Annotated in this window: 77 protein-coding genes, 2 tRNA genes and 1 pseudogene; 33 read left to right on the top strand and 47 right to left on the bottom strand. The window is 63.0% G+C overall.

What is annotated here, in order from left to right:
- Nucleotides 1-69: 69 nt before the first annotated feature.
- The 4 genes from ACLCGK_RS19035 to tcyJ all read right to left on the bottom strand — a co-directional run bounded on the left by ACLCGK_RS19035 (nt 70) and on the right by tcyJ (nt 3,858).
- On the bottom strand, nt 70-1,311 hold the full coding sequence (locus ACLCGK_RS19035; protein ID WP_410952684.1) for an SfnB family sulfur acquisition oxidoreductase: 1,242 nt from the start codon (nt 1,309-1,311) through the stop codon (nt 70-72).
- Between the two features lie 326 nt (nt 1,312-1,637).
- Complete coding sequence (tcyN, locus tag ACLCGK_RS19040; protein WP_013970435.1) at nt 1,638-2,396, bottom strand: L-cystine ABC transporter ATP-binding protein TcyN; 759 nt, start codon at nt 2,394-2,396, stop codon at nt 1,638-1,640.
- Between the two features lie 2 nt (nt 2,397-2,398).
- A complete protein-coding gene (gene tcyL / locus ACLCGK_RS19045) occupies nt 2,399-3,067 on the bottom strand; it encodes a cystine ABC transporter permease (protein WP_003255849.1) in 669 nt (222 codons plus the stop codon).
- Nucleotides 3,064-3,858 carry a cystine ABC transporter substrate-binding protein gene (tcyJ, locus tag ACLCGK_RS19050; protein ID WP_015268587.1) on the bottom strand — a complete coding sequence of 265 codons (795 nt, stop codon included), beginning with the start codon at nt 3,856-3,858 and terminating at the stop codon, nt 3,064-3,066. Before tcyJ ends, tcyL begins: the two co-directional genes overlap by 4 nt.
- Nucleotides 3,859-4,247: 389 nt before the next feature.
- On the opposite strand from tcyJ, the gene epsC reads away from it, so the two are divergent.
- Both epsC and betT read left to right on the top strand, forming a co-directional pair.
- The gene (gene epsC, locus ACLCGK_RS19055; RefSeq protein ID WP_039614256.1) at nt 4,248-5,180 is read left to right on the top strand and encodes a serine O-acetyltransferase EpsC; all 933 of its coding nucleotides are present in this window, start codon (nt 4,248-4,250) and stop codon (nt 5,178-5,180) included.
- Nucleotides 5,181-5,513: 333 nt separating this feature from the next.
- Entirely contained in the window at nt 5,514-7,475 is a 1,962-nt protein-coding gene (gene betT, locus ACLCGK_RS19060; protein WP_170931082.1) for a choline transporter BetT, read from the top strand.
- Between the two features lie 119 nt (nt 7,476-7,594).
- On the opposite strand, the gene tauD is transcribed toward betT, so the two are convergent.
- From tauD to tauA, 4 genes are read right to left on the bottom strand one after another with little or no spacing between them, the layout of a single operon-like run.
- A complete protein-coding gene (gene tauD / locus ACLCGK_RS19065; protein WP_015268590.1) occupies nt 7,595-8,428 on the bottom strand; it encodes a taurine dioxygenase in 834 nt (277 codons plus the stop codon).
- 48 nt (nt 8,429-8,476) lie between these two features.
- Complete coding sequence (tauC, locus tag ACLCGK_RS19070) at nt 8,477-9,316, bottom strand: taurine ABC transporter permease TauC (RefSeq protein WP_085721692.1); 840 nt, start codon at nt 9,314-9,316, stop codon at nt 8,477-8,479.
- The gene (gene tauB, locus ACLCGK_RS19075; protein WP_367244998.1) at nt 9,313-10,101 is read right to left on the bottom strand and encodes a taurine ABC transporter ATP-binding subunit; all 789 of its coding nucleotides are present in this window, start codon (nt 10,099-10,101) and stop codon (nt 9,313-9,315) included. The genes tauC and tauB overlap by 4 nt, the downstream gene beginning before the upstream one ends.
- A gap of 28 nt (nt 10,102-10,129) precedes the next feature.
- Nucleotides 10,130-11,101 carry a taurine ABC transporter substrate-binding protein gene (tauA, locus tag ACLCGK_RS19080; RefSeq protein WP_410952685.1) on the bottom strand — a complete coding sequence of 324 codons (972 nt, stop codon included), beginning with the start codon at nt 11,099-11,101 and terminating at the stop codon, nt 10,130-10,132.
- A gap of 508 nt (nt 11,102-11,609) precedes the next feature.
- Between tauA and ACLCGK_RS19085 the strand changes: the two genes are divergently transcribed.
- From ACLCGK_RS19085 to ACLCGK_RS19120, 8 genes are all read left to right on the top strand, one after another.
- Complete coding sequence (locus ACLCGK_RS19085) at nt 11,610-12,944, top strand: OprD family porin (RefSeq protein ID WP_061550679.1); 1,335 nt, start codon at nt 11,610-11,612, stop codon at nt 12,942-12,944.
- A 165-nt stretch (nt 12,945-13,109) separates the two neighbouring features.
- Nucleotides 13,110-13,748 carry a peroxiredoxin gene (locus ACLCGK_RS19090; RefSeq protein ID WP_013970445.1) on the top strand — a complete coding sequence of 213 codons (639 nt, stop codon included), beginning with the start codon at nt 13,110-13,112 and terminating at the stop codon, nt 13,746-13,748.
- A gap of 289 nt (nt 13,749-14,037) precedes the next feature.
- Entirely contained in the window at nt 14,038-14,631 is a 594-nt protein-coding gene (gene ssuE, locus ACLCGK_RS19095) for an NADPH-dependent FMN reductase (protein ID WP_054573384.1), read from the top strand.
- 84 nt (nt 14,632-14,715) lie between these two features.
- A complete protein-coding gene (locus ACLCGK_RS19100) occupies nt 14,716-15,681 on the top strand; it encodes a sulfonate ABC transporter substrate-binding protein (RefSeq protein WP_410952686.1) in 966 nt (321 codons plus the stop codon).
- 59 nt (nt 15,682-15,740) lie between these two features.
- Nucleotides 15,741-16,889, top strand: a complete 1,149-nt coding sequence (gene ssuD, locus ACLCGK_RS19105) for an FMNH2-dependent alkanesulfonate monooxygenase (protein WP_013970448.1) — start codon at nt 15,741-15,743, stop codon at nt 16,887-16,889.
- A gap of 10 nt (nt 16,890-16,899) precedes the next feature.
- Nucleotides 16,900-17,697, top strand: coding sequence for an aliphatic sulfonate ABC transporter permease SsuC (gene ssuC, locus ACLCGK_RS19110; RefSeq protein WP_039614250.1), 798 nt, complete (start codon nt 16,900-16,902; stop codon nt 17,695-17,697).
- On the top strand, nt 17,694-18,506 hold the full coding sequence (ssuB, locus tag ACLCGK_RS19115) for an aliphatic sulfonates ABC transporter ATP-binding protein (RefSeq protein WP_013970450.1): 813 nt from the start codon (nt 17,694-17,696) through the stop codon (nt 18,504-18,506). Before ssuC ends, ssuB begins: the two co-directional genes overlap by 4 nt.
- 40 nt (nt 18,507-18,546) lie before the next feature.
- Nucleotides 18,547-18,762, top strand: a complete 216-nt coding sequence (locus ACLCGK_RS19120) for a molybdopterin-binding protein (RefSeq protein WP_003255829.1) — start codon at nt 18,547-18,549, stop codon at nt 18,760-18,762.
- 127 nt (nt 18,763-18,889) lie between these two features.
- On the opposite strand, the gene ACLCGK_RS19125 is transcribed toward ACLCGK_RS19120, so the two are convergent.
- From ACLCGK_RS19125 to ACLCGK_RS19140, 4 genes are all read right to left on the bottom strand, one after another.
- Nucleotides 18,890-19,516, bottom strand: coding sequence for a TetR/AcrR family transcriptional regulator (locus tag ACLCGK_RS19125; RefSeq protein ID WP_054573387.1), 627 nt, complete (start codon nt 19,514-19,516; stop codon nt 18,890-18,892).
- The gene (gshA, locus tag ACLCGK_RS19130) at nt 19,516-21,093 is read right to left on the bottom strand and encodes a glutamate--cysteine ligase (protein ID WP_410952687.1); all 1,578 of its coding nucleotides are present in this window, start codon (nt 21,091-21,093) and stop codon (nt 19,516-19,518) included. The genes ACLCGK_RS19125 and gshA overlap by 1 nt, the downstream gene beginning before the upstream one ends.
- A gap of 153 nt (nt 21,094-21,246) precedes the next feature.
- On the bottom strand, nt 21,247-21,630 hold the full coding sequence (locus ACLCGK_RS19135) for a PaaI family thioesterase (RefSeq protein WP_060501265.1): 384 nt from the start codon (nt 21,628-21,630) through the stop codon (nt 21,247-21,249).
- A complete protein-coding gene (locus ACLCGK_RS19140) occupies nt 21,630-23,954 on the bottom strand; it encodes a Tex family protein (protein WP_410952688.1) in 2,325 nt (774 codons plus the stop codon). The genes ACLCGK_RS19135 and ACLCGK_RS19140 overlap by 1 nt, the downstream gene beginning before the upstream one ends.
- Before the next feature lie 217 nt (nt 23,955-24,171).
- On the opposite strand from ACLCGK_RS19140, the gene ompR reads away from it, so the two are divergent.
- Nucleotides 24,172-24,912 carry a two-component system response regulator OmpR gene (ompR, locus tag ACLCGK_RS19145; RefSeq protein WP_012270052.1) on the top strand — a complete coding sequence of 247 codons (741 nt, stop codon included), beginning with the start codon at nt 24,172-24,174 and terminating at the stop codon, nt 24,910-24,912.
- Between the two features lie 13 nt (nt 24,913-24,925).
- Nucleotides 24,926-26,239 carry an ATP-binding protein gene (locus ACLCGK_RS19150; RefSeq protein ID WP_013970454.1) on the top strand — a complete coding sequence of 438 codons (1,314 nt, stop codon included), beginning with the start codon at nt 24,926-24,928 and terminating at the stop codon, nt 26,237-26,239.
- A 124-nt stretch (nt 26,240-26,363) separates the two neighbouring features.
- On the opposite strand, the gene rimK is transcribed toward ACLCGK_RS19150, so the two are convergent.
- Both rimK and ACLCGK_RS19160 read right to left on the bottom strand, forming a co-directional pair.
- Complete coding sequence (gene rimK / locus ACLCGK_RS19155; RefSeq protein WP_015268602.1) at nt 26,364-27,269, bottom strand: 30S ribosomal protein S6--L-glutamate ligase; 906 nt, start codon at nt 27,267-27,269, stop codon at nt 26,364-26,366.
- Nucleotides 27,266-27,748 carry an ATP-dependent zinc protease gene (locus tag ACLCGK_RS19160; RefSeq protein WP_003257436.1) on the bottom strand — a complete coding sequence of 161 codons (483 nt, stop codon included), beginning with the start codon at nt 27,746-27,748 and terminating at the stop codon, nt 27,266-27,268. Before ACLCGK_RS19160 ends, rimK begins: the two co-directional genes overlap by 4 nt.
- Nucleotides 27,749-27,857: 109 nt before the next feature.
- Between ACLCGK_RS19160 and ACLCGK_RS19165 the strand changes: the two genes are divergently transcribed.
- Nucleotides 27,858-28,259, top strand: coding sequence for an RNA-binding S4 domain-containing protein (locus ACLCGK_RS19165; RefSeq protein WP_013970457.1), 402 nt, complete (start codon nt 27,858-27,860; stop codon nt 28,257-28,259).
- 194 nt (nt 28,260-28,453) lie between these two features.
- On the opposite strand, the gene ACLCGK_RS19170 is transcribed toward ACLCGK_RS19165, so the two are convergent.
- Nucleotides 28,454-29,248, bottom strand: coding sequence for a phosphatase PAP2 family protein (locus ACLCGK_RS19170; protein WP_410952689.1), 795 nt, complete (start codon nt 29,246-29,248; stop codon nt 28,454-28,456).
- Between the two features lie 122 nt (nt 29,249-29,370).
- On the opposite strand from ACLCGK_RS19170, the gene hslO reads away from it, so the two are divergent.
- The 3 genes from hslO (at nt 29,371) to ACLCGK_RS19185 (ending at nt 32,722) form a co-directional block, all read left to right on the top strand.
- A complete protein-coding gene (hslO, locus tag ACLCGK_RS19175) occupies nt 29,371-30,270 on the top strand; it encodes an Hsp33 family molecular chaperone HslO (RefSeq protein WP_013970459.1) in 900 nt (299 codons plus the stop codon).
- Between the two features lie 179 nt (nt 30,271-30,449).
- On the top strand, nt 30,450-31,991 hold the full coding sequence (locus ACLCGK_RS19180) for a phosphoenolpyruvate carboxykinase (RefSeq protein WP_013970460.1): 1,542 nt from the start codon (nt 30,450-30,452) through the stop codon (nt 31,989-31,991).
- Between the two features lie 290 nt (nt 31,992-32,281).
- Complete coding sequence (locus ACLCGK_RS19185; RefSeq protein ID WP_410952690.1) at nt 32,282-32,722, top strand: acyl-CoA thioesterase; 441 nt, start codon at nt 32,282-32,284, stop codon at nt 32,720-32,722.
- Nucleotides 32,723-32,777: 55 nt separating this feature from the next.
- On the opposite strand, the gene ACLCGK_RS19190 is transcribed toward ACLCGK_RS19185, so the two are convergent.
- The 3 genes from ACLCGK_RS19190 to fdhD all read right to left on the bottom strand — a co-directional run bounded on the left by ACLCGK_RS19190 (nt 32,778) and on the right by fdhD (nt 36,698).
- The gene (locus ACLCGK_RS19190; RefSeq protein ID WP_025337335.1) at nt 32,778-33,260 is read right to left on the bottom strand and encodes a glycine zipper domain-containing protein; all 483 of its coding nucleotides are present in this window, start codon (nt 33,258-33,260) and stop codon (nt 32,778-32,780) included.
- A 256-nt stretch (nt 33,261-33,516) separates the two neighbouring features.
- Nucleotides 33,517-35,862 (bottom strand): FdhF/YdeP family oxidoreductase, encoded by a 2,346-nt coding sequence (locus ACLCGK_RS19195; RefSeq protein ID WP_410952691.1) that lies wholly within the window; start codon nt 35,860-35,862, stop codon nt 33,517-33,519.
- Nucleotides 35,863-35,867: 5 nt separating this feature from the next.
- Nucleotides 35,868-36,698 carry a formate dehydrogenase accessory sulfurtransferase FdhD gene (gene fdhD / locus ACLCGK_RS19200; protein ID WP_410952692.1) on the bottom strand — a complete coding sequence of 277 codons (831 nt, stop codon included), beginning with the start codon at nt 36,696-36,698 and terminating at the stop codon, nt 35,868-35,870.
- 185 nt (nt 36,699-36,883) lie between these two features.
- Between fdhD and lysM the strand changes: the two genes are divergently transcribed.
- Complete coding sequence (gene lysM, locus ACLCGK_RS19205; RefSeq protein ID WP_023661080.1) at nt 36,884-37,324, top strand: peptidoglycan-binding protein LysM; 441 nt, start codon at nt 36,884-36,886, stop codon at nt 37,322-37,324.
- Between the two features lie 112 nt (nt 37,325-37,436).
- Here the strand turns inward: lysM and yrfG are convergent, their stop codons facing one another.
- Nucleotides 37,437-38,099, bottom strand: a complete 663-nt coding sequence (yrfG, locus tag ACLCGK_RS19210; RefSeq protein ID WP_410952693.1) for a GMP/IMP nucleotidase — start codon at nt 38,097-38,099, stop codon at nt 37,437-37,439.
- A gap of 64 nt (nt 38,100-38,163) precedes the next feature.
- On the opposite strand from yrfG, the gene nudE reads away from it, so the two are divergent.
- Both nudE and cysQ read left to right on the top strand, forming a co-directional pair.
- Nucleotides 38,164-38,730, top strand: coding sequence for an ADP compounds hydrolase NudE (gene nudE / locus ACLCGK_RS19215; RefSeq protein WP_013970466.1), 567 nt, complete (start codon nt 38,164-38,166; stop codon nt 38,728-38,730).
- Complete coding sequence (gene cysQ, locus ACLCGK_RS19220) at nt 38,727-39,545, top strand: 3'(2'),5'-bisphosphate nucleotidase CysQ (RefSeq protein WP_041506303.1); 819 nt, start codon at nt 38,727-38,729, stop codon at nt 39,543-39,545. Before nudE ends, cysQ begins: the two co-directional genes overlap by 4 nt.
- 150 nt (nt 39,546-39,695) lie before the next feature.
- On the opposite strand, the gene ACLCGK_RS19225 is transcribed toward cysQ, so the two are convergent.
- From ACLCGK_RS19225 to rfbC, 4 genes are read right to left on the bottom strand one after another with little or no spacing between them, the layout of a single operon-like run.
- Nucleotides 39,696-40,151 (bottom strand): YiiD C-terminal domain-containing protein, encoded by a 456-nt coding sequence (locus tag ACLCGK_RS19225; protein WP_410952694.1) that lies wholly within the window; start codon nt 40,149-40,151, stop codon nt 39,696-39,698.
- Nucleotides 40,151-41,557: a sigma-54-dependent transcriptional regulator gene (locus ACLCGK_RS19230; protein WP_015268614.1), complete on the bottom strand. Its 1,407-nt coding sequence runs from the start codon at nt 41,555-41,557 to the stop codon at nt 40,151-40,153. The genes ACLCGK_RS19225 and ACLCGK_RS19230 overlap by 1 nt, the downstream gene beginning before the upstream one ends.
- Nucleotides 41,554-43,368 (bottom strand): ATP-binding protein, encoded by a 1,815-nt coding sequence (locus tag ACLCGK_RS19235; protein ID WP_054573394.1) that lies wholly within the window; start codon nt 43,366-43,368, stop codon nt 41,554-41,556. Before ACLCGK_RS19235 ends, ACLCGK_RS19230 begins: the two co-directional genes overlap by 4 nt.
- Nucleotides 43,369-43,410: 42 nt before the next feature.
- Nucleotides 43,411-43,956: a dTDP-4-dehydrorhamnose 3,5-epimerase gene (rfbC, locus tag ACLCGK_RS19240; protein ID WP_015268616.1), complete on the bottom strand. Its 546-nt coding sequence runs from the start codon at nt 43,954-43,956 to the stop codon at nt 43,411-43,413.
- A gap of 279 nt (nt 43,957-44,235) precedes the next feature.
- Here rfbC and aguA point away from each other — a divergent pair, with 279 nt between their 5' ends.
- Together aguA and ACLCGK_RS19250 are read left to right on the top strand one after the other, a co-directional pair.
- Nucleotides 44,236-45,342 (top strand): agmatine deiminase, encoded by a 1,107-nt coding sequence (gene aguA / locus ACLCGK_RS19245; protein WP_039614238.1) that lies wholly within the window; start codon nt 44,236-44,238, stop codon nt 45,340-45,342.
- A 184-nt stretch (nt 45,343-45,526) separates the two neighbouring features.
- Entirely contained in the window at nt 45,527-45,724 is a 198-nt protein-coding gene (locus tag ACLCGK_RS19250) for a hypothetical protein (RefSeq protein WP_080563721.1), read from the top strand.
- 133 nt (nt 45,725-45,857) lie between these two features.
- Here ACLCGK_RS19250 and ACLCGK_RS19255 read toward each other — a convergent pair whose 3' ends face one another.
- Nucleotides 45,858-47,936: a TonB-dependent receptor gene (locus tag ACLCGK_RS19255; RefSeq protein ID WP_410952695.1), complete on the bottom strand. Its 2,079-nt coding sequence runs from the start codon at nt 47,934-47,936 to the stop codon at nt 45,858-45,860.
- Nucleotides 47,937-48,438: 502 nt separating this feature from the next.
- On the opposite strand from ACLCGK_RS19255, the gene ACLCGK_RS19260 reads away from it, so the two are divergent.
- Entirely contained in the window at nt 48,439-49,758 is a 1,320-nt protein-coding gene (locus ACLCGK_RS19260) for an OprD family porin (protein ID WP_013970474.1), read from the top strand.
- Between the two features lie 154 nt (nt 49,759-49,912).
- Here ACLCGK_RS19260 and ACLCGK_RS19265 read toward each other — a convergent pair whose 3' ends face one another.
- The 3 genes from ACLCGK_RS19265 to ACLCGK_RS19275 all read right to left on the bottom strand — a co-directional run bounded on the left by ACLCGK_RS19265 (nt 49,913) and on the right by ACLCGK_RS19275 (nt 53,912).
- On the bottom strand, nt 49,913-51,583 hold the full coding sequence (locus tag ACLCGK_RS19265; RefSeq protein ID WP_410952696.1) for an FMN-binding glutamate synthase family protein: 1,671 nt from the start codon (nt 51,581-51,583) through the stop codon (nt 49,913-49,915).
- Nucleotides 51,584-51,823: 240 nt separating this feature from the next.
- On the bottom strand, nt 51,824-53,191 hold the full coding sequence (locus ACLCGK_RS19270; RefSeq protein ID WP_410952707.1) for an ATP-binding protein: 1,368 nt from the start codon (nt 53,189-53,191) through the stop codon (nt 51,824-51,826).
- 1 nt (nt 53,192) lies between these two features.
- Nucleotides 53,193-53,912 (bottom strand): response regulator, encoded by a 720-nt coding sequence (locus ACLCGK_RS19275; RefSeq protein WP_054573664.1) that lies wholly within the window; start codon nt 53,910-53,912, stop codon nt 53,193-53,195.
- Between the two features lie 140 nt (nt 53,913-54,052).
- Here ACLCGK_RS19275 and ACLCGK_RS19280 point away from each other — a divergent pair, with 140 nt between their 5' ends.
- Nucleotides 54,053-56,350, top strand: a complete 2,298-nt coding sequence (locus ACLCGK_RS19280) for a TonB-dependent siderophore receptor (RefSeq protein ID WP_410952697.1) — start codon at nt 54,053-54,055, stop codon at nt 56,348-56,350.
- A 474-nt stretch (nt 56,351-56,824) separates the two neighbouring features.
- Here the strand turns inward: ACLCGK_RS19280 and ACLCGK_RS19285 are convergent, their stop codons facing one another.
- The 5 genes and pseudogenes from ACLCGK_RS19285 to ACLCGK_RS19305 all read right to left on the bottom strand — a co-directional run bounded on the left by ACLCGK_RS19285 (nt 56,825) and on the right by ACLCGK_RS19305 (nt 58,660).
- A complete protein-coding gene (locus ACLCGK_RS19285) occupies nt 56,825-57,031 on the bottom strand; it encodes a DUF3079 domain-containing protein (RefSeq protein ID WP_410952698.1) in 207 nt (68 codons plus the stop codon).
- 125 nt (nt 57,032-57,156) lie between these two features.
- Nucleotides 57,157-57,414: a hypothetical protein gene (locus ACLCGK_RS19290; RefSeq protein WP_410952699.1), complete on the bottom strand. Its 258-nt coding sequence runs from the start codon at nt 57,412-57,414 to the stop codon at nt 57,157-57,159.
- Nucleotides 57,415-57,789: 375 nt separating this feature from the next.
- Nucleotides 57,790-57,977 (bottom strand): annotated as a pseudogene (locus tag ACLCGK_RS19295) (XRE family transcriptional regulator); the annotation flags it as partial.
- Nucleotides 57,978-58,237: 260 nt separating this feature from the next.
- Nucleotides 58,238-58,313 (bottom strand) — tRNA-Thr (locus ACLCGK_RS19300).
- Nucleotides 58,314-58,411: 98 nt separating this feature from the next.
- The gene (locus tag ACLCGK_RS19305) at nt 58,412-58,660 is read right to left on the bottom strand and encodes a hypothetical protein (RefSeq protein ID WP_410952700.1); all 249 of its coding nucleotides are present in this window, start codon (nt 58,658-58,660) and stop codon (nt 58,412-58,414) included.
- A gap of 564 nt (nt 58,661-59,224) precedes the next feature.
- Between ACLCGK_RS19305 and ACLCGK_RS19310 the strand changes: the two genes are divergently transcribed.
- Entirely contained in the window at nt 59,225-59,500 is a 276-nt protein-coding gene (locus ACLCGK_RS19310) for a DUF3077 domain-containing protein (protein WP_013970482.1), read from the top strand.
- Between the two features lie 387 nt (nt 59,501-59,887).
- Here ACLCGK_RS19310 and ACLCGK_RS19315 read toward each other — a convergent pair whose 3' ends face one another.
- The 5 genes from ACLCGK_RS19315 to ACLCGK_RS19335 form a co-directional block, all read right to left on the bottom strand.
- A complete protein-coding gene (locus ACLCGK_RS19315) occupies nt 59,888-61,093 on the bottom strand; it encodes a methyltransferase (RefSeq protein ID WP_410952701.1) in 1,206 nt (401 codons plus the stop codon).
- 66 nt (nt 61,094-61,159) lie between these two features.
- Nucleotides 61,160-61,849 carry an ABC transporter permease gene (locus ACLCGK_RS19320; protein WP_015268628.1) on the bottom strand — a complete coding sequence of 230 codons (690 nt, stop codon included), beginning with the start codon at nt 61,847-61,849 and terminating at the stop codon, nt 61,160-61,162.
- Nucleotides 61,849-62,541, bottom strand: coding sequence for an ABC transporter permease (locus tag ACLCGK_RS19325; protein WP_025337363.1), 693 nt, complete (start codon nt 62,539-62,541; stop codon nt 61,849-61,851). Before ACLCGK_RS19325 ends, ACLCGK_RS19320 begins: the two co-directional genes overlap by 1 nt.
- Before the next feature lie 54 nt (nt 62,542-62,595).
- Nucleotides 62,596-63,351 (bottom strand): ABC transporter substrate-binding protein, encoded by a 756-nt coding sequence (locus ACLCGK_RS19330; protein ID WP_015268630.1) that lies wholly within the window; start codon nt 63,349-63,351, stop codon nt 62,596-62,598.
- 11 nt (nt 63,352-63,362) lie between these two features.
- On the bottom strand, nt 63,363-64,136 hold the full coding sequence (locus ACLCGK_RS19335; protein WP_003257472.1) for an ABC transporter ATP-binding protein: 774 nt from the start codon (nt 64,134-64,136) through the stop codon (nt 63,363-63,365).
- Between the two features lie 664 nt (nt 64,137-64,800).
- Between ACLCGK_RS19335 and gabP the strand changes: the two genes are divergently transcribed.
- Complete coding sequence (gene gabP / locus ACLCGK_RS19340; RefSeq protein ID WP_410952702.1) at nt 64,801-66,186, top strand: GABA permease; 1,386 nt, start codon at nt 64,801-64,803, stop codon at nt 66,184-66,186.
- Between the two features lie 180 nt (nt 66,187-66,366).
- Here gabP and ACLCGK_RS19345 read toward each other — a convergent pair whose 3' ends face one another.
- The 6 genes from ACLCGK_RS19345 to ACLCGK_RS19370 all read right to left on the bottom strand — a co-directional run bounded on the left by ACLCGK_RS19345 (nt 66,367) and on the right by ACLCGK_RS19370 (nt 71,801).
- Nucleotides 66,367-66,810: a hypothetical protein gene (locus ACLCGK_RS19345; RefSeq protein ID WP_013970488.1), complete on the bottom strand. Its 444-nt coding sequence runs from the start codon at nt 66,808-66,810 to the stop codon at nt 66,367-66,369.
- A 57-nt stretch (nt 66,811-66,867) separates the two neighbouring features.
- A complete protein-coding gene (gene ppk2 / locus ACLCGK_RS19350; RefSeq protein WP_410952703.1) occupies nt 66,868-67,848 on the bottom strand; it encodes a polyphosphate kinase 2 in 981 nt (326 codons plus the stop codon).
- Between the two features lie 207 nt (nt 67,849-68,055).
- Nucleotides 68,056-68,131, bottom strand: a tRNA-Phe gene (locus ACLCGK_RS19355).
- Between the two features lie 90 nt (nt 68,132-68,221).
- The gene (locus ACLCGK_RS19360; protein WP_003257478.1) at nt 68,222-68,494 is read right to left on the bottom strand and encodes an oxidative damage protection protein; all 273 of its coding nucleotides are present in this window, start codon (nt 68,492-68,494) and stop codon (nt 68,222-68,224) included.
- Entirely contained in the window at nt 68,491-69,558 is a 1,068-nt protein-coding gene (gene mutY, locus ACLCGK_RS19365; protein ID WP_013970490.1) for an A/G-specific adenine glycosylase, read from the bottom strand. The genes ACLCGK_RS19360 and mutY overlap by 4 nt, the downstream gene beginning before the upstream one ends.
- Nucleotides 69,555-71,801, bottom strand: a complete 2,247-nt coding sequence (locus ACLCGK_RS19370; protein ID WP_410952704.1) for an AsmA family protein — start codon at nt 71,799-71,801, stop codon at nt 69,555-69,557. Before ACLCGK_RS19370 ends, mutY begins: the two co-directional genes overlap by 4 nt.
- A gap of 387 nt (nt 71,802-72,188) precedes the next feature.
- Here ACLCGK_RS19370 and ACLCGK_RS19375 point away from each other — a divergent pair, with 387 nt between their 5' ends.
- From ACLCGK_RS19375 to hisF, 6 genes are all read left to right on the top strand, one after another.
- Nucleotides 72,189-73,850: an OFA family MFS transporter gene (locus tag ACLCGK_RS19375; RefSeq protein WP_015268635.1), complete on the top strand. Its 1,662-nt coding sequence runs from the start codon at nt 72,189-72,191 to the stop codon at nt 73,848-73,850.
- Between the two features lie 353 nt (nt 73,851-74,203).
- Entirely contained in the window at nt 74,204-74,797 is a 594-nt protein-coding gene (gene hisB / locus ACLCGK_RS19380) for an imidazoleglycerol-phosphate dehydratase HisB (protein ID WP_003255736.1), read from the top strand.
- Nucleotides 74,798-75,436 (top strand): imidazole glycerol phosphate synthase subunit HisH, encoded by a 639-nt coding sequence (gene hisH, locus ACLCGK_RS19385; RefSeq protein WP_013970493.1) that lies wholly within the window; start codon nt 74,798-74,800, stop codon nt 75,434-75,436.
- Complete coding sequence (locus ACLCGK_RS19390; RefSeq protein WP_410952705.1) at nt 75,437-75,697, top strand: DUF2164 domain-containing protein; 261 nt, start codon at nt 75,437-75,439, stop codon at nt 75,695-75,697.
- A 27-nt stretch (nt 75,698-75,724) separates the two neighbouring features.
- Complete coding sequence (hisA, locus tag ACLCGK_RS19395) at nt 75,725-76,462, top strand: 1-(5-phosphoribosyl)-5-[(5-phosphoribosylamino)methylideneamino]imidazole-4-carboxamide isomerase (protein ID WP_003257484.1); 738 nt, start codon at nt 75,725-75,727, stop codon at nt 76,460-76,462.
- A 10-nt stretch (nt 76,463-76,472) separates the two neighbouring features.
- Entirely contained in the window at nt 76,473-77,243 is a 771-nt protein-coding gene (hisF, locus tag ACLCGK_RS19400; protein ID WP_013970495.1) for an imidazole glycerol phosphate synthase subunit HisF, read from the top strand.
- Between the two features lie 120 nt (nt 77,244-77,363).
- On the opposite strand, the gene choV is transcribed toward hisF, so the two are convergent.
- The 3 genes from choV to choX all read right to left on the bottom strand — a co-directional run bounded on the left by choV (nt 77,364) and on the right by choX (nt 80,416).
- The gene (gene choV, locus ACLCGK_RS19405; protein WP_410952706.1) at nt 77,364-78,542 is read right to left on the bottom strand and encodes a choline ABC transporter ATP-binding protein; all 1,179 of its coding nucleotides are present in this window, start codon (nt 78,540-78,542) and stop codon (nt 77,364-77,366) included.
- Nucleotides 78,539-79,387, bottom strand: coding sequence for a choline ABC transporter permease subunit (gene choW, locus ACLCGK_RS19410; RefSeq protein ID WP_169774667.1), 849 nt, complete (start codon nt 79,385-79,387; stop codon nt 78,539-78,541). The genes choV and choW overlap by 4 nt, the downstream gene beginning before the upstream one ends.
- Before the next feature lie 81 nt (nt 79,388-79,468).
- Entirely contained in the window at nt 79,469-80,416 is a 948-nt protein-coding gene (choX, locus tag ACLCGK_RS19415) for a choline ABC transporter substrate-binding protein (protein ID WP_085591296.1), read from the bottom strand.
- Between the two features lie 453 nt (nt 80,417-80,869).
- Here choX and ACLCGK_RS19420 point away from each other — a divergent pair, with 453 nt between their 5' ends.
- The gene (locus ACLCGK_RS19420; RefSeq protein ID WP_025337375.1) at nt 80,870-82,246 is read left to right on the top strand and encodes an L-serine ammonia-lyase; all 1,377 of its coding nucleotides are present in this window, start codon (nt 80,870-80,872) and stop codon (nt 82,244-82,246) included.
- A 498-nt stretch (nt 82,247-82,744) separates the two neighbouring features.
- Nucleotides 82,745-83,851, top strand: coding sequence for a GlxA family transcriptional regulator (locus tag ACLCGK_RS19425; protein WP_015268639.1), 1,107 nt, complete (start codon nt 82,745-82,747; stop codon nt 83,849-83,851).
- 120 nt (nt 83,852-83,971) lie between these two features.
- On the opposite strand, the gene ACLCGK_RS19430 is transcribed toward ACLCGK_RS19425, so the two are convergent.
- Nucleotides 83,972-84,229 carry a hypothetical protein gene (locus ACLCGK_RS19430; protein ID WP_003257487.1) on the bottom strand — a complete coding sequence of 86 codons (258 nt, stop codon included), beginning with the start codon at nt 84,227-84,229 and terminating at the stop codon, nt 83,972-83,974.
- Nucleotides 84,230-84,615 lie beyond the last annotated feature (386 nt).

Here is an 84,615-nt window from a genome sequence, read left to right on the forward strand (position 1 = left end):
GGTACGCGATCCCTTGTAGGAGCGGCCTTGTGTCGCGATGGGCTGCAAAGCAGCCCCAAGGCCCACAAATCAGATCCAGGAATGCCGCGCGGGCAAGGTGCCGTTGAGGTGGTAAGCGCCAACCGCGTGGTACTTCCAGCGCACTGGGTCATGCAGGGTGTGCACCCGGGCATTGCGCCAGTGGCGGTCGAGGTTGAACTCGGCGAGGGTGGCGCGGCTGCCGGCCAGCTCGAACAGCTTTTCGCTGGCCTGCAGGGCAATCTCGGTAGTCAGCACCTTCGCCTCGGCCACAGCGATCGAGGCCCGCGCCGCGCTTGCTGCATCGATCGGCTCGGCGTTGACCTCGTCAAGGACCCGCGCGGCCTTGCGCAGCAGGGCTTCGGCGGCGTGCAGCTCGAGCTTCAGGCGGCCGATGTCGGCGATTACGTAAGGGTCGTCGCTGGCGCGGTCGACCTTGGCTTCGATCCATGGCCGGGCCTTTTCGCGCACGAAGCTGATGGCGTCTTCGATCGCTGCTTCGGCAATGCCAGCATCGATCGCCGCCTGGATCAGCTGCGAGGCAGCGCCCTGGATGTTGGGAATGTCGCGCTGGCGCCAGTTGTCGATCACCAGGTCGGCATCCACCGGGACCTGGTCGAGCAGCACGGTGCCGCTTGCAGTGGTGCGCTGGCCGAAACCGGACCAGTCATCGACGATGCGCAGCCCCGGGCTGCCTCGGCGGACGAATGCCAGGCGCTGGCGACCTTCGTCGTCCAGTGCCTTGACCGCCACCCAGTGGGCGAACAGGGCACCGGTGGAATAGAACTTCTCGCCGCTGATGCGATAGCTGTCGCCGACGCGGGTGATCCTGGCCTTGAGGGTCAGGGTGTCCTTGGTGCCGCGTTCGGGGCCGGCATTGCCGATGCGCCAGCCATCGAGCACGCTGCGGTAGATCACCGCCTGCTGCGCCTCGGTGGCAGTCAGGCGCAACAGTTGCAGCATGCCGAACTGGTTCTGCGGGATCTGCCCCAGGGCCGGGTCGGCGGCGCTGATGAGGCGGAACACTTCAGCCACGGTCTCGAACGACACCTCCGGGCCGCCATGTGCCTTGGGTACGCTGATGCTGCCAAGGCCGCTGCGGGTGAACAGTTCGATCTCGGCCCATGGCAGCTTGCGTTGCTGGTCGCGGCGGGCGGCCTGCTCGCGGGCGACCTCGGCCAGTTCGCGGGCTGCTTGCAGGGCTTCGGTGTCGTTGAGTAGAACCTTGGCCGGCAGCAGCAGGGGCGAGCTGTCGAGATCGCTGTGGAATTGGGTATCGGGTTGGCTGGACATCAGTACCGCTCCTTGGCTGCACTCAATGCCCTGGCGTTCCGCACTGGGGTGATCGTGATCCTGACCATTCCTGACCTCGCAAATGAATTATGTCGCTAACAGCTGATCGCGACAGATGTGTGCTGGTCCGGTGGTCCGGTTTATATACCCTAATGCTTTATAAAAAGTTTATGAACTAACTTTTTGGAATATATATAGAAGGAGGGATTTGCTGTGGATGTACTGGCCCTATCGCCGGCAAGCCAGCTCCCACAGGACGCCACAGGTCTTGATTACTGTGGGGTATCTGTGGGAGCTGGCTTGCCGGCGATAGGGCCAGTGCAGGTTTACTCGGAAGCAGCAGTCCCCAGGAACTTGCGCAAGAACTGCCGGGTACGCTCTTCCTTCGGCGCCGCAAACAGCGCCTTGGCCTCGCCCTGCTCAACGATCACGCCCTTGTCGAAGAAGATCACCCGGTTCGCCACATCGCGGGCAAAGCTCATCTCGTGGGTAACGATGATCATGGTGCGCTTCTCCTCGGCCAGGCCGCGGATGGTCGCCAGCACTTCACCCACCAGTTCGGGGTCCAGCGCCGAGGTCGGCTCGTCGAACAGGATCACCTCCGGCTCCATGGCCAAGGCGCGGGCGATGGCCACCCGTTGTTGCTGGCCACCGGACAGGCGCCGCGGGTAGGCGTCTTCCTTGCCGGCCAGGCCAACCTTGGCCAGCAGGCGCCGGCCCAGTTCGATCGCCTGCTCGCGGGGTGTCTTCTTGACGATCACCGGCCCCTCGATCACGTTTTCCAGGGCGGTGCGATGAGGGAACAGGTTGAAGTTCTGGAACACGAACCCGGCCTGCTGGCGCAAGCGGCGAATCGCACTTTGCTGCCCACCCAGCGGGCGGTTGGCGTCGATGCTGATATCGCCAATCTGGATCTGCCCGGCATCGGGTGTTTCCAGCAGGTTCAGGCAACGCAGGAAGGTTGTCTTGCCCGAGCCGCTAGGGCCGATGATGGCCACCACTTCGCCGGGTTGTACGGTCAGGTCGATACCGTTGAGCACGGTCTGGCCTTTGAACCGCTTGGTCAGGCCTTTGACTTCAATCATGCTCAATGCTCCTGGTCATGCTGGTTGACTCGCGCTTCCATGCGGTTCTGGAAGTGCGCGAGGATGCTGCACAACACCCAGTAGATGACCGCCACCGCCACGTACATGGTGAACACTTCGAAGGTGCGTGCGGTGATCAGCTGGGCCTGGCGGAACAGCTCAGGCACCTGGATGGTTGCCGCCAGGGCAGTGTCCTTGACCAGCGAGATGAAGCTGTTGCCCAACGGCGGCAGTGCGGTGCGCAAGGCCTGGGGCAGGATCGCCCGGCGCATGGCCTGGACGCGGGTCATGCCGATACTGGCGGCGGCTTCCCACTGGCCACGGTCGATCGAGGAAATCGCCGCGCGCAGGATTTCGCAGATGTAGGCGGCCATGTTCAGCGACAGGCCGATCAGCGAAGCCGGGATCGGGTCGAGTTCGATGCCGATCTGCGGCATGCCGAAGTAGATGACGAACAGCTGCACCAGCAGCGGCGTGCCGCGGAAGAACGACACGTAGACCCGCGCCAGCCAGTTCAGGGGCAATATCTTCGACAACCGCATCAGTGCCAGGGCAAAGCCCAGCACAAGGCCGAAGAACATGCCGCCAACACTGAGCAGCACTGTATAGCCCGCGCCCTTCAGCAGGAAGGGCGCGGAGTCGACAACGAGTTGCAGGCTTTCAGCGATCATTTGGTGACATCGGCACCGAAGTATTTCTCGGACAGCTTGGCCAGCGTGCCGTCAGCCTTGAGCTTGTCCAGCGCCTTGTTGATCGCTGCCAGCAGTTCCGGTTCACCCTTGCGCAGGGCCACGCCGCTTTCCAGGCGCGAGAAGGCATCGCCGGCCAGTTCGGTGTCCTTGGCTTTTTGCGCGTATTCCAGCGCGGCCAGGCGGTCGATCAGGATGGCGTCGATGCGGCCGTTGCGCAGGTCGGCGAACTTGCTCGGGTCGTCTTCATAGGTGCGTACATCGGCTTGCGGCACGTCCTTCTTGACCCATTGCTCGTAGTTGGTGCCCAGGCCTACACCGACCTTCTTGCCTGCCAGGTCTGCGGCCTTGTGGATGTTCAGCTGCTCGGCCTTCTTCTTCAGGATCAGCGCCTGGATGCCGGAGATAGTGTAAGGCTCGGAGAAGTCATACTTCTTCTTGCGCTCTTCGGAAATGGTCACCTGGTTGATCACCACGTCCAGGCGCTTGGATTCCAGTGCGGCGAGGATGCCGTCCCACTTGGTCGGCTGCACCTTGGCCTTTACCCCCAGCTCCTTGGCCAGCAGCTCGGACAGTTCCACTTCGAAGCCGGTCAGCTTGCCGTTTTCGTCCTGGAAGCTGAACGGTGGGTAGGTGCCTTCGAGGCCGACGTTGATCACGCCTTTTTCCTGGATGGTCTTGAGCTGCTCGCCAGCGAAGGCCTGACTGAGCAGGCCGGCACCCAGCAGGAGTGCCAGGCTGGCGTTGAGTAGCGGTTTGGCGAATTTCGACATTTCAGAGCCCCGCGCTTGTTGTGTAAGTAGTGGGTGGCGACTATAGGGTCGGCTGCTTAGGCCAGGAAATACTAAAAAATTATTTTGTTATTTCCTTTTGGATTTTGCCAGGTGCTGGCTGCATTGAGGGTAGGCGAGGTTGCCTGCTCCGTCATCGCGGCTTATGCCTGACTTAGCGCAGGATGGAATAAAGCGTTGTTTTTTCCAAGGGATGGATTTGCCGTAGAGTGAATTGCGTGTAGGCAGGTCCGGCCTCTTCGCGGGTAAACCCGCTCCTACAGAGACCGCACAGGCATCGAAACCTGTGCAGTCCCTGTAGGAGCGGGTTTACCCGCGAAGAGGCCTGGCCTGGCGATAAAAATAGTTGGCCTCTCAGGCAGGAGAAAACCGTGAGCGAACAACCTTCATCCGGGCACTGGCAGTTGCAGAGCATCGTCACCGGCCTGCGCGGCGCCCGTGAACAATGGCGCACCCGCAATGGCCGCAGCAGCGGCGAGCAGGGCGGGCGTGAGCTGCCTTCGCGCGAAGCGATGCGGCACATCCTGGAGCAACTGTGCGGCGCACTGTTCCCCATGCGCCTTGGCCCGGTCGACCTGCGCGAAGAAAGCGAAGACTTCTACGTCGGCCATACGCTGGATGCCGCCCTGACCGCCTTGCTGGCCCAGGCCCGCTTGGAGCTGCGCTACGCCGCACGACAAAGCAAGGGCGAACTGGCCGGCGTCGATGCCCATGCGCTGAGCCTGGTGCAGGGATTCGCCGCCGCCCTGCCGGGCCTGCGCGTGCTGCTGGACACCGACGTTCTGGCCGCCTATCACGGCGACCCGGCTGCGCGCAGTGTTGATGAAGTGCTGCTGTGCTACCCGGGCATCCTGGCGATCATCCACCATCGCCTGGCGCACCATCTGTACCAGGCCGGCCTGCCGCTGCTGGCGCGCATCAGCTCGGAGCTGGCGCATTCGGCCACGGGGATCGACATTCACCCCGGGGCGCAGATCGGCCCGAGCTTCTTCATCGACCACGGTACCGGCGTGGTGATCGGCGAAACCGCGATCATCGGCGAGCGTGTGCGCATCTACCAGGCGGTGACCCTGGGCGCCAAGCGCTTCCCCAGCGATGAATCGGGCACCCTGCACAAGGGCCTGCCACGCCACCCGATCGTCGAGGACGATGTGGTGATCTATGCGGGGGCCACGGTGCTGGGGCGGATCACCATCGGCAAAGGCTCGACCATTGGCGGTAATGTGTGGCTGACCCGCAGTGTGCCGGCCGAAAGCAACATTACCCAGGCCAACCTGCAGCTGGATTGCCAGGACAAGAACTGATCTGGCATTTCATTGGCCTGTACCGGACTCTTCGCGGGCTTGCCCGCTCCCACAGCTACTGCACAAAATTCAATGTTCGTGCGGTCCCTGTGGGAGCGGGCGAGCCCGCGAAGAGGTCAGTGCAGGAGGGCACCAATCAGCGCCCCAATTCGCATTGAAATCCGATCCATGTTTAACTTGAACGCTTGTTCAATGAAAAAACGCTGGTCCGCTGCCGGTGTTCAACAGGAGGATTCCTTTGCTGAACCCGTTCATTCCGAGCCTTACGTCATTCGACGAGGTGCGCCCCCAATGAGTGCACCGAACCCTTCCCTTGCCAATGGCAAGATCCGCATGAACCCCCCGGTGTTCTATTTCGCGGCAAGTTTCATCCTCATCTTCGGCCTCGTGGTCATTTCCTATCCGCAAGCAGCAGGCGACTGGTTGCTGGCGGCGCAGAACTGGGCGGCCAACACGGTCGGCTGGTACTACATGCTGGCGATGACGCTGTACCTGGTCTTCGTGGTGGTCACCGCCTTGTCCGGCTACGGCAAGATCAAGCTCGGTGCCGACCACGACGAACCCGAGTTCAGCTACCTGTCGTGGGCCGGCATGCTGTTTGCCGCCGGCATCAGCATCACCTTGTTCTTCTTCTGCGTGTCCGAACCCCTGACCCACATGCTGCAGCCGCCCCAGGGCGAAGCGGGCACGGCCGAGGCCGGGCGCCAGGCGATGCAGATCCTGTTCCTGCACTGGGGCCTGCATGGCTGGGGCGTGTTCGCCTTCGTCGGCATGGCCCTGGCCTACTTCGCCTACCGGCACAACCTGCCGCTGGCCCTGCGTTCGGCGTTGTACCCGTTGATCGGCAAGCGCATCAACGGGCCGATCGGTTATGCAGTGGACGGCTTCGGCATCATCGCAACGGTGTTCGGCCTGGGTGCCGATATGGGTTTTGGCGTGCTGCACCTGAACGCCGGCCTCGACTACCTGTTCGGCATCGATCACAGCCAGTGGGTGCAGGTACTGCTCATCACCCTGATGATGGGCGCGGCGGTGGCCGTGGCCGTGGCCGGGGTGGAGAAGGGGGTGCGGGTGATGAGCGACATCAACCTGTTCCTGGCCTGCGCGCTGCTGCTGTTCGTATTGTTCGCCGGGCCTACCCAGCACCTGTTCAACACGCTGATCCAGAACCTCGGCGATTACCTGGGTGCCTTGCCGCGCAAGAGCTTCGACGTTTATGCCTACGGCGAGAACCGCGACTGGCTGGGCGGTTGGACGGTGTTCTACTGGGCCTGGTGGATTGCCTGGGCGCCGTTCGTGGGCCTGTTCATCGCCCGCATCTCCCGTGGCCGCACCATCCGCGAGTTCGTCTTTGGTGTGCTGTTGATTCCGCTGGGCTTCACCTTGGCGTGGATGTCGATTTTCGGCAACAGTGCCCTGGACCAAGTCATCAACCACGGCATGACAGCGTTGGGCCAGTCGGCGCTGGATAACCCGTCGATGAGCCTGTACCTGCTGCTGGAGACCTACCCCTGGAGCAAGACGGTGATCGCCGTGACGGTGTTCATCAGCTTTGTGTTCTTCGTCACCTCGGCCGATTCGGGCACCGTGGTGCTGTCGACCTTGTCGGCCAAGGGCGGTGATGCGGACGAGGATGGGCCGAACTGGCTGCGTATCTTCTGGGGGGCGATGACCGCGCTGATCACCAGCGCGCTGCTGTTCGCCGGCAGCATCGACTCGCTGAAGTCGGCGGTGGTGCTGACCTCATTGCCGTTCTCGCTGATCCTGCTGTGCATGATGTGGGGGCTGCACAAGGCGTTCTACCTGGAGTCGCAACGGCAGATCGCGCAGATGCATTCGCTGGCCCCGTTCGCCCAGTCACGCCGCGGCCGTGGCGGCTGGCGCCAGCGCCTGAGCCAGGCGGTGCACTTCCCGTCGCGTGATGAGGTGTACCGCTTCATGGACGACGTGGTGCGCCCGGCAATTGCCGATGTGCGTGAAGTGTTCGAGCAGAAGGGCCTGGTGCTGATTACCCAGGACGACCCGAGCCACGACAACGTCAGCCTGAAGATTGGCCATGGCGAGGAACAGCCGTTCATTTACCAGGTGCAGATGCGTGGTTACTTCACGCCATCGTTCGCCCTGGGTGGGCTGGGTACGCAAGAGTTGAAGAACCGCCGTTACTACCGGGCGGAGGTGCACCTGAGCGAAGGCAGCCAGAACTATGACCTGGTGGGCTACAGCAAGGAGCAGATCATCAACGACATCCTCGACCAGTACGAAAGGCACATGCAGTTCCTGCATCTGGTCAGGTAATAACCTGTACCGGCCTCTTCGCGGGCTTGCCCGCTCCCACAGGTCCGGCACAGATTTCAGAAACTGTGTTGAACTTTTGGGAGCGGGCAAGCCCGCGAAGAGGCCGGTACAGGCAACAACTAAAAGGGCGCATCCCCGAGGATGGTCGCCCGATGCATCACCCGCCGGTTCGGCCGGTAGTCATCCACCGCAAAATGCTGGGTCACGCGGTTGTCCCAGAACGCCACGTCATTCTCCTGCCACCGCCAGCGAATGCTGAACTCCGGCCGCGTCGCATGGGCGAACAGCAGTTTCAACAGTGCCTCGCTTTCCAGTTCGCCCAGCTCATTGATGCGCGTGGTGAACCCCTCATTGACGAACAGCGCCTTGCGCCCGCTCACCGGATGCGTGCGCACCACCGGGTGTGACAGCGGCGGGTTGTTGCGCCGGGTTGCTTCCCAGCGCGCCAGGTCTTCCGGCGTGGTACCAAAGCGCTCCAGCGGGAACGACTTGGTGAAGTCATGGGTGGCGGTCAGCCCGTCGAGCATCTCGCGCAGCGGCGCCGACAAGGCTTCGAAGGCAGCGATGCCGCTGGCCCAAAGGGTGTCGCCGCCGTAGGCCGGCAACTGCTTGGCGCTGAGTACCGCGCCCAGGGCCGGTGTCGGCAAGAAGGTCACATCGGTGTGCCACACGGCGTTGTCGCGCACATCGGTCACCGCCGTGTCGAGGATAAGCACCTGCGGGGTTTCCGGCACGTTGGGATAGATCGGGTGGATGTGCAGGTCGCCGAAGCGGGCGGCAAACCGCGCCTGCTGCTGCGGGTTGATCGGCTGGTCGCGGAAGAACAGCACCTGGTGCTGCAGCAGCGCCTGCTCGATGGCGTCTCGTTCTTCGACGGTGATATCGCGGCTGATGTCCACGCCGCTGATCTGGGCGCCGAGCGCCGGGCTGAGGGGGGTGATGGTCAGGCTCATGTCGGTCTCTTCAATCAGGCGCCAGGCTGCTGGCGTGGTCAACAGGATTCAGTGGCTCTGCCCGTGCCAAGGCACCAGCCTGCGCTGCAAGGCACGCAGGCTCATTTCCAGTGCGAAGGCGATCAGGGCGATCAGCAAAATCCCCAGCACCACCACATCGGTGACCAGGAACTGCGCCGCCGACTGCACCATGAAGCCCAGGCCGCTGGTGGCGGCGATCAGCTCGGCAGCCACCAGGGTCGACCAGCCAACCCCCAGGCCAATGCGGATGCCGGTGAGGATGTCGGGCAGGGCGCTGGGCAGGATCACGTGGCGGATCAGCTGGGCCTTGGTCGCGCCGAGCGACTGCGCGGCACGCAGCTTGGCCGGGTCGACCGTGCGCACGCCGGTGGCAGTGGCAATGGCGATAGGAGCGAAGATTGCCAGGTAGATCAGCAGCACCTTGGACAGCTCGCCGATGCCGCACCAGATGACGATCAGCGGCAGGTAGGCCAGCGGCGGGATCGGCCGGTAGAACTCGATCAGCGGGTCGAGAATGCCGCGGGCCACGCGGTTGTAGCCGATGGCGATACCCACCGGGATGGCGGTGAGGGTGGCGGCAAGCAGGGCCACGCCGATGCGCCCCAGGCTGGCACCCAGGTGCTGCCACAGGCTGGCATCCATATAGCCTTGGGTCAGCAGGGTCCCGGCCTTGGCCAGGATGTCGGCGGGCGAGGGCAGGAATAGCGGCTCGATCCAACCGGCCGCGGTCACCAGCCACCAGGCCAACAGCAGGCTGGCCAGGGTCAGGGTGCTGATCCAGCGGGTGGGCAGGGGGCGGCGCAGCTTGGTGGCTGGCCGGGGTTGGGTGTTGCGCTTGCCGGTGACCGGCAGGTCCAGGCTGCTCATGCGCGCTCCTGCAGGCTTTGGCGTTGAGAGAACACCCGCGCAAGTACGTGCTCGCGGGTTTCGATAAAAGCCGGGTCGGACTTGATAGCCCGCGCCGATTCACCCGCTGCGTAGCGCTGGCCGAAGTCCAGTTGCAGGCGCTCCACCACGCGCCCCGGGTTGGGCGCCAGCAGTACCAGTTCACTGGCGAGGAACACGGCTTCTTCGATGTCGTGGGTAATCAGGAACACCGGCTTGGCGGTGCGTTGCCATACCTGCAGCAACAACTCCTGCATCTGCTCGCGGGTGAAGGCATCAAGTGCGCCGAACGGTTCGTCCATCAGCAACACCCGTGGATCGGCTGCCAACGCCCGGGCCAGGCCAACACGCTGCTTCTGGCCACCGGACAATTGCCAGATACGCCGTTCGCCAAAGCCGTCGAGGTCGACCAGGGCCAGCATTTCGCGGGCCTTGGCCTCACGCTCGGCGCGCGGCACGCCGGCCAGTTCCAGGCCGAATGCGACGTTGCCCAGCACGTTCTGCCAGGGCAGCAGCGCATCGTCCTGGAACACTACGCCGCGCTCGGCGCCGGGGCCCTGGACGGGCAAGCCGTCCAGGGTGATGCGCCCGCCGCTGGGGGCGACGAAGCCTGCGATGAGGTTGAGCAGCGAGGTCTTGCCGCTGCCGGAAGGCCCCAGGGCCACCAGCAGTTGGCGTGGCCCCAGGCTCAGGTTGATGTCGGCCAGTACCGGGGTTTCGGCACCGGGGTACTGTGCGCTGATGCGCTCCAGTTCGAGCAAGGCCATGGCAGGCTCCGGTCGGTTTTCTACAGGCTTAGTTGGGGAGGTACTGGGCGCTGACGTACGGGGAGTAGTCCGGCAGCACCGCGTCGACCTTGCCTTGCTGCTTGAGGAAGGTGGCCGTGTCGGTCAGCGCCTGGGTGGTCGATGCGCCCAGTGCATTGGCCTGGTCGGCGGCCAGCGGGTAGACGTTGCCCTGCAGCAGCACCGGGATGTCGGCAGGCTTGGCGCCAGACAGTTTGGCCAGCTTGCTCACGTTGTCGGGGTTGGCCAGCCAGGCTTGCGGGTTCTTGCGGTAGTCGGCGTAGGCGTCGAGGGTGACCTTGGCGAAGGCCTTGACCACGTCGGGGTGCTTGGCGGCGAAGTCCTTGCGCACGATCCATGCGTCGAAGGTAGGTGCGCCTTTCTCGGCCAGCTCGCCGGAGGTGATCAGCACCTTGCCGTTTTCCTTGGCCACACCTAGGGCCGGGTCCCAGACGTAGGTGGCATCGATGTCGCCGCGCTTCCAGGCGGCAATGATTGCCGGTGGCGCCAGGTTGAGGATCTGCACCTTGGCCGGGTCGATGTTCCAGCTCTTCAGCGCGGCCAGCAGGCTGTAGTGGCCGGTGGAGACGAAAGGCACGGCGACTTTCTTGCCGACCAGGTCTTGCGGAGTCTTGATGCTGTCGCGGGCGACCAGTGCTTCACCGGCGCCAATCTGCGTGGCGATCAGGAAGGTCTCGACCGGCAGCTTGCGGGAGGCTGCGGCGGCCAGCGGGCTGGAGCCCAGGTAGCCGATCTGCACATCGCCGCTGGCTACGGCGGTGATCACGTCGGCGCCGTTATCGAATTTGCGCCAGTCGATGCTGGCCTTGCTGGCTTTTTCGTAATCGCCATCGACCTGCGCCACCTTGGCCGGGTCGACGGTGGTCTGGTAGGCCACGGTCAGGTCAGCAGCCTGGGCCAACCAGCTGGCGCTGGCGAGGGTCAGGGCGGCGAACAGGCGCAGCGGGGCGTGCGGGATCATGGTGAACCTCTCGTCAGGCAATCGGTGTGGTGGATGACGAGAAGGCTAATTGATCTAAGAAATGTAAAATAAATAACTTTTTTGCATTAGCTTAGGAGCCAATGGTTTGAGACGCGTTAACAGGGAAACGCTGTGATTTCGCTCAATGGTGAAATCCGAGAGTGCTGCTAGGCTTTTTCGTCCCGATAGAACGATACGGAATTAGGTTATGAGCAAACGTTTGCAAATAACCATTGGTTATGATGAGTCGGCTGCTTCTAACGAATAGCAGTAACAATTCCTAACATATTCCTTAAAAATCTTACCAATTCATAAAACGGTCATTTTGGATTTATAGGATTGTCATTATCCTGTAGCGCAGCTGGCGTCTTAGACCAAAGTCGCGAAACGTTTAGAAACGATTGACTTTACGGTCACGCTTTGGGACTAAATCGCCAATCCACGGTGAGCGGGGCAGCAGATCCCGCCACCAGAGATACACAAGAATTAGAACGTAGAGGAGCAAAACATGTACAAGTCCAGCCTGGCCCTGGCCGTGGCACTGGGGGTTCTCGCCCAACAAGCAGGCGCTGCCGGTTTCGTTGAAGACAGCAAGCTGTCGCTCAGCTCGCGCACCATGTACTTCAACGATGACAACCGCGAAAGCGGTATCGACCAGAAAGAAAGCGGTCAGGGCTTCAAGCTCGACTACCTGTCTGGTTTCACCGAAGGCACCGTAGGTTTTGGTGTCGACGTCCAGGCTTTGTGGGGCATTCACCTGGATGGTGGCCGTGGTAGCCGTCCAGATGCCAACAACACCTTCTTCCCAAGCGACTCCGATGGTTCGGCAGTTCACGACTGGGCACGCATTGGTGGTAACGCCAAGGCTCGCTTCTCCAAGACCGAGGTCCACTACGGTAGCGCCTTGGCGCCTATGCTGCCGATCCTGGTCTCCAACGACGGCCGTCTGCTGCCGCAGACCTTCGAGGGTGGCACCCTCCAGTCGAAGGAAATCGACAACCTGACCGTCAACGCAGGTCAACTGACCCACGCCATGGGTCGTGCTTCGAGCAACCGTACCGGTCTTTCCGTTTCTGGCGCCTTCCGCGACAGCAACAAGTTCCAGTTCGCCGGTGGTGACTACAAGCTCACTCCCGACCTGACCCTGCAGTACTACTACTCGAACCTGGAAGACTTCTACAAGCAGCACTTCCTGGGTGCTACCCACGTCTTCAAGATCGCCGACAACCAGTCGTTCAAGACCGACCTGCGCTACTTCGATAGCCGCAGCGACGGCAAGAATGGCGAGACCGGTTACGCCTTCGACAACAACGGTGGCTACGCGAAGAACACAGGCGAGGTCGACAACAAGACCTGGAGCGCCATGTTCACCTACACCCTGGGTGGCCATGCGCTGATGGTCGGTCACCAGCAGGTAGGTGACGATGGTGGTTTCGTCTGGCTGAACCAAGGTAGTGTCCGCAAGGACGGCTCCACTTCGTCGCTGGAAGGCAATGGCGGCTCGAGCTTCTACCTGTTCACCGACAGCATGATCAACCAGTTCGCTCGTGCCGGTGAGAACACCACCTTCGGTCAGTACTCCTATGACTTCGCGTCCCTGGGCGTTCCAGGCCTGAAGGCTTCGGTGGCCTACTTGCGTGGCGACGACATCCGCAACAAGTCGGGTGACGGCAGCTATAACGAATGGGAACGTGACGCACGCGTCGACTACACCCTGCAGCAAGGCACTCTCAAAGGCCTGGGCTTCAGCCTGCGTCAGGGCGTCTACCGTGGTAGCGGTGAGAGCAGCGCGGACAAAGACCAGACTCGCTTCATCGTGAACTACACTTACAACTTCCTGTAAGCCGTAGCTGAACAAGAAGCCTCGCCTATTGCGAGGCTTTTTTGTGTCTGCAATTTCGTATGTATTTTGGTTATAAATAAATCAGTATTTATTCTTTTTATTTTTAATCGAATGCAGGCACATTGAACCCACACGGTACAGAACCCAGCACAGGAGCCGCAGCCCATGAGCCTAAAACTCGGCGATATCGCCCCCGATTTCGAACAGGATTCCAGCGAAGGCAAGATCCGCTTCCACGAGTGGCTGGGCAACAGCTGGGGGGTGTTGTTCTCTCACCCAGCCGACTTTACCCCGGTGTGCACCACCGAGCTGGGCCTGACCGCCAAGCTGAAGGACGATTTCGCCAAACGTGGGGTCAAGGCCATCGCCCTGTCGGTGGACCCGGTCGATTCGCATCACCGCTGGATCGATGACATCAACGAGACCCAGAACACCGTGGTCAACTTCCCGATCATTGCCGACGCCGACCGCAAGGTGTCCGACCTGTACGACCTGATCCACCCGAATGCCAGCGACACCCTGACCGTGCGCTCGCTGTTCGTCATCGACCCGAACAAGAAGGTGCGCCTGACCATCACCTACCCGGCCAGTACCGGGCGCAACTTCAACGAAATCTTGCGGGTGATCGACTCGCTGCAGCTGACCGACAACCACAAGGTCGCCACGCCAGGTAACTGGCAGGACGGTGACGACGTGGTAATCGTGCCCTCGCTGAAGGACGAGGAAGAGATCAAGCAGCGTTTCCCCAAAGGTTACCGGGCGGTCAAACCCTATCTGCGGCTGACTCCGCAGCCCAATCGTTAAAGGATTCCTCGTTGCATTGCTCTTAGCCAAAGCAGGGATATTCGGGCCGTTTCGACGGCCCTTTTTTATGCCTGCTGAAACTGCGTTGGCTTCTTCGTGGGTAAACCCGCTCCCACAGGGATAGCGCAAGTCTCAGGCCTTGTGCGGTCCCTGTGGGAGCGGGTTTACCCGCGAAAGTGCCAAAACAGTTTTTTGATAAAAATGGAATAAACAAATGAAAAAATATGATTTCTAGATATATGCGGGGGCTGTTAATGTCACCTCCAACAGAACACAAGGAAGCGCTGCAATGCTGGTCGTCTCAATCGGTGGTAGCCCAAGTACCCGTTCACGCTCCGGCGTGCTGCTGGAGCGTTCTCGCCAGTGGCTGCAGGACCGTGGCGTCGAGGTAGTGACGTTCCAGGTGCGCGACTTTCCCGCCGAAGACCTGCTGCACGCTCGTTTCGACAGCCCGCAGGTGCAGCACTTCCAGCAGCTGGTCGCCCAGGCCGATGGCCTGATCGTCGCCACGCCGGTGTACAAGGCCTCGTTCGCCGGAGCCCTGAAAACCTTGCTCGACCTGCTGCCCGAACGCGCCCTGGCACACAAGATCGTGTTGCCTATCGCCACCGGCGGCAGCATCGCCCACATGCTGGCGGTGGATTACGCACTGAAACCCGTGCTGTCGGCACTCAAGGCGCAAGAGACCCTGCAAGGGATCTTCGCCGACGACAGCCAGGTCGCCTACGCAGAAGGCTCCAGGCCCGCGCAGCTGGTGGCGGCGCTGGAAGAACGCCTGCAGGACGCGCTGGAAACCTTCCACGTTGCACTAGCCCGCCGGCCGCGCCCCGTGGCGCCCGGCATATTGAACGAACGCCTGATCAGCGCTCGCTGGAGCATCTGACCGGCCCAACCCGCTTCACCACCTTACTCGCCCGACAACGAGGCAAGCAGGTGCAACCCGAACCCACTCGCACAGGAGAGCGCCATGCGCACAGTCTTCTTGCGTCGCGGTCTGGTCGCCCTGTTTGCGGCGGCTGTGTCCTTCGGCGCCATCACCCAAGCCCAGGCCGAGAGCCTGCGTATCGGTTACCAGAAATACGGCACCCTGGTGCTGCTAAAGGCCAAGGGCACGCTGGAAAAGCGCCTGGCCGAGCAGGGCGTGCAGGTGCAATGGACCGAGTTCCCCGGCGGCCCGCAACTGCTTGAGGGGCTGAACGTCGGCTCCATCGATTTTGGCGTCACCGGTGAAACCCCGCCGGTGTTCGCCCAGGCCGCCGGTGCCGACCTGCTGTACGTCGCCTACGAGCCGCCAGCGCCGCACAGCGAGGCGATCCTGGTGCCTAAGGGCTCGCCGGTCCAGTCGGTCAAAGACCTCAAGGGCAAGAAAGTCGCTCTCAACAAAGGCTCCAACGTTCACTACCTGCTGGTTCGCGCCCTGGAAGACGCCGGCCTGAAATACAGCGACATCCAGCCGGTGTACCTGCCCCCGGCCGACGCCCGCGCCGCCTTCGAGCGCGGCAGCGTGGACGCCTGGGTGATCTGGGACCCGTACCAGGCTGCCGCCGAGAAACAGCTGCAGGCTCATACCCTGCGTGACGGCAAGGGCCTGGTCGACAACCATCAGTTCTACCTGGCCACCCGCAACTACGCGACCCAGCACCCGGCGGTGATCAACACCCTGATCGAAGAAGTGCGTGCCGTGGGTGAATGGTCCCAGGCCAACCCGCAGGAAGTGACCGACCAGGTCGCGCCGCTGCTCGGCCTGCCTGCCGACATCACCCTGACCTCGGTCAAGCGCCAAGGCTACGGTGCCGCGCCGCTCACCCCGGAAGTGGTGGCCGCGCAACAGAAGATCGCCGACACGTTCCAGGCACTGAAGCTGATTCCCAAGCCGCTGAGCATCAAGGACGTGATCTGGACACCCCCGGCCAAGGTCGCCAGTGCGCCTTGATTGATTCGCCTGCGCCGGGGCGCCGCCCTGGCTGAGCCCCCCTTGAGGAGACAACTCCAATGAGCCTTGACATCTTCTGGTTCCTTCCTACCCACGGTGACGGCAAGTACCTGGGCACCTCCGATGGCGCGCGCGCCGTCGACCATGGCTACCTGCAGCAGATCGCCCAGGCGGCCGACCGGCTCGGCTTTGGTGGCGTGCTGATACCTACCGGGCGCTCCTGCGAGGACTCCTGGTTGGTCGCGGCATCGCTGATCCCGGTGACCCAGCGGCTGAAGTTCCTGGTCGCCCTGCGCCCCGGGATCATTTCGCCGACCGTGGCGGCACGCCAGGCAGCAACCCTTGATCGCCTGTCCAACGGCCGCGCGCTGTTCAACCTGGTGACCGGTGGCGACCCGGACGAGTTGGCCGGTGACGGCCTGCACCTGAACCATCAGGAACGTTATGAAGCCTCTGTAGAGTTCACCCGTATCTGGCGCAAGGTGCTGGAAGGCGAGGTGGTCGACTACGACGGCAAGCACATCCAGGTGAAGGGCGCCAAGCTGCTCTACCCGCCGATCCAGCAACCACGCCCGCCACTGTATTTCGGTGGTTCCTCCGAAGCCGCACAGGACCTGGCCGCCGAGCAGGTCGAGCTGTACCTGACCTGGGGCGAGCCGCCGAGTGCGGTTGCTGAAAAAATCGCCCAGGTGCGTGAGAAAGCCGCTGCTCAGGGCCGCGAAGTGCGCTTCGGCATCCGCCTGCACGTGATCGTGCGGGAAACCAACGAAGAAGCCTGGGCCGCTGCCGACAAGCTCATCTCGCACCTGGACGACGACACCATCGCTCGTGCACAGGCCTCGCTGGCGCGCTTCGACTCGGTCGGCCAGCAACGCATGGCCGCCCTGCACAACGGCAACCGTGACAAGCTGGAGGTCAGCCCCAACCTGTGGGCCGGTGTCGGCCTGGTGCGTGGCGGTGCCGGTACCGCGCTGGTGGGGGATGGCCCGACCGTCGCGGCACGCGTCAAGGAATACGCCGAGCTGGGCATCGATACCTTCATCTTCTCCGGCTACCCGCACCTGGAAGAGTCGTACCGGGTGGCCGAGCTGCTGTTCCCGCACCTGGATGTGCAACGCCCGGAGCAAGCCAAGGCCGGCGGCTATGTGAGCCCGTTTGGCGAAATGGTGGCCAACGACATCCTGCCCAAGTCCGTTGCGCAGAGCTGAGGGCCAGGCCATGAGTCGTGCAACTTCCAACAACCTTGGCCAGCGCCTGGCGCCATGGGCGCTGCCGGTACTGCTGCTGGCTGCCTGGCAACTGGCGGTCAGCGCCGGCTGGCTGTCGACGCGCATCCTGCCCGCGCCCAGCGCCGTGGTCAGCGCCGGCGTCGAGCTGGTGCGCAGCGGCGAGATCTGGACCCACCTGGCCATCAGTGGCTGGCGTGCCGGGCTGGGCTTCGTCATCGGTGGCAGCATCGGCCTGGTGCTGGGCTTCATCACCGGCCTGTCGAACTGGGGCGAACGCCTGCTCGACAGTTCGGTGCAGATGATCCGCAACGTGCCGCACCTGGCGCTGATCCCGCTGGTGATCCTGTGGTTCGGTATCGACGAGTCGGCAAAGATCTTCCTGGTGGCGCTGGGCACGCTGTTCCCGATCTACCTGAACACCTATCACGGCATCCGCAACGTCGACCCGGCGCTGGTGGAAATGGCGCGCAGCTATGGCTTGTCCGGCTTCAGCCTGTTCCGCCAGGTGATCCTGCCCGGGGCATTGCCTTCGATCCTGGTAGGCGTGCGCTTTGCCCTGGGCTTCATGTGGCTGACCCTGATCGTTGCCGAAACCATTTCGGCCAATGCCGGCATCGGTTACCTGGCGATGAACGCCCGTGAGTTCCTGCAGACCGACGTGGTAGTGCTGGCCATCGTCCTGTATGCCGTGCTCGGCAAGCTTGCCGACCTCGCAGCCCGGGGCCTGGAGCGTGTGTGGCTGCGCTGGCACCCGGCCTATCAAGTGGCGAAGAAGGAGGGCGCATGACCGTACTCAAGGAACAGCCGCCACGCCTGCTGCGTGGCATCCCGCTGGCTTCCAGCGGCCTGCGCAAGACCTTTGGCCAGCGCGAAGTGCTGAAGGGGATCGAGCTGCATATTCCTGCCGGCCAGTTCGTCGCGATCGTCGGCCGTAGTGGCTGCGGCAAGAGCACCTTGCTGCGCCTGCTGGCCGGTCTCGACCAGCCCACTGCAGGCCAGTTGCTGGCCGGTGCCGCGCCGCTGGAACAGGCCCGCGAAGAAACCCGCCTGATGTTCCAGGACGCGCGCCTGCTGCCATGGAAGAAGGTGATCGACAACGTTGGCCTGGGCCTGTCTGGCGACTGGCGCCCGCGTGCGCTGGAAGCGTTGGAGTCGGTTGGCCTGGCCGATCGCGCCAATGAATGGCCGGCGGCTCTGTCGGGTGGCCAGAAGCAGCGTGTGGCCCTGGCCCGGGCGCTGATTCACCAGCCGCGCCTGCTGCTGCTGGACGAGCCGCTCGGTGCGCTGGATGCATTGACCCGTATCGAGATGCAGCAACTGATCGAACGCCTGTGGCGTCAGCACGGCTTCACCGTGTTGCTGGTTACCCACGATGTCAGCGAGGCAGTCGCCGTGGCTGACCGGGTGATCCTGATCGAGGACGGCGAAGTCGGGCTCGACCTCACTGTCGACCTGGCACGGCCTCGGGCGCGTGGTTCGCACCGCCTGGCCGCGCTGGAGAGCGAAGTGCTCAACCGTGTTCTGTCGGCCCCGGGCGCTGCGCCCGAGCCGGATCCTGTAGCCCCTTTGCCCACGCAACTGCGTTGGGCGCACTGACTCACTTACCAGACTGAAGCCATAGAGAAGGAATCAAATCATGACCATCAAAGCCATCAACGTTCGCAACCAGTTCAAAGGCACCGTGAAGGAAATCCTGGAAGGCCCGGTACTGTCGGAAATCGACGTGCAGACTGCCTCGGGCATCGTCACTTCGGTCATCACCACCCGCTCTGTGCGTGAGCTGGAGCTGCAGGTGGGCAGTGAAGTGATTGCCTTCGTGAAATCGACTGAAGTGTCCATCGCCAAGCTGTGATGGGTGTTGGCCATGGGGCTGCTTTGCAGCCCAATCGCCGGCAAGCCAGCTCCCACAGGTGCCCACAAGCTTCAGGCCTTGTGCTGTACCTGTGGGAGCTGGCTTGCCGGCGATGAGGCCATCAAATTTAACGCTTGGCCAGAAATGGCGGCAGATACAACCCCAGATACGCCTCGAACACTCGCTTGCCTTCCTCGGCCATGCGCGGGGTGATCGCCTCATGCAACTGCACCGACCGCGCATACACCCGGTCACTCAATTCCATGGCCAGGGCAAACACGTCCACATCCACCGGCATCACGGGCAGATGAAAATGCTGGTCGAACAACTTGTGCATCAAGTCGCCCAGTTCCATGTCGTGCTGCCGGTCGGCCTGCACCACTTCGCTCAGGCCATGCTGGGCCAGGATCAGCTGCCGCGCCGCCGCGTCCTCGTTGTAGATATTCAGCATCCGCTGCTCGATCAGCCGTGACAGCTCGTGCCAGGTGTTGAACGCACTGCTGTCGATCGGCGCGCTCAGCGCTTCCCGAAAGGCCCGGTGCACATCGGCCGTCAACGCCTCCAGCAGCGCCGGCACGCTGGCGAAGAAGTGGTACACCGACGACGGCGGTATCTGTGCGCGCTCGGCCACGCTGTAGATCGACAGGCTCGCCACCCCCAGCTCGGCCAGCAACTCGCGTGCAGCAGCCAGGATCGCCTCGATCCTGGCCTGGCTGCTGGCGCGCGGCTTGCGCGGGGTGGCAGTGCGGGTCATCAGTTGCTGATCGCCAGGATGCTGGCCTGGTAGGCGCCGACGAACAGGTCGAAGTCGCCGACTTCCTGCTGTTCCAGGCGCGACTGCTCGGCCAGCGAGTCGCGGGCGAGGGTTTCGAAGGCCTGCTGGCGTTCGACCGGCAGTGGCTGCTCGCGGAAGGTTTCGGCGTGAATACGACTCTGGCGCAGGGCGAACTTGACGAAGCTTTCGTTATGCTCGGTCATGCGCGCCAGCACTTGGGCCGACGGGGTCAGCGAGGCGTCGTCGACCTTGGCCTGCTGGGCATCCAGGGCATTGCCGTGCTCTGCACCGCCTTGCGCCTGGTCGAGCAGATCGGCCAGTGGCCGGATACGCTCGATCAGCTCGCTGGCCCAGGTCTTCAGGCCGATCGGCTGGCCATTGCGGCGCAGTTCCAGGCCCGGGCGACGGCCTTCCTTGACCACGGTCAGGAAGTTGTTGGTGCACTGGCCACACTCGCCGTTGTCCAGTTGCGGGCTGTCTTCCAGCGCGCAGAACAGCAGGAACGCGTCGAGGAAGCGCGCCTCGGTCAGGTCGATGCCCACCGGCAGGAACGGGTTGATGTCCAGGCAACGCACTTCCACGTACTGCACGCCGCGCGAGGTCAGGGCCTGGATCGGCCGCTCGCCGGTGTAGGTGACGCGCTTGGGGCGAATGTTCGAGTAGTACTCGTTCTCGATCTGCAGGATGTTGGTGTTCAGCTGTACCCACTCGCCATCCACGTGCGTGCCGACTTCGACGTAAGGCGGGTAGGGCGTGCCCACCGCCTTGCGCAGGCTGTCGGTGTAGCTGGCCAGGTTGTTGTAGCACGGCGTGAGGCCGGCCTGGGCGTTGCTCTGGTAGCCCAGGTCGCTCATGCGCAGGCTGGTGGCGTAGGGCAGGTACAAGGTTTCGGCATCCAGCTCTTCGAGCTGGTGCGGGCGGCCACGCAGGAAGCCTTTGTCCAGGGCCGGCGAGGCGCCGAACAAGTACATCAGCAGCCAGCTGTAGCGGCGGAAATTACGGATCAGCGCGATATAGGCCGACGACTGGTAGTCGCGGTCGCTCTCGCTGCCGCCTTCTGCGGAGCGCAGCAACGGCCACAGCGCTTCGGGCAGCGAGAAGTTGTAATGGATACCGGCGATGCACTGCATGGTGCGGCCGTAGCGCAGGGCCAGGCCCTTGCGGTAGACATGCTTGAGCTTGCCGATGTTCGAGCTGCCGTACTCGGCGATCGGGATGTCCTCCTCGGCCGGCAGCGTACAGGGCATCGACGGGCTCCACAGGTATTCGTCGCCCAGCTTGCTGTAGACGAAACGGTGGGTTTCTTCGAGGTTTTCCAGCACCTTGGCCGGGTCGGGCAGGGCCGGGGTGATGAACTCCAGCAGCGACTCGGAATAATCGGTGGTGATCTGCTCGTTGGTCAGCGCCGATCCCAGGGCTTGCGGATGCGGGGTCTGGGCCAGGCGACCTTCGTCGGTCACGCGCAGACATTCGCGCTCAATACCGTGCAGGCACTGCTTGAGCAGGGGAAGATTGGCGCCGAGCAGGCTCAGGCGGCGGTTGAGGAGGTCGCTCAAGATGTATTCCTTCACGCGTCAGTCGCCCCAATATGGGGGTAGAGATAACGGTCTACAAGGGTAGGAAGAAAGGAACTGGCGTTGTCGCCTGGTTAACGCGGATCCAGCAGTGCCAGCGCACTGCTGAAAATACCGCAGATAATGCTTGGTGAGCTAGAGAACCGCGAAGGTTCCTTGCGCTTTCGCCACCAGCTTGTCGCCCTGAACTACGTCGGCGTCGACCACCAGGGTGCGCCGCCCGGCGTGAAGCACATGGGCGGTGCACAGCACCTCGCCATCACTGACGGCGCGCATGTAGTTGATCTTGCATTCGATGGTGACACTTTGCTGGTCAAAACCATGGCTGGCCGAGCAGGCCAGGCCCATGGCGATATCCACCAGGCTGAAGATCGCCCCTCCATGCAACTTCTGGCCACGGTTGCGCAGGTGCGGCTCGAGCGCCAGGGCTACCTCGGCAACACCTGTTTCCAGGCGTTGCAGGCGGCAGCCGAGGAGCTGGCTGAAGGCGCTTTCGACGTATTCGCGTGGAACGTCCATCACTTCTTCTTCAGCTGCTTGGCGTTGGCGAACAGGGCTGCCATGGCGTTGTTGGCCGGTGCTGCGGTGGCGGTTTCGCGCTGGCGCGGCGCCTGCTGCTGGCGGTTGCCGCCATTGCCACGGTTACCGCCGCGGCTGCCATCGACCTTCTCGCCCGGGGTGTCGCTCATGCGCATGGACAGGCCGACACGCTTGCGCGGGATGTCCACTTCCATGACCTTGACCTTGACCACGTCGCCGGCCTTGACCGCTTCACGCGGGTCCTTGATGAACTTCTCGGACAGCGCCGAAATGTGCACCAGGCCGTCCTGGTGCACGCCGATGTCGACGAAGGCACCGAAGTTGGTGACGTTGGTCACCACGCCTTCGAGGATCATGCCCGGTTCCAGGTCCTTGAGGTCTTCGACGCCGTCCTGGAAGGTGGCGGTCTTGAACTCGGGGCGTGGGTCGCGGCCAGGCTTGTCCAGTTCCTGCAGGATGTCGGTGACGGTCGGCAGGCCGAAGGTTTCATCGGTAAATTTCTTCGGGTCCAGGCGCTTGAGGAAGCTGCTGTCACCGATCAGCGAGCGGATGTCACGGCCGGTATCGGCGGCAATCCGTTGCACCAGCGGGTAGGCCTCGGGGTGCACCGCGGAGGCATCCAGCGGGTTGTCGCCGTTCATCACACGCAGGAAGCCGGCGGCTTGTTCGAAGGTTTTCTCACCCAGGCGGCTGACCTTTTTCAGTGCCGCGCGAGTGGCGAACGGGCCGTTGGCATCGCGATGGGCGACGATGTTCTGCGCCAGGGTAGCGTTAAGGCCGGAGATGCGCGTCAGCAGGGCCACCGAGGCGGTGTTGACGTCCACGCCCACGGCGTTCACGCAGTCCTCGACCACGGCGTCCAGGCCGCGCGCCAGTTTCAGTTGAGACACGTCATGCTGGTACTGGCCGACACCGATGGATTTCGGGTCGATCTTCACCAGCTCGGCCAGCGGGTCCTGCAGGCGGCGGGCAATCGACACGGCGCCACGGATCGACACGTCCAGGTCCGGGAATTCGCGGGCGGCCAGTTCCGATGCGGAGTACACCGAAGCGCCGGCCTCGGAAACCATGATCTTGGTGATCTTCAGCGCTGGGTACTTCTTGACCAGCTCCGCCACCAGCTTGTCGCTTTCGCGGCTGGCGGTGCCGTTACCGATGGCGATCAGCTCCACCGAGTGCTTGGCGCACAGCGCAGCCATGATCGAAATGGTGCGGTCCCAGTCGTTCTTCGGCGCGTGCGGGTAGACCGTGGTGTGGTCCAGCAACTTGCCTGTGGCATCGACCACGGCGATCTTGCAGCCGGTACGCAGGCCCGGGTCGAAGCCCAGGGTGGCGCGCGGGCCGGCCGGGGCGGCCAGCAGCAGGTCGTGCAGGTTGTGGGCGAACACATTGATCGCCTCGCCTTCGGCGTTGTCGCGCAGCTCGCCGAACAGGTCGGTTTCCAGGTGGGTGTAGAGCTTGACCTTCCAGGTCCAGCGCACCACTTCGCCCAGCCACTTGTCGGCCGGGCGGTTGCGGTTCTCGATGCCGACGTGGTTGCCGATCATCAGTTCGCACGGGTGCAGGGTGCCGGGCAGTTCTTCGCCGACTTTCAGCGAGGCGCTCAGCACGCCTTCGTTACGCCCGCGGAAAATTGCCAGGGCGCGGTGCGACGGCGCGTTGCGCAGCAGTTCGTCATGGGCGAAGTAGTCACGGAACTTGGCGCCTTCCTCTTCCTTGCCAGGCACGACGCGGGCGCTGAGCACCGACTCCTGCTTGAGGAAACTGCGCAGCTTGTCGAGCAGGGCGGCGTCTTCGGCGAAGCGCTCCATGAGGATGTACTTGGCGCCTTCCAGCGCGGCCTTGACGTCGGCCACGCCCTTGTCGGCGTTGACGAAGCGTGCGGCTTCGCTTTCCGGGGCAAGGTCTGGGTTGTTGAACAGGCCGTCGGCCAGCTCGCCGAGGCCGGCTTCCAGGGCGATCTGGCCCTTGGTGCGGCGCTTCTGCTTGTACGGCAGGTACAGGTCTTCGAGGCGGGTCTTGGTATCGGCCAGCTTGATCTCGCGAGCCAGTTCCGGGGTCAGCTTGCCCTGCTCCTCGATGCTGGCCAGGATGCTGGCACGGCGCTCGTCGAGTTCGCGCAGGTAGCGCAGGCGCTCTTCCAGATGGCGCAGCTGGGTGTCGTCCAGGCTACCGGTCACTTCCTTGCGGTAGCGGGCGATGAAGGGCACGGTCGAGCCTTCGTCCAACAGGCCCACGGCCGCCTCGACCTGCTGGGGGCGTACGCCCAGTTCCTCGGCGATACGGCTGTTGATGCTGTCCATGTAAACCACCTGACATTTGTGAATACGGGGGTCGCCTGTGGGCCTGTCGCCCGGCGGCGCTGGATGAAAGCCGCGCATTATACCCATCGCAAACGGCTTGCGGTGATGGCGCCCGGCCAGCCGGAACTGGCGCCGGGGGAAAAATCTGCTAACAATGCTCACGCAACGTGCAGCAATGGCTACGCCATAATGCGCGGCGATATCAGAGGAGTTATTCATGACCGGCACGCCAAACACCGCTGAAGGTGACAAGATTCTCATCGTCGACGACGACCCGGGGCTGAGCAGCCTGCTGGAACGTTTCTTCACCAGCAAGGGCTACCGTGCCCGTGCGGTGCCCAACACCGAGCAGATGGACCGCCTGCTGCAGCGTGAGGTGTTCAACCTGGTGGTGCTCGACCTGATGCTGCCCGGCGAGGATGGCCTGTCGGCGTGCAAGCGCCTGCGCCAGCAGAACAACCAGATCCCGATCATCATGCTCACCGCCAAGGGTGACGAGCTCAGCCGTATCAAGGGCTTGGAGCTGGGCGCAGACGACTACCTGGGCAAGCCGTTCAACCCGGACGAGCTGATGGCCCGGGTCAAGGCCGTGCTGCGCCGCCAGGCACCGAGCGTGCCGGGTGCGCCGGGTAGCGAAGACGAGTCGGTCACCTTCGGCGACTACGAGCTGTCGCTGGCCACCCGCGAACTCAAGCGTGGCGACGAAGTGCACATGCTCACTACCGGCGAATTCGCCGTGCTCAAGGCGCTGGTGATGCACGCGCGCGAGCCGCTGACCCGCGACAAGCTGATGAACCTGGCGCGTGGCCGTGAATGGGATGCGCTGGAACGCTCCATCGACGTGCAGATCTCGCGTCTGCGCCGCATGATCGAGCCGGACCCGTCCAAGCCGCGTTATATCCAGACCGTGTGGGGCGTGGGCTACGTGTTCGTGCCGGACGGAAACGCCGGTAAATGATGCCGCGCCGTCGATGAAAACACCGCTCTGGTTTCCGCAAAGTTTCTTCGCCCGCACCCTGTGGCTGGTGTTGATCGTCGTCCTGTTCTCCAAGGCCTTGACCCTGGTCTACCTGCTGATGAACGAGGACGTGCTGGTCGACCGTCAGTACAGCCACGGTGTTGCGCTGACCCTGCGCGCCTATTGGGCGGCCGACGAAGAAAACCGCGACAAGATCGCCGAAGCGGCAGGCCTTATCCGGGTCACCGGCTCGGGCGTGCCCGAGGGTGAGCAGCACTGGCCCTACAGCGAAATCTACCAACGGCAGATGCAGGCCGAGTTGGGTGAAGACACCGAGGTACGGCTGCGCATTCATGCGCCGCCGGCGTTGTGGGTCAATGCGCCAAGCCTGGGGCCGGGCTGGTTGAAGGTACCGCTGTACCCGCACCCGCTGCGTGGGCAGAAGATCTGGAACGTGCTGGGTTGGTTCCTGGCCATCGGCCTGTTGTCCACAGCTTCGGCCTGGATCTTCGTGCGCCAGCTGAACCAGCCGCTCAAGCGCCTGGTGTTCGCCGCCCGGCAGCTGGGCCAGGGGCGCAGCGTGCGCCTGCCGATCAGCGATACGCCCAGCGAGATGACCGAGGTGTACAAGGCCTTCAACCAGATGGCCGAGGATGTCGAGCAGGCCGGGCGCGAGCGCGAGCTGATGCTGGCCGGGGTTTCCCACGACCTGCGCACACCGCTGACGCGCCTGCGCCTGTCGTTGTCGTTGCTGGACAGCGACAGCGAACTGAGTGACGACATGGTCCGCGATATCGAGGACATGGACGCGATCCTCGACCAGTTCCTGGCCTTTATCCGCGATGGGCGTGACGAGCCGGTTGAGGAGGTCGACCTGGCCGACCTGGTGCGCGAAGTGGTGGCGCCGTACAACCAGCCGGAAGAACGGGTGCGGTTGTGCCTGGAGCCGATCCCACCGTTCCCGCTGCGCCGGGTTTCGCTCAAGCGCATGCTGGGCAACCTGATCGGCAACGCCCTGCACCACGCCGGCAAAGGGGTCGAGGTGGCCGCCTATGTGTCGGGCGACGAGAGTGCGCCGTATGTGGTGCTGAGCGTGCTGGACCGCGGGACGGGGATCGACGAGTCGGAGCTGGAGACCATCTTCAACCCGTTCATTCGTGGTGACCGGGCCCGGGGGGGCAAGGGCACCGGGCTGGGGCTGGCGATCGTCAAGCGGATCGCGGCGCAGCATGGTGGGAATGTGGAGTTGCGCAATCGCTCTGGTGGCGGGATCGAGGCGCGGGTACGGTTGCCTTTGGGACTGTTGCTGCCGCGTAATGCTGTATGAATCTGGTTGGCTGCACCGGCCCTATCGCCGGCAAGCCAGCTCCCACAGGTAATCCACAAGCCTGAAGGTCGTGGTAATCCTGTGGGAGCTGGCTTGCCGGCGATAGGGCCGGTACAGGCTTGAATCAGCCCTTACCCTTGGTCCGAGTCTGATTAGGCCCGCCATTCTTCTCGAGATGCTCGATGATCATGCCGGCCACGTTCTTGCCGGTGGTCACTTCGATGCCTTCCAGCCCCGGCGACGAGTTCACCTCCATCACCAGCGGCCCGTGGTTGGAGCGCAGGATATCCACACCCGCCACACTCAAGCCCATCACCTTGGCCGCGCGAATGGCGGTCATGCGTTCTTCCGGGGTGATCTTGATCAGGCTGGCCACTCCACCGCGGTGCAGGTTGGAGCGGAATTCGCCCGGCTTGGCCTGGCGCTTCATCGACGCAATGACCTTGTCGCCGACCACGAAGCAGCGGATATCCGCGCCACCCGCTTCCTTGATGTATTCCTGCACCATGATGTTCTGCTTCAACCCCATGAACGCCTCGATCACCGATTCGGCGGCCTTGGTGGTTTCGCACAGCACCACGCCGATACCCTGTGTACCTTCCAGTACCTTGATCACCAGCGGGGCGCCGTTGACCATCTGGATCAGGTCGGGGATGTCGTCCGGCGAGTGGGCGAAACCGGTAATCGGCAGGCCGATGCCGCGCCGCGACAGCAATTGCAGTGAACGCAGCTTGTCGCGGGAGCGGGCTATCGCTACCGACTCGTTGAGCGGATACACACCCATCATCTCGAACTGGCGCAGCACTGCGCAGCCATAGAAGGTCACCGATGCACCGATGCGCGGGATCACCGCGTCGAAGCCTTCCAGCGGCTTGCCGCGGTAGTGGATCTGCGGTTTGTGGCTGGCAATGTTCATGTAGGCCCGCAGGGTGTCGATCACCACCATTTCGTGGCCCCGCTGGGTACCGGCTTCGACCAGGCGGCGGGTGGAATACAGACGCGGATTGCGCGACAGCACAGCGATCTTCATGCAGCACCTGTGGCAGTAGAAAGGGTGGCCGGGAAGGCCGGTTTGTCTTGTACGTATTTGAGGCCAGGGTTGACCACCAGCTGACCATGGATCAGGGCCTTGGAACCCAGCAACAGGCGATAACGCATGTTCTTGCGGCAGGCCAGGGTGAACTCCACTTCCCACACACCATCGCCCAGGGCCAGTGACGTGCGGATGACATAGCGGGTCTGGGCCTGGCCGTTGGAGCTCTTGATGGTTTTCATGGTCACCAGCGGTGCCTCGCAGCGGCGGTGGCGCAACTGCACCACCGAGCCAAGATGTGCGGTAAAGCGGACCCAGGGCTGGCCGTCGCGCTCGAACGGTTCCACCTCGGTGGCGTGCAGGCTGGAGGTGCTGGCACCAGTGTCGATCTTGGCGCGCAGCCCGGCCACGCCAAGGTCGGGCAGGGCGACCCACTCGCGCAGGCCGATCACAGTCAAATGGTCAAATGTCTTCACGAAACGCACCCTGCGGATGAGGTGGTGAACTGTAAGCACGGCGGGGATTTTTTGCATCCGATCGTTACGGTAGTACAGTTCGATGAAACACAGCGTTCGAGGTAACGGGATGGCACAAAAAGCCGAAGACGACGACAAGGTCCGCCTGGACAAATGGCTGTGGGCGGCACGCTTCTACAAGACTCGCGCGCTGGCCAAGGCGGCGATCGAGAGCGGCAAGGTGCATTGCCGGGGTGAGCGCTGCAAGCCGGGCAAGGAGCCGCGGGTGGGTGACGAGTTCGTGCTGCGCACCGGGTTCGACGAGCGCACCGTGGTGGTGAAGGCTCTGTCGGTGGTGCGGCGTGGGGCGCCAGAGGCGCAGACGTTGTACGAAGAGACCGAGGACAGCGTGCGCCGGCGTGAACAGGCGGCGGAACTGCGCAAGGCCGGGGCGATGGGCGTGACCACCGATGGGCGGCCGACCAAGAAGCAGCGGCGGCAGATTCACCAGTTGCATGGGAGCTTCGAATAGCCGGGGCCGCTTTTCGGCCCATCGCCGGCAAGCCAGCTCCCACAGGTACTGCGCAAGCCCTGAAACTTGTGCAATCCCTGTGGGAGCTGGCTTGCCGGCGATGAGGCCACGGCAGCCAGCACAAGGCCTGAGGCCTGCGCCCCCCTGTAGGAGCGGCCTTGTGCCGCGATGGGCTACGCAGTAGCCCCAAGGATCTAGCGGGTCACCGCCAAGCGCCCGACCAACGGTAACTTGGCCGCGATCGCGAACACCGGCGCCGTCCAGCGCATCAGCACCGCACTTCCCTTGGCCGCCAGCGGCGTATAGCAGCTCCAGCCCAACGCCAGCACCGCCATCAGCAGCCCGCCGATGTAGTCATCCTGCCCCCAGTGGGCACCGGCCACCAGGCGCGGCAACATGAACAAAACCGCCAACCCCCAGACCACCAGGTACTGCACCAGGCGGCGGCTGAACACGCTCATGAACAGCGCCCAGACCAGCAGCACCGAGGCATGATCGCCCGGGAAACTCTTGCTGGAACGGTCCTTGAGCTCCCAGACCGCCTCCAGGTTCGGATAGTAGTCGCTGAGGTGCACCACCTCGTCGAACATCATCGAAGGGCTCTTGTGCTGCCAGCCGGCTGCATCAACCCACTTGGAAAACAGCGCGCGAATCACCACTAAGAGGATTAGCGTGACCAGGAAGCCGAAAAAGGCCTGGCGCACCTGGGTTGCCTTGAACACCCAGTCGCCACGGATAAGCACTGCCAGAAGGATCAGGCCGACGACGATGTCGAATGGGCGCAGGCTACCGACGGTCCAGATGTAGCGCCAGGTGGTGTTGTCGGCCAGCGGCGCATTCAGGCTGTGGAACAGCCACTCGTCGAAAGTCAGGCACAAGATCTGGCCAATGGGCCATAACCAGAAACACAGTAGAGCGATAGGAAGCAGCGTACAGGCTGCCAATGGCCCCCAGGACCACCTTGCTTGGAACAGTGGTCGATTGTCCATAAAATACCTCTATTGCAAACAGGAATCGGAGCGCCTTGTGAGCGCTCTGTCACGGGGTTCTCGCATGTTTTCCGACAACCCTTGTAACCATTTTGTCATCATTTTTCAGATAGCCAAAACCTATGAGCGACTTGCCTGATACCGATTTCACCCAACGTTTCATCTTCGACGAGCGCGATGTGCGCGGCGAGTGGGTGTCTCTCGATGACAGCTACGCCGCGGTGCTGGCGCGTCATGAGTACCCGCAGCCGGTGCAGGCACTGCTGGGCGAGCTGATGGCCGCCACCGCCTTGCTGGTGGGGGCGCTGAAGTTCGACGGCCTGCTGATTCTGCAGGCGCGTTCCGCAGGGCCGATCCCGCTGTTGATGGTCGAATGTTCGGGTGACCGGGACATCCGTGGCATGGCCCGCTACGAAGCGGACCAGATCCCGGCGAATGCGACCCTGTCGCAGCTGATGCCTGACGGCCACCTGACCCTGACCATTGATCCGGTCAAGGGCCAGCGCTACCAGGGCACTGTCGACCTCGACGGCGCCACCCTGTCGGAGTGTTTCACCAACTACTTCGTCCAGTCGCAACAGCTCAACACGCGCTTCTGGCTCAACGCCGAAGGCGGCAAGGCCCGTGGCCTGCTGCTGCAGCAACTGCCGCGCGATCGCCAGCCGGACGATGAAGAGCGTGAAGAAAGCTGGCAGCATGTTGTGGCATTGGCCACCACGCTCAAGGCCGATGAGTGGGCGCTGGACAACGAAACCCTGTTGCACCGCCTGTACCACGAAGATGCTGTGCGCTTGTTCGATATCCAGCCGCTGCGCTTCAACTGCAGCTGCTCTCGCGAACGTTCCGGCAATGCGCTGGTCAGTTTGGGCGAGCACGATGCCAAGGCGCTGGTGGAAGAATGCGGCGGGCAGGTTGAGATCGATTGCCAGTTCTGCAACGAGCGCTATTTCTTCGACGCCAGCGATGTGGCGCAACTGTTTGCTGGTGGCGGCACTGACGTAGCCTCAGAAACTCGTCACTGAAACGTTTAACTACAGGATAATCTCCTGTCGAATTGCGCAAAAGCGCAGTTCTGACAGGAGGGGCCTACTTTTTTTGGGCGTTTCTGGCATAATCCGGCCACTTTTTTCGCTGTAGTAGTTTTTTCAAGACAACTACAAAACGTTTGGAGCACTCGGCCTCGGGCCGGATGGGGTATCTCATGACGCAAGCCAAAAACACCGTGTACACCGACCTGAGCGTCGATGAGCTGGTAAAAGAAGCGCTGCAACGCGGTGAAGGCGTACTAGCCGATACTGGCGCACTGGTCGTGGAGACTGGTCACCGTACAGGCCGTTCGCCGGCTGACCGTTTCATCGTCGAAGAACCTTCCACCCAGGATGCCATTGCCTGGGGCCCGATCAACCGCAAGTTCCCGGCCGACAAGTTCGATGCCCTGTGGGACCGCGTCGAGGCGTTCAACAACGCCCAGGATCACTTCGTTTCCTACGTTCACGTAGGGGCGGCCGCCGAGCACTACCTGCCGGTGAAGATGACCACCCAGACTGCCTGGCAGAACCTGTTCGGTCGTTGCCTGTTCATCAACCCGGAGCAGTACAACCCGGCTGGTCGTGGCGAGTGGCAGGTCCTCAACGTCGCCAACTTCGTGTGCGAGCCTGAGCGTGACGGCACCAACTCCGATGGTTGCGTGATCATCAACTTCGCTCAGAAGAAGGTTCTGATCGCTGGCATGCGCTACGCCGGCGAAATGAAGAAAGCCATGTTCTCGGTACAGAACTTCCTGCTGCCGGCTGCCGACGTACTGCCGATGCACTGCGCCGCCAACATCGGCGAAGCAGGCGATGTAACCCTGTTCTTCGGCCTGTCCGGCACCGGCAAGACCACCCTGTCGGCCGACGAAAGCCGTTACCTGATCGGTGACGACGAGCACGGCTGGGGCGAGGGCGTGGTCTTCAACATCGAAGGCGGCTGCTATGCCAAGTGCATCGACTTGTCCGAGAAGAACGAGCCGGTCATCTGGAAAGCCATCAAGCATGGCGCCGTGCTGGAAAACGTCGTTCTCGACGCCAACAAGCACGCCGACTACACCGATGTCAGCCTGACCCAGAACAGCCGTGCGGCCTACCCGCTGGAGCACGTTGCCAAGCGTTCCGAAGCGAACCTGGGCGGCGAGCCGAACGCAGTCATCTTCCTGACCTGCGACCTGACTGGTGTACTGCCGCCGGTTTCGATCCTGAACAACGAGCAGGCGGCCTACCACTTCCTGTCCGGCTACACCGCGCTGGTCGGTTCCACCGAAATGGGTTCGGGCAGCGGCATCAAGTCGACCTTCTCCACCTGCTTCGGCGCCCCGTTCTTCCCGCGCCCGGCTGGCGAATACGCCGAGCTGCTGATCAAGCGTATCAAGGGCTTCGACTCGAAGGTCTACCTGGTCAACACCGGCTGGACCGGCGGTGGCTACGGCGTTGGCAAGCGCTTCAGCATCCCGACCACCCGTGCCGTGATCGCTGCGATCCAGAGCGGCGCGCTGATCGGTGCCGAAACCGAGCACCTGGACATCATCAACCTGGACGTGCCTAAGGCCGTTCCAGGCGTTGATACCGTGCTGCTCAACCCGCGCACCAACTGGGCTGACAAGGCTGCCTACGACGAGGCCGCCAAAGGCCTGGCCAAGCTGTTCATCGAAAACTTCAAGAAGTTCGAAGTTTCCGACGCCATCAAGGCCGCTGGCCCGCAGCTGTAAGCTGCACCCGCCTGCAACGAGAAAGCCGCCTCTTGGGGCGGCTTTTTTGTTTTCTGATTCCCGGCGAGTGCAGTCTCTTGTAGGAGCGGCCTTGTGTCGCGATGGGCTGCAAAGCAGCCCCGGCAATTCAGGCATGGAAGCTGAAACCCCCGGGGCCGCATTGCGGCCCATCGCGACACAAGGCCGCTCCTACAGAGGATCGTGACCCGCGAAGAGGCCGGCACAAGCAGCGGGAAACCGGTTTTTCTGTTTCACTGTCAGCATTCATTGCGAAGACAAGAGCCAGCCAGATGACCGAATCCCCTCAGCGCACTGCCTTCTCCCACTTCCACCCCATCCTCACTCGCCCCCAGGACAATGACCTGAATGGCCACGTCGCCGGTGCCACCGTGCATGGCTTTTTCGAAACCGCCATCCAAGCGTTCCTCGTCGAACAGGCCGAACTGGACCTGCGTGACGGCGAGCTGGCGGCCTTCGTGGTCAGTTCGGCGGCGGATTTCTACGCGCTGCCAGGGTTCCCGGATGTACTGGAAGTGGGGCTGGGGGTGACGCGCCTGGCGGGCAGTACGGTGGAGTACCGCCTGGCCCTGTTCCGCCCAGGGGAGCCGGAGGCGTGTGCGGCAGGCACGGTGGTGCAGGTGTTCATCGATCGCGCCAGTGGCCGGCCAGTGGCATTGCCAGAGACGCTGCAGGTGATCCTGTCTGGTGTAGTGCTGGAACAGCAGGCATAAAAAAGCCCCGCTGGCAGGGGCGGGGCTTTTGTTGCCGGGGCAGGGCCCTCAGGCGTTAGTCGCGCCAGTGGCGCTTGTGCTTGCGATGGCCGTAATGATGGCCGCGGTCCCAGTGGCGGCGGTCGTCGTCATAACCACGACGGTAACGGCGGCCTTCGTGGTAATCGTCTCTGTCGGCCTCCTTACCCATGTAGTTACCCAGTGCGCCACCGGCACCACCGCCGGCTGCCGCGCCAATGTAGCTACCGGTAGTGCCGCCCACGGAGCGGCCGACCACGTTACCGCCTGCTGCGCCCAGCGCGCCGCCGATTGCGGCTTCCCCACGCTGACGCTTGTCGGCACCCAAGGCACCGCCAGCCGCGCCGCCCAGGCCGGCACCAATGGCGCCGCCGGTGCTACCACCGATGGAGTTGCCCACCACGGAGCCCAGTACCCCACCCAATGCGCCGCCAATGCCGGCCTCGGTGGTGCCGCCTGCCATGGCAACGCCGCTGAGCAAGCTGAAAGACAACAACAGTATCGAGGAGTACTTCTTCATCAAGAGAGCCTCATTAGGATGACGGGGCGATTTTTGAGCCTTACAGGCGCGGCTGGCAACGGAAATCCGACGAGTAACACGAGTTGTACACAATTCTCTAACTTACTGTATTTACTGTGAAACTTTATCGTTTTTTCGCTGTCTGAGACCTTTATGACGAAGCCCTGAACCTTGATGGAACAGGGCTTTTTTCGTTTTTGGCGGCACGGCTTCCGGCCTCTTCGCGGTCACGCCCGCGAAAGGGCCAACACCATTCCTACAGGATGCGCCCGTCGTCCCGCGCACGCTCCAGTTTGATGGCAATGAACTTCGACGTCGGCGTATGGCTGCCATCGCCAATGCTTTCCAGCGGCACCAGCGGGTTCACCTCCGGGTAGTACGCCGCCGCCTGCCCGGCCGGGATGTCGAATGCCAGCAGGGTGAAGCCATGCACGCGGCGTACATGCTCATCCCCCCACAACGACACGATGTCGACCTGCTGCCCCGGCTGGAAGCCCAGGCGGATGATGTCGGCTTCGTTGGCGAACAGCACCTCGCGCTGGCCACGCACGCCACGGTAGCGGTCGTCCAGGCCGTAGATGGTGGTGTTGTACTGATCGTGCGAGCGCATCGACTGCATGATCAGGTCTGGCACCTGGCCGCTGGCGCGTACACGCTCGTCGAGCAGCGTGTCGGGCAGCAGGTTGGCCTTGAAGTTCGCGCGGCCGTTGCTGGTATTCCATTCGCGGCTGGCGGCGCTGTTGCCCAGGTAGAAACCGCCCGGCTCGCGCAGGCGCTGGTTGAAGCCGCTGAAGCCGGCGATGGTGTCGCCGATCAGCTCGCGGATACGGTCGTAGTCAGCCACCAGCCAGTGCCAGTCCACGGGCTTCTTGCCCAGGGTGGCGGCGGCGATACCGGCGATGACCGCCGGCTCCGAGCGCATCTGCGTCGACAGCGGCTTCAGCTGGCCATTGGAGGCGTGGACCATGCTGAACGAGTCCTCTACCGTTACCGCCTGTGGCCCTTCTGCCTGCAGGTCGATGTCAGTGCGCCCCAGGCACGGCAGGATCAGTGCCTGCTTGCCGTGCACCAGGTGGCTGCGGTTGAGCTTGGTGCTGATGTGCACGGTCAGCTCGCAGTTGCGCAGTGCCTGGGCGGTGCGCTCGGTGTCCGGCGTGGCTTGGGCGAAGTTGCCGCCCAGGCCGATAAATACCTTGGCCCGTCCGTCGAGCATGGCGTGGATCGCCTCGACGGTGTTATGGCCATTGTGCCGGGGCACGGGGAAGCCGAAGCGCTGCTCGATGGCGTCCAGCAGGGCCACCGGCGGGCGCTCGTTGATGCCCATGGTGCGGTCACCCTGCACGTTGCTGTGGCCACGCACCGGGCACAGGCCTGCGCCTGGCACGCCGATATTGCCGCGCAGCATCTGCAGGTTGACGATTTCCTGGATGGTCGGCACCGAGTGGCGGTGCTGAGTAATGCCCATCGCCCAGCACATGATCACCCGCTTGCCACGGCAGTACATGCGCGCGGCCAGTTCGACATCGGCCAGCGCCAGGCCGGACTGGGTCTGGATGTGCTCCCACGGGGTGGCATCCACTACCGCCAGGTAGTCGTCGACGCCATGGCCATGTTCGGCGATGAAGGCGTGGTCGAAGACTGCCGGTTCGCCGTTGGCCTGGGCTTCGCGTTCCCATTGCAGGACGAACTTGGCCATGCCGCGTAGCAGCGCCATGTCGCCGCCCAAGGCCGGGCGGAAGAATGCGGTGTTGGTCGGCCGGTCGCTGTTGGTCAGCATTTCCAGCGGGTTCTGCGGGTGCTGGAAGCGCTCCAGGCCACGCTCCTTGAGCGGGTTGATGCACACCACCTGGGCACCGCGCTTTACCGCATCGCGCAGCGGGTCGAGCATGCGCGGGTGGTTGGTACCGGGGTTCTGGCCCCAGACGAAAATCGCGTCGGCGTGCTCGAAGTCGTCGAAGGTGACGGTGCCCTTGCCGACCCCGACGCTTTGCCCCAGGGCCACGCCGCTGGCCTCGTGGCACATGTTCGAGCAGTCGGGGAAGTTGTTGGTGCCGTAGGCCCGCACGAACAGCTGGTACAGGTACGCTGCTTCGTTGCTGGCGCGCCCCGAAGTGTAGAACTCGGCCTGGTCAGGGCTGGCCAGCTTGTTCAACTCGCGAGCGATCAGGGTGAAGGCGGCTTCCCAGCTGATCGGCTGGTAGCGGTCGCTGGACGCGTCATAGACCATCGGCTCGGTCAGGCGCCCCTGGTACTCCAGCCAGTAGTCGCTCTGCTGCAGCAGCGAAGTGACGCTGTAGCGGGCGAAAAAGGCGGCATCGACGCGGCGCTTGGTCGCCTCCCAGTTCACTGCCTTGGCACCGTTCTCGCAGAACTTGACCATGCCGCTTTCCGGCGAGTCGCCCCAGGCGCAGCCGGGGCAATCGAAGCCGCCGTTCTGGTTGGTCTTGAGCAGCGCGCGAATGTTCTTCAGCGCGTTATCGCTGCCAACCCAGGCCTTGGCCACGCTGCGCAGCGCGCCCCAACCACCGGCGGGGCCGTGGTAGGGCTTGTAGCGAGGGGAGGAGGCTGGGGCGTTGTCCGGGAGGTGTTGGTACGAGGTCACGACTGTTACGACTCCGCCGCTGGGCTGTAGACCCGCGGTGCGCTGTGCTTGGGCAGATGGATAAGGTTGAGGTTGTGCTTGCGCGCCCATTGCAGGGCAAGGCCGGTGGGCGCCGACAGGCTGACCAGGGTCTGGATACCGGCCCGCAGCACCTTCTGGATCAGCTCCAGGCTGCAGCGGCTGGTGACGATGGCCAGGCCACCCTGGCTGTCGATGCCTTGGCGCAGCAAGGCGCCGATCAGCTTGTCGAGGGCGTTGTGCCGGCCGATGTCTTCGCGGCCGAGCAGCAGTTCGCCGTGGCGGTCCATGAACAGCGCCGCATGCACCGCGCCGCAGTGCTGGCCGAGGGGCTGGAAGGCATCGATGCGCTCACGCAGGCCGACCAACCATTGCGCGGGTGGCAAAGGTGCGCCAGGCAGCTTGGCCAGCTCTGGCAGTGCCTGCTCCAGCGCTTCGACCCCGCACAGGCCGCAACCACTGGTGCCGGCCAACTGGCGGCGTTGGTTTTTCAGGTTCCAGAACGCACGGCTGGAAATCTCCAGGTCGGCGTACATTGCCGAGCCGCTGCCGGAGAGTTTCAGGTCGTAGATTTCCGTTGTGCCTTCGACTATGCCGCTGCCGACACTGAAGCCGACGGCGAAGTCTTCCAGGTCGGTGGGGCTGACCAGCATCACCGCCTGGTTCAGGCCGTTGTAGGCAATGGCCAGGGCCACTTCTTCGGCCAGGGGCGTGCTGTCGCGTCTGGCATCGTTGAGCTGGACGTAATCGTAGGTGTTGCTGGCGGCGGGCATGGTCAAGGGCGATGAGGCCGCGCAGACCGGAGGCTTGCTGTTCATCGGGGCTGACTGTTCATCGGACTATCGGCAACTTTCAGATAGCACAAGCCTAGGCGTGCGGGCCGGCGGCGTCTAATCGCTAGGGTCTATGCCTTGATAGACCGCGTCGATTGGTCGCATGGGGCGCCAGGGGAAAAGCTGGCCTAGACTGCTGTGTCCGAGGTTTCGTCAACAAGGGGAGCGTTATGAGCTTGTTCAGTTTCGTCAAGGAAGCGGGCGAGAAGTTGATCGACCTGCTGACCCCCGGCAATGCCAATGCCGAAGAGCAACTGAAGAAACACGTGGAAAGTGTCGGCCTGGGCAACCCGAATATCACGGCCACTGTAGAGGGAGACACGATCATCCTCAAGGGTGAGGTGGCCAGCCAGGAGGAGAAGGAGAAGATCATCCTGGCGGCGGGTAACGTCGCAGGCGTTGCCAGTGTCGACGACCAGATCACCGTGACCGGGCCGGTGGCCCAGGCCGCGCGGTTCGTGACGGTGGAGAAGGGTGATACGTTGAGCGCCATTTCGAAGAAGGTGTATGGCGACCCCAACAAGTACCAGAAGATCTTCGAGGCCAACAAACCGATGCTCAAGCACCCGGACAAGATCTATCCGGGGCAGGTGTTGCGTATTCCTGACTGATCTCTGCAGCCTGTACCGGCCTCTTCGCGGGCTCGCCCGCTCCCACAGGTACAGCGCCAGCCGTGAATGTGGCGCTGTACCTGTGGGAGCGGGCATGCCCGCGAATGGGGCCTCACAGGCCGACCAATAGCTCCCGGTAATCCTCGACCGCCGCAAACTCTTCGGTATCCCGCGGCCCTGCCTGGCTATCCGGCTGGCGCACCGCCAGCAGATGCCCCACGCCAAACCGTCGCGCACTGCGCAGAATCGCCAGGGTGTCATCGATAAACAGGCTGCGCTCCGGTTCAAAGCCTATGTCCGCCTGCAATGCATCCCAGAACTGCGGGCTTTCTTTCGGGTAGCCGTAGTCATGCGAGCTGATCAGCCGTTCGAAGTAAGGCGCCAGCTCCACCCGCTCCAGCTTCAGTGACAGCGAATCCCGGTGCGCATTGGTGATCATCACCACGCGCTTGCCCGCGTCGCGGATCGCGGCAAGGAAAGTGTCGGCATCCGGGCGCAGGGCGATCAGGTCGGCGATTTCCTGTTTCAGCTCACGGATCGGCAGCCGCAGTTCGCGGCTCCAGAAGTCCAGGCAATACCAGTTAAGCGTGCCGGCATTGCGTTCGAACAGCGGCTGCAGTTCCATTTCCGCCATGGCCCGGCTCACCCCGTGCAGCTGCGCATAGCGCTGGGGCAGGTGGTCCAGCCAGAAGCGGTTGTCGTAATGCAGGTCGAGCAGGGTGCCATCCATGTCCAGCAGGACGGTATCGATGGCGGACCAGGGAAGAACAGGCATGGGAAACTCTCGATCAGTCGGCAAGCCACGGTATAGTAACCCGTTCACGCCAAGGAGCCGCCCCATGCGCCAGAAACCCACCGTCCTCAGCCGCGAAATCGTCGCCAGCAGCCGCCTGTTTCGCGTCGAAGCCGTGCAATTGCGCTTCAGCAATGGCAACGAGCGTACCTACGAGCGCCTGGTGGGCCGGGGTAATGGTTATGGGGCGGTGATGATCGTGGCCATGCTCGATGCCGAGCACGCGGTGCTGGTGGAGGAATACTGCGGCGGCACCGACGAATACGAGCTGTCGTTGCCCAAAGGCCTGATCGAGCCGGGCGAGGACGTGCTGGCGGCAGCCGACCGGGAGCTCAAGGAAGAAGCCGGCTATGGCGCTCGCCAGCTGGAGCACCTTACCGAGCTGTCGCTGTCGCCGGGCTACATGAGCCAGAAGATCCAGGTGGTGCTGGCCAGCGACCTGTACGAGGAGCGCCTGGAGGGCGATGAGCCGGAGCCGATGCGGGTCGACAAGGTTAACCTGCGCGAGCTCTCGGCCCTGGCCATGCACCCACAGTTCACCGAGGGGCGTGCCTTGGCGGCGCTGTACCTGGCGCGTGACCTGCTGATTCAGCGGGGGCTGCTGGAAGCATGAACGACCTGCAACTGATGCACGAAGTGGTCAAGCTGGCCCTGTTGGCGGGCGAGGCGATCTTGCCGTTCTGGCGCGCCGATGTGGCCGTGACCAACAAGGCCGACGATTCGCCGGTCACCGCCGCCGACTTGGCGGCGCACCGGGTGATTGCCGATGGCCTGCTGGCGCTGGCGCCGCAGATCCCGGTGCTGTCCGAAGAGGACTGCAACATTCCGCTGGCCGAGCGTCAGGGCTGGAGCCGCTGGTGGCTGGTCGACCCGCTGGATGGCACCAAGGAATTCATCGCCGGCAGCGAGGAGTTCACGGTCAACATCGCCCTGGTCGAAAACGGCGAGGTGGTGTTCGGCGTGGTATCCATGCCGACCAACGGGCGCTGCTACTTCGGTGGACGTGGGTTGGGCGCCTGGCGTGCGGAAGCGGGTGAGGCTCCGCAGCCGATCCAGGTTCGCGACGAGCCGCCGGCAGGTGGGCGTTTCACCGTGGTTGCCAGCCGTCGCCATTCCAGCCCGGAACAGGAAGCGCTGTTGGCCGGGTTGGGGGCTGCGTTGGGGGAACTGGAGCTGGCCAATATCGGCAGTTCGTTGAAGTTCTGCCTGTTGGCCGAGGGCAGCGCTGATTGCTATCCCCGCCTGGCACCGACCTCGCAGTGGGATACCGCGGCGGCGCAGGGGGTGGTGGAAGGGGCTGGTGGGGAGGTAATCGGGCTGGATGGCTTGCCGTTCCGGTACCCGGCGCGGGAGTCGTTGCTCAACCCGCATTTCCTGGCGTTGCCGGCAAATGCTGCTTGGCGCGAAGCCTTCCTGAGCCTGATCTGACGATCCCACAGGTACAGCAATCCTTCGCAGCTACGCGGAACCTGTGGGAGCGGGCAAGCCCGCGAACACCGGCGGAGCCGGTGCCGTAGACCGCGGTGCCTGCTTCGCGGGCGCGCCCGCTCCCACAGGGTTCGCGACAGCCTCCCAGTTTCAGCGGTGCAGCACGTACTGGCCGCTGAAGGTAACAGCAGGCTCGTCACTACCGGCATTGCTCACCGTGGTCTCCAGCGTCAACCGTGCCCTCCCGCGGCGCTGGTACATGGTCAAGAACCGCTCCCAGGTCTTTTCATCCGGCGCCGCACAGCGCGCCACAGCCGCCCCGGTAACCGGCAGCGGATAACTGATCTGCCCTTCCTGGATGACGATATGCCCGTCATCGATCCCCAGCTCGCGCAGGCGCAGGTGCAGCCAGCCCCAACCCACCAGCACCGCGGCGCAGTACAGGCTACCGCCGAACATGGTGCTCTTGTGGTTGACGTTGGCCGCCAGCGGCAATTGCAGGCGCAGGGTGTGCTGCTGCCAATCGAGCACTTCCAGGCCCATTTCGCGGGTCAGGGGGATGTCGCCGTGCAGGACGGTCTGCAGGTACTGGCTATCGGTGTTCATTAACGGTTGTCCTCTTGATCGTCATGCCCGCCGCTACCGCCATCGAAGCTCAAGCCATGCTTGCGCAGCTTGTCGTGCAAGGTTTTGCGGGGGATGCCCAGCGCCTCGGCCAGGCTGCGCATGGAGCTGTGTGGCTGGGCCAGTTCGGCAGCGATCAGCGAGCGCTCGAACTGCTCGACCTGTTCGCTGAGGTTGCCGCTCGGCATCGGTACCGAAGGCATTGCCGCAGGCGGCGCCTGGCCGTCCAGAGCCAGTTCCAGGCCAAGGGCGAAACGCTCGGCGGCGTTCTGCAGCTCGCGTACGTTACCGGGCCAGTCGTGACGCAGCAGCATGGCGCGCTGGGCCGGCTGCAGGGCGTGTGGCGGCAGACCATGGCGCTCGCTGGCGGCGTCGGCGAAGTGCTGGAAAAGCACCAGGATGTCATCGCCGCGTTCGCGCAGCGGTGGAATACGCAGCGGCGCCACGTTCAGGCGGTAATACAAATCGGCGCGGAACCGCCCTTGGTCAGCGGACTGGCGCAGGTCCTCCTTGGTCGCGGCGATGATGCGGATGTCCAGCGGGATCAGCTGGTTGCCACCCAAGCGCTCGACCACCCGTTCCTGAAGCATGCGCAGCAGTTTCACCTGCACATCCAGGCTCATGCTCTCGATTTCGTCGAGGAACAGTGTGCCGCCGTTGGCGAACTCGAACTTGCCGATGCGGCGTTTCTGCGCGCCGGTGAACGCCCCGGGCTCATGGCCGAACAGCTCGCTTTCGACCACCGACTCGGCGAGTGCGCCGGCGTTGATCGCCACGAACGGCCCGTCGCGGCGGCTGGACAGGTCGTGCAGGGCGCGGGCCACCACCTCTTTGCCGGCACCGGTCTCACCCAGGATCAGCACGTCGGCGCGAGTGCCGGCCAAGGCGCCGATCTGCTCGCGCAAGCGCTGCATGGACGGCGACTGGCCCACCAGGCGGGTGGCCAGTTGCTGGCGGTCGCTCAGGGCCAGGCGCAAGCTGCGGTTGTCCAGCACCAGGCGGCGCAGGGCCAGGGCGCGGCGCACGCTGTCCAGCAGGGCGTCGCTGGCAAAGGGTTTTTCCAGGAAGTCATAAGCCCCGGCGCGCATTGCCTGCACCGCCAGCGGCACATCACCGTGGCCGGTGATCAGCAATACCGGTAGCTCGTTGTCACGGCCGTGCAGTTGTTCCAGCAGCTGCAGGCCATCGATACCCGGCATGCGGATGTCGCTGACCACCACGCCGGGCCAGTCGGCCTCGATGCGTTCGGCCAGGCCCTGGGCGTCGGCCAGGGCGACCACCTTGAGCCCGGCCAGGTCCAGGGTCTGGCTCAGGGCTTGGCGCAGGTGCGGGTCATCATCGACCAGGATGACCTGGGCTCGGCTGTCGATCAGTGTCTCGGTGGTCATGCCGAGGGGTCCTCCGAATTGGGCAAAGTAGCGCCAGGCGCGGCCACACGCAGCTGCAGGGTCAGCAGTGCGCCACCTTCCGGGTGGTTGGCCAGCAGCAGTTCACCGCCCAGGGCACGCATCAGGCTTTCGCAGATGGCCAGGCCCAGGCCCAGGCCCTGGGTGCGGGTCTTGGTGGTGAAGAACGGCTCCTTGGCGTGCTCCAGGGCCTGGCGGCTGAAGCCGGGGCCGTTGTCGCGAATGTACAGGTAGACGCAGTCATCGCGCTGTTCGGCACTTAGCCACAGGCGGCGCGGGTTGGCTTTTTCGGTCAGGGCGTCGAGGGCATTGGCCAGCAGGTTGCCGAGCACCTGGCGCAGGCGGGTCTCGCCGGCCTGTACCCACAAGGTGGCCTCCGGCAGGTCGCGGATCAGCTCCACGGCCATTGCCCGGCGGCGCTTGGCCAGCAGCGCCAGGGCGTCGTCCAGGGCCGGCTGCAAGGCCACGCTCTCCGGGGCATGGCGGTCACGGCGGGCGAAGGCGCGCAGGTGGGCGATGATCGAGGCCATGCGCCCGGTCAGCTCGCCAATCAGCTTGAGGTTGCCGCGGGCTTCTTCGGTTCGCTGGTGGTCGAGCAGGATCTCGGCGTTTTCCGCGTAGCTGCGGATGGCGGCCAGCGGCTGGTTGAGTTCGTGGCTGATGCTGGCCGACATGGTGCCGAGCACCGACAGCTTGCCGGCCTGTACCAGTTCGTCCTGGGCGCGCACGGCCTCCTGTTGGGCGTTCTCACGCTCCAGTACGGCGCTCTTGAGCCGGGTGTTCAGGCCTTCGAGGTCGGCGGTGCGCTCGGCCACGCGTTTTTCCAGTTCCTGGCGGCCGCGTGCCTCGAAGTCGATGCGGTCGATGTAGTGACGGCGCCGCTGCATCACCAGGCCAGCCAGCAGTATCAGCACCAGCAGGGTGCCAGCGCCGATGGCCATCACGGTTTGCACCGAACGGTCGACCAGCATGCGCGGAGCGAGGATGCTGACCTGCCAACCGGTTTCCTTGATGTCCCGGGTCTGGCTGATCCAGGCGTCCGGGTTGAGTACCAGCGGTTGCGGGGCTTGGGTCGGGTAGGGCTGGATGGCGATGATCGCCTGGCGCTCGGCCTCGGTCAGCGCGCGGGTCGCGCGGAAGCGCCAGTCGGGCCGCGAGGTCAGGATGACCACGCCATTGTGGTCGGTCAGCAACAGCTGCTCGGGAGTGCGGCCCCACAAGGTTTCGGTGTGGTCGAGGTCGACCTTGACCACCAGTACGCCAACGATGCGTTCACGGTCTCGCACGGCGGCGGCGAAGAAGTAACCGCGCTTGGCCGATGTGGTGCCCTGGCCAAAGAAGCGCCCCAGGCGGCCGGCCATGGCTTCGTTGAAGTAGGGGCGGAAGGCGAAGTTGCGGCCGACGAAGCTGTCGCGCTTGTCCCAGTTGGAGGCAGCCAGGGTATTGCCGCTGACGTCCATCAGGTACATCACCTCGGCGCCGGTCTGCTGGACGATGTCCTTGAGCAGGCGGTTGGCATTGGTCACTGCCTCCAGGCGGAACGGGTCGGCCAGCACACCGCGCAGCGCCGGCAGGTCGCCGAGTATCTGTGGCAGGGTTTCATAGCGGTGCAGGGTACCGAGCAGGTTGGCGACATACAGGTCGAGGGTCTGGCGGTTCTGCGAGGCCAGTTCTTCCTGGTAGTAACGTTCGGCCAGGTGATGCAGGGGCCACAATAACGGGACCAGGCACACGGCCAACAGGGCCAGGCTGCGCCAGCGGGGACGGCGTGGGGGCGTGGGTTTTGCAATCATCACGTAAATGCGCCAGAAAAGTCTGCCGCAATTATGCGCTAGTTAAGGCAGCAGTTCCGCCTCTGCCAGCGGCAGGCCGAGCTTGTCCTTGTCCGACAGCACCGGTGGCTGCTGCAGCCCCCAGTCGATGGCCAGCGTCGGGTCGTCCCAGCGGATGCAGCGGTCGGCGCCCGGGTTGTAGTAGTCGGTGGTCTTGTAGAGGAACTCGGCCGACTCGCTCATCACCGCAAAGCCATGGGCGAAGCCGGGTGGAATCCATAACTGGCGATGATTGTCGGCCGACAGCTGCACCGCGACCCATTGGCCGAAGGTTGGCGAGCTCTTGCGCACGTCCACGGCAATATCACGGATTTCCCCCTGCACCACGCGCACCAGCTTGCCTTGAGTGTTTTCCACCTGGTAGTGCAGGCCACGCAGCACACCCTTGATGGAGCGCGAGTGGTTGTCCTGGACGAACTCGGCCTTCACGCCGGTTTGCCGGGCGAACTCGCGGGCGTTGAACGCCTCGAAGAAAAAACCACGGCTATCACCGAAAACCTTCGGCTCGATGATCAGTACTTCAGGGATCGCGGTAGGGATGATGTTCATGGCGATTCGCTGGCCCGTTCTGCTCATGTATTGACCCTAGCCGGTCTGGCCGTTTTTTCCGCCTCGGGCTTCAACGGCGTTCACAAGGGCTGGCTATGGTAGATGTCGTGCCGTTTTGCTTCTCGGTCAAGGTTGGGGGTGTATCGATTGTTATCGATTTAATTCCCTTGTCTTCTCATGATTTTCCCGATTATCGGGCTTCAAATATCGATATATATCGGTTATAAATTGACAAACGCCCCAGCACAGTCCGGCTCAGGGCCATCACAGAGGTCAATCATGAAAACCCTCAACTCCACTCCCCGTGCCGATGGTTTCCACATGCCCGCCGAGTGGGCCCCGCAAACCCAGGTGTGGATGGTCTGGCCGGAGCGCCCGGACAACTGGCGCCTTGGCGGCAAGCCGGCGCAGGCTGCCCATGTGACCCTGGCCAAGGCCATTGCCCGCTTCGAGCCGGTAACCGTCGCGGTTTCCGCTGGCCAGTACGAAAATGCCCGCCGCCAGCTCGACCAGCCGAACATTCGCGTGGTCGAGATCAGCAATGACGATGCCTGGGTGCGTGACACCGGCCCGACCTTCGTCATCAACGACCAGGGTGAAGTGCGTGGTGTGGACTGGGGCTTCAATGCCTGGGGCGGCTTCGACGGCGGCCTGTACGCACCGTGGAACCGTGACGAGGAGCTGGCGGCCAAGGTCCTGGAAATGGAGCGCTGCCAGCGCTACCACACCGAAGGCTTCGTGCTCGAGGGCGGCTCGATCCACGTGGACGGCGAAGGCACGGTGATTACTACCGAAGAATGCCTGCTCAATCGCAACCGCAACCCGCACCTGAACCGCGAGCAGATCGAAGCGGTGCTGCGCGATCATCTGGCGGTGGACACCGTGGTCTGGTTGCCGGATGGCCTGTACAACGACGAGACCGATGGCCATGTCGACAACTTCTGCTGTTACGTGCGCCCGGGCGAAGTGTTACTGGCCTGGACCGATGATTCCAACGACCCCAACTATGCACGCTGCCATGCCGCCATGGAGGTGCTGAAGAACACCCGCGATGCCAAGGGCCGCGAGTTCATCGTGCACAAAATGCCGATCCCGGGTCCGCTGTTCGCTACTGCCGAAGAGTGCGCCGGGGTCGATCAGGTGGCAGGCAGCCAGGAGCGTGACCCATCGGTGCGCCTGGCCGGCTCGTACGTGAACTTCCTGATCGTCAACGGCGGCATCATTGCGCCTAGCTTCGACGACCCGGCAGATGCCGAGGCCAGAGCGATCCTGGCTAAGATCTTCCCCGACCATGAGGTGGTGATGATCCCTGGTCGTGAGCTGCTGTTGGGCGGTGGCAACATCCACTGCCTGACCCAGCAGCAACCGGCACCGGTCAAGCGTTGAGCGCACGGTGAATCAAGAGGCCCGTCATGACGGGCCTTTTTTATTCGCGAGGGCCGTCCGCAGGCTGGTGCTGGCATAAGTTTTGTATTGTTTTCAGTGAGATAGCTCGGCCATGCCGCGCTCTCGGACCTGTAACAATCCTTACGTAGATTAGCCGCTCACGGGCCAGGGAGTACGTGTAGAAATGAACGCAGCAAGTGAGTCGGCTTTGCGCCCATCGGCAGTGAATCACCAATCGCTCAGGCTTGTGGCGAAGTGGTTGAAACACCATGGAAGCATCAGGGTCAGGACGACCGACCCACGACGTCTGCTTGCCGGACGATACCCCCAAGGGCTGATCAGCGAAGCAGAAATGCAGGCGCTGATGGCAGTGTGGCATTGATCGAATCGGTATTACCTGTACCGGCCTCTTCGCGGGCATGCCCGCTCCCACAGGTACCTCACAGGCTTCGAGGCATGTGGTGCTCCTGTGGGAGCGGGCGAGGCCGCGAAGAGGCCGGCACAGGCATTAAAGATCAGAAGCTGTAGCTGCCAGTCACCACCAGGCTGCGCGGGTCACCCACCTGGATCTGCGCCGCACTGGTTGCCGAGCTGTAATAGGTCTTGTCGGCGATATTGCTCAGCGCCGCCCGCACATCCCAGTCATGCGTGCGGTACCCCGCCAGTGCATCCCAGCGGCCATACCCCGGCAGCACCGTGGTGTTCTGGTTGTCCGCATAACGCTCGCCTACCAACGTCAGGCCGGTTTCGGCGTACCAGCCCAGTTCCGGTTTCCAGGTCACGAACAGGCTACCGTTGCGCTTGGCCACGTCATTGATGCGGTTGCCTTCCTGGCCGTTGTTGTCCTTGACGATGGTCGCGTCCTGCAGGCCGATGCCACCGCGCACGTACCAGTTGCCAACGATGTTGCCGGTGGCGGTCAACTCGATACCGCGCGAACGCTGCATGCCGCTGAGCAAGATGTTTTCCGGGACAAGCGGGTCGCGGGTGCGGCGGTTGTACAGCTCCAGCTCGTAGATGGCCAGGGTGGTGGTCAGGCGCTGGTCGAGCCAGTCGCTCTTCACGCCGATTTCCTTCTGACGGGTTTCTTCCGGCTTGGCGTCGTTACCGTTGCCTTTTGCGCCTGGGGTGATGCCGATCAACCCGCCGCCAACCGGCGAGAAGGTCTTGCTCCACGAGGCGTAGAACGAATGGTCGCGCCACGGTGTATAGACCACACCCAAGCGTGGGCTGGTGCTGTTGCTGTCCTGTGTTTCGCGCACGCCATCCTTGTTGGTGGTCTGCACGTCGAACTGGTCGAAGCGTACACCGGCAAGAACCTGCCACTGATCGTTCAGGCGGATCTGGTCTTGCAGATAAAGGCCGCGGCTATCGACCACGGTATGGTTGTCACTAAACAACGTCATTGGGCCATTGAGCTGCTGGTTGCGGCTGGGCTTGCCCAGGCCCTGGAGTTTCTGGTCGACCGCTTTGTACAGCTCCGGGTCGCGCTTCTGGTTGCCGAACTCCAGGCCCAGCAACAGCTTGTGCTCCAGGCCCAAGGTGTCGAAGTCGCCCTCGGCCTCCAGGGTGTTGAACAGGTTTCGGGTGTTCAGGTCCTGCTGCCAGCGCTGGCGGGTCAAGGTTTCGGTGCTGGCGTCGTAGCCCGTGACGTAGGTGTTGTCGAACTCACTGTCGAGCTTGAACAGGCCAAGGGTATGGCGCAACTGCCAGGTTTCGTTCAGCTGATAGTTCAGGCGCGAGCGCAGCGACTGGGCGCGGTCGTCGATATAGTCGCGCTGGGTGTCGCCGTAGGTGGTGCTGCGGCCGACATCGGCCGGGCGGCCGTTGACCCCGGGGATGCCTCGGTCCGGGGTGCGGTTGTAGCGGCTGTATTCGTATTGCACCAGCCAGTTCAGGTCGGGGGTGACCTGCCAGCTGATCGACGGGGCGAACAGCTGGCGGCTGCCGTCGATGCCGTCACGGAAGCTGTTGTTGTCCTGGTTGCCCATGTTCAGGCGCAGGCTGACGGTGTCGCTGGGGTCGGCACTGAGGTCGGCATACAGGCTGCGCAGGTCTTCGCTGCCGGCCTGCGCCTCGATGCTCGAACGGCGGCCGTGCTCCGGCGCCTTGCTCACCCGGTTGACGATACCGCCCTGGCTGCCACGGCCATAAAGCACCGCTGCCGGCCCCTTGAGCACTTCGACCCGCTCGATGTTATGCAGGTCGCGGATGTACTGGCTGTCGTCGCGAATGCCGTCCAGGTAGAAGTCGTTGCTGGCTTCGAAGCCGCGGATGCGCACGCTGTCGAAGCGGGTGTCGGCACCGCTGCTGACGTTGGGGATGCCTTCCAGCGCCTTGCCCAGGGTGTTGCTGCCGTAATCCAGCACGTTGACGGTCTTCACCGTGTCGATGGCCTGCGGCACATAGCGTACTGGCGTCGAGGTGCGGGTCGCGGTGCTTACCTCCTTGACCCGCGGGTTGTCCTCTTCGCGTTCACTGTCGGCGGTTACCGACAGTTCCGGCAGGGTGGTGGTGGCGGCACTGGCCAGGCCGGCGCCGAACAGCAGCGACAGGCCAAGCGTCAGGGGTGAAAGACGGCAGGGTACAAGCATGGGCACATCCGGATCGAGCAGGTGAAAAATAGATACGGATGGTAATGCTTGTTATTTGCTATTGCTTGAGTATTTGTAAAGGCTTGTCATTACATCTGTGTCAGTTTGTTACGGTCTCCACCGCGCCGCGTTTCCCTGTAGGAGCAGCCTTGTGCTGCGAAAGCCCTCACAGGAAATTGTCCGTTCGATCAAAAGGCTATTTCTCACACAAGATAAATTGTCCGCTGATAGCGCAAACCTGCATGGAAATGCACCAGACCCATAGGCAATTTTGGTTATATCAACCTGCATTTCACGACTTTTTGACATTTGTAATCGCACACGGCTAGGATTCGGCCAACGCCTGCTGGCCATGATCTTGGCCATGCTGCTGCCAGAGGCCGCCGTGTGATTACCGGCAGGCCTTCCAGTCTGGATCCGCATAGCGTCGAACCTACGAAGGGGCGTTGGTTCCTGGCGTCATATTGCAGAGCGTTTTTGATTAAGAAATAAGGAAAACAACATGTTGAAAACCAGGATCAGCCTGGTCGCCCTGGCGATGATCGCCGCGACCCAGGCCCAGGCCAATGATCAGGCCGACAGCAAAGGCTTCATCGAGGACAGCCACGCCAACGTCCTGCTGCGTAACGCCTACATCAATCGTGACAAGAAGCACGGCACCGACGACCAGATCGAATGGGGCCAGGGCGTCATCGCCAACTTCTCCTCCGGCTTCACCCAGGGCACCGTTGGTGTCGGCGTCGATGCATTCGGCCTGTACGCCGTGCGTCTGGATGGCGGCAAGGGCCACAACGGTGGCGCCGGTGTCGACTTCTTCAAGCCTTCGGACTTCAAGGACGAGAACGGCAACGCCAACTCGCCGCACAACCTGGCCCGTGGTGGCGCTGCAGTGAAGTTCCGCATCTCCAACACCGTGCTCAAGTACGGTGACCAGATGCCGGCACTGCCAGTGCTGCAGTACGACGACGCCCGTCTGCTGCCAGAAAGCTTCACCGGTACCCTGATCACCTCCAAAGAGATTCAGGGCCTGGAACTGAACGCCGGCCGCTTCACCCAGGAAGCGCGCAAGAGCGCCGAGCGCCGTGACGGTGGTGGCCTGAAGTCGATCAACGTCCTTGGTGGTAGCTACAAGTTCACCGACAACTTCACCGCTTCGCTGTACACCGCCGACAACGAAGACGTGATGAAGAAGCACTACCTGGGCCTGAACTACGTCTTCCCGATTGCCAACGACCAGTCCCTGACCCTGGACTTCAACGGCTACAAGTCGGACATCGACAACAAGTTCGTGAAATCCGCTGGGCTGAACGGCGACTCCAACACCATCTGGAGCCTGGCAGCCACCTACGCCTACGGTGCCCACTCGTTCACCATCGCCCACCAGCGCAGCACCGGCAGCACCGGCTACAACTACGGCTGGTACCAGAACGAGGGTGGCGTGGGTGACGGTGGTTCGACCATCTACCTGGCCAACTCGTACTGGTCCGACTTCAACGCCGAAGACGAGCGCTCCTGGCAGCTGGGCTACGGCCTGGACTTCGGTGCCTACGGCATCCCGGGCCTGACCTACAAGCTTGCCTACGTGGTGGGTGACAACATCAACACCCGCAACGTCGACAACCCGCAGGGCTTCGGTGAAGGTAAAGAGCGCGAGATCTTCAACCAGATCCGTTACGTGGTGCAGGACGGCCCGGCCAAGGACCTGTCGATCAAGCTGCGTAGCTCGTTCGTGCGTACCAACAACGCCGTGCAGCAGAACGGTTACAACGACGACGGCAACGAAGTCCGCGTATTCGTCGAGTACCCGATCAGCATCTTCTGATCCGCAGTTGTTTGCATAAAAGCCTGGGGCCGCGCTGCGGCCCTTCGCGGGCTTGCCCGCTCCCACAGGTATAGCGCCGCTTTCGAATCTGGCGCTATACCTGTGGGAGCGGGCAAGCCCGCGAAGGGCTGCAGAGCAGCCCCAGTTCTGGATGTCATGCTGGTTCAGTCTGCTCGTGACGAACAGCTGATGCCACAGCCCTTACTGCAATATCTCCAGTCTCCGGCGCAAAGCTGTCACTACGCGCCATCCGCCACATCCGCGCATAAAACTCGCTTTCAATCGAGCCACTGAGCAATTCGCCCGGCTTGAGGAACGTGTGCAGGTCCGAGAACAGCCCGATTTCGCTAGGGCTGATACGCCGCGCCAGGTGCTTGGGCTTGAGCTCCGAAGGGTGTTCCAGGCCCGCGGCAGCCAACATTTCGGCCAACGTATGCAGCGTGTTGCGGTGGAAGCTGGCCACCCGCTCGGCCTTGTCCGGCACCACCAGGGCGCGCTGGCGCAGCGGGTCTTGCGTGGCCACCCCGGTCGGGCATTTGTTGGTATGGCAGCTCTGCGACTGGATGCAGCCAATGGCGAACATGAAGCCGCGCGCGGAGTTGACCCAGTCCGCCCCGATGGCCAGCACGCTGGCGATGTCGAAGGCGCTGACGATCTTGCCTGCCGCGCCAATGCGGATACTGGCGCGCAGGTTCAGGCCGACCAGGGTGTTGTGCACGAACATCAGGCCCTCGCGCATCGGCACGCCCATGTTGTCGCTGAACTCGCGTGGCGCCGCACCGGTGCCGCCCTCCTTGCCATCGACGACGATGAAGTCCGGAGTGATGCCAGTGGCCAGCATGGCCTTGGCAATGCCCATGAACTCCCAAGGGTGGCCCAGGCAGAATTTGAACCCCACCGGCTTGCCGCCCGACAGCTCGCGCAGGCTGGCCACGAACTGCAGCAACTCGACTGGCGTGCGGAAGGCACTGTGCGCCGCTGGCGAGATGCAATCTTCGCCCACGCGCACGCCACGGGTTGCGGCAATTTCGGGGCTGACCTTGTGCCCCGGCAGGATGCCACCGTGGCCCGGCTTGGCGCCCTGGCTGAGCTTGATCTCGATCATCTTCACCTGCGGCGAGCGCGCCTGCTCGGCGAATCGCTGCGGGTCGAAGCGGCCGTCCTCGGTGCGGCAGCCGAAGTAGCCACTGCCGATTTCCCAGATCAGGTCACCGCCATGTTCGCGGTGGTACGGGCTGATGCTGCCTTCGCCGGTGTCATGGGCAAAACGGCCCATGCGTGCACCGCGGTTCAGGGCGGCGATGGCGTTGGCGCTGAGGGCGCCGAAGCTCATGGCCGAGATGTTGAAGATAGATGCCGAATAGGGCAGGCGGCATTGCGGCCCGCCAATGGCGATGCGGAACGATGCCGGGTCTGGCGTGGCCACTGGCAGCATGGAATGGCTGATGAACTCGAAGCCGGGCTTGTAGGCATCGTTGAGGGTGCCGAAGGCCTTCTCGGCGCTTTCGTTCTTGGCCCGGGCGTAGACCAGCGAACGCTGCGAGCGGGAGAACGGCAGCTTGTCGTCGTCGCCCTCGATCAGGTACTGGCGGATTTCCGGGCGGATGGTTTCGATCAGGTAGCGGATGTTGCCCAGGATCGGGTAGTTGCGGCGCACGGCGTGGTGGCTTTGCCGCAGGTCGTTCAGGCCGACCAGGCTGAGCAGCGTGGTGATCAATGTGAACGGCCACAGCCAGGCATGCTGGGGTAGCAGTGGCAGGCTGGCGAAGGTGAACAGCAGGCAGACGGTGAGGCAGGCGTAGCGGCTGGGTAGAGAGTGTTTCATGGGTCCATCGCAGGCAGGATGACCGGGCATAGGATAGGCAAAGGCGGGGAGGGGAAAACCTGGGTAATCGGTAAAAGACTGTTACCTGAATGTGGTTGTGTTGCCTGTGCTGGCCTCATCGCCGGCAAGCCAGCTCCAACCTCGACCGCACCGATTTCAAGCCATGCGCAGTACCTGTGGGAGCTGGCTTGCCGGCGATGAGGCCCGTACAGGCGGTACAGTTCCTCCCCCGCAAAAGTGTTAGCGAGGTAACAACACGCTGACCCGCAACCCACCCCCCTCGCGGTTCGCCAACAGCAATTCGCCCCCATGGCTGGCAGCAATCCGCTGGGCGATGCTCAACCCCAGCCCATACCCCCCGGACGCCTGATTGCGCGACCCGTCACCGCGCACGAACGGGTCGATGATGGTCGCCAGCAGGCCCGGAGCAATCCCCGGGCCATGGTCATCGATATGGATGAACACCCCCGTGGTCGCCTGCTCCAGCGTGACCGAAACCTCCTTGGCATAACGCAACGCATTGACCAGCAGGTTCTGCAGGCAGCGCTGCAGCAGCAGGGCATCGACCCGCAGGCTGCCCGCCTGGCCATGCACCGGCAACGGCTCTTCGGCAGTGGCCAGCTCCGCGCACTGGCGCACCACCAGCCGGTCCAGGTCTACCTGTTGCAAGTTCTGCTGCTCCCCCGCGCGCAGGTAATCGAGCACCTGGCCGATCATGTTGTCCATCTGCGCGATGTTCTGCCGCAGGCGTTGCCGGTTTTCGTCGTCCGGCAAGCGCTCCAGGCGCAGGCGCATGCGCGTCAGCGGGGTGCGCAGGTCGTGGGACACGGCGGCCAGGAAGTAGGCCTTGTCGTTGACCATCGCGATCAGCCGCTGCTGCATGGCGTTGAAGGCCTGGGCCGCCTGGCGCACTTCCTCCGGGCCATCCAGCGCCAAGGGCGGCTGCTCGAGGTTGCTACCCAGGCCGCGCGCGGCATCGGCCAGGCGCCGAAGCGGGCGCAGGCACAGGCGCACGGCTATCAGGCACACCAGCAATACCGCGACGATGCGCAGCGCGTACACCCGCAACAGGTAATCGCTGATCAACACCCAGGCCGACTCGCCGCTCCAGCCTTGCAGTTCCTGGCCCTCGATGGTCAGCCAGTGCCCATCGGCCAACGGCACCGCGAACTGCAGATGCGCCTGGGCCGTGCGCAGGCCGAACAGGCTGCGCCAGACGATCGGCTGGCCCTGTTCGTCGGTCAACTGCACCTTCATCAGGCGCACGTCCTGGGCATGCCCCAACTCGTACTCGAGGGCCTGGTGCAGCAACAGCTCGACACGCCTGCGCCCGCGGCGCTCGTCCTGCACCGGCGTGGGCAGGGCTTCGCTGCAACGCAGTTGGTAATGCGCTGGCGCCTGCGGTGAACCGGCACGGCAGTCGGCCTGGGCGATCAACGGCGCGCTGCGTGCGGCAATCAGCCGGACAGGGGCCTCGAGAACCTGGGCAAAACGCACATCGAACCAGATGCTGCTGGACATCAACTGGATCAGCACGGTGCCGCTGACCATTATCAGCAGCAACTGGCCGAACAACGTGCGTGGCCACAGCCGGCGCAGCCAGCGCATGTCAGGCATCGGCCCCGTTGGCGGCGATGCTCAGCAAATAGCCTTCGTTGCGGATGGTGAGAATTTGCGCGGCACCCGCCGGCGCGTGGCGCAGGTGCTGGCGCAGGCGGCTGACGCACATGTCCACCGAACGGTCGTCGGGCAGGTGGTCGCGGCCGAACGCACTGCGCGTCAGCTGGTCGCGGGACACCACGCGGTTGTTGGCTTCCAGCAGCTCGCGCAGTACGCGGTAGTCGGAGCGGGGCAGGGTCAGGGTCTCGCCATCGGGGCGGGTGAGCAGGCGTTTCACGTGTTCCAGGCGGAAGCCGGCGAACAGCTGGGCATCTTCTACCGGCTCTTCGGCGGGCGCATCCAGGCGTTGCGGACGACGCAGCACGGCCTTGATCCGGGCGATCAGCTCGCGTGGCTCGAAGGGCTTGGCCAGGTAGTCATCGGCACCCACCTCCAGACCGATGATGCGGTCCAGCGTGCTGCCCTTGGCCGACAGCATGATCACCGCCAGCCCCGGCGTGGCTTGCAGCTGGCGGCACAGGCTCAGGCCATCTTCGCCCGGCAGCATCAGGTCCAGCACCACCAGCTCCACCTTGTGCCGGGCCAGTTGCTCGCGCATCTGCTCGCCGTCAGCCGCTGCCAGTACGTTATAGCCGGCATCTGTCAGGTAATCACAAAGAAGTTCGCGGATCTCGTCGTCATCATCGACAACGAGCAGAGTTGTGCTCATGCAGAAAAACACCTGTTCGGTGAGGGCCGGTGGCGCTCGTTACGTTCGATTACATCCCCGTACAAGCCGGGTCTGGAGCCCGGGGGGCCGATCCCTAGAATCCTAACAAAAAATCATCTGCAAATACGAAGCCTTCCCAAATGAACTCCGAGAGCACCTCGAACACCTTCCCCTCCATGAGCCGAGGCGGCGCACGCCTCAAACCGCTGGCCCTGTTCATTGCCGTGGCCGTCAGCGGTGGCGCGATGGCTGCCGACAGCAAGCCCCTGGAACTGGAGGCCACGCAGATCGAAGACAGCGCCCTGCTGCCTGCCGACGAAGCTGGTCAGCTGGGTTACACCGTCGAAAGCACCCGCAGCTCCACCGGCCTGGCCCTGACGCCGCGCCAGACGCCGCAGTCGGTCACCACCATTACCCGCCAGCAGATGGATGACCGCGACATCCACACCATCGAGCAAGCGCTGGAAACCACCCCAGGCGTGACCGCGAGCAAGTCCGAAGTGGGCGGGCGTACCGACTACCGTGCCCGTGGTTACTCGATCAGCAACTGGAAGGTCGATGGCCTGCAGTTCCAGGGCGGGTCCGATTTCAGTGGCGGCGGCAACGCACTGAACATGGACCTGTACGAGCGCATCGACATCGTGCGCGGCGCCAACGGCCTGCTGGGTGGTACCGGCGACCCGTCGGCCACCGTCAACCTGATCCGCAAGGCACCGACCAGAACGTTCGGCGGTAGCGCCTATGCCACCTACGGCAGCTGGGACAAGCGCCGCCTGGGCGCCGACCTCAACTTGCCGCTGTCCGAAGACGGTCGCCTGCGTTCGCGCTTCGTGATGACCCAGCAGGACGCCAACTCATTCCGCGACAACCAGTCCGAGCGCTCCCGCGCCGCGCTGGCCAACTTCGAGTTCGACCTGGACGACGCCACCACCCTTGGTGCCGGCTACCAGTACGAGTACAACAAGATTGTTGGCGGTGGCTGGGGTGCGAACATCCCGATCTGGTACAGCGATGGCAGCAAGACCGACCTGCCGCGCAGCACCAACGTGGTACCCAGCTGGAGCTTTGGCGAGTACACCACCCGCACCGCGTTCGGCTCGCTGGAGCACCGCTTCGACAACGACTGGACGCTGGACCTGAAAGCCGCCCAGAGCACCGCCGAAACCCTCAACCACCGCGGCCTGGCCAAGGTCAACTCGGCGGGCCGTGGCAGCTACGGCGGCTACTGGGACCAGGATGGCAGCGGCGCCGTGCTCAACGGCCTGCACAGCTCCACCGACACCACCCAGCAGTCGGCGCAGATCGACCTGTCCGGCCCGTTCCAACTGTTTGGCCGTACCCACCAGGCGATGGTTGGCTACAACGACAGCCGCACCGTGGCCTGGTCGCCGGAATACACCTGCACCATGGTCGGTGACGGCATGGCCAGTGCGCCTGCGCTGGGTTGCCAGTTCCGCGCCAACAACGGCTTCCCGCTGACCGACTGGCGCAATGGCGTGGATGACGACTACAACATCATCGCCTCGCGCACCGGCCGCCACAGCAAGACCACCACCCGCCTGCAGGGCATGTACGCGGCAACCCGCCTGAGAATCACCGACCCACTGTCGGTCATCCTCGGCGTGCGCACCAGCAACTACTCGGCCACCACCCGCAGCGTGGCTGGCGCACGTACCAGCCAGGAAGAGAACGGCATCGTCACCCCGTACCTGGGCGCCGTGTACGACCTCAACGACAACTACTCGCTGTATGCCAGCTACACCGACATCTTCACCCCGCAAACCGCTGAAACCAGCAGCGGCAGCAAGGTCGAGCCAATTCGCGGGCAAAGCTACGAGACGGGTATCAAGGGAGAGTGGTTCGATGGCCGCCTGAACGCCTCGGCGGCGTACTTCCGCACCAAGCAGGAAAACAAGGCAGTGCTCGACGGCGACCTGACCACCCCAACCGGTGGCGACGCCTATAAAGCCGGTTCCGGCCAGGAAACCGACGGTATCGACCTGGAAATCGCCGGCGCCCTGACCCCCAGCTGGAACGTGTACGCCGGCTACACCTACCTGCACTTCCGCCGCGTCGACAGCGACGGTCGCAGCGACCCATCGCACCTGTTCAAGGCCTCGACCACCTACCGCCTTTCCGGCCCGCTCGACCGCCTGACTCTAGGCGCCGGGGTTACTGCGCAGAGCAACATCCGCGCAATTTCCAGCCCGGCAGGCCAGCCGAGCAATGGTGTGAGCACCGGTGCCACTGACGTGAACTGGTCCGGTTATGCCATCTGGAATGCCATGGCCAAGTACCAGCTGACCGACGACACCAGCGTCAGCCTCAACGCCAACAACCTGTTCGACAAGCACTACTACACCCGCTACGGGTTCTATGCCGGGGCAATTTATGGTGACCCACGCAACCTGTCGCTGACGGTCAGCACAGCGTTCTGATCAACCGCACCTGGGGCTGCTGCGCAGCCCATCGCCGGCAAGCCGGGCTCCCACAGGTACCGCGCACACCTTGAGCCCGGCGCGCCCGTTGGTAGCAACTGCCATGCTCAATTTCTAACAGGTGGCGCGATCCCTGTGGGAGCGGGCGCGCCCGCGAACACGGGCGAAGCCCGTGCCATCCACCGCAGCACCTGATTCGCTGGGTCGGCGCCAGGCTCAAACCATGCGCTGTACCTGTGGTAGATGGCCCAGCCCTTTGGGCTGCGCTGTCGTGAAGACAACTGAAATTGCAAGCAATCCGCGTACCCTGTGGGAGCGGCTTAAGCCGCGAAGAATCCAACGCGGTGTATGGCACCGGCTGCGCCGGTGTTCGCGGCTAAAGCCGCTCCCATATGGCCCCTGCTAATTCAATGAGTTACCTGCAGTTCTATGAGAGCCCGGCTTGCCGGCTATGGGCCACAAAGCTGCCCTATTTCACCTAGGGCCAGTCTCTTGCTGGCGATCAACCGGCTTCTCCAGCCGGTCCTCGAAACTGTCCCAGTCCTCGCCAAACAGTTCCACCGGGTGCATGGTCCGACTCGCCCCATTGCCACAGGCCAATGACTTGGCCGGGCAGTACAAGTCGCAGCCCCAGCAGATGCGCTCCGGGTGGCTGGGGGTTTTGGGGAATTTCTTGGCCATGGTTTCCTTCCCTCAAGGGCTGACTGATCTCAGGCTATGCTGCGTGCCGGCGTCAGGCTTGATTGAGATCAATCTTGGGGAGGAGTACAGCCACTACAAACCTCAACTGACCCAACATTAACGTATCAGTGGTGAGGGGGACGCGTTGCCAATTGGGCATAGCCGTTCGGCAGATGGTGGGCATCTACAAAGTGCCGGGTTTGCAGTTCTAGCACCATGTTCATCAGACTGGATACGGGCTCAGCCACGCCCCACGTAGCAGCAACCTTGTCGTAACGGTTTACCGCTTGCGCCTTTTCTACCAGTTTTCCATTCAGATCTTGAGCCAGGTCCTTCCAGCGGGTGACCAGCTTCTTCATCTGCTCGGCTTGTTCCGGCTTCATGCATGGAAAACGGCGAAGCCGGTCAACAGATACATCAGGCGCCGCTTCCTCTCGGGTGCGAGCCTTGGCATGTTCAAGCGATTTTCCAGTGCTTCGCGCATATCCTCGCTTCTGTACCAGAAGAGGAGAGCGAAAGTCTCGGCAACGGCCTTGTCCAGCGAGGTTTTTGTAGCTTGAACGACCAGGTGCTCGAGTGCCTGACGGGCATGTTGATCAGAGGGGGGGCATGTCAGCGGACACAAGCGCCCAGAGTTTTTCTAGCGAGTAATCGAGCGAGGGGGTGTCGCAATGCTGGGCCCCATGCGCCGTATTCGAGGGCACAGTCATCGCCTCACTGGTATTACTGGCCCCACTCTCGCGCTTCATCGAGAATCAACCATTTGCAAGCTCGGATTTTCGGGATTGGGTTACGTTCAGCCTGGTCGCAGCATCATGCTGCTTGAGGCCCATTTTTTTGATGCAGGCCGTGATGAAAATGGACAGGTCCATTTTCAAGGCCATTTTGCTGGCCGTGTCTGCATCGTGGGTGGCGTGGAAAGGCTTTCGTGGAATTGAAGCGCCATCGGCTTGCCTCAGCAGGAATACCTAAAATTTACGATAAATCGTGGCGGGGCCAGGTGGGCGAGTCAAAGCGTTTATGTTGGAAGACGTGTCTGGTCTCTGGCTGCGCTCTTCTTTGGGATCGCTGGGGGCCGCTGCGCAGCCCATCGCAGGCAAGCCAGCTCCTACACCGACCGCATCGACCTCAAGGCCAAGGCTGATGTGGGCGACCCTGAAAACAAAAAAGGCCCACCTTTTGGTGAGCCTTTTTTGATACTGCGTATGGTGCCGGCACCAGGAATCGAACCCGGGACCTACTGATTACAAGTCAGTTGCTCTACCATCTGAGCTATACCGGCAATGGGGCGTCATTATAACGATCGGTTGGCGCCTGTAAACCACTTCGTTGCGAATGTTCGCAAATGACCTAAGTCACCGACCTGAAAGAAGAATTTTCCTACCAGCCGCGATGGATGGTGGTGACGCTTGGCTCGGTTTTGCCCGGGTTGAAGAACAGCTTGTCGTTGTCGCAGCCGCGCTTGCGGCAGGGGCTTTCGGTGCGCAGGGGCAGGCCGTTGTCGCCGCCCAGCTGCATGCCGGGGTGGTTCCAGCCCAGGCTGCTGGTGGGGTGGGGAGCGGTGCCGCTGGCGCAGCCGGTCAGGGCCAGGGCGAGGGTCAGCAGGGCGAGGGGCGTGGCTTGGGTCACGATGGTCGGGTCCGTTAGTCCATTGTCGGTTCTGGCGCAACGCCAGAAGGTCGCGGGGCTGGCGGGCAGCGCGCGACGTCACTTTTTAATCATTTGGGGGGGCGGATGATACACCGTTGCGGCGGTCGGGCATTAGCTTTGTGTTGCTTGTGATGGCCTATTCGCGGGCTTGCCCGCTCCCACAGGATCTCCACAACCCTTGAAACTGTGTAGTACTTGTGGGAGCGGGCGCGCCCGCGAATAGGCCATCAGCTGTACGAAGATTCTGAACTTTAGGGCTAACAGCTTCAGGGTTTGATGGCTTCGGAACTATCCTACGCGCGCCGCCGAAGTATCGCTGTTGTCGGGGAAATGGCTCACGGATACCGTTTTCGGGTCGCTCTGGCGACCGGGTGTGAGAACCCTGATCGAATAAGCGCTACCCATTTATGGTGGCCGTACGCGGGCAGACTTCGGTCTGGCCGGGCTTCCTTATTCGACCGGTTTCTCACCCCGCGTACGGCTGCCACCCAAATCCGTGAGAAAGATTTCTGGCAGTCCCCTCCCCGAGTAAGGATTTATGCCATGAAGAAAACCATCATCGAACCCATCACTACCGCAGGCGTGGAAACCTTCCTCGCAGCCGGTAACCCATCCCTCAATCTGCTACGCGTGGAGCCTGGCGTCCCCGTCGATGCTGCCTATGAGCATGTCTCGATCCTGATGGGCTACATCAAGCATCTGGTGCGCGAAGGGGATATGGAGGATGACCATAAATTCCTGGGCGCCGCCGATTATCTGTGCGACATGGCCAAGGCGCTGATGAACGATATCGAGATTGCCAAGAACAAGGCGCATTGAGCCCTGATGCGGTCAGTGTGGGAGCGGCCTTGTGTCGCGATGGGCCGCAAAGCGGCCCCGTTTTTGGCGTATTTGCAGAGATCGCTGGGGCTGCGTTGCAGCCCTTTCGCGAAACAAGGTCACTCCCACAAGGGAACGCGTGAATCAGGCCATTCTGGGTAAGGCTTTAGACGCAGTCGCCAACCACAAGAAATGTTTATGCACAAGTGGCATCGGCGACTTGCGCGAAAGGCATGCCGGATCGATACACCGCCGGTCTTTGCGCAAACGCCTGTTTTTACTGGCCTTGACGCGCAAGCCGGAATAAGCCAAACGCTTGAAATAGCGCTTGGATCCAACAGGTAATCACAAGCTTGTTCACAGAGTTATCCACAGGTTGTGCTGCGGCTAACGGTCGCGTTCGGCGAGGATTAGCAGGTTGCGCGGGGTGAGTGGGTAGTCGCAGAACAGGCCAAGGCGCACGTTGTAGCCTTGTTCTTCGAGGAACAGGGCGCGATCGAGTACCAGCCACAGCTCCAGCGGCCGGCGGAACAGGTTGCGCACGCGCTCCAGGTTGCGGACCTCGGCCAGGCGTTGCCAGCCTGCGGCTTCCAGGGCTGCCCAGTCCGGGTTGCCATTCACCTGTAATTGCTTGAGTTCGGCCAGGTCGCGGCAGTACTGCTCGAAGGGCTTCTCCAGCCAGGCCACGGGTATTGACGGTGTCGGCAGGTACTCATCGGTCTGGCGCTGCTGGCGTTGCAGCAGGTCGAAGCCCAGGCGCCGGGCCATCGAGGTGTCGCGCTGGCGTCGCACGCGGGCGCCGGCGGTAACGGTTTCGCTCAAGGGCAGGCCCAGGTCGTCCAGTGACAGCCGCAGGCTGGAGGCTTGGGCGGCTGTGGATAACGCTTGGTACTGCTGCGCCGCGATGCGGTTGTAGCAGCAGGGGGCGACGGCCAGTTGCCGGCAACCTTGCTGGCTGGCCAGTTGCATCAGGCGCACATGCAGGTCGCCACAGGCGTGCAGGGCGACCACGCTTTTGTCGCCAGCCAGGTGGCGGGCGCTGTCCTTGGCCATCACATCCTGGTGCACATGCTGCGCCGGCAAGTGGTGGTGCGTGCTCAGGGCTTGGCCGGCAGCGACCAGTTCGGCGTCGTATTCCAGGCAGGTCAGGTGTTGGCCGGGTTGCAGCAGGCGGCGGCCCAGGTGGCCTTTGCCGGAGCACCAGTCCAGCCAGTGACGGGGCTGTTCGCGGAAGGCCAGGTGGCTGGCGAAGGCTTCGATCTGCTGCCATTTGCGGCCGGGGACGGCTACGTCGAGGCGATGCGCAGCGGGGGGCAGGTCGGTTTCCGGGAGGTTGCCGAGTGCCGAAAGCTGTCGGGCTTGCTGGGCCAGTTGCGGGAACGGGGCGGGCAACGGGGCAGCGGTGGTGTCGGTTTCGGCGTCTGCCAGGGAGCATTGGCGCAGGTGGGTGGCAAGCTCGGGGTGGGCGGTTTCCCAGGCCAGCTGCAGGCTGGTGAAGGGGCGGGGTTTCCACAGCTGCTGGTGCTCGATCAGGAACTGGTCGAGGGCCTGGAAGCGGGTGCTTAGGTGGGGGCTGTGGAGGTGGTTGGGCATGGCAAGGATGTGTGGTGGATTCGAGGGCCTCTTCGCGGGCACGCCCGCGAAGCAGTCAGTGAGGTCTCAGCGGCCCTGGCACGCATCCACGCGCAACCAGCGCTCCAGCAGCTTGAAGCCCTGCACCAGCACGAACGAGATCACCAGGTAAAACACCCCGGCGGCAAAGAAGATCTCTACCGGCAGGTAGGTGCGGGCGATGATGGTACGGGCCATGCCGGTCAGTTCCAGCAGGGTCACGGTACTGGCCAGGGCGCTGGCCTTGAGCATCAGGATCACTTCGTTGCTGTACGCCGGCAGGCCGATGCGCGCGGCGCGTGGCAGCATGATGTAGAACAGCGTCTTGCCTCGCGACATGCCCAGCGCCCGCGCCGCCTCGATCTCACCCTTGGGGATCGACTGCAGCGCGCCGCGCAGGATCTCGGCGATGTAGGCAGCCGTGTGCAGGGTCATGGTCAGCACGGTGCACCAGAACGGGTCGCGCAGGTACGGCCACAGCGAACTCGAACGCACCGCGTCGAACTGCGCCAGGCCGTAGTAGACCAGGAACAGCTGCACCAGCAGCGGCGTGCCACGGAAGAAGAAGATGTAGCTGAACGGCACCGCGCGCACATACCAGTGGCGCGAGGAGCGGGCGATGCCCAGCGGGATGGCCAGGATCAATCCGGCAACCACTGCAATGGCTACCAGCTCCAGGGTCAGGGTCGCACCCTGGGCCAGGCGTGGCAGCCATTTGATGATGACTTCCCAATTCATTATTCAGCCCTCGCAAAGCCGCGAGCGGCGCGTTTTTCCATGAAGTGCATGCCGGTCATGGCAATGATGGTCAGGCTCAGGTAGATGCAGGCCGCGACCATGTAGAAGGTGAACGGCTCTTTGGTCACGGTCACGCCGATTTGTGCGTGGCGCATGATTTCTTCCAGGCCGATCACCGACACCAGGGCGGTGTCCTTCATCAGGATCATGAACAGGTTGCCAAGGCCGGGCAGGGCGATGCGCCACATCTGCGGCAGGATGATCCGCGACAGGATGCGGCCTTTGGACAGGCCAAGCGCCAGGCCGGCTTCACGGTGGCCCTTGGGGATCGCCAGGATGGCGCCACGGAACACTTCGGTGGCGTAGGCGCCGAAGCACAGGCCCAGGGCGATCACGCCCGCAGCGAAGGCGCTGAGCTCCAGACCCGGCATGTTCAGGGCTTCACCGAGGGCGTTCATCAAGCCGACGGTGCCGAAATAGATAAGCAGTACCCACAGCAGTTCGGGCACGCCGCGAACCAGGGTCGAATAGAAGCCACCAAGCCATTGCAGCGGCTTGATCGAGGAAGTCTTGGCCAGGGCGCCGAGCAGGCCCAGGACCAGGCCCAGCAGCAAGGCGCAAAGCGCCAGTTTTACGGTCATCAGGGTGCCGGCCATCATGGCCGGACCGAATCCGTGCAGGTCGATATTCATGGGCAGGTCATTCTAGGGACTGGCGCGCCGCAAGGGCGCGCCTGTCGGGGCGGATCATTCGATGCTGAACGGGAAGTACTTGTCGTTGATCTTCTTGTACGTGCCGTCGGCCTTGATTTCTGCCAGGGCCTTGTTCAGGTCGTCGCGCAGCTTGGTGTCACCCTTGCGCACGGCAATGCCGATCTTGTCGCTGTCCATCACTGGCTCACCCTTGAACTCGAAGTTCGAGCCGTCTTTGCTCTTCAGCCACTCGTACTGCACGTACTTGTCGGCCAGGATGCCGTCGATGCGGCCGGAAACCAGGTCGAGGTAGGCGTTTTCCTGGGTGTCGTACAGTTTGATCTCTACGTCGTTACCGTAGTTGTCTTCCAGCCAGGTGCCAGCCAGGGTGGCGCGCTGGGTACCGATCACCTTGCCCTTGAGCGAGGCCTTGTCAGTCTTGAAGTCGACGTTTTTCGGCGCGATGAACTGCAGCTTGTTGGAGTAGTACGGCTCGGTGAAGTCCACGGCCTGCTTGCGCTCGTCGGTGATCGACAGCGACGACACCAGGAAGTCGAACTTCTTGGCGTTCAAGGCCGGGATGATGCCGTCCCAGTCGGAGGTGACGACCGAGCACTCGACTTTCATCTTGGCGCACAGGGCGTCGCCGATGTCTTTGTCGAAGCCGACCACGTTACCGCTGGCATCCTTGTTGTTGAACGGTGGGTAGGCGGCTTCGATACCCATGCGCAGTTTTTCTGCGGCCAGGGCGTTGGCCGACATCACCAGCGTGGCAGCAGCTGCCAGGAGGAACTTCTTGTAAGTGTGCATGTATTGCTCCGTTAGCGGTGGCTGGACATGAATTGCTTGCAACGCGCCGAGGTCGGGTTCTCGAAGACCTGCTGCGGCGATCCCTGCTCTTCGACCAGGCCCTGGTGCAGGAAGACGACTTCACTGGACACATGGCGGGCAAAGCTCATCTCGTGCGTCACCAGCAGCATGGTACGGCCTTCTTCGGCCAATGCGCGGATAACGTTTAGCACTTCCTGGACCATTTCCGGATCGAGCGCCGAAGTTGGCTCGTCGAACAGGATGACCTTGGGCTTCATGGCCAGGGTACGGGCAATGGCGGCGCGCTGCTGCTGGCCACCGGAAAGCTGGGCGGGGTAGCTGTGACGCTTGTCGTAGATGCCCACCTTGTTCAACAGGGCTTCGGCGGCTTCGATGGCCTCGGCCTTGCTCTGGCCAAGCACGCGGCGTGGCGCCTCGATGATGTTGTCGAGGATCGACATGTGCGGCCACAGGTTGAAGTTCTGGAAGACGAAGCCGATCTCGCTGCGCAGGCGGTTGATCTGGCGGTTGTCGGCGGCGACCAGGTCGCCGTTCTTGGCGGCCTTGAGCTTGAGGGCTTCACCGGCAACCAGGATTTCGCCCTGGTGCGGGTTTTCGAGCAGGTTGATGCAGCGCAGCAGGGTGGATTTGCCGGAGCCGGACGACCCCAGGATGGAGATCACGTCACCGTCGCGTGCGGTCAGCGAAATGCCCTTGAGAATTTCCTGCTCGCCATAGCGTTTGTGCAGATTGCGGATTTCCAGCGCGGGCGTGGCCTGAGCCATGTGCGGTCCTCATGTGTACGGGTGCGTTCCCAGCTGTTGGCGGCCTTCCTGGCGTGCGCCACGCTAGCATAGCGGCATTATCACGGCCAACAGGGTCGCTGGGGACTTGGGGCGCTGGTGGGGCAGTTTGTCGCATCGTTGCAGCGCAACGTCGCGCGGATGTCCGCGAAGGTGTCGCCCAGCACCAGAGCCTTGATGAAAAAAGGCGCGATGGTGCCAGCTTTGGCCCGCTCATGGAAGCGGTTTTAGACCTTTCGCGGGCCCGCCCGCTCCCACAGGTTCTTTAAAAGGCTCAAATGGTTGCACCTGACCTGTGGGGGCGGGCATGCCCGTGAATGGGGGCGGCCAGGTCTTTGGGTTGTACCTCTAGGTTGCACTTTTTGCATTGCAGCGGTGCACAAGGTGTTACCTGGGAGCACCTTTGGTGCGTTTGTAAGTGGGTATTTCAGTAATCCGATGATTTGGTGGCCTTTCGGTCAGCCGTTGGCCGAAAGCCCTCCAAACCGCATGCTAAAAGGGCTACCGACTTTTCTGACGAATGTATTCAGCACATGGCGCGCTTATTGCCAGTAGGAAACCGCCGATTGCAGCGACGCCCAGGTCAACCCCAGGCGCGCTCCGTAACCGCAGTCGGAGTGGTCCACTCCTTACAAAGGTAGTTTCAATGAGCGGTAACAATTCCAATGACCTCGCTCAGGGGCTCAAACAACGGCATGTGACCATGCTGTCCATCGCTGGCGTCATCGGTGCCGGCCTTTTCGTTGGCTCCGGCCACGCCATCGCTGCTGCCGGCCCAGCCGTGCTGCTGGCTTACGCTGCCGCCGGCACGCTGGTCGTGCTGGTCATGCGCATGTTGGGTGAAATGGCGGTCGCCTCGCCTGACACCGGTTCGTTCTCTACCTATGCCGACCGCGCCATCGGACGCTGGGCCGGTTTCACCATTGGCTGGCTGTACTGGTGGTTCTGGGTACTGGTAATTCCGCTGGAGGCCAACGCCGCCGCAGCCATCCTGCATGCCTGGTTCCCTGCGGTCGACCTGTGGGCGTTCTCCCTGGTCATCACCTTGGCGCTGACCCTGACCAACCTGTGCAGCGTGAAGAACTACGGCGAGTTCGAGTTCTGGTTCGCTCTGCTGAAGGTGCTGGCGATCATCGGCTTCATCTCTGTGGGTTGTGCTGCCTTGTTCGGCTTTGTGCCGAGCAGCCAGGTAAGCGGTGCCAGCCACCTGTTCGACACCCAGGGCTTCATGCCTAACGGCCTGGGCGCGGTGCTGGCAGCCATGCTGACCACCATGTTCTCGTTCATGGGTACCGAAATCGTTACCATCGCCGCTGCCGAGTCGAAGGACCCGGGCAAGCAGATCAGCCGCGCCACCAACTCGGTGATCTGGCGTATCTGCCTGTTCTACCTGGTGTCGATCTTCCTGGTCGTAGCCCTGGTACCGTGGAACGACCCGGCCCTGGCCGAGACCGGTTCCTACCAGACTGTGCTGAGCCGCATCGGCGTGCCGAATGCCAAGCTGATCGTCGACATCGTCGTGCTGATCGCCGTGACCAGCTGCCTGAACTCGGCGCTGTACACCTCGTCGCGCATGCTGTTCTCGCTGAGCAAGCGTGGTGACGCCCCGGCCATTGCCCAGCGCACCACCAAGTCGGCTACCCCGCATGTGGCGGTTCTGCTGTCCACTGCAGCGGCGTTCCTCTGTGTGTTCGCCAACTTCGTGGCCCCGGCCCAGGTGTTCGAGTTCCTGCTGGCCAGCTCTGGTGCCATTGCGCTGCTGGTGTACCTGGTGATTGCCGTGTCGCAGCTGCGCATGCGCGCCCAGCGTGAGGCCCGCGGCGAGAAGATCACCTTCAAGATGTGGCTGTTCCCGGGCCTGACCTGGGCGACCATTGCCTTCATCATTGCCATTCTGGTGGTAATGGCGCTGCGTGAGGACCACCGTGCCGAAATCATCGCGACCGCACTGCTGAGCATCGGTGTGGTGGCGGCTGGCTTGCTGGTGCACCGCAAGCGTGAAGCTGCCGGGAGGGTGGCGCTGGATAACTGATCCGCGCTGGCTGAAATGAAAAGGCCGCGTCCTGTGAAGGGCGCGGCCTTTTTTGTTGCCTGTTCCGGCTCTTTCGCGGGCTTGCCCGCTCCCACAGGGACGGCATTGCCTTTAAGCCTGGGGTGTACCTGTGGGAGCCGGCTTGCCGGCGATAGGGCCCGGGCAGGCTACACAGCCCTGTCAGCCAAATTGCTTCTGCTGCTGTTGCTGCTTGGCAACCAGCTCCGAAGCCGCCACGTAGGCGGCCTGGAACTCATCGCTCTCCAGCCAGGCCATGGTGGCTTCTTCGTCGGCCCCATCCAGCCATTTGCGGTAGGCATTGAACACCAGCACGATGTAATCGGTGGCGTGTTCTTCCTTGTGTCCCTTGAGCACAAGGGCCAGCAGCGGGTCTACCAGGAACACCGAAATCATCGGTACCAGGCCGCCTTCCTGGGCTTCCTTCATCTTCTTGAACAGCGGGTCGTAGCTGCCCGACTCCATGGCCTTGTTGTACACCTGCTCGATGCTGGCGCTGTCACCGGCACTGGCCTTGACCGCCTGGCCGCTGCGTACCATGCGGTTCTGCTTGGCCTTGCTGGCGGCGCGCTTGGCGCGTTTCTGTTGCTTGGTTGGGGTGGCCATGGTGAATCCTTGGTGGGGCGGAATTTGCGCGTATTGAAGCGCAGCAGGCACGCCGATTCAACTGGCCTGCGGCTCTGCCTCATCTTCCTCGAAGCCGCGGGACGCTCGCCCGACCAGTAGCGCATCCGGCGCATGCGCCACGCTGCGGTCCTTGCCCGGGTAGTCCAGCGAATGCAGGAAGTGCCGGATGCAATTGATCCGCGCACGCTTCTTGTCATCGGACTTGATCACCGTCCAAGGTGCATCGGCCGTGTCGGTATGGAAGAACATCGCCTCCTTGGCTGCGGTGTAGTCCTCCCACTTGTCCAGCGACTTGATGTCGATGGGGGACAGCTTCCAGTGTTTGAGCGGGTCGTCCCGGCGCGAGATGAAGCGGCGCAGCTGCTCTTCGCGGTTCACCGAGAACCAGAACTTGAACAACAGGATGCCGCTGTTGCACAGCATGCGCTCCAACTCCGGCGCCTGGCGCATGAACTCCAGGTACTGCAGTGGCGAGCAGAAATCCATCACCTTCTCGACACCGGCGCGGTTGTACCAGGAGCGGTCGAAGAACACCATTTCACCTGCCGTGGGCAGATGTTGGATGTAGCGCTGGAAGTACCACTGGCCTTTTTCCTGCTCGGAAGGCTTCTCCAGGGCCACGATGCGCGCGCCGCGTGGGTTGAGGTGCTCCATGAACCGCTTGATGGTGCCGCCCTTGCCTGCGGCATCGCGCCCTTCGAACAGGATCACCACGCGCTGGCCGGTTTCCTTCACCCAGCTCTGTACCTTCAGCAACTCGATCTGCAGCGCATGCTTGGCCTTCTCGTAGTCCTGGCGACGCATGCGGGTGCGGTACGGGTAGCTGGTGGGCAAGCGGGCCGAGGTGCTGTCTTCGTTGCTGCCCTTGGGGGCGGTGGCGACTTCCAGTGCAGCAGGTTGCTGGCTGATGCTGGTGATCGTCGGCTCCGGCTTGCGCTGGCGTGGGCGGCGCGTGCGGGCTGGGGTGATGGCGGGCTCGCTGGGGGCGGGGAGCAGGAGGGGGGATTCTTCGCTCATGGAGGTCCTTGCGGGTCGAGTCGGATGTCCGTCTTCGATTGTGAAGGTGAGCGAGTGATAGCTATTTGATGTCTATCAATGAGACATGAGGGGATTTGAGGATTGAAGCTGTTGGATTATGAAAATTCACAGACAACAAAAAACCCGCACTAGGCGGGTTTCTTGTTGTCGCTTCGGGTAACTTTGCAACCACCAGAAGCTTGAAGGTGGTGCCCAGAGACGGAGTCGAACCGCCGACACGAGGATTTTCAATCCTCTGCTCTACCGACTGAGCTATCTGGGCGACGAGGTGAATTAAATAGACTTTCAGACCGCTCGTCAACGACTTTTTGAAAAAATTTTAAATTAATTCCGTCGCTTACGTTCCGTGGGGTCATTCCGAGGGTGGAACGTAGCCTTCCGCCTGGGCGTATTCTTCGCCGGCGAAAAACTTGTCCATCTCGCCCTGGAGGAATTTGCGGTCCTCGGCGTTCATCATGTTCAGGCGCTTTTCGTTGATCAGCATGGTCTGGTGCTTCTGCCAGTCGGCCCAGGCTTTCTGCGAGATGTGTTCGAAGATGTCCTGGCCCTTGGCGCCGGGGTAGGGCGGGCGCTCCAGGCCTGGCAGTTCTTCTTTGTACTTGCGGCACATCACGGTGCGGGTCATCGGGCGTCTCCTGCAATCAGTTCGTCGGCCGCGCGTTTGAGCAGCTTTTTCACCGGGGCGGCGAGGCCCAGGCGCGGCGGGGTGGCGAGGTTATACCAGAGCCAGTCGGCCTCGGCCACGTGCTGGCCGACCGGGTCGACGCGCACCAGCCAGGGCTCGATCGCCAGCTGGAAGTGGCTGAAGGTATGGGTCAGGCCGTCCATGGCGCGGCTGTCAGCCAGGCGCAGGCCGTGCTGGTAGGCCAAGTCGTCGAGCTGGGCAATGTCGTCCAGTTCCGGCAGGCTCCACAAACCACCCCACAGGCCGCTGGACGGGCGACGGTAAAGCAGGATGGCGCCTTCGTGGTTGGCCAGCAGCGGCATCAGCGTGCGGCGTTGCGGCAGTGCCTTGCGCGGCTTGGGCTCGGGGTAGCGGGTTTCTTCACCGTGCAGGTGCGCTTCGCAGCCGCGCTGCAGCGGGCAGATCAGGCAGCTGGGCTTGCTGCGGGTGCACAGCGTGGCACCCATGTCCATCATCGCCTGGGTGTAGTGGTTGGCGCGCTGCTGTGGGGTAAAGCGTTCGGCCGTGGCCCACAGCTGGTTGGCCACCTTGGGCTCGCCGGGGTAGCCGGCCTGGGCGGTGTAGCGGGCGAGCACGCGCTTGACGTTGCCGTCGAGGATCGGTGCGCGGATGCCCATGCTGATACTGGCGATGGCGCCGGCGGTGGAGCGGCCGATGCCGGGCAGTTCGGTGAGCTGCTCGACACTGCGCGGGAATTCGCCGCCATGCTGTTCGACCACGATCTTCGCGGCCTTTTGCAGGTTGCGTGCCCGGGTGTAGTAACCCAGGCCTGTCCACAGGTGCAGTACCTCGTCCTCCGGCGCCTCGGCCAGGGCCTGCACGGTCGGCAGGGCCTGCATGAAGCGGTCGAAGTAGTTGAGCACGGTGCTGACCTGGGTCTGCTGCAACATGATTTCCGACACCCACACCCGGTACGGGTTGATGCCCTGTTGCCAGGGCAGGTCGTGCCGACCGTGTTCGTCATACCAATCCAGCACTGCGCTGGAGAACTGCTCGGGGCTCATCGCTTGAACAGCCCCTTGAGCGCGTCTTTCAATTCCGGGCTCACTTTGTCTCCGAGTTTTTCATCGATCTTGTCTTGCAGACGGTTGCCGGCCACCTTGGCGGCAACCTTGCCCAGGCCGTCCTGGTCCAGGCGGCAGGCTTTGGCGCCCAGCTCCAGCGGGCCGCGGCAACGCAGCGGTATTTCGACACCCACATAGCGCTCGTTGACCTGGCAGGCCGGGTCCGGCATGGCGCGCTGGTCGCCTTCGACGACCACGCCAACGTTGTAGTCCATGCCCAGTACGCGCAGGTCGAGGTCACCATGGCCATTGACGGTCAGGCCCGGAATGCGCGCCTTGAGGTCCGGGTTGTTGGCAACGCCATTGCGTACTACCAGGCTGCCACGCAGTTCCTGGAACGGGGTGTCCTTGCCGCGAGGCTCGCCGGTGAGCGATTTGCGGTTCAGCGTGGCGATGGCCTTGCACAGCTGCTGTTCCAGGTTGGCATTGACCAGCACGCCATCGTTGATGACGAAGTTGGCGTTGCCGTTGAGGGTATCGACCAGGGCCTTCTGGCTGTTGCCGGTGGCGGTCAGGTCGCTGGTCAGGGTCAGCAGGCCTTTGACCGGTGGCGTCTGTTCCTTGCCCTCGGTCTTGATGAAGTGTTCCACCGGCACCCGTTGGATGCTGGTGTTGACGCCCAGTTGCGGCACGGCAGGGCGCACATCGACTGTGCCCTTGGCCTCGAAGGTGCCGTTGTACAGTTCACCGCGCAGGGTTTGCAGGGTCAGCAGGCCGCCCTGGCCGATCGCCTTGAGCTGGGCGTCTTCGATCGGCAGTTTGTCCAGGGTCAGCGAACCGAAGGCCAGGTCGGCTTGCAGGTCGAGGGCGCGCAGGCGGTCGACCGGCAGCAGCTTGTCGTCGCTCCAGGCGACCTGGGTCGGGGCGTTGGGGAGTGGCGTGGTGCCAGGGCCGGCGACCGCGGTGGCTTCCTGTTGCTTGACCTCGGCCTGACGCGCGGCGGTGGCGCCCTTGGCCTCTTCACTCTTGGCCGGCAGGTAGCGGTCGGCGTTGAAGGTGTCGCCCTTGAGCTGCAGGCGCAGGGCCTGTTTGGCGAAGTCTTCGACGGCCACGCGGCCAGTGAAGGTGCTGTCGTCCAGCTTCACCGCCAGGTCTTCCAGGGCCAGGCTGTTCGGCGTGCCCTGCAGGCGGGTGACCATTTCCAGCTTGGCGAAGGCCGCCGGGTCGTTGGTGGCCGGCAGCGGGCGGCCGATGCTGTCGAGGAAGGTGCGCAGGTCGAACTGGGCGATGGACAGGCCGCCGCTCAGCTGCGGTGCCTTGTCCAGGTCTCGCAGGTTCAGCTCGCCCAGGGCGCGCAGCTGGTTGGCCGAGACTTTCAGGCCGTTCCACGAGGCGACATTGGCGGCCAGGTCGACCAGCAATTGGCCTTGGGCGGCGAAGGTCACGGTCTTGCCGCCGGTGGGCTCACCCGAGGTTTCGCCCGACAGGCGCATGTCTTCGAAGTTGTAGCGCTTGAGCTTGCGGTCGAAGCGCAGCTCGCCGGCCAGTTCGGTGCGGGCCTTGATGTTCGGCTGGCTGGCGCTGAGGAAGGCGCTGGCCTTGAGTGGAATGTTCGCCCCTTCGTGGACTGGGCCGGTGCTCAGCTGGATGCTTTCGGCGCTGTAGCTCTGCCCGGTCTTGGCATCGGTGTATTGCACGCGGGCGTTGTTCACGGTCAGGCTGTCGATGTCCAGCTTGACGGCGCGTTCATTGCTGGCGACTGGTGCCGACGCCTGTTCGGCCGGTGCCTGGGCTGGAGCACTGGCCTGCCCATCGGCACTGGCGCCGTTCTGCGTGGGCAGCGGCTTGCCGATGTCTTCCCAGTTGCCATGGCCCTGTTCGTCACGGGCCAGGGTCAGGTTCAGGCCCTCGACGCGCACGTCGCTCATCTGCACTTCGCGGCGCAGCAGTGGCAGCACACGTACAGAAAGCCCGAGCATCTGCAGGTCGGCGAAGGGCTCCTTGGGTTTGTTCAAGGTGGCGATGCTCGCATCGTGCAACTCCAGGCCCAGCCACGGGAACAGACTCCAGCCAATGTCACCGTTGAGGGTCAGCTCGACGTGAGCCTTGTCACGTGCCAGCTGGCGAATCTCGTCTTTGTAGTCGTTGGGATCGAAGAGGTGGGTCAGGGCGAAGCCCAGCGCCACGATGATCAGCAGCAACCCGAGAAGCCCAAGTCCCAGGATTTTGCCGAACGCTTTCATGGGCGAGTCCTTGTAGTCCGTTTTTGAAATTCAAGCGCCAGAGTATAGCGCCGCAGTGGTTACCCCTGCGTATTCGACTAGAGATACGGGGCATTTCCTACGCGTACAGCAGATGGTACGGCTTTCGACAGCCATGATTTTGTCAGTTCCGAATGTGTGGCCTGTACTGGCCCTATCGTCGGCAAGCCAGCTCCCACAGGGATCCCGCTGTCCCCGAGGTCGGTGGGGCACTTGTGGGAGCTGGCTTGCCGGCGATAGGGCCGGTATAGGCAACATGACCGTTTCAGCCGAGCAAAAATTAACGATATCAGATTGCTTTCACGCTACTTGATACTGCTACCCTTGCGCCGCTTTGCCTGCACCCTCCCTATAAGAAGGATCTGATCCATGAGCAGTACCGTCGCGGCGGGGACCTTGGCCAGTGCGCCGGGCTTCCTGTCGAAGGAGCGCATCATCGCCCGTCCGGGCTTCAACCGCTGGCTGGTCCCACCGGCCGCCCTTGCCATCCACCTGTGCATCGGCATGGCCTATGGCTTCTCGGTGTTCTGGCTGCCGCTGTCGCAAGCCCTAGGCATCACCGCCCCGGTCGCCTGCGCGGCGGACATGGGCTTCATGGCCCGTATGTTCAGCGCCGAATGCGATTGGCCGATTTCCATGCTGAGCTGGATCTACACCCTGTTCTTCGTCTTCCTCGGTTGCTCGGCGGCCGTGCTGGGTGGTTGGCTGGAACACGCCGGCCCGCGCAAGGCCGGCCTGGTGTCGGCGCTGTGCTGGTGCGGTGGCATGCTGATTTCGGCGATTGGCGTGAAAACCCATCAGCTGTGGCTGATGTGGCTGGGTTCCGGCGTAATCGGGGGTATCGGCCTGGGCCTGGGCTACATCTCGCCGGTGTCGACCTTGATCAAGTGGTTCCCGGACAAGCGCGGCATGGCCACCGGCATGGCGATCATGGGCTTCGGTGGCGGGGCCATGGTCGGTGCACCACTGGCCACCGCGCTGATGGGCCATTTCGGCAATGCGCAGGAAGTGGGCGTGTGGCAGAGCTTCGTCGTCATGGCGGCGATCTACTTCGTGTTCATGACCGCCGGTGCCCTGGCGTATCGCGTACCGCCAACCGGCTGGAAGCCCGAAGGCTGGAGCGCCCCAGTGAAGAAAGCTGGCAACACCATGGTCACCGACCGCCACGTTCACGTCAGCGTGGCCTGGAAGACCCCGCAGTTCGCGCTGATCTGGCTGGTGCTGTGCCTGAACGTGTCGGCGGGTATCGGCATCCTCGGCATGGCTTCGCCGTTGCTGCAGGAAGTGTTCGCCGGCAAGCTGCTGGGCAACGGGCTGAGCTTCAGCGAGCTGAACAGCGCCCAGTTGGCGCAGATTGCCGCGATCGCCGCCGGCTTCACTGGCCTGCTGAGCCTGTTCAACATCGGCGGGCGGTTCTTCTGGGCGTCGTTCTCGGACTACATTGGCCGCAAGAACACCTATTTCGCCTTCTTTGCCTTGGGCGTGGGCTTGTACAGCCTGGTACCGAACATGGGGCACCTAGGTAACGTGGCGCTGTTCGTGGCGGCGTTCTGCATAATCCTGTCGATGTACGGTGGTGGTTTTGCCACGGTACCGGCCTACCTGGCCGACCTCTTCGGCACGCAGATGGTCGGCGCAATTCATGGCCGCCTGCTGACTGCCTGGGCGGCGGCGGGGGTGCTGGGGCCGGTGCTTATCACCTACCTGCGCGAGTACCAATTGGCGGCCGGGGTGGAGCGTGCGGCTGCTTATGACATGACCCTGTACATCCTCGCCGGCCTGCTGGTGCTGGGCTTTGTCTGCAACATGCTGGTACGACCGGTGGCCGACAAGCACTTCATGAGCGATGCCGAACTGGCTGCCGAGCGGGCTTTGAGCCATGACAAGGGCGCCGATGGGGCGCGCTCGCTGGAGTGGAAAGCGGCGCCGGGCAGCCTGCCGCTGGTGCTGCTGGCCTGGGCTGTGGTGGTCGTGCCGTTGGCCTGGGGCGTTTGGATTACCCTGCAGAAGACGGCTGTGCTGTTCCATTGATCAGTGGTAAAACCGGCTGACTTTGCTGGCTGTACTGGCCCTATCGCCGGCAAGCCAGCTCCCACAAAGACGGCGCAAGAACGGAAGAGGGTGAGGAACACGCCGGGGATGGACTTCCGGCAAGCCAGCTCCCACAGGTATGCCACAGGCCTGGAAGATTGTGAGGCCCCTGTGGGAGCTGGCTTGCCGGCGATGGGCTGCAAAGCAGCCCCAAGCCATGCGGTTGTATAGACCTGTAACGGTATCCAGCCTGCGTAATTCCTCGTTTTGCCATATGTCATCCGCGTTTCAAGCCGGCGCGTTCTAGGCCTATAATGAAGCCCTTTTCGCCTAATGATTTTGCGGAGCTGGTGATGGTCGAACGTAAGGCTTCCGTCGAGCGCAATACCCTGGAAACCCAGGTCAAGTGCTCGATCAACCTCGATGGCAGTGGCAAGGCCCGATTCGATATCGGTGTGCCTTTCCTTGAACACATGCTGGACCAGATTGCCCGCCATGGGCTGATCGATCTGGATATCGAGTGCAAGGGTGACACGCATATCGACGATCACCATACCGTCGAAGACGTCGGCATCACCTTGGGCATGGCATTTGCCCAGGCCATCGGTGACAAGAAGGGCATCTTCCGCTACGGCCACGCCTATGTGCCGCTGGACGAAGCGCTGTCGCGCGTGGTCATCGACTTCTCCGGTCGCCCGGGCCTGCAGATGCATGTGCCGTACACCCGCGCCAGCGTCGGTGGCTTCGATGTCGACCTGTTCCAGGAGTTCTTCCAGGGCTTCGTCAACCACGCCCTGGTCACCCTGCACATCGACAACCTGCGTGGCCACAACACCCACCACCAGATCGAGACCGTGTTCAAGGCTTTCGGCCGCGCCCTGCGCATGGCCATTACCCTCGACGAGCGCATGGCCGGGCAGATGCCTTCCACCAAAGGGTGCCTGTAAATGCAGACGGTAGCCGTAATCGACTATGGCATGGGCAACTTGCACTCGGTGGCCAAGGCGCTCGAGCATGTAGGTGCTGGCAAGGTACTGGTCACCAGTGATGCCACGGTCATCCGCGAAGCCGACCGCGTGGTATTCCCGGGCGTGGGCGCGATTCGCGACTGCATGGCAGAAATCCGCCGCCTGGGCTTCGACAGCCTGGTGCGTGAAGTCAGCCAGGACCGCCCGTTCCTCGGCATCTGCGTGGGTATGCAGGCACTGCTCGACCACAGCGAAGAAAACGACGGTGTCGACTGTATCGGCCTGTTCCCCGGCCAGGTTCGCTTCTTCGGCAAAGACCTGCAGGAAGACGGCGAGCACCTGAAGGTGCCGCACATGGGCTGGAACGAAGTCGGCCAGACCAACGACCACCCGCTGTGGCACGACATCCCCGACCGTGCGCGGTTCTACTTCGTGCACAGCTATTACATCAATGCCGGCAAACCGGCCCAGGTAGTCGGTCGCGGCCATTACGGTGTCGATTTCGCCGCTGCACTGGCCGATGGCTCGCGCTTTGCCGTGCAGTTCCACCCGGAGAAGAGCCATACCCATGGCCTGCAGCTGCTGCAGAACTTCGTCGCCTGGGACGGGCGCTGGTAAATGAGCAGGTCGAAGACCAAGGCCCCGGCCATCACCCTGGCCCCCGAGCAGGAGCGCGAAGCGCTGCACACGCTCAAGCGCTTCCTCGAAGACCGTTTCGAGCTGGAGCTGGGGTCGTTCGAAGTGGCCGAAGTCCTCGAACTGTTCAGCAAAGAAATTGCACCCCTTTACTACAACAGGGCGATTGCCGATGTTCAGCTGCACCTCAAGGAGCGGTTCGAGAGCATCGAAAGCGATCTGTGGGCGCTCGAGAAGCCCTGAAACCCCAAGAACAGACAGGTTCCCAAGATGCTGATTATCCCCGCTATCGATCTGAAGGACGGTGCCTGCGTGCGCCTGCGCCAGGGCCGCATGGAAGACTCCACGGTATTTTCCGACGACCCGGTGAGCATGGCCGCCAAGTGGGTCGAGGGTGGCTGCCGCCGCCTGCACCTGGTCGACCTCAACGGCGCCTTCGAAGGCCAGCCGGTAAACGGTGAAGTGGTCACCGCCATTGCCAAGCGCTACCCGACCCTGCCGATCCAGATCGGCGGTGGCATCCGCTCGCTGGAAACCATCGAGCACTACGTCAAGGCTGGCGTCAGCTACGTGATCATCGGCACCAAGGCGGTCAAGCAGCCAGAGTTCGTTGCCGAAGCGTGCAAGGCCTTCCCGGGCAAGGTCATCGTTGGCCTGGACGCCAAGGACGGCTTCGTCGCCACCGACGGCTGGGCGGAAGTAAGCTCTGTGCAGGTCATCGACCTGGCCAAGCGTTTCGAGGCCGATGGCGTCTCGGCGATCGTCTACACCGACATCGCCAAGGACGGCATGATGCAGGGCTGCAACGTGCCGTTCACCAAGGCGCTGGCAGAAGCTACCTCGATCCCGGTGATCGCCTCGGGCGGCATCCACAACCTGGGCGACATCAAGGCCCTGCTGGACGCCAAGGCCCCGGGCATCATCGGCGCCATCACCGGCCGTGCCATCTACGAAGGCACCCTCGATGTCGCCGAGGCCCAGGCCTTCTGCGACAACTACCAAGGCTGAGGACTGAACCATGGCACTGGCCAAGCGCATCATCCCTTGCCTGGACGTGGACAACGGCCGGGTGGTCAAGGGCGTCAAGTTCGAGAACATCCGTGATGCCGGCGACCCGGTGGAAATCGCCCGTCGCTACGACGAGCAAGGTGCCGACGAAATCACCTTCCTCGACATCACTGCCAGCGTCGACGGCCGCGACACTACCCTGCATACCGTCGAGCGCATGGCCAGCCAGGTGTTCATCCCGCTGACCGTGGGCGGTGGCGTGCGCACCGTGCAGGATATCCGCAACCTGCTCAATGCCGGTGCCGACAAGGTCTCGATCAACACGGCCGCGGTGTTCAACCCAGAGTTTGTCGGCGAGGCCGCGGACCGTTTCGGTTCGCAGTGCATCGTCGTCGCCATTGATGCCAAGAAGGTGTCCGGGCCGGGCGAAGAACCACGCTGGGAAATCTTCACCCACGGCGGGCGTAAGCCGACCGGGCTGGATGCCGTTGAATGGGCGAAGAAGATGGAAGGCCTGGGTGCTGGCGAGATCCTGCTGACCAGCATGGATCAGGACGGCATGAAGAACGGCTTCGACCTGGGTGTTACCCGTGCGATCAGTGATGCGCTGGGTATTCCGGTGATTGCCTCGGGCGGTGTGGGTAACCTGCAGCACTTGGCTGACGGCATTCTGGAAGGGCATGCCAGTGCGGTGCTGGCTGCCAGTATCTTCCACTTTGGTGAGTACACGGTGCCGGAAGCCAAGGCCTACATGGCTTCGCGCGGGATCGTCGTTCGCTGACCCATTGTTGGGAGGGCTTTGCCCTCCTTTCGCGACACAAGGCCGCTCCTACAGGGATATGCGTTCCCCTGTAGGAGCGGCCTTGTGTCGCGAAAGGGCCGCAAAGCGGCCCCAACGGCCTCAGCCGTGATTCCTTCCGAAACATGCGTGATAAAGCTCGGTATCCCCAAGTATCCCCACCACCTTGTCGTTATCCTGCAACACCAGCTTGTTGCCGGTCTGATAACGAATCTGCAGCGCCTCGCGCATTCCGATATCGGCATTTACCAACGTTGGGCGGCGGCCCAGCAGCTCCACATCCTGCCCTGGTGCCCAGTTTTGCAGGTCAAGCCCGTTCTGCCCCTGGCGTGCGCGCTTGATCGAGCCGCCTTCGCCAAGGTCCAGCCACGAGTCGATGCCGGGGTCCAGGCACACCGAACCGTTCACCCGCTTGCAGTTGTCCAGGCTGCGCATCAGGCTGCGCCCGCACAGCACGTTCAGTGGGTTGGTATGGGCGACAAAGGTACGCACATACTCGTCGGCCGGGTTGAGCACGATCTCTTCCGGCTTGCTGTACTGGATGATCCGCCCGTCCTTCATGATGGCGATGCGGCTACCCAGTTTCAGCGCCTCGTCCAGGTCGTGGCTGACGAACACGATGGTCTTGCTCAGCTTGGCCTGCAGGCCAAGCAACTCGTCCTGCAGGCCCTGGCGGATCAGCGGGTCCAGTGCCGAGAACGGTTCGTCCATCAGCAGGATGTCGGCATCCATCGCCAGCGCCCGGGCCAGGCCCACGCGCTGCTGCATGCCGCCAGACAGTTCGTCCGGCTTCTTGTTGCGCCACTGGGTCAGGCCCACCAGTTCGAGCTTCTCGTCTACCAGCTTGCGCCGTTCCTTCTCGGGGCGGCCCTGCATTTCCAGGCCAAAGCTGATGTTCTCGCGCACCGTCAGCCAGGGCATCAGGGCGAATTTCTGGAACACCATGGCAATGCGCTTGGTGCGCATCATCTTCAGTTCGGCCGGGGTGCAGTGGGCAATATCGATGTGCTTGCCTTCGTGCTCGACGAACAGCTTGCCGCGGCTGACGGTGTTGAGGCCGTTGATGCAGCGCAGCAAACTCGACTTGCCCGAGCCGGACAGGCCCATCAGCACGCAGATCTCGCCCTTCTGGATATCCAGGTTGGCCTTCTCGACACCCACCACCAGGCCGGTCTGCTTGAGAATCTGCTCGCGGGTCTGGCCTTGGTCGAGCAGTGCCAGCGCTTCGCGCGGCTTGTTGGAGAAGATGACGTCGACGTCTTCGAAACGAATGATGCTCATGCTTCACCCCTTACCGGCAGGTCCGGTTGCTTGCAGATACGGTCGAGCATGATCGCCAGCAGCACGATTGCCAGGCCCGCTTCGAAGCCCAGGGAAATATCGGCGGTGTTCAGTGCGTTGACCACAGGTTTGCCCAGGCCGTCAGCGCCGACCAGGGCGGCGATCACCACCATCGATAGCGACAGCATGATGCACTGGGTAACGCCGGCGGCGATGCTTGGCATCGCGTGCGGCAGTTCGATACGGGTGAGCAGCTGGCGCCGTGAGCAGCCAAAGGCCTTGCCGGCATCCATCAGCTCCTGCGGGACGTCGCAGATGCCCAGATAGGTCAGACGGATCGGGGCGGCGATGGCAAACACCACTGTCGAGATCAGCCCCGGCACCACACCCAGGCCGAACAGGGTCAGGGTGGGGATCAGGTAGACGAAGGTAGGTACCGTCTGCATCAGGTCGAGTACCGGGCGCATGGCGGTATAGAACATCGGTTTGTGCGCGGCGACGATGCCCAGTGGCACGCCGATGGCCACGCAAACCACCGTGGCGAAGGTGACCTGCGCCAGGGTTTCCATGGTTTCCTGCCAGTAACCCAGGTTGAGGATCAGCAGGAACGACAGGGCGACGAATGCGGTCAGCGCCCACTTGCGCTGGATGAAATGCGCCAGGGCGGCGAACAGAGCGATGAGCACGAACGGATTGAAGAAAGTCAGGGCACTGGTTACGCCATGGATCATGAACTCCAGGCCTTGCGCGATGGCGTCGAAGTAATTCGCGCCGTTCTGGGTCAGCCACTCGACGAACGACGCGATGTACTGGCCCAGGGGTATTTTCTGATCGATAAGCATGATAGCGAGCTTCCACCTGCATAGATTGAACTCAACCCGGGGCAGGCACGGTCCTGCCCCGAGGTAGCGCTATTGCGTATTTCGTTATTGCGTCAGCTTGGCCTTGGCCGCCTCAAGGCCGGGTTTGCCATCCACGGTGGTTACGCCGGCCAGCCAGGCATCCAGTTTGCCAGGGTTGTCCTTGAGCCACTTCTTGGCAGCCGCCTCGGGTTTCATCTTGTCGTCCAGGACATAGCCCATCATGGTGCTTTCATCCTTGAGCTCGAACGACAGGTTCTTCAACAGCTGGCCAACGTTGCTGCATTCCTGCACATAACCCTTGCGGGTGTTGGTCAATACGGTCGCCTTGCCGAAGTCGGGGCCGAAGAACTCGTCCCCGCCGGTCAGGTACTGCATCTTGAAGCGGGTGTTCATCGGGTGCGGTTCCCAGCCGAGGAACACCAGCGCATCGCCGCGTTTCTGTGCGCGGTCGACCTGCGACAGCATGCCGGCCTCGCTGGACTGGACGATCTTGAAGCCGGCGTCCTTCAGGCCGAAGGCGTTCTTGTCGATCATGCTCTGGATGGTGCGGTTGCCATCGTTGCCGGGCTCGATGCCGTAGATCTTGCTGTCGAGTTCTTTCTTGAACTTGGGAATGTCGCTGAAATCCTTCAGGCCCTTGTCATACAGCGCCTGGGGCACGGCCAGGGTGTACTTGGCGTTTTCCAGGTTGGCGCGCACTGTTTCTACAGTACCGGCGTCGCGGTACTGCTTGATGTCGTTCTCCATGGTCGGCATCCAGTTGCCGAGAAACACGTCCAGGTCCTTGCCGGTGGCCAGCGACTTGTAGGTCACCGGTACCGAGATCATGGTGGTGTGGGTCTTGTAACCCAGTGCTTCGAGCACAACGCTGGTGGTCGCGGTGGTTACCGTGATGTCGGTCCAGCCGACATCCGAGAACCGTACCGTCTGGCATTGCTCGGGTTCGGCGGCCTGGGCCAGCAAAGGCGCGGACAGCAACGCAACCAGCAACAGCGAGGGTGAACCTTTCATGGATGGACTCCTGTGATTTTGTCTTCGGGTTCGCGTGGGTCGCCGGGCTTTCTCAGGGTCCGGTCGACCAGGCCTGCAGAGGGCAGGATGCGTGGCCGTGCTTTACGAGTCGCTTTCGATAATCCTCCAGCGCTGGGCAATCGCCTACTGGTGGGGTCGTAACCAGTACGGAACGGGTCGTATCCAGTATGGGCGATGTCGCTTATGGATTTTTCCACCCCCTCAGCCGCATTTTTACGTCACCAGGCCGCCGGAAAGCGGCGTGGCGAGGGCAGCTCCCCGGTAAAAAACAGCGCGGCGCTGCTGGACAAAAGTACGTCGGTTGCAGACGGCGAGGGGGTTGGTAAAAGCCCGATGATGCGTGCATTCAAGGCGGCCCGCTGCTTCAGCCTAGCAGCTGCCCCGCCCTGCGCATGGCGCGCAGAGACAAGCCCAGCAAGAGGTGATTCGACAATGGCCATCAGCGTGTTCGACCTGTTCAAGATCGGTGTCGGGCCCTCCAGCTCCCACACCGTCGGCCCCATGCGTGCTGGCGCCCTGTTCGTCCAGGGCCTGCGCGAACGCGGCGAGCTGGAACGTGTGAAGCGGATCGAAGTGCGCCTGTATGGCTCGCTGTCGGCCACGGGTGTGGGGCATGGCACCGACAATGCCACCATCATGGGCCTGATGGGTGAATGGCCTGACGCCATCGACCCGACCCAGATCGCACCGCGTATCGCCGACTTGCGCGAAACCAACACCTTGCAGCTGGACAGCCGCCTGCCCATCGAATTCGTCTGGGCCCGAGACATGCTGCTGCTGGACGAGAACCTGCCGTACCACCCCAACGCGATGACCCTGATTGCCGAAGGCGAGCAGGGCGAGCTGCACCGCGACACCTACTACTCGGTCGGTGGCGGCTTCGTGGTCGATGCCGCCCAGGCCGCCAGCGGCGTGCTGGATGCTGACCAGACGGTGCTGCCTTACGATTTCAATAGCGCTGCCGAACTGCTGCGCCTGTGCAAGCAAAACGACCTCAGCGTGTCGCAATTGATGATGGCCAACGAGAAGGTCTGGCGCAGTGAGGAAGAGATCCGCGCCGGCCTGCACAAGCTCTGGGAAGCCATGCAGGAATGCGTCAACAACGGCCTCAAGTACGAAGGCACGCTGCCCGGCGGATTGAACGTGCGCCGCCGCGCCGCCAAGCTGCACCGCAGCCTGCAGGAAATCGGCAAACCCAACGTGATCGGCTCGACCATGAGCGCCATGGAGTGGGTCAACCTGTTCGCCTTGGCGGTCAATGAAGAAAACGCTGCCGGCGGGCGTATGGTTACCGCACCGACCAACGGTGCGGCGGGCATCATCCCGGCGGTGTTGCACTACTACATGCGCTTCAGCGATGCGGTGGACGAGTCCAGCGTGGTCGACTTCTTCCTCGGTGCTGCCGCGGTGGGCATCCTGTGCAAGAAGAACGCCTCGATCTCTGGTGCCGAAGTGGGTTGCCAAGGGGAAGTCGGCTCGGCTTGCGCCATGGCAGCGGCGGGCCTTGCCGAAGTGCTGGGTGCGACCCCGCCACAGGTGGAGAATGCTGCCGAGATCGCCCTGGAGCACAACCTGGGCCTGACCTGCGACCCGGTCGGCGGGTTGGTGCAGGTGCCGTGCATCGAGCGCAACGCGATTGCCGCGGTCAAGGCCATCAACGCAGTGCAGATGGCCCTGCGGGGTGATGGCGAGCACTTCATTTCCCTCGACCAGGTGATCCGCACCATGCGCGATACCGGGGCCGACATGCACGACAAGTACAAAGAGACCTCGCGCGGTGGTTTGGCAGTCAGCGCGATCGAGTGCTGATAGCTTGATCTGACCTCAAGGGCCCCTTCGCGGGCACGCCCGCTCCCACAGGAACTGTGCAATCCCTGTGGGAGCGGGCGTGCCCGCGAAGGGGCCCTTGAGATTGAAACAGGTGCAGTACGCAAGCCAATGCCCCTTTATGGTGCAGTACGACGCATACCAATCGTCGGGTGTCGTAATCAGTGCGGGCATTGTCGGTGACACTCAAGAGTGTCGTTTCTGGGCATCCTACACTGCGCGTGTCACCAAATTGCTCAGCCATTCCACGCACACCGCCTAGCACGCCCGTTCTACGATGATTGACCAACTCGATCAAAGCACCTGATTTGCCTGACAAAGGCGTCGTTTTCAGGTTTTTTTGGATAGCCGTTCAATTTCAGGCACGGCGTTTGCGTTGAGATTGGCACCAAGGCCCCTGCACATGAACCGGGGCCATACATAACAAGAAATCAGTGCTCGCCTGAGGCACCCCCTGCATTTGTGTGAGGAGAAATCGCGATGACGTCGTACACCTCCGGGAACCCAACCCAGAACCGCACAGCCCCCCAGTCCATCGGGTTTCTCCTATTGGACAATTTCACCCTGATTTCCCTGGCGTCGGCCGTCGAGCCGCTGCGCATGGCCAACCAGCTGTCCGGCCGCGAGCTGTACCGCTGGCACACCCTCACCGCCGATGGTGGACAGGTGTGGGCCAGCGATGGCTTGCAGATAACCCCTGACGCCGCGATGCACAGTGCGCCTCCCATCGATACCGTGATTGTTTGCGGCGGCGTGGGCATCCAGCGCAGTGTCACCCGCGAGCATGTCACCTGGTTGCAAACCCAGGCCCGCCAGTCGCGCCGCCTGGGCGCGGTATGCACCGGCAGCTGGGCCTTGGCCTGTGCCGGGTTGCTGGATGGTTTCGATTGCAGTGTGCACTGGGAGTGCCTGGCTGCGATGCAAGAGGCTTTCCCGCGCGTCAACATGAGCACCCGCCTGTTCACCCTCGACCGTAACCGCTTCACCAGCTCCGGCGGTACTGCGCCGCTGGACATGATGCTGCACCTGATCAGCCGCGACCACGGCCGTGAACTGTCGGCGGCGATCTCCGAAATGTTCGTCTACGAGCGCATCCGCAACGAGCAGGATCACCAGCGCGTGCCGCTCAAGCACATGCTTGGCACCAACCAGCCGAAGCTGCAGGAAATCGTTGCGCTGATGGAGGCCAACCTCGAAGAGCCGATCGACCTGGACGAACTGGCGGTATACGTGTCGGTATCGCGCCGGCAGCTCGAGCGCCTGTTCCAGAAGTACTTGCACTGTTCGCCGTCGCGTTACTACCTGAAGCTGCGCCTGATCCGCGCCCGGCAGCTGCTGAAGCAGACGCCGATGTCGATCATCGAAGTGGCGTCGGTGTGCGGCTTCGTGTCTACCCCGCACTTCTCCAAATGCTACCGCGAGTATTTCGGCATTCCGCCGCGTGACGAGCGCGTGGGCTCCAACACCGCGCAGCAGGTGGCGATGATGCCGATCCCGCAGGCCATGACCCTGTCACCGCACAGCGGGCCGATGGCGGCCCTGAGCCAGGCGCGCAATGAGTCGACCTTTGCCAGTGTAAGGCTCTGAAACGGAGCCGGCCTCTTCGCGGGCTTGCCCGCTCCCACAGGAGGTGCACAGTGTTTGAACTCTGTGCAATCCCTGTGGGAGCGGGCAAGCCCGCGAAGAGGCCGGTGCAGGAAAACTCTGTCAGCCGCGCTTGTTGAACTGCGCCAACGCCGGCAACAGCTGTTTGTCGATGGCCTGGCGCACCGCCGGCAGGATCGTCGCACTACCGGTATACATTTGCTCCACCATCCCCTTCAGCGCCCGTGCATTGGGCTCGGTCAGCCCACGCACCACCGCTTCGCACGCCTGCTCGGCAGTAGCGCCGGCCGGAATCTCGAACCCGCGCGCGCGCAGGTGGCCTGCCAGATCGTCCTGGTCAATCAAATCCGCATGCATCATGGCTGTTGTCCCTTTTATCGCTAAGAGAGTGCTGCTGTGATTTACGACCGATTCTGTGACGCCGGCGACATGCCCGCAACAACAGAATGGCGCCATGGCTGCTTTGGCTAAGAACAGGTCGTTTACGGCTAAATCCAGTGTTCGGGAAGTGCGCAAACTCAAGCCATCTGCCGCAACGGAGGGTTTGGTCACCCTCGTTCGTGTACAGTGGATGTTGCTCGCTCTTGGCCCCGGATGCTCACGGCTTTCCGGGGTTATTTTTTGCCTGAATACATGACCTGTGGGAGCGGGGGGGGGGGGGGGGGGGGGGGGGGGGGGGGGGGGGGGGGGGGGGGGGGAGGGGGGGGGGGAAGGAGGGGGGGGGGGGGGGGGGGGGGGTGGGGGGA

The sequence above is a fragment of the Pseudomonas sp. S1(2024) genome, from assembly GCF_046557535.1.

Bases quoted from the DNA above. Each gene is read 5' to 3' on its own strand.
- tauA (WP_410952685.1), bottom strand. From the start codon at position 11,101: ATGATCCCGCACGCCCCGCTGCGCCTGTTCGCCGCCCTGACCCTCGCC.
- ACLCGK_RS19125 (WP_054573387.1), bottom strand. From the start codon at position 19,516: ATGACCCGCACTGCCACCCCGCGCAAGCCGCGCGCCAGCAGCCAGGCC.
- ACLCGK_RS19315 (WP_410952701.1), bottom strand. From the start codon at position 61,093: ATGCCCAACCACCTCCACAGCCCCCACCTAAGCACCCGCTTCCAGGCC.
- ACLCGK_RS19330 (WP_015268630.1), bottom strand. From the start codon at position 63,351: ATGCACACTTACAAGAAGTTCCTCCTGGCAGCTGCTGCCACGCTGGTG.
- hisB (WP_003255736.1), top strand. From the start codon at position 74,204: ATGGTCGAACGTAAGGCTTCCGTCGAGCGCAATACCCTGGAAACCCAG.
- choX (WP_085591296.1), bottom strand. From the start codon at position 80,416: ATGAAAGGTTCACCCTCGCTGTTGCTGGTTGCGTTGCTGTCCGCGCCT.
- ACLCGK_RS19310 (WP_013970482.1), top strand. From the start codon at position 59,225: ATGAAGAAAACCATCATCGAACCCATCACTACCGCAGGCGTGGAAACC.
- ssuE (WP_054573384.1), top strand. From the start codon at position 14,038: ATGCTGGTCGTCTCAATCGGTGGTAGCCCAAGTACCCGTTCACGCTCC.
- ACLCGK_RS19370 (WP_410952704.1), bottom strand. From the start codon at position 71,801: ATGAAAGCGTTCGGCAAAATCCTGGGACTTGGGCTTCTCGGGTTGCTG.
- rimK (WP_015268602.1), bottom strand. From the start codon at position 27,269: ATGAAGATCGCTGTGCTGTCGCGCAATCCGCGTCTGTATTCCACCCGC.
- ACLCGK_RS19290 (WP_410952699.1), bottom strand. From the start codon at position 57,414: ATGAAGCCGGAACAAGCCGAGCAGATGAAGAAGCTGGTCACCCGCTGG.
- ssuC (WP_039614250.1), top strand. From the start codon at position 16,900: ATGAGTCGTGCAACTTCCAACAACCTTGGCCAGCGCCTGGCGCCATGG.
- tauB (WP_367244998.1), bottom strand. From the start codon at position 10,101: ATGGCCTTGCTCGAACTGGAGCGCATCAGCGCACAGTACCCCGGTGCC.
- hisH (WP_013970493.1), top strand. From the start codon at position 74,798: ATGCAGACGGTAGCCGTAATCGACTATGGCATGGGCAACTTGCACTCG.
- yrfG (WP_410952693.1), bottom strand. From the start codon at position 38,099: ATGCCTGTTCTTCCCTGGTCCGCCATCGATACCGTCCTGCTGGACATG.
- ACLCGK_RS19180 (WP_013970460.1), top strand. From the start codon at position 30,450: ATGACGCAAGCCAAAAACACCGTGTACACCGACCTGAGCGTCGATGAG.
- aguA (WP_039614238.1), top strand. From the start codon at position 44,236: ATGAAAACCCTCAACTCCACTCCCCGTGCCGATGGTTTCCACATGCCC.
- ACLCGK_RS19285 (WP_410952698.1), bottom strand. From the start codon at position 57,031: ATGGCCAAGAAATTCCCCAAAACCCCCAGCCACCCGGAGCGCATCTGC.
- ACLCGK_RS19090 (WP_013970445.1), top strand. From the start codon at position 13,110: ATGAGCCTAAAACTCGGCGATATCGCCCCCGATTTCGAACAGGATTCC.
- tcyN (WP_013970435.1), bottom strand. From the start codon at position 2,396: ATGATTGAAGTCAAAGGCCTGACCAAGCGGTTCAAAGGCCAGACCGTG.
- ssuB (WP_013970450.1), top strand. From the start codon at position 17,694: ATGACCGTACTCAAGGAACAGCCGCCACGCCTGCTGCGTGGCATCCCG.
- gabP (WP_410952702.1), top strand. From the start codon at position 64,801: ATGAGCGGTAACAATTCCAATGACCTCGCTCAGGGGCTCAAACAACGG.
- ACLCGK_RS19360 (WP_003257478.1), bottom strand. From the start codon at position 68,494: ATGACCCGCACCGTGATGTGCCGCAAGTACAAAGAAGAACTGCCAGGC.
- cysQ (WP_041506303.1), top strand. From the start codon at position 38,727: ATGAACGACCTGCAACTGATGCACGAAGTGGTCAAGCTGGCCCTGTTG.
- hslO (WP_013970459.1), top strand. From the start codon at position 29,371: ATGAGCGACTTGCCTGATACCGATTTCACCCAACGTTTCATCTTCGAC.
- ACLCGK_RS19375 (WP_015268635.1), top strand. From the start codon at position 72,189: ATGAGCAGTACCGTCGCGGCGGGGACCTTGGCCAGTGCGCCGGGCTTC.
- lysM (WP_023661080.1), top strand. From the start codon at position 36,884: ATGAGCTTGTTCAGTTTCGTCAAGGAAGCGGGCGAGAAGTTGATCGAC.
- tcyL (WP_003255849.1), bottom strand. From the start codon at position 3,067: ATGATCGCTGAAAGCCTGCAACTCGTTGTCGACTCCGCGCCCTTCCTG.
- ACLCGK_RS19390 (WP_410952705.1), top strand. From the start codon at position 75,437: ATGAGCAGGTCGAAGACCAAGGCCCCGGCCATCACCCTGGCCCCCGAG.
- ssuD (WP_013970448.1), top strand. From the start codon at position 15,741: ATGAGCCTTGACATCTTCTGGTTCCTTCCTACCCACGGTGACGGCAAG.
- hisA (WP_003257484.1), top strand. From the start codon at position 75,725: ATGCTGATTATCCCCGCTATCGATCTGAAGGACGGTGCCTGCGTGCGC.
- mutY (WP_013970490.1), bottom strand. From the start codon at position 69,558: ATGAGCCCCGAGCAGTTCTCCAGCGCAGTGCTGGATTGGTATGACGAA.
- ACLCGK_RS19420 (WP_025337375.1), top strand. From the start codon at position 80,870: ATGGCCATCAGCGTGTTCGACCTGTTCAAGATCGGTGTCGGGCCCTCC.
- ACLCGK_RS19325 (WP_025337363.1), bottom strand. From the start codon at position 62,541: ATGAATATCGACCTGCACGGATTCGGTCCGGCCATGATGGCCGGCACC.
- ACLCGK_RS19140 (WP_410952688.1), bottom strand. From the start codon at position 23,954: ATGGACAGCATCAACAGCCGTATCGCCGAGGAACTGGGCGTACGCCCC.
- ACLCGK_RS19260 (WP_013970474.1), top strand. From the start codon at position 48,439: ATGTTGAAAACCAGGATCAGCCTGGTCGCCCTGGCGATGATCGCCGCG.
- ACLCGK_RS19150 (WP_013970454.1), top strand. From the start codon at position 24,926: ATGAAAACACCGCTCTGGTTTCCGCAAAGTTTCTTCGCCCGCACCCTG.
- ACLCGK_RS19035 (WP_410952684.1), bottom strand. From the start codon at position 1,311: ATGTCCAGCCAACCCGATACCCAATTCCACAGCGATCTCGACAGCTCG.
- ACLCGK_RS19165 (WP_013970457.1), top strand. From the start codon at position 27,858: ATGGCACAAAAAGCCGAAGACGACGACAAGGTCCGCCTGGACAAATGG.
- betT (WP_170931082.1), top strand. From the start codon at position 5,514: ATGAACCCCCCGGTGTTCTATTTCGCGGCAAGTTTCATCCTCATCTTC.
- choV (WP_410952706.1), bottom strand. From the start codon at position 78,542: ATGAGCATCATTCGTTTCGAAGACGTCGACGTCATCTTCTCCAACAAG.
- ACLCGK_RS19320 (WP_015268628.1), bottom strand. From the start codon at position 61,849: ATGAATTGGGAAGTCATCATCAAATGGCTGCCACGCCTGGCCCAGGGT.
- ACLCGK_RS19270 (WP_410952707.1), bottom strand. From the start codon at position 53,191: ATGCGCTGGCTGCGCCGGCTGTGGCCACGCACGTTGTTCGGCCAGTTG.
- ACLCGK_RS19230 (WP_015268614.1), bottom strand. From the start codon at position 41,557: ATGACCACCGAGACACTGATCGACAGCCGAGCCCAGGTCATCCTGGTC.
- ACLCGK_RS19345 (WP_013970488.1), bottom strand. From the start codon at position 66,810: ATGGCCACCCCAACCAAGCAACAGAAACGCGCCAAGCGCGCCGCCAGC.
- tcyJ (WP_015268587.1), bottom strand. From the start codon at position 3,858: ATGTCGAAATTCGCCAAACCGCTACTCAACGCCAGCCTGGCACTCCTG.
- rfbC (WP_015268616.1), bottom strand. From the start codon at position 43,956: ATGAACATCATCCCTACCGCGATCCCTGAAGTACTGATCATCGAGCCG.
- ACLCGK_RS19265 (WP_410952696.1), bottom strand. From the start codon at position 51,583: ATGAAACACTCTCTACCCAGCCGCTACGCCTGCCTCACCGTCTGCCTG.
- ACLCGK_RS19135 (WP_060501265.1), bottom strand. From the start codon at position 21,630: ATGGACGTTCCACGCGAATACGTCGAAAGCGCCTTCAGCCAGCTCCTC.
- ACLCGK_RS19275 (WP_054573664.1), bottom strand. From the start codon at position 53,912: ATGAGCACAACTCTGCTCGTTGTCGATGATGACGACGAGATCCGCGAA.
- ACLCGK_RS19235 (WP_054573394.1), bottom strand. From the start codon at position 43,368: ATGATTGCAAAACCCACGCCCCCACGCCGTCCCCGCTGGCGCAGCCTG.
- ACLCGK_RS19335 (WP_003257472.1), bottom strand. From the start codon at position 64,136: ATGGCTCAGGCCACGCCCGCGCTGGAAATCCGCAATCTGCACAAACGC.
- tauD (WP_015268590.1), bottom strand. From the start codon at position 8,428: ATGAGCCTGACCATCACCCCCCTCAGCCCGGCGCTCGGCGCCCAGATC.
- tauC (WP_085721692.1), bottom strand. From the start codon at position 9,316: ATGAGCAGCCTGGACCTGCCGGTCACCGGCAAGCGCAACACCCAACCC.
- ACLCGK_RS19250 (WP_080563721.1), top strand. From the start codon at position 45,527: ATGAACGCAGCAAGTGAGTCGGCTTTGCGCCCATCGGCAGTGAATCAC.
- ACLCGK_RS19425 (WP_015268639.1), top strand. From the start codon at position 82,745: ATGACGTCGTACACCTCCGGGAACCCAACCCAGAACCGCACAGCCCCC.
- ACLCGK_RS19185 (WP_410952690.1), top strand. From the start codon at position 32,282: ATGACCGAATCCCCTCAGCGCACTGCCTTCTCCCACTTCCACCCCATC.
- ACLCGK_RS19190 (WP_025337335.1), bottom strand. From the start codon at position 33,260: ATGAAGAAGTACTCCTCGATACTGTTGTTGTCTTTCAGCTTGCTCAGC.
- ACLCGK_RS19225 (WP_410952694.1), bottom strand. From the start codon at position 40,151: ATGAACACCGATAGCCAGTACCTGCAGACCGTCCTGCACGGCGACATC.
- ppk2 (WP_410952703.1), bottom strand. From the start codon at position 67,848: ATGAGCGAAGAATCCCCCCTCCTGCTCCCCGCCCCCAGCGAGCCCGCC.
- nudE (WP_013970466.1), top strand. From the start codon at position 38,164: ATGCGCCAGAAACCCACCGTCCTCAGCCGCGAAATCGTCGCCAGCAGC.
- ACLCGK_RS19280 (WP_410952697.1), top strand. From the start codon at position 54,053: ATGAACTCCGAGAGCACCTCGAACACCTTCCCCTCCATGAGCCGAGGC.
- ACLCGK_RS19120 (WP_003255829.1), top strand. From the start codon at position 18,547: ATGACCATCAAAGCCATCAACGTTCGCAACCAGTTCAAAGGCACCGTG.
- fdhD (WP_410952692.1), bottom strand. From the start codon at position 36,698: ATGAACAGCAAGCCTCCGGTCTGCGCGGCCTCATCGCCCTTGACCATG.
- hisF (WP_013970495.1), top strand. From the start codon at position 76,473: ATGGCACTGGCCAAGCGCATCATCCCTTGCCTGGACGTGGACAACGGC.
- ACLCGK_RS19255 (WP_410952695.1), bottom strand. From the start codon at position 47,936: ATGCTTGTACCCTGCCGTCTTTCACCCCTGACGCTTGGCCTGTCGCTG.
- ACLCGK_RS19430 (WP_003257487.1), bottom strand. From the start codon at position 84,229: ATGATGCATGCGGATTTGATTGACCAGGACGATCTGGCAGGCCACCTG.
- ACLCGK_RS19100 (WP_410952686.1), top strand. From the start codon at position 14,716: ATGCGCACAGTCTTCTTGCGTCGCGGTCTGGTCGCCCTGTTTGCGGCG.
- ACLCGK_RS19170 (WP_410952689.1), bottom strand. From the start codon at position 29,248: ATGGACAATCGACCACTGTTCCAAGCAAGGTGGTCCTGGGGGCCATTG.
- ACLCGK_RS19085 (WP_061550679.1), top strand. From the start codon at position 11,610: ATGTACAAGTCCAGCCTGGCCCTGGCCGTGGCACTGGGGGTTCTCGCC.
- ompR (WP_012270052.1), top strand. From the start codon at position 24,172: ATGACCGGCACGCCAAACACCGCTGAAGGTGACAAGATTCTCATCGTC.